The following is a 115,110-nucleotide window of genomic DNA, read 5'->3' as shown; positions in this document are numbered from 1 at the left end:
TGGCATGGCAAGACGCCAGCGGACAGGCACCTGGCCTGGCTCCCTCCCGAGCCAGCCCCCCTCGACCTGACCGCCGAGGACGAGGAGGCCCTGGAGGGGCTAGAGGGCATCTGTGTGTAGCTGTCACCGTGTGAGGACGCGTTCCTCCGGCTGCGTGTCACTCGCGGCCATGCGTTCGAGGATCTGGCTGAGGGTCACCGGGCGGTACGACCACACGTCGACCCCGACATCCTGTGACTGGGTCGTGCCGGGCAAGAGCCCATGCGTGTGCCCGAAGAGGTGGAGCGACCCCCGATAGGCACGCGGCCACGAACGCATGGGGTAGTGGCAGAGCACGACGTGGCGGTCCTCGACGGAGATCTCCCTGATCCCGTCGTGCTGCTCCGCCCAACCGAGCTTGCGATTCTTGCGGTCATGATTCCCGGCGATGAGGATCTTGCGGCCGTTCAATCTCCGGAAAATCTTGCCGGCATACTCGGGCGTCGAGAGCGCGAAATCGCCGAGATGGTAGACCGTGTCCCCGGGCTGGACGGTCGAGTTCCAGGCCTCGATGAGCATCGCATCGTGCTCCTCTATACTGGCGAACCCAGGGCGCAGACCATGAAGAATTGAGGCATGCCCGAAATGGGTGTCCGCAGTGATGAAGTTGGCCATGACGGCCTCCATAAAATGGAGGCCGGCGCGCGCGCTCAGGTCCTCCTCAGGTGACGGGAAGGGGGGCGAATGCCCGGGTTTTTCGCGACATGGGGGAGGCCTCGGGGGCGGGGTGAATCTGGACGATCGCAGCTCGCCGAGAGGTGGGCAAGCGCGACGTTTGCGCAGGGTAAAGAAATCCCTGGCCTCAATTTGGGATCGACTCCCGGCCTCGTTTGTTCTTCATTCGTTCTCATGAGCGAATCGATGGAGACAGTCGTGGACGAGATGGAACGCGCCTATCTGGATGCCTGCGACGGTGACGCGCGGGATGCCCTGCGCCGGGCCCTGGGCGATGCCCTCCAGGAGCTCGCGGCCGTGGACCGACAGGTCAGCCGGGGTTTCGTGCGGGCGGGCAAGCCAGCGGATCTCGCCCGCAAGCTGGGACCTGAACGACGCGCCCGGCAGGGTCAGGGGGCGGTTGGCTGAGCCCTCCCGGGGCCTCGCTTCGTGCGTTCCCTCGTGACCGGTGCCGGCAGCGCGGCCAGCGCGGCCCGCTCGTTCTCGTAGGCCTCCAGCACCGCATCGACCCACAGGGCCATGCCCTCCGACTTGAGGGGTATCCGTTGGCTCCGGTCGTAGTGAAGGCGCGTGACGGCGGAGCGGCGGTCGCGCTCGTCCTCGGTCACTCCGGCCTCGTGGTCCAGGATCGCGGACGCGGCCCCGCCCAGGCGATGGTCCGAGAGGAACGTCGTGATCGCCCGGCGGACGTCATGCAGCGTCCAAGGCCGGATGCCGTGGATCCCGAAATAATCGACCAGCGGCCGCGCGGTGACCGTCGACCCCGTCACCTTCTTCCCCCGCAGCCGGTAGAGGAGCGCGTTCAGGGCACCCTGGCCGACATGGCCGTCCCCCCGGATCGACGGGAAAAGCCAGCGATTCGTCTCACGGTCGGGATCCTCGGCAAGCACCCGGTCGATCACGTACCAGGCGCCCGGGGGGAGGGGGAGCACAAACGGGCGATCTTCCTTCATGACCCCGGCGCTCCATGTCACGGCGCGCCAACCCGGTCCCGGCACGCCGGCGTCCTCGGGGATGGGGGCAACGTCCAACCGTGCGGTCTCCGCGACGGCGCCCGTGCGCTGGCCCGTGAGGACAGTGAACCACAGCATCGCTAGAGTGCCCGGCGCGGTCGCGTGTTCCGTCTGACCGAGTGTCCGGTATCTCTCCGCGACGGCCAGGGTCCGGGCGAGCTCGTCGATCTCGGGCGCGTGCCTGCGCTTGCTCGGCTTGTATCGGATCGTCCACTGGTCTCGCCAGAGCGGCCACTTCTCAGTCGCCTTCGCCATGCCGGACACGCCGCTATGGTTCGACCAGGCCCAGTCGAGCATCTCCCGTCCCTGGCGTACGGCCCGGGCGGCCGCGCTGCGCGAGTTCGCGGCGATGATCTCGTTCCGGATACCCTGCAGGTCGGTGGCCGTGACCTCACGGACGGGGCGGCGGGCGATCCGGTCGAATGCCTTGTGGCGCAGGTACGAAGCGTATGCGGGGAAGTACCCAGGGTCGAGGTCCGGCCGCTTCTCCTCAAGGAACAGATCGACGAGGTCCCGCCATTCCCACGGGCCGTGCCGCCGCCGGTCCTCGTCGCTCTGCCGTTCTACCTCCACCGGCCAAGCCGCGTCCGCCGAGGTCTCGTGGTCGCCGCCGGTCGTGACCATGGCATGCGCGTAGACGGCGACGTCCTGCCGGGGGTCCCGCCCATCCTTCACGTCCAGCCGGGCCCGGGCGGCCGCCTCACGCGCCGCGGCGACCGAGACGGAAGCCATGTCCCCGAGGCGGAGGGTCGACATGCGGAGCTTGAGGATCCAGTTGCCGGCCGCCGGCGTCACGCGGAGCACGAGCCCCGGGAAGGCGTCGTCGCAGAAGTCGATCCCGCGGCCGGGGACGGTCCCGCTATCGATCATCCGGCGCGCCTTCTTCAGGTGCTCCGCCGTCAGCCGCGCCCGCTCCCGTGCGTATGTCCCCCGCGATGCCGCCATGTCCGTCTCCGTGGATACCGCATGGATACCGCACGTCCGAAACGCGGCCGCAAGAGTCCCCGGGAACGGTCCACCGGGAAAAGCCATGCAGGATTAACGGTTTGCGCGGGAAGCGCCGGGGAGGTGGCGAGGCGGAAAGCCCGGGGGATCGTCCTTCCAAGCTGAATACCCGGGTTCGATTCCCGGTACCCGCTCCACTCTCCCTTTTCCGTCATAAGACCTGAGCGATCACGAGACCCGTCCGGGTCTTTCGGCGTTTGTTCCGGTCTCGTTTTGTTCCGAGACCGAGCTCCGGTCGCCGGCCCTGCTCAGTCTCCGGCACCAGCACGACCCACCTTTTCAGGCCCGGAAGAAGAACACGCCGCCCGGAGGCGGCGTGTTCGGTTCGACCCGCAGGCGGGGGTGCGGTCAGCCCGGCACGTGGTCGACCGGCACCGTCTCCCCGGACCCGGCGAAGTAGAGGGCCTCGACATGATGGAGGATGTCCTGGCCCTCGGCCGCGCTGCCGGCGTGGATCGTGCCGTCCGCGTCCTTCAGGAAGGTGTAGTCCGTGACCTTCCCCGGCATCTCGACGCTGTCGTGGCCGGCCCCGCCGTCGATGACGTCGTTGCCCTTGCCGCCGACGATCCGATCGTTGCCGGCGCCGGCGAGGATGTGGTCGGCGGCGCTCGTGCCGGTGATGAAGTCGTCGCCGTCGGTTCCGGTCAGCAGATTGCCCTCCGTCTTCGCCGAGACGCTCAGGCTCGCGAGGGTGGCGGCCCCCGTCCCGCCGATATGCGAGTCGCCCGCCGCAGCGACCAGCATCTTGTTGGCCGGGGCCTCGAAGGTGACCTTCGCCGTCTCGAAGGCGGTGTAGGTCACCCCCGCAAGGGTCATAGCGCGTCCCTGCGTGTTCCAGCCGCCGTCCGCGAGGGCGGACCAGCCCGCAGCCTTCGCGGCGGCGTCGAACGCCGCCTTCTGCTGGTCGTTGTTCACCACGATCTCGAGGGAGTCGGTGCCGCCGCCGCCCGATATGATGCCGGCCTTGTCGCGGGTCGTGGTCCCGATCCGTAAGCTGTCGTTGCCCGCGCCGAGATCGACCGCTCCGTCGATCTGCCAGTCCTTGCCGATATCCACCGTCTCCACCCCCGAGCCGGCCCCGTAGAAGGCGCCCTTGAGGGTCAGGCCGTCGCCGATCCGAACCGTCGTGGTGTTGTTCACGCCCTGCAACCCGAGACTGCCGTCGAGAGTGACGTTGTCGCCGAAGGTGACGAGCTTGGTGGCGTAGGAGCCGTCGACATTGACGGCGCCGCCGATCTTCGCCCCATCGCCCAGGGTGAGGGCGACCTCCATGCGGTCGGCATTGGTGCCGCTGTCGCCGATGACGATGGCGCCATCGGTGACGACCCTGTCGCCGAGGCTGAGGGTCTGCGAGGCGCCGGCACCGCCGCCATACATCAGGATGGTGCTGAGCTTGGATCCCTCGCCGGCCACCAGGGTGTTGGCGACGCGGTCGGCGCTCATCAGGATGTCGCCGCCGTTGAGATTGCTGTCCGCCCCGAGGATCAGGCTGGCCGGCCCCGAACTAGCATCGAAATTCAGGCCGCCGCCCTGGAGAACGAAGTGGTCGCCGGCCACGAGGCTGTTCGCCCCGCCGCCGAACCCCGTGCCGTTGCGGAGGGTGACGTCCGGGCCCAGGATGAAGCCGTCATCGCCTGCAAAAGTCTGCAGGGTCTCGATCACGGTCTTCACCGGAACCGCCGAGGTGCCGGCTTCGGTGATCGTCTTGGCGGATTCGAAGCCCGTATAGGTCTGGCCCTGCCAGGACAGGGTCCGGCCTCCCGTGTCCCAGCTGCCGTCCGGCTTCCGAACCCAGCGGGCGGCCGAAGCGGCGCTGTCGAACGAAGCCTGCGCATCCGCCGTCAGGACGATCTCCAGCCGGTCGGTGCCGGCACCGCCCGCGATGGTGCCGGCCGTGTCGCGGGTGGTGGTGCCGATCCGCAGGGTGTCTTCGCCGGCCCCGAGATAGAGGGCGCCGTCGATCTGCCAGTCCTTGCCGATCTCCACCGCCCCGGTGCCGGTCAGGGTGCCCTTGAGGGTCAGCCCATCGCCGATCGTGACGTTGGCGGTGGTGTTGGCGCCCTGGAGGGCGAGGTCGCCCGCCACGGTGACGCCGTCGCCGAGGGTGACGCTCTTGGTGGCGTAGGTGCCGTCGACGAGGACGGCACCGCCGATCCGGGCGCCGTCGCCGATCTCGACGGCGACCTCCATCCGGTCGGCCACGGTGCCGCTGCCGCGCACCGCGATGCCCGCATCGGTGACGACCTGATCGCCGAGGGTGAGGGTCTGCGAGGCCTTGGCGCCGCCGCCATTCATCAGGATGGCGCTGAGCTTCGCGCCGTCGCCGGCCTCCACGGTGTTGGCGGCGAGGCCAGCGCTCATCAGGATGTCGCCGCCGTTGAGGTTGGCGTCTTTGCCGAGGCTGAGACTGGAGGCCCCGGTGCTGGCGTCGAAGTTGAGCGTGCCGGCCTTCAGGGTGAAGCCGTCGCCGGCGGTGAGGCTGTTGGCGCCCGCGCCGAACCACGCCCCCTGCGACAGGGTCACCGCATTGCCCAGCAGAATGGCGTCGGTGCCGGCGCCGACTTTGAGAGCCGCCACGGTGACGTTGCTCGGCGCGTCGTCGTCCTCCGCCCCGGTAATCGTGACGACGACGGTCTGGATGGCGGAGCCGCCTTTGCCGTCCGCGATGGTCACATCGTAGGATTGGGTCACGACCTGATCCTTGCCGAGGCGGTTGAGGGCGGCGTCGGAGGCCGCGAAGGTCCAGGCGAGGCTGCCATCGGCGGCCGTCCCGACCTTGAACTCCCCGAGATAGTCCGTGCCCTTGGCCACCACGCTGGCGCTGTGGCGGTCGCTCAGGTCGCCATCGGCGTAGGTGATGGCCCCGCCGGTAGTCAGGGTCGCCTGATTCTCGCCGGCCGCATGATCGGCCAGTTCGGCGATGGCGCCGCGCAGGGCCGAGGTCTGGGTGACGATCACGGGCGCGTCGTTGGTGCCGGTGAGCGTGACCCGGACGGCCTGGGTCACGCGGCCGCCCTGGGCGTCGGTCACCGTGACGTCGTAGGTCTGGATGCGCTGTTCGCCGGCCGCGAGGCCGTTCAAGGCACCGTCCGGCACCGAGAAGGTCCAGCCGGCGGAGCCCGCGCCCACGGCACCGATCTGGAACGCGCCGAGGTAATCGGCGGCGCGTGGGGCCACGGTGACGGTGGGGGCCACGCCGGGCGTGTCGGGATCGCGGTAGGCGAGGGTGCCGGTCACGTTGAGGTCGGCGGCCGGCGCCCCGTCGGCGCGTTCCGTCACGGTGCCGTCGAGGCGCGAGGCCGCCACGTCGATGATGGGGGCCTGGTTCGTCTGCGGCGCGTCCTCGGCGCCACGGATGGTGACCGACACGGTCTCGGTGGCCTTGCCGCCATGCCCGTCATCGACGGTCACCGCGTAGGTCTGGGTCCGGACCTCGCCGGCCCCGAGGCCGTCGAGGGCGCCGTCATTGACCTGGAAGGTCCAGCCGACCGCGCCGTTGGCCGCATTGCCGAGGACGAAGGTGCCGAGATAGCCGGAACCCGCCGCGGCGACGCTCGCCTTGTGCTGGTCGGTGAGGTCGACATCCGCGAAGGCGACGCTGCCCGTGGCCTTCAGGTCGGCGGCATTCTCGCCGGCCGCGCCATCCGCGAGTTCGGCCACGGCGCCGGCGAGGACCGACTTGTCCAGGGTGATCTCCGGCGCGTCGTTGCGGCCCGTGATCGTCAGGGTGACGGTCTCGGTGGTGCTGGCGCCCTTGTCGTCGCGGATCACGACCTCGTAGGCCTGGAGCCGGGTCTCGCCCTCGGCCAGGGTGTCGAGGTCGACGCTGTCGACGGAATAGACCCAGGGCAGCAGCCCGAACTGGGCCGAGGTCGGCTGCTTGTACTCGATGGTGCCGAGGTAGTTCGCGCCCTTCGGCGTGATCGTCACCGTGTGGGTGTCGCCGATGTTTCGGTCGGTGAACTCGATGGTGCCGTTCGTGACGAGGATGGTGGTGTTCTCACCCTTCACACCGTCAACCACCTCCGTGACCGTGCCGGTCTTGGTGGTGCCCGAGACGACGATCTCGGGGGCGTCGTTGCGCCCCGTCACCTTCAGCTCGACGGACTCGAAATCGTTGAAGACCATGCCCTTCCAGTTGAGGTCGAGGCTTTTGGCCGCCCACTTGTCGCCCCCGAGAGGGGTCCAGCCGATCGCCTTCGCGGCGGCCTCGAAGCTCGCGAGATCGGCGTTGTCGAGGGTGAGGACGAGCTTGTCGTTGCCGGCGCCCGCATTGAACGTGGTCAGGGTCTTGTCGACGCTCGACATGCCGAGGGCCAGGGTGTCGTCGCCGCCGCCGAGATTGACCGCCCCGGTGATGTTCCAGTCCTTGCCGAGGGTCAGGGTGTCGGTGCCGGTGGCACTGCCCTGGTAGGCGCCGGTGAGGGTGAAGCGGTCGCCGGCGGTGATCGCGTTCACGCTCTGCGCGCCGTTCGCCAGGATGGCGCCCGCGATCGTGACGTCGGACCCGAAGTGGAAGGCCTTGGTCGCGTAGGCGCCGTCGGCATCGATCCCGCCGGCCACCGTCACGCCCTGGCCGAGGGTCAGGTTCACTTCGGTGAAGTCCGCCGCCGTGCCGGCGCCGTCCATGTCGATCAGGGCGCTGGTCTTGGACTGGTCCCCGAGGATGGCGGTGTTCACCGTCCCGGCGCCACTGCCATCCATCTTGATCTGGCGGACCTGGGCGCTGTTGCCGAGGACCAGGGTGTTCTGGGCGCCGCCGGCATCCATCAGGATATCGCCATTGACGATCTTCGCGTTCAGGCCGGTGGAGAAATAGGCCGAGCCCTTGCTGTCGCCGAAATCGAGGCTGCCGTTGCGCAATTCGAAGTAGTTGCCGACATCGAGCCGGTTGGCGCCGCCCTCGAAATTGTCGCCGGCCATCAGGCGGACATTGTCCCCCAAGGTGATGGCGTCGTTGCCGGCGGTCGGCGCGAGGCTGCTCACGACGACGACCTGGTCCTCACTGGGCGGGCCGTCGTCGTTCGTGCCCCGCAGCGTCACGGAGATTCTCTGGGTGGTGACGCCGCCATGGCCGTCATCGAGGGTGACGTCGTAGGTCTGGACGACCTGCTGGCCCTCCTTCAGGGAATCGAGGGCGCCGTCGCCGACCTTGAAGGTCCAGGTCACCGAGCCGGTCTTGGCCCCCGTCGCCGTGGTGGGCCTGGCGATGGTGAACTCGCCGAGATAGCCCGTCCCCTGCGCGACCACCGTGGCGGTGTGGGGCTCGGCATCGGCATCCGCGAAGGCGATGATGCCGGTGGTGGTCAGGACGGTCTTGTTCTCGCCCGGGCTGCCATTGCCGAGTTCGGTGATGTCGCCGGACAGGATCGAGTACTTGGCGAACACCTTCGGCGCGTCGTTTCCGGGGGTGTCGTCGACATCCGGCACGAGCATCTTGCACAGGCAGACCGCCTCGCCCGAGACGGCGCAGGGGCTGGCCGGGGCCGAGGGGTCGAGTTCGGCGAAGTTGCCATAATTGGCGATCTTGAGGTCGCGGATCAGGCCGATCAGGTCGCCCTGGCCAGGGGTGCCGGTCTCGCCGATGAGGTAGTTGGCGCGCTCGACATCGGCCGGGACGACGCCCTGGCCGGTGGCGAGCACCACCGTGTCCTTGATGATCCGCATCACCCCGTCGGGATCGACGCCGACGCGCCAGGTCGCGACCTCGCCCTCGATGATCGCGTCCTTGGCGACGAGGCGGTGGGTCTGGCCATCCTGCGTGATGGTGAAGACGATATCGCGGGTGTCGCCGACCTGCGCGAGGGTGATCGCGTTGGAGCCGTCCGCATTGGCGAGCTTGAAGATCGTCTGGTTCTTGGCCCCGGCCAGATCGTCGAACCGGGTGGAGACGGCGAGGGCGAAAGCCCCGTCGATCTGCTCATGATCGATGCTGTAGACGATGGCGCTGCTCGCCGAGAGACCAGCGGTCTCCTTCAGCGGCACCATGTCGACGCCGACCAGCTTGGAGATGGACGGCGCGCCCTCCTTGTCGACCGCGAACAGCATCCACAGGCCCGGAATGGCGACATTCGCCTTCGAGATCGTGACCTCGATGGTGTTGCCGTCGATGATCTTATGGTCGAGCTCGAGGAAGCGCGTATCGGCGTTGCGCGCATGCGTGGTGGCGCCGGACTTGATGAAGGTGATCTTGTCGATGTCCGAGCTGTCGTCCACCGTGATGCGGAAGGTGCTGCCGGACTCGATGTTCCGGGGTGCGGCCGCGATCTTGGGACGGTCGACGTTGATGCTGCCGCTGTCGTCATACATGTAGGACGGCATCAGGATCTGCGCGTTGGCGTTCTCCTGCGGCCCCGGCGAGCCGCTGCCGCCGGAATAGATCGTGCCGTCCGGCAGCAGCAGGGCGGTGGAATGGTACATCCGCGCGAGGTCCTGCTTCTCCGAAAGCTCGATCTTGCCGGTCTCGGGATCCCAGAACAGGACGGTGCGCTGCGCATTGGCCAAGCTGTCGCCGAGCAGGCCGGCGCTCGACGAGCCGCCGACCAGGGCGACCTTGCCGTCCGGGGTCATCACGAAGGTGCCGTTGGTGCGCGCCACGAGGCCGCCGGACCCGTCCTCCTGCTGGATCGCGAAGGCGAGTTCCCACTTCACGGTCGGCTGCGACAGGTCGGCCTTCCAGACCTGACCGGTGGAGGAGGCGACGAGGACCTTGTCGGTCTCGTACATGATCGAGCCGGTGAGATTCCGGGTGTCGAAGGGCAGCTTGCCGATGCGGGTGACGGAGCCAGCACCGGTCACGTCCATGCTGAAGATGTCGTGGCCCGAATTGGTGGTGCCGCCGGCTTCGATCAGGATGACCTTGCCGCTGCTGATCTGCCAGGCATGCGGATAGTAATAGGTGCCCGTCAGCGTGCCGTCGCCGTCGAGGAAGTCCTTGATCTCGGTGCCGAGGAGCTGACGCATCCCGGTCTTGTCGTTGTAGATTTCCGCGATGGTCGAGCCGTTGGAATTCTCGTCGCGGCCGCCGACCATCAGGATCTCGCCGTTGTTCAGCGTGACCGTGGTGCCGTACCAGCGGGCCTGATAGAGCGCGAAGTTCGAATCCGTCTCGGACATGCTGCGGATCGTCTGGGTGGTGTAATCGAACATCACCACGTCGTGGCGGCCGGTCCAGGTCCCGCCGTCATCGCCGGTGTTGTGGTTGTCGCCGCCCATGATGATGACGTTGCCCGTCTTCGGGTCGATCGCCATGTTCGAGCAGAAGATGTTGGTGCCCGTGGTGTTCGGCAGAACCTTCAGCACGCCGGTCATGGGGTCGTAGAGGGAATAGACGAAGCGGGCGTCGTAATCGCCGGCGGTGCCGTCCGTTCCGAACGCGAGGACCTTGCCGTCCGGAAGAACCACGGAGTGGATCGGGATCAGCGCGTCCCAGATGATGTCGCCCCACTCGCCGTTCTTGTCGAGATCCTTCGAAGCCGCATCGATCATGGTCGAACTCTCAGTCTGAAGTGGAGGCGGCTCGCAGAGATCCGACGATCTCGGGCACGCGGGGAAGGCATGAAACGGAAGACCGCGAGGCGCACCCGGCGCGTCCCGCGAGGAGGCTCAAGCCGGCGCGGCGCGCATCGGCCTGGACTGGGATGGCGGACAAGCCCTCAGGCGAGGGCAGGGGCGCCCGCACGGTCGTCCCTCGACCGCGTAGAGAGAGCGAGACTCGTCACGAGCAAAGCAGCACCGACCAGGGCCATCGGGCATCCGGCGCAATGGCCGCCCTCGGACAGCATCGCGTGCGCTATCGTGAACGGCCCGGCGCTCCCGCACAGGGAGGCATAGATCGGCACGAGCGGCGACAGGTGAGATACAACCTGTAGGAGGCCTAGGCCCAGCAATCCGAGCCCCGCGATTCCGAGGCCCACCCCCACCTTCGCGACAGAGTCTTCGTCGCGTTCGCGTATCGCCCGAATGATCATCGCCGTCCCACCTCTAAGCAACATAGCTTACGTTTATCCAATATTGATTAGAACAGAGCCATATCAAAAATCAATTAAGTCCTTCGGCGCTCGGGGGCATCATTCGGCTAATAGTTAATTTTCAAGCTATTGACCCGACGGCTATGGGGCAAGTTCCAGGATTATTCCCTAATCGAAGCAAGCCTACGCCAAAACGGGACTTATCGTCCCGGACTGCGACGCATGGTTCCGCAGTATCCTCGAACACGCTCTCCGGTATTGCGGCGAAAACCGCAGCCGGCCCCAGTGGGCCGATTCTCGCTCCGGAACGCGGTGGCGTTCGGCGGACATCCAACCCCGAACGAGCGTGGCGGGCACCTAATTTAACTCATGTTAACCAACATTTCGTACCATCGCCGCAATCGAAGGATGTGCACGATGATGGCAGCCGCACGGGCGATGATGGGAAGCCTTTGGCCGCACATGCGCGCCCTGTTCTTGTATTCGATCATCGCTAACCTGCTCGTCATCGCTCCGTCGCTGCACATGCTGCAGGTATACGACCGCGTTCTGGCCTCGCGGTCCGTCTCGACGCTGGTTTATCTGACGCTCATCGTGATCCTGGCCCTGATCGTCTGGGGATTGGCCGACGCGGTGCGGGGACGTCTCGCGGTCCGGGCGGCCGCCCGCTACACGGTCTCGGTGGCGCCGAAGCTCTTCGCGCGCCTCGCCGCCGATCCGAAAGCCAGCCAGAAGTCCGGCAAGGTCCTGCGCGACCTCTCGGCGGCGCGCAGCTTCATCGGCGGGCGCACCTTCGTCGCCCTGTTCGACGTGCCGTTCATCCCGTTCTACGTGCTGATCATGACGGTGCTGCACTGGAGCCTCGGCCTGCTCACCGTGCTCGGCATCGTGGTTCTCGGCGCCCTCAGCTGGCTCAACATCAGCGCCACGGAGGCCGAGCGCGAGCGCAGCCGGCAGGCCGAGAACGATGCCACCGGCTTCGCGCAGGGCGCCTTCCAGCGGGTCGAGGATCTGCGCGCCCACGGCATGCTCTCGACCTTCCTGACATTGTGGGGACGGAAGACCGCCCTCATCCTCACCGAATGCGAGACGGCCGGGGCCAAATCCGCCCGTTATCAGGCCATCAGCAAGGGGTTCCGCCAGAGCCTTCAGGTGCTGATGATGGCCTGGGGCGCGTTCCTGGTGCTGCACGCCGACATGTCGGCGGGCATGATCTTCATGTCCTCCATGGTCTCGGGCAAAGCCTTCACGCCGATCGATCAGGTCATCGGCGGCTGGGAGCAGATCTCGCGCGGCCTCGCGGCGATCCGCGACATCGAGGTGCTGACCGGGCCTGACAAGACGATCCAGGCCCGGATGACCCTGCCCGACCCGGAGGGCTGGCTCGCCCTCGATCAGGTCGCCTATGCACCCGATCCGGACAAGCCAGACCGCCGCATCCTCACCGACGTCAGTCTCCGCATCGCCCCCGGCGAGGCCGTGCTGGTCACGGGGGCCACGGGGGCGGGGAAATCCACCCTGATCCGGATCATGGTCGGCGCCATCACCCCGACCCTCGGCACGGCCTCGGTGGACGGGATCGAGCAGGAGATCTGGTCCTCGGGCCAGTGGGGCCGGACCGTCGGCTACATGCCGCAGGACATCGAGTTCTTCCCCGGCTCCATCGCCCTCAACATCGCGCGCTTCGATCCCGACGCCACCGAGGAAAAGATCGTCGCGGCGGCCAAGAGCGCCCATGCCCACGACCTCATCGTGGCGCTGCCGGACGGCTACCGCACCTCCGTGGGCAACCAGGCCTTCGCGCTCTCGGGCGGGCAGAAGCAGAAGATCGCGCTCGCCCGCGCCCTCTACGGCGATCCGCGCATCCTCGTCCTCGACGAGCCCAATGCCAGCCTCGACCAGCAGGGCGAGACCGCGCTCCTGGCCGCCGTGATCGAGGCGCGGCGGCGCGGGGCGGCGGTGGTGATCGCGGCCCATCGGACCTCGATCCTGCGGGTGGTGAACCGGGCCTACACCATCGCGGAGGGCCGGCTTCAACCGCTCACCCTGCAAGCCGCCCCGGTGCCGCAGCCCGAATCCCCGCCCGATCCGGCGTCGCAGCCGGCCTGCGCGGCCTGACTTGTCGAGGGGCGCGGACCAGCGCCCGCGATGCCCTGGACGCGTGCGGCCGGGTTCCGAACGTCACCCCGAATCACGGGCGGCCGCCCCGAGCGCGGCGCCGGACAGAAGGCCGTTGCACGATGCCACCTGACGACATGCGTGGCAGCTGGGCCGAGGGCGTTCCCACGGAGGCGCGCGACATCCTCGGCCCTGCCAGCCATCTCCTGCTCGGCGCCGGCGCCCTGTTCGTGGCCTGGTCGGTCCTGTTCCCGATCGGCTCGGCAGTGGTCTCCGACGGCGTCGTCATCGCCACGGGCCAGAACAAGGCGCTTCAGCACCGGGTCGGCGGCGTCATCACCGAGATCCAGGCCCGCGATGGCGAGGTGGTCGCCTCCGGCGGCACCGTGCTGCGCCTCGATCCGGTCCACGACCAGGCGGAGCTGACCCGCTTCAAGGGGCGCCTCGCGATCCTCGACGCGATGCGCCAGCGCCTCGAAGCCGAGAACGCCTACGCCGCCGGAGGGGAGGGCGCCTTGCAGGGTTCCTTCAACCTCCTCGGCCTGCGCCGGGCCGTGGGCGAGCCCCCGCCGGTCCAGGTCGCGGCCCTGTCCGCCTCAAGCGAGGCGCGGCCGGAGGCGCAGTTGCTGGCCGAGCAGCAGCGCGAGTTCGAGCGCGGGCGCGGCGCGGCCCAGGCCGAGGTCGCGGCCATGCTCGCCCGCCGGGACGCCCTGCGGCGGCGGCGGGAGGGCATCACCGAGCGCCTCGCCGCGGTGAGCGCCCAGCTGGCGGCCCTCGACCGGCAGGTTACCGCGATGCGCCCCGTCGCCAATCGCGGCCATCTCGCCCGCAAGGTGCTGTGGGATGCCGAGGACCAGCTGCTCGGTCGCCGGGCCGAGCGCGCCAACCTGCAAGCGGAGGAGCGCGCCATCGCCGACGAGGTCGACGAGACGCAGTCCCGCGTCCGGCTGGCCCGCCTCGCCGACCAGCGCCAGACCTCCGGAAAGCTCACCGAAGTCATCGCCGAGATCGGGCAATTGTCCGACCAGATCCGCGCCGCCGAGCAGGCGGTCCGGGCCACCGACGTGCGCGCGCCCGTGGCGGGCACCGTCGTGCATTCGAAGCACACCACCGTGGGCGGCGTCGTGGCGGCCGGCGAGGTGCTGGCGCAGATCGTGCCGCTGGGCAGCGAACTCGCCTTCAAGGCGCGCATCCCGCCGACCGACATCACCCATGTCAAACCGGGCCAACCGGCGCGGGTGAAGATCTCGGCCCTGAACGCCCGCATCTACGACGACGTGCCGGCCGAGGTCACCCGCGTCGATGCCGACGCCACCATCGACGAGAAGACGGGCCAGCATTACTTCGCCGTCGAAATCCGCCTGAACACCCAGGATTATCCCGGCCGGGCGCTGCTGGGGGCCGGCATGGTCGGTCAGGCCTATATCGAGGGCGAGAGCCGCACCTTCGCCTCCTACCTGCTCCGGCCGCTGGTCGACAGCCTCGGCCGCAGCTTCCGGGAGCTGTGAGGATGCCTCCGCTCGCCCGCCTCGCCGGTTGCCTCCTCGCTGTCTCCAGCTTGGCCGTTTCGGGTTTCGCCGGCCCGGTGCTCGCCGGGGAGGCGGCCCCGGCATTCCTCGGGCTGCGCTCCTCGATCACCGAAGGCCTGGACACCCCCGCCGCCATCGGCCTGCGGCCGTCGATCCGCGCGGGGCTGGAGGGCACCGCCCCTGAAACGGCGGCCTTCGTGCCCGACGAGGCACGGGCGCTGTGGGCGATGCCGCCCGTCCGCCTGCCGCGCGGCGGGGCCAGGGGGGAGACCGCCATCCTGCTCGATACCGTCTCGCTCGCCATCGACGAGAGCCCCCTGGTGCGCGGCGCCATCGCCGAGAAGGGGGCGGCCGAGGCGCGGGTCGGAAAGGCCTGGGCCGCCTTCGCGCCGGTGGTCTCGGGCAATGCCTGGATCGGGCGCGATCCGTTCGCCTCGCCCTCCTTCGAGGATCCCGGCAAGACCGCCACGCTGTCGATCGGCCTTCCGCTGCTCGATGGAGGCCAGCGCTGGTTCAACAAGAACAGCGCCGAGAACGCGGTCCTGGCCGCCGCCGCCGATGTCCGCCGCACCAAGGAGACGGTCGCCCTCGACACCATGAACGCGGCGATCGAACTCGACTTCGCCAGGCGCCAGTCGCGGCTGCTGGAAGAGAGCTTTCGCGATCTGGTGCGGGTCCGCCGGGCCGTCCGCGCCCGCGTCGAATCCGGCCATGCCAACGAGGGCGACATCGCCGACCTGGAAGCCGAACTCGCCGACATCGCCCGCACCCTGGTCGCGGCGCAGACCTCGGCCGAGAAATCCCAGGTCGTGCTCGCGGGCCAGCTGCGGCAGGCGTCTCCCGGCCGCTTCGTCCTGCCCGATCTCGAATCCGTGCCGCGCTGGGGGCTCGACGGCCTGATCCGGCTGGTGCGCACCCGCAATGCCGGCCTCCAGGCCAGCTGGCACCGATACAACGCCGCATCGGAAGCCCGCGACGCCACCATCGGGCGCTACCTGCCCCGGGTCGATTTCAAGGCCGATTACCGACTCTCGCAGAATTACCGCAGCTTCAGCGCGCCCCAGGGCTGGACCGTGGGCCTGCAACTCAACATGCCCATCGTCGACCTCGGAACCGTGGCCGACATCCGGGAGGCGGGGGCCTTCGCGGAGGCCGCGATGTACCGGGCCATTGAGGAGGACCGGAAGGTCACGACGCAATTGCGCCTCGACTGGGCGGATATCGAGGCCTCGGCCAAGCGCGGGCAGCTCGCCCGGCGCAAGATCGTCGCCCTGCGCACGGCCTATGCGACCAAGCTCGATCAGTACGGCATCGGCCTGATCCCGATCGACGACGTCCTGCTCACGCGGCGCCGCCTGATCCTGGCCTCCATCGAGGAGGTCGAGGCCGGGACCACCCGCTTCGCCGCCATCGCCCGCCTCACCGTCACGGCGGGCCTGCTGCCCGACATCGCCCGGCGAAGCTGAAGCCCCGGTCTCCGGTCCGGGGCAACCTCAAACCAAGTCTCAGTGAGCCTGCCCGATCGGTCGGGCGTTGCGCGCGTCGCCAGGGAGAACTTGGAAAATTCTTATGGTTCTCTCTTAGTGCCCCATGGCAGGCCTCTATCCGCGCTGCGATTGGGTGCGGCGTCTGACCTCGTGTCGGCCGAAGACCGGGCCGCGACGACAATTTTTCCAGAGGCGCGTAACCGCAAGCGGTCTCCCGCCGAAACCCTTCCCGTACCGCCACGAAGAAAACTGGCGCATCGATGAAGGAGCAACTTGCATGAGCGCGCTCACCCGCATCGTTTCATTTGGCGGCTTCGGGCTCGTCATGGCGAACTCGGTGCTTGCCGCTGTCCCCATGGCCAATGGACCAGCGAAGAAGTAGGTCTTCCACCATGAACACGGTGCAAGCGTTGCCCTCGCGCAGCCTGCCGGGTCGTTCCATGGCTTCCGGAAGCATTGCTCCCATGCCGATTCGATCGATGGCATCGTCAGGCGAGACCGCTCTGTCCGCCGCCATGCAGGCAGCCCAGAACGGTGATGCCGCAGCCTATCGAGCACTCCTACGCGATTGCGTTCCCGTTATTTCGGCGATGGCGAGGGCCAAGGGCGTCCAGGGTTCAGGCCTCGACGACGTGGTCCAGGACACATTGCTCACGATCCATCGGGCGCGGGCGACCTACGATCCGACCCGACCATTCTTGCCCTGGCTCCGCGCGATCACCCATCGACGCGCCGTCGATGCCATGCGCCATGGGGGGCGCCGTCCGCGCGAGGTCCACGATCCCATCGCCTATGAGGCGCACGCGGATGACGGCCCTCGGCCGGGACACGACTTGGACCTTCTCGACCGTCGGCGGATGGTCGCGGAGGCCGTCGCGCATCTCCCGGCGGGTCAGCGAGAGGCGATCGAGCATATCGCTCTCCGGGAGTTGTCGCTGGACGAGGCCTCGGTCCTCACCGGACGGACGAAAGGGGCGCTGAAGGTCAATTTTCACCGGGCTCTCAAGGCCCTGCGTGCCTCTCTCTCATCCAGCAAGGAGGGTACGGATGTCTGATCCGGCCAGCCATGAACATCTCGTCGAGGATCTGGCCCGGTCCCTCGCGCCAGTCCGCCGGCTGCCCGGCCCCGGATGGCGGGCTTTGGCGTGGTCTTCAGCCGTACTCGCGCTGGGGATCCTCTTGATGCCCCTGTCCGATACCGCCGATCTACAGGTCCGTCTCGGCGTTCCGGATCTGCGCTATGCCGCGGTCGGCGCGATGTTGACCAGCGTAGCGGCAGCCATTGCCGCCTTCCAAAGCAGCGTGCCGGGGCGCAGCAATGCCTGGGCGCTGCTGCCTGTCCCTCCGCTCGTACTCTGGATCGGAGTCAGCGGGCTCGGCTGCCTGCGGTCCTGGCTCGCTCCGGCCTCAAACCTGGCCGAACCGGAGGAGATGCGAGGATGCTTCGTCTTCCTGATGGGCGTTTCGCTGCCCCTCTCCATCCTGCTGGTGCTGATGCTGCGCCGGGCCTGTCCGTTGAACCCGAACCTGACGGCAGCGCTGGGCGGTCTCGCGGCTGCAGCGGCCGCGGCTGCGCTTCTGGTGCCCTTCCACCCTCACGATGCCACGGCTACGGATCTGGCGGTGCATCTCGTGGCCGTCCTCCTCGTGGTCGGGCTCAACGGTCTCCTTGGCGGTCGCCTCCTCGACCGGACAGCCCGATCCCGACGGCTGCGAGGCGACACGAAAGCGGAAGCCGGCCCGTAACCGGGCGAGGCCGGCTGCCTCTGGGGGCGGGGAGGTTGCTCTCCCCATGGCAAGCGGCCCCGTCGGTTAAAACCGCCTTAATCATGACTCGCTACCGTTCAGCCAACCGGACCTGTCGTCCGTTGGCGCCACGCATGACCGTGATCTCTCCTCCCGCGCAGATCGGTACGCCGACCTACAGCCTCGTCGTCCCCGTCTTCAACGAGGAGGCCGTGCTCCCGCTGCTGCTGCACCGCCTCGACCAGCTTCTCGCCAAGCTCGACGGGCCGGCGGAGGTCATCCTCGTCGATGATGGCAGTACGGACACAACCGGCATCGTCGCGGCCGGTCGCGCCAAAGACGACCCGCGATACCGCTATCTCGCCCTGTCGCGGAACTTCGGCCATCAGGTCGCTATCACCGCAGGCATGGAGCGCGCCTCCGGCGCCGCCGTGGTGGTGATGGATGCCGACCTTCAGGATCCGCCGGAGGTCGTGCTCGATCTCGCCGCCAAATGGCGGGAGGGCTACGAGATCGTCTATGCCAAGCGCCTGAGCCGCGAAGGCGAGAGCCGGTTCAAACGCTGGACCGCCGGCCTGTTCTACCGCCTCATCCGCGCCCTCACCGCCATCGACATCCCGGCCGATGTCGGCGATTTCCGTCTGGTCGACCGGAAGGCCCTCGATGCCTTCCTCGCCATGCCCGAACGGGACCGCTTCGTGCGCGGCATGTTCAGCTGGATGGGATTCCGCCAGACTGCCGTGCCGTTCCACCGCCTCTCCCGCACCGCCGGCCAAACCAAGTATGGCTGGTCGAAGATGCTGCGGCTCGCCTTCGACGGCATCGTCGGCTTTTCCGACGTGCCCCTCCGCTTCGCCCTCTGGGCCGGGACGGGCGTCTCCCTCGGCGCATTGGCCTACGGCCTCTACATCGCTTTGCGCGCGCTCTACGACCCGACCCTCGTCACCGGCTGGGCCTCGATCGTCGTCCTCGTCTCGTTCCTCGCTGGCATGAACCTGCTGATGACCGGCATCGTCGGCCTCTATGTCGGGCGCATCCACACCGAGGTGAAGCAGCGTCCGCTCTACGTCGTCGGCCGGGAGGTTGGCTTCCCCGAGGACGGACGAGCCTCAGGATCGAGGATCGCGGCATGACCAGCGCGTTCGACGCCTATCGCACCAGCTACGAATCGGTGGTCGAGGAGTCGATCGCCTTCTCCGGGCTCGAACACGGCTTCTTCCTCGACGCGAAGGCCGATCTGCTGGCGGATGTGTTCGAGCGCCATTTCGGTACGCGGCGTCCGAACTTGCTCGATGTCGGGTGCGGCGTCGGGCTGCTGCATCGCCGCCTCATCGGCATCGTCTCAGAGATGGCCGGCACCGATCCGTCGCCCGAATCCGTGGCCCGTGCGGAAAGCGAGAACCCAAGTAACCTCTACCGCCTCCAGCAGGGCGGCACATTGTCCTTCGGGGACAGGACTTTCGACGCGACGCTCGCCGTCTGTGTCTTCCACCACGTCCCGGTCGCCGAGCGTTCCGGGCTGCTCGTCGAGATGCGGCGTGTGACCCGACCGGGCGGGCTTGTGACGATCATCGAGCACAACCCGTGGAACCCGCTGACGCGGCTCGCAGTGTCACGTTGCCCCTTCGATCATGACGCCGTGCTGCTCGGTGCCCGCGAGACCCGCACGCTTCTCGCGCAGCAGGGGCTGCGTGACATAAGCAGCCGACACTTCCTGGCTTTCCCGTTCCGGCGCCCCTGGGTTCGGAGCGTCGAGAAGGTATTCGGTCAGGTGCCGCTCGGAGCGCAGTTCCTGACCTGTGGGACGGCATGAATAAGACGGTTGCAAGTGCCAGCGGGCCACAAACTAAGGGCGAGTCGTTTTCGCAACACCGCGATGGATAATCGGTCGGCGCTTCGCTGGGTCATTGTGAATGATCCTGGGCGGCCTTAGCGGCTCCGGGGTCTGAAAAGGATCCCGGTTCCGATGTTGTCTGCCCTTCGCGCGCTCGCGTTGCTCTCCATTTTTCTGCTGGGCGCCTGCGTAACGCCGCCGCATTCCGTCAGTCTCACGACCGTTCAGCAGTTTCACATCGTCGATGTGACCGTCGAGAACGTCGATATCATCCGGTCGTGGCCCGCTGAGGAGAGCGTCGTCGTCAAGGCGGAGAATTTCGACGCCGCTGCCATCGACCGGCTGCAAAGCGAGTCCGCCTCGAAGTTTCCGGCGATGAGAGCCCATTTTCAGATGGTCCTCACGGAACGCTTCAAGGCCGAGTTCGCCACGCACGTCTCGTCGAAACTGGCGGGAACGCGACCGGTCAGGGCCGTCGTGAAGCTGAAGCAATTCGACGTGCCGTCGGTGGCGCGACGCATCTTCGTCGACCAGGACGTCAAGGTCCAGTTGGACATCGATCTCGTCGACAAGCGGACCGATGAGGTCCTGTTGAGCTACAAGGGTCCGTTCCGATCGATACCGCTCTTCGGGGGGATCTCAACGGTGGTCGCCGTCGCCCTCGAACCCGCCGATCCCACCATCCGCATGACCGACAGGTACATCGAGGGCTACGGCACCTGGCTCCTGCAGAACTGATGGGTGCGGCGGCCCGCTCCGTGTCGCATAGCCGCCCGATCCCGCCTCGATTCGACCTGCGCCGCCATCGTCCCTTGATCATCTGACGCCAAGCCTCTATCCGGGCGGCGTCTTTCGCCCGGCTCGACATCTCGAACGACCCCCTGGGCGACCGCTCATGTGACTTTGTTTTAGGAATGTGACGATGGCCAAAGAGAAATTCGCCCGCACGAAGCCGCACTGCAACATCGGCACGATCGGTCACGTCGACCATGGCAAGACGTCGCTGACGGCGGCGATCACGAAGGTGCTGGCCGAGACGGGCGGCGCGACGTTCACGGCCTACGACCAGATCGACAAGGCTCCGGAAGAGAAGGCCCGCGGCATCACGATCTCGACGGCCCACGTCGAGTACGAGACGGCCAACCGCCACTACGCCCACGTCGATTGCCCGGGCCACGCCGATTACGTGAAGAACATGATCACCGGTGCCGCCCAGATGGACGGCGCGATCCTGGTGGTCTCGGCCGCCGACGGCCCGATGCCGCAGACCCGCGAGCACATCCTGCTCGCCCGTCAGGTCGGCGTGCCGGCGCTGGTGGTGTTCCTCAACAAGGTCGATCTCGTCGACGACGAGGAGCTCCTCGAGCTCGTCGAGATGGAGGTGCGCGAGCTCCTCTCCAAGTACGACTTCCCCGGCGACGACATCCCGATCACCAAGGGTTCGGCCAAGGTCGCTCTCGACAACGGCGACAAGGCCGTCGGCCACGACGCCGTCGTCGCCCTGATGGCCACCGTGGATGCCTACATCCCGCAGCCCGAGCGTCCGATCGACAAGCCGTTCCTGATGCCGATCGAGGACGTGTTCTCGATCTCGGGCCGCGGCACCGTGGTGACCGGTCGCGTCGAGCGCGGCATCGTCAAGGTCGGCGAGACCGTGGAGATCGTCGGCATCCGCGACACCCAGACCACCACGGTCACGGGCGTCGAGATGTTCCGCAAGCTCCTCGACCAGGGCCAGGCCGGCGACAATGTCGGCGTGCTCCTGCGCGGCACCAAGCGCGAGGATGTCGAGCGCGGCCAGGTCGTGTGCAAGCCCGGTTCGGTCAAGCCCCACACCAAGTTCAAGGCCGAGGCCTACATCCTCACCAAGGAGGAGGGCGGCCGCCACACCCCGTTCTTCACCAACTACCGGCCCCAGTTCTACTTCCGCACCACCGACGTCACCGGCGTCTGCGAACTCCCCGAGGGCACTGAGATGGTGATGCCCGGTGACAGCGTCACCATGGACGTCACCCTCATCGTCCCCGTCGCCATGGAAGAGAAGCTCCGCTTCGCCATCCGCGAAGGCGGTCGTACCGTCGGCGCAGGCGTCGTCGCAGCCATCAACGACTGAGTTCGCCACACAGCGACTCTACGACCGGTTGTTCACAATAATGCCGGCGCTCCGCCTTGACGGAGCGCCGGCATTGTCGTTTCTCAACCCTGGATTGCATGCCACGAGGTGGCTTCATGGGTTGGAAACCGGCCGCACAGTTCGGCGATAATCTGACCCGACGCTTCGTCCTGACGGGAACTCTGTCGGCACTGGTCGCATCCGCGCCGGCCAAAAGCCTCCCCTACGATAACTTTCCGTCTCAGCAGCGTGCGGATCTCTTGGCGTTTCGGGAGGAAGTCCTCTCCATTCTGCGCCTGGATTTTCCTGCTGCGACCGTCACCCTGGACGACGACGATCCTGAACAGATCGTCATCGGTCGCTTCACAACTTTTCTCGGAAACATCCGTCAGAAAACCGCCGACCTGACGGGCCAAGAGCGCCGCGCCGTCATTGTCGACTACCTTCATCCACTGGCCACGGCAAAGCCTCGCCCGGCGACACCCGCGCCAGCCGAGACATTCGCCGAAGCGTCAGCCCGCCTACGCATCCAGCTTGTTCCCATTGAATACCGCGAGCAGGTGCCGAGCCTGACCTGTCGCCGCTTCTCGAACCGACTCCTCGTCGCCTACGCACTGGATGAGGACAAGCGCTATCAGTTGCTGACCCATTCGATCTTCGAACGATGGGGCGTCGACCAGGCAACGGTCGAGGGGATCGCAAGGCGCAACCTCGAACTCGCATCTGGTGGCATTCAAGTCCGCATCTCGCCCACCGGGAGATCGGGTCACTTCGCGACCCTCGCCGTGGAAAATGGCTACGCTGCAGCGAGCTTGCTTCTGCCCATGGTGATGGACCAGATCCAGGAGGGGCTCGGAACGGAAAGTATCGTCGCCGCGGTCCCCACACGGGACGTCCTCATCGCGTGGTCGTCCAACAGCGAGGGGAAAGACCGGCTCGCGGGCATCGTGACGAAGTACATGCGCAAGGGTCCGTACTCCCGCAGCGACGAACTCTTCTCCTACTCGAAGGCCGGCATTCGTCCATTGAACAGCGTCGAGCTCGCAGAGCACGGCCGGTAGGAACACCGATTTTCGCGGTCCACACCCGGAATCCCTTGCGCACGGCGCAGCGATGGGGCATGGAGCGTCCCGCGTAGGAGTGTAGCTCAACTGGTCAGAGCGCCGGTCTCCAAAACCGGAGGTTGCGGGTTCGAGTCCCTCCACTCCTGCCAGTGTCTTTCCTGCGCAATGCCGGATCGGTCTTCTCTCGAGAACATCGGCACGGAGCGCGCGTCCCGCTTTCTGTCGATGGGTCTGCGATGGTCGACAAGACCCGGGACTTGCGCTAGAGCGTTCGCAATCCGAGATCGGTGACTGTGTTCGGTGCGGGGTTCGACCAGAACCTTCGCACCGGTCCGCTTTCTGGTCTGGACCGTTTTTCCCTGTTGTTGGCATCAATGGCATCGAACGAAGCAACGAAGAAGGCGGACCCGGCGCGCACTCCGCAGCGCGGCTCCGTCACGCCGACGCCGCCCCGGGCGACTCCGCCTGCGCGGCCCGCGCCTAAGCGCGTCGGTCCGTTCGAATTCCTCGCCCAGGTGCGCGACGAAGGCCGCAAGGTCACGTGGCCGACCCGCAAGGAGACGACCGTAACGACGATCATGGTGTTCATCATGGTCGTTGCCGCGAGCGTGTTCTTCACCCTCGTCGACCAAGCCCTGCGTTATCTCGTGACCCTGATCCTCGGGGTCGGCGCCTAGAACAACTGAGTCTTCCTGGGCGCGTCGTCGCGACCGGGCAGGCCGACGTCAGGATTTGGTGAGAACCGTGCCTAAACGCTGGTATATCGTCCACGCTTACTCGAATTTCGAGAACAAGGTCGCTCAGTCCATCAAGGATCAGGCGGCGCAGCGCGGGCTAATGGAGCTGTTCGACGAGGTCATGGTTCCGACCGAGAAGGTCGTCGAGGTCCGTCGCGGCCGCAAGGTCGATGCCGAGCGCAAGTTCTTCCCCGGCTACGTGCTGGTGAAGTGCGACCTGACCGACGAGGTCTATCACCTCATCAAGAACACCCCGAAGGTCACCGGCTTTCTCGGCGCCGACAAGTCGAAGCCCGTGCCGATCCCCGATTCCGAGGCCGAGCGCATCAAGGGCCAGGTGGCTGAAGGTGTCGACCGTCCGAAGCCCTCGATCTCGTTCGAGATCGGCGAGACCGTTCGTGTCGCCGATGGCCCCTTCGCGTCCTTCAACGGTACCGTCGAGGAAATCGACGAGAGCCGTTCGCGCCTCAAGGTGGCGGTGTCGATCTTCGGTCGCGCCACCCCGGTGGAACTCGAATACGCCCAGGTCGAGAAGGCCTGAATTTTATCCCCTTTGATCAATCAAGTTTGATTGTTTGATCGCCCGTTCCGTTCGGCTCGAAGCCGGGCGCGAAACCGCCGTTCCCCGGAGCGGCGTCACACGCGGGAGGTCCGCCCGGTTTGCCGCCGGGACCCACGGACCGCACCGCGACCTGCAACCGCTCGCACCGTCCGCGCTCCAGGCAGCCGGGCGCCGGGCTACATTTGGGAGCAGTCCCTATGGCAAAGAAGATCACGGGCTACGTGAAGCTTCAGGTTCCGGCCGGCGCCGCGAACCCGTCGCCGCCCATCGGCCCCGCGCTCGGTCAGCGCGGCCTCAACATCATGGAATTCTGCAAGGCCTTCAACGCGAAGACCTCTCAGATCGAGAAGGGCACCCCGATTCCGGTCGTCATCACGGCGTACCAGGACCGCTCCTTCACCTTCGAGATGAAGCAGCCGCCGGTCACCTTCTTCCTGAAGAAAGCCGCCGGCCTGAAGATCGGCAAGAAGCCGGCTTCCGGCTCCAAGACCCCGGGCAAGGGTCCGACCGTTGGCAAGGTCACCGAGGCTCAGCTTCGCGAGATCGCCGAGAAGAAGATGCCCGACCTGAACTGCGACTCGGTTGACGCCGCCGTCGCCATGATCCGTGGCTCCGCGCGGGCCATGGGCCTCGACGTCGTCGCTTAAGGGGAGGGCACAATGGCACATGAAGGCAAGCGCATCCGCGCCGCCCGCGAGGGCATCGACGCGCTCAAGCTCTACCCGATCGCCGAAGCGATCGCCCTGGTGAAGCAGAAGGCCAGCGCCAAGTTCGACGAGACCGTAGAGATCTCGATGAATCTCGGCGTCGACCCGCGCCACGCCGACCAGATGGTCCGCGGCGTCTGCAACCTCCCCAACGGCTCCGGCCGTACCGTCCGCGTGGCGGTGTTCGCTCGTGGCGCCAAGGCCGACGAAGCCAAGGCTGCTGGTGCCGACATCGTCGGCGCAGAGGACCTGCTCGAGATCGTGCAGAGCGGCAAGATCGAGTTCGATCGCTGCATCGCGACCCCGGACCTGATGCCTCTCGTCGGCCGTCTCGGCAAGGTGCTCGGCCCGCGCGGCCTGATGCCGAACCCGAAGGTCGGCACCGTCACCATGGACGTGAAGTCCGCGGTCGCCGGCGCGAAGGGCGGCTCGGTGGAGTTCCGCGTCGAGAAGGCTGGGATCGTCCATGCCGGCATCGGCAAGGTCTCCTTCGACGAGACCAAGCTCGTCGAGAACATCAAGGCGTTCGCCGATGCGGTGGCCAAGGCCAAGCCCGCAGGCGCGAAGGGCACCTACATCCAGCGCATCGCCGTGACATCGTCGATGGGTCCGGGTGTGAAGGTCGAGCCGGCCAGCGTGCTGACCGCCTGATCGACGCCTTTCACTGATCGATCTGGAAACGCCCGGCCCTCGTGGCCGGGCGTTTTCGTTTGTCTACGGAAGGAGCTTCAGGCGTCGGCCCGCGATCAACGTCGCGGTGAGTCCCGCGAACATCGCCGCGCCGAAGAGCCATCCCGATGCGGCCCCGGCCATGATTCCCGAGAGCAACGTCCCCACGCTGCAACCGAGGCCGGTCATGGCGCCCCAGCCGAGAAGGAGGCCGCCGACGAGGCCCCGCACGGCCTGGGCGCGCTTCGGCAGGGCAGGGTGGAATTGTCCCGCAGCCAAAGCAGCGGCGAAGGACGCCGTAACGAGCCCGGCGATGAACAGGCCATTCGGCGTCAGCACCGCATCGCGGATGGCGGTGGCGCAGCCGCGAAACCCATCCAGGCCCTCGAGACGCGCAGGCAGGAGATCGAGGCCGGCGGCAGCCTGCCGCGCTCGGCCGCCGATCTCAGCGGTCACGCCGAGCGGGCCCACTCTGAGATAGGCCAGCGTTCCGAGGGCGCCGACGGCGAGGCCGCCGAGCCAGGTCGGCCAGCGGTCCACGAACACCGCCCGAAGCGGATCAATGCGCCGCGCCGAGGTTTCCCCGGCGGGCGTCAGCCATCTCAGCAGAGGCAGCGCCAGCGAGGCCAGAACGGCAAGGGTGAGGAGAAGACTTCCGGCATAGCCGAGATGGCGCGGCAGCCAGATCACCGGAGCGTCCGAGACGCTGGCAAGAAAGAGGGTGTTCCAGGTCAGGAAGCCGAAGACGAAGCCCAGAGCGGTGCCGACCAGAGCGAAGGGCGCCGTGGGCGAGCCTTCGCCGAGCCGATAAAGATGGGCGCCGATGCAGGAACCCGAGATCGCCATGCCTGCGCCGAAGGCGAACCCCGCGAGCACGAGGACCGGACCGACCGGACCGATATGTGCGTCCGGTGGTAGCCGCACTCCGCTTGGATCCGGCAGCCATGCCCCGAGCACGACACTGTAGCCGACCGCGCCCGCGGCCAAAGCGGTCAGGATGCCGAGCGCGCCGCGCGGGTCGCGTCGGTCGATCAGATCGCGCCACAGGCAGAAGAAGCAGAAGCGGGAGCGTTGCAGCACGAAGCCGAAAAGCGCCCCGAACGTCAGGGACAAGGCAAGCCGGCTACCGCCCGGCTCGCCGGAAAGCCGCAAGGCCCCGAGCAAGAGGCCGACACCGATCAGACCTGCCAGAGTGGCGCGCGCCAATATGGAGAAGCGCCCGGCCACTTGGCCGAGCGCTTCATGTTCGACGGTCGAATGAAGTGTCACTTGCCGGACCAGACCGTTCCAGCGAGGTTGACCACCGGCACACCCACGGCGTTGCCGTATTCCGTCCACGAGCCATCATAGTTGCGCACCGGGTAGCCCAGAACGCGGCTGAGCACGAACCAGGAATGGCTGGAGCGCTCGCCGATGCGGCAGGAGGTGATGACCGGCTTCGAGCCATCGATTCCGACATCCGCATAGAGCTTCTTCAGTTCTGGCACGGATTTCAGGGTACCGTCGGGATTCACGGCCTTCGCCCAGGGCACATTCACCGAACCGGGGATATGGCCGGCCCGAATTGCGAGTTCCTGCACCCCTGCCGGAGCGATGAGCTTGCCCGAGAATTCGTCCGGCGAGCGGATGTCGAGGATCGTCTCGTCCCGCTCCTTGCGTGCCACCGCGAGAACGTCCGCGAGGCGCGCCCGCTGCGCGGACGAAACGGGCGTGACAGGGAACCGCGAGGCCGCGACATCCGGATTGCGGTTCTCCAACTGGCGCTTCTCGGCCTCCCACTTCTTGCGCCCGCCGTCGAGCAGCTTCACATTGTCGACCAGACCATACTGGGCAAAGACCCAGGCGCCCCAGGCGGCGAACCAATTGTTGTTGTCGCCGTAGAGGATCACGGTGGTGTCGCGATCGATGCCGAGGCGCTGGACCAGGGCGGCGAACTTCTCGGGTCCCGCGATGTCGCGGCTCACGGTCTCCACCAGATCGGTATGCCAGACGACGTTCTGCGCGCCGGGCACATGGCCCCGCTCATAGATGCCGGGCTCGACACTGACCTCGACGATCCGCAGTTTCGGCGAACCGAGGTTCGCCTCGAGCCATTCGGTGGAGACGAGCGGGCTCGTCTGAACCCGATTCTGTTCGGCGGCGCGAACCGCGACATGCCCGATTGTCGGCAAAGCCAGGGCGGCCAGAGCGATGCGGACGGCAAGAAGGGTTTTGAGGGACACGGGCGCGCTCCGGCGAAGAAGAATTGTCGCATTGCGGATGTGGGCGTACGACCGCCGGCCTCGCAATCGAGGCCAAATCGCCGACTACAACCCAAGCTCCGATACTTGACGAAACGATCGTGTTACTAATGTTATTCGAAATCAATATAACGGTTTTTCAAATATTTGATCGTCGGAAGAAGATTGTCTTCTTCAATCGGCCCAAATAACAGGGATTATCTTCGCGCGCAGATCGTCCGTGAGCGGTATCACCCCTGGTCCTCGCGCAGAGCCGGCAAAACGCGCAAAAACGACGCGCCAAAACCATTGCAAGGGAGCGCACATTTCGCGCGAGCTGTGCTAGATACCTCGACCATGCGATGCACACTCCCGGTCTCATCCCGCCGACGCATCCTCTGCGTCTTTCCTGCCTACACTCCGTCTTTCGGGACATTCGCCCACGCCTACCCGTTAATGGGCGGCGTGAAGGCCTTCATGCCTCCACAGGGCTTGCTGCTGATCGCGGCGTACATGCCGGAGGAATGGGAGTACCGGTTCGTCGACGAGAACATCAAACAGGCCGGGCCGGAGGATTTCGCCTGGGCCGATGCGGTGTTCGTGTCGGGCATGCACATTCAGGCGCCGCAGATTCGGGACATTTATGCGCGGGCGCACGCGGCCGGTAAGGTCACGGCCCTCGGCGGGCCGTCGGTATCCGGATCGCCCGAGCAATACCCCGAATTCGATTACCTCCATATCGGCGAGATCGGTGACGCCACCGACGAACTCGTGTCGATCCTCGATCGCGACGTGTCGATCCCGGCAACCCAGGTGCGGCTCGAGACGAAGGAGCGCCTGCCGCTCTCGGACTTTCCGGCGCCCGCCTATGAGGCGGCGCCTCTCAAGCGCTATCTCATCGGCTCGCTGCAATTCTCCTCCGGCTGCCCCTACCGCTGCGAATTCTGCGACATCCCGCAGCTCTATGGCCGTCAGCCGCGACTGAAGTCGCCCGAGCAGATGCTCGGCGAGCTCGATGCCATCATCTCTCAGCCGGGCCATCCGGCCGTCGTCTACTTCGTCGACGACAACTTCATCGGCAATCGCAAGGCCACGAAGGACATGCTGCCCCACCTGGTGGAGTGGCAGAAGAAGAATCACTACCCGCTTCAGTTCGCCTGCGAGGCGACATTGAACATGGCCAAGCAGCCCGACATCCTCGAGCTGATGCGCCAGGCGAACTTCATGACCGTCTTCGTCGGCATCGAGACGCCTGAAGAAGAGGCGCTCGCCGGCATCGACAAGAAGCACAACGCCGCAGTGCCGATGTACGAGGCCATCGAGACTCTCAATAGCTTCGGCCTCGAAGTGACGTCGGGCATCATCCTCGGCCTCGACACCGAGACAGATGGATCAGAACAGAAACTGATCGATTTCGTCGACAAGTCGGCCGTGCCGGTGCTGACCATGAACCTGCTCCAGGCCCTTCCCAAAACCCCACTCTGGGACCGCCTGACCCGCGAGGGACGGCTCCTCCACGATGCGTCCCTCGAGTCCAACGTCCTGTTCAAGCGCCCGCACGACGATGTCGTGGCGAGCTGGCGCCGGGCCATCGCGCATGCCTACGAGCCGGAGAATTTGTTCGCGCGCTTCAAGTATCAGGTCGAGCGGACCTACCCGCACCGGATCAAGACGCCGCTGAAGGGCAAGCTCACCCGGACGAACCTTCGCCGCGGCCTCGTGCTCGGCTTCAACATCGCCGTACGCGTCGGAATCATGTCGGATTACCGCGGCGTGTTCTGGCGTGCCGCGGGCCATGCCCTGAAGCGTGGACAGATCGAGGCGGTGTTCAACATGGGCTTCGTCGCCCATCACCTGATCCGCTTCACCCGGGAAGCACTGCGCGGAGAACACAACGCCTCGTTCTACGCGGCCAAGGCCGACCAGAAGCGCGAGAATGCCCGTACGCCTTGGTGGCAGGCAGCACGCAAATTCCTGCCGACCTGATCGGCGTTCTCCGAGCCGTATGGTTCCCGGCGGCCCGACCTCCGGAACCACAGGAAATCACGTCAACCCAAATCGACTGCCTGCGACCGAATTATCCGCCGGAGGCACTTGGCAGGACGTTTGCTAGGGCCTATAGACCCCGCTCAACGTTTTTCACACTTTGAAAGGATTCGACCGATCGGTCGATATCCGACATGCGAATTCGTCTGGGCGACCAGACGATAATGGCCGGAAGGCTTCGAGAGGCGAAAAGCCCCTCTGAGCCTCGTCCGGCCATGTCCTGTCCGAGACTGCAGGCGCCGGGTGACCGGCTTAATTCCCCAGCCTGCACAGACGGGGAAGACCGAATTCAAGACCCTTTCGACCACGCGATTCGCGCGGCAGGGAGGTATCGGTTTGAACCATCTCGCCCGTGCCGTCCACCGTTCCGGAGGATGTCAGGGGACAGGGCCGTGAAGCGTCGTCCAGGACGTTCCGGCTTCTCATTGAGCCGAGTTCCGTTCCGGGCGGCATGTGCAACCGGCGGACCCTCCCCTGAGAGGGCCCCGCCAACCGGAGAGAGCCCCAGTGGACAGGACAGCAAAAGCTGATCTCGTCTCGACGCTCAACGGCGTGTTCGCGAACACGTCCGTCGTCGTCGTGGCCCACTACAAAGGCCTCACGGTCGCCGAGATGCAGAAGCTGCGCGCGCAGATGAAGCTGGCCGGTGCCACCGTGAAGGTCACCAAGAACCGCATCGCCAACATCGCTCTCGATGGCACGGACGTCGCCTCCATCAAGCCCCTCCTGAAGGGCCCGACCCTGCTCGCCTATTCGAGCGATCCGGTCGCGGCTGCGAAGGTTGCGGTGGACTTCGCCAAGACAAACGACAAGCTCGTTATTCTCGGCGGCGCCATGGGAACGACTGCCCTGAACCCGGACGGTGTGAAGGCGCTTGCGTCGCTTCCGTCCCTCGACGAACTGCGCGCCAAGATCGTGGGCCTCATCCAGGCTCCCGCGACCAAGATCGCCCAGGTCGTCAACGCTCCGGCTGCCAAGCTGGCTCGCGTGTTCGGGGCCTATGCCACCAAGGACGAGGCTCAGAGCGAAGCGGCTTGAGGCTGCTTCGCTCTTCTCAAACCATCCGTTCAAACCGATTTCTAAAGGAACAACACCATGGCTGATCTTGCCAAGCTCGTCGACGACCTGTCCTCGCTGACCGTTCTCGAAGCCGCCGACCTCGCCAAGCTGCTCGAAGAGAAGTGGGGCGTCTCGGCCGCCGCTGCCGTCGCCGTCGCCGGCCCGGCCGCTGGCCCGGCCGCCGTCGTCGAAGAGCAGACCGAGTTCACGGTTCTCCTCACCGCCGCTGGCGACAAGAAGATTGAGGTCATCAAGGAGGTCCGCGCGATCACCGGCCTCGGCCTCAAGGAAGCCAAGGACCTCGTCGAAGGCGCTCCGAAGGCTGTCAAGGAGTCCGTCAACAAGGAAGAGGGCGAGAAGCTCAAGGCCCAGCTCGAGAAGGCCGGCGCCAAGGTCGAGCTTAAGTAAGCTGCCGATGGGCCGAATCCGGCCCGTCACTTCCGGCTGGTCCTTCATGGGCCGGCCGGCACCGATGCCCGCGGGTCTCCGACCCGTGGGCTAAGGTCGCTTCAAGCGACCGAGCGGTCCTGGAACGGGCCGGCGGCATTCATTTCGGGTGGGCTTGGTCCGGCGGGACAAGTTCATCGCCTGGTCGCGGGAGGCATAAAGCCTTCCCCGGGCACCCGGTACGCGGGACGTAGGAGCGAGGTCACCCATGGCCAACACGCTGGTCGGTCGCAAGCGCATTCGCAAATTTTTCGGCAAGATCAAGGAAGTCGCCGAGATGCCGAACCTCATCGAGGTTCAGAAGGCGTCCTACGACCAGTTCTTGATGATGGACGAGCCGGAAGGCGGACGGGGCGACGAAGGCCTGCAGACCGTGTTCAAGTCGGTCTTCCCGATCTCCGACTTCTCGGCCACCGCCCTGCTCGAATTCGTGAAGTACACGTTCGAGCAGCCGAAATACGACGTCGACGAGTGCCGTCAACGCGGCATCACCTTCGCGGCTCCCCTCAAGGTGACGCTGCGTCTCATCGTGTTCGATGTGGACCCGGATACCGGTGCGAAGTCGGTCAAGGACATCAAGGAGCAGGACGTCTACATGGGCGACATGCCCCTGATGACGGAGAACGGCACCTTCATCGTCAATGGCACAGAGCGCGTCATCGTCAGCCAGATGCACCGCTCCCCCGGCGTGTTCTTCGATCACGACAAGGGCAAGACCCACTCCTCGGGTAAGCTGCTCTTCGCCGCTCGCATCATCCCGTATCGCGGCTCGTGGCTCGACGTCGAGTTCGACGCCAAGGACATCGTGCATGTCCGTATCGACCGTAAGCGCAAGCTGCCGGCGACCTCGTTGCTGTTCGCACTCGGACTCGACGGCGAGGAGATCCTCTCGACCTTCTACAACCGCGTCATCTACGACCGTGACGGCGCCGAGTGGCGCGTGCCGTTCGATGCCGACCGTCTGAAGGGCTTCAAGGCCTCCGTCGATCTGGTCGACGCCGATTCCGGCGAGGTCGTGCTCGAAGCCGGAAAGAAGCTCAACGCGCGTAACGCCCGCCAGATCGCCGAGCGCGGCGTCCAATTCCTGAAGGCAACGGACGAAGACCTGATCGGCCAGTACATCGCCGAAGATCTGGTCAACCCGAAGACCGGTGAGATCTGGGCCGAGGCCGGCGACGAGATTTCCGACAAGCTCCTCAAGAGCCTGGAGGAAGTCGGTGTGTCCGAGCTTCCCGTTCTCGACATCGACCACGTCAACGTCGGTCCCTACATCCGCAACACGCTCGCCGTGGACAAGAACTCGTCCCGTGAGGGCGCGCTGTTCGACATCTACCGCGTCATGCGTCCCGGTGAGCCGCCGACGCTCGACACGGCGGAAGCGATGTTCCACTCGCTGTTCTTCGATTCCGAGCGCTACGATCTCTCGGCCGTCGGCCGCGTGAAGATGAACATGCGCCTCGATCTCGACGCCGAGGACACCGTCCGTACGCTGCGCCGCGAGGACATGCTCGCCGTGGTCAAGGCGTTGGTCGACCTGCGCGATGGCAAGGGCGAGATCGACGACATCGATCACCTCGGCAACCGCCGTGTCCGTTCCGTCGGCGAACTGATGGAGAACCAGTACCGCCTGGGTCTGCTGCGCATGGAGCGCGCCATCAAGGAGCGTATGTCCTCCGTCGACATCGACACCGTGATGCCGCAGGATCTCATCAACGCGAAGCCCGCGGCAGCCGCCGTGCGCGAGTTCTTCGGCTCGTCGCAGCTGTCGCAGTTCATGGATCAGACCAATCCGCTTTCGGAAGTGACGCATAAGCGTCGCCTTTCGGCGCTTGGCCCCGGCGGTCTGACCCGCGAGCGCGCCGGCTTCGAAGTGCGCGACGTGCACCCGACCCACTATGGCCGTATCTGCCCGATCGAGACGCCGGAAGGCCCGAATATCGGTCTCATCAACTCCCTGGCGACCTTCGCTCGGGTGAACAAGTATGGCTTCATCGAGACCCCGTTCCGTCGTGTGAAGGACGGCGTGGTGACGAAGGAAGTCTCCTACCTCTCCGCGATGGAGGAGGCGAAGTACTACGTCGCCCAGGCCAACGCTCAGATGGACGAGAGCTTCAAGCTCATCGAAGATCTGGTGGTCTGCCGTCGCGCCGGTGACGTCATCGTGGTGCCTCCGGACCGCGTCGACCTCATGGACGTGTCGCCGAAGCAGCTCGTTTCGGTGGCCGCCGCGCTGATCCCGTTCCTCGAGAACGACGACGCGAACCGCGCGCTGATGGGATCGAACATGCAGCGCCAGGCGGTGCCGCTGGTTCGTGCCGATGCGCCGTTCGTCGGCACCGGCATGGAAGCCGTAGTCGCCCGCGATTCGGGTGCCGCCATCGCGGCCCGCCGGACCGGCATCGTCGATCAGGTGGACGCGACCCGTATCGTCATCCGCGCCACGGAAGAGGCCGACGCCAACAAGCCCGGCGTCGACATCTACCGCCTGCAGAAGTTCCAGCGCTCCAACCAGTCGACCTGCATCACGCAGAAGCCGTTGGTTCGCGTCGGCGAGACCGTGAAGAAGGGCGAGATCATCGCCGACGGTCCCTCGACGGAGTTCGGTGAGCTGGCGCTCGGCCGGAACGTGCTCGTCGCGTTCATGCCGTGGAACGGCTACAACTTCGAGGATTCGATCCTGCTCTCCGAGCGGATCGTGAAGGATGACGTGTTCACCTCGATCCATATCGAGGAATTCGAGGTGATGGCCCGAGACACCAAGCTCGGTCCCGAGGAAATCACCCGCGACATCCCCAACGTCTCGGAAGAGGCGCTGAAGAACCTCGACGAGGCCGGCATCGTCTATATCGGCGCCGAGGTGCATGCCGGCGACATCCTGTGCGGCAAGATCACTCCGAAGGGCGAAAGCCCGATGACGCCGGAAGAGAAGCTCCTGCGCGCCATCTTCGGTGAGAAGGCGTCCGACGTGCGCGACACCTCGCTTCGGGTTCCCCCGGGCGTGACGGGTACAATCGTCGAGGTCCGGGTGTTCAACCGCCACGGCGTCGACAAGGACGAGCGCGCTCAGGCGATCGAGCGCGAAGAGATTGAGCGTCTCGCCAAGGATCGCGACGACGAGCAGGCGATCCTCGACCGCAACACCTATGCCCGCCTCGCCGGCGTCCTGATCGGTCAGTCGCCGATCGCCGGTCCGAAGGGCTTCAAGAAGGAGACCACGCTCAACCGTGAGCTCCTGAACGAGTACCCGCGCTCGCAATGGTGGCAGTTCGCCGTCGTCGACGACCGTCTCATGACCGAGATGGAAGCGATGCAGAAGCAGTACGACGAGTCGAAGAAGCGCCTCGAGCAGCGCTTCCTCGACAAGGTCGAGAAGCTGCAGCGCGGCGACGAGTTGCCTCCGGGCGTGATGAAGATGGTCAAGGTCTTCGTCGCGGTGAAGCGCAAGATCCAGCCGGGCGACAAGATGGCCGGCCGTCACGGCAACAAGGGTGTCGTGTCGCGGATCGTGCCGATCGAGGACATGCCGTTCCTGGAAGACGGGACGCATGCCGACATCGTGCTCAACCCGCTCGGCGTGCCCTCGCGTATGAACGTCGGGCAGATCCTCGAGACCCATCTGGGCTGGGCGGCGGCCGGCCTCGGCCGCAAGGTCGGGCTCGCGGTGGACGCGTATCTGCGCAGCAACGACATCGCCCCCCTCAAGGCGGAGATGGAGGCGATCTACTCGCCGTCGGAGCTGGAAGGCCTCTCGGACGAGGAGATGGCGGAAGCCGCCAACAACGTACGCCGCGGCGTGCCGATGGCGACCCCGGTGTTCAACGGCGCCAAGGAAGCCGACATCGAGACCATGCTGGAGATGGCCGGGCTCGACCGCTCGGCGCAGTCGACGCTCTATGACGGGCGCACGGGCGAGCCTTTCGACCGCAAGGTGACGATGGGCTACATCTACATGCTCAAGCTCCACCACCTCGTGGACGACAAGATCCACGCGCGGTCGATCGGCCCGTACTCGCTCGTCACCCAGCAGCCGCTGGGCGGAAAGGCGCAGTTCGGCGGTCAGCGCTTCGGCGAGATGGAAGTCTGGGCACTCGAAGCCTACGGTGCGGCCTACACGCTGCAGGAGATGCTCACGGTGAAGTCGGACGATGTCGCCGGCCGCACCAAGGTCTACGAGGCCATCGTCCGCGGCGACGACACCTTCGAGGCCGGTATCCCGGAGAGCTTCAACGTGCTCGTGAAGGAAATGCGTTCGCTCGGCCTCAACGTGGAGCTAACCTCCTCGAAGAAGCTTGCGAACGACCAGCTCGATCCGCCCGCAGAAGCGGCCGAGTAAACATAGCGGCACGCTCCCGCGCCGGCCCATTGGCCGGCGCGGTTCGAGCGGGGAGGGGAAGCGCCTCTCGACGGACGAAGGCCAGCGGCGACCCGGCCGGTCGCAGCGCCTAATCGATTTCAGCACGTGGTCGGCCCCTCGGCGGAGGGTGCAGCCCGTCAGCTCAGGAGCAGATCATGAACCAAGAGGTCATGAATCTTTTCAACCAGCAGGCTCAGCCTCAGAGCTTCGACCAGATCAAAATCTCGATCTCCTCACCCGAAAAGATCCTCTCGTGGTCCTTCGGCGAGATCAAGAAGCCCGAGACGATCAACTATCGCACGTTCAAGCCCGAGCGTGACGGCCTGTTCTGCGCGCGTATCTTCGGACCGATCAAGGACTACGAGTGCTTGTGCGGCAAGTACAAGCGCATGAAGTACAAGGGCGTCATCTGCGAGAAGTGCGGCGTCGAGGTTACCCTGGCGCGCGTCCGGCGCGACCGCATGGGCCATATCGAGCTCGCCGCACCGGTCGCGCACATCTGGTTCCTGAAGTCGCTCCCGAGCCGCATCGGTCTGCTGCTCGACATGGCGCTCAAGGACCTCGAGCGCATCCTCTATTTCGAATCCTACTGCGTCATCGAGCCGGGTCTCACCCCCCTCAAGGAGCGTCAGCTCCTCTCTGAGGAAGAGTACCTGCGCGCTCAGGAGGAGTACGGCGAGGATTCGTTCACGGCGATGATCGGCGCAGAAGCCATCCGCCGCATTCTGCAGGAGCTCGATCTCGACGGGATCGCGAACTCCCTGCGTGAAGAGATCGCTACCACGACCTCCGAGCTGAAGCCGAAGAAGCTTCTCAAGCGCCTGAAGATCATCGAGGCCTTCCAGATGTCGGGCAACAAGCCCGAATGGATGATCCTTACCGTGGTCCCGGTGATCCCGCCGGACCTGCGCCCGCTCGTCCCTCTGGACGGCGGCCGTTTCGCCACGTCGGATCTAAACGACCTCTACCGTCGCGTCATCAACCGCAACAACCGCCTCAAGCGGCTGATCGAGCTGCGCGCGCCCGACATCATCATCCGCAACGAGAAGCGCATGCTTCAGGAGGCGGTCGACGCGCTGTTCGACAACGGCCGTCGTGGTCGCGTCATCACGGGCGCCAACAAGCGCCCGCTGAAGTCGCTGGCCGACATGCTGAAGGGCAAGCAGGGCCGCTTCCGCCAGAACCTGCTCGGCAAGCGCGTCGACTATTCCGGCCGCTCGGTCATCGTGGTGGGTCCGGAGCTCAAGCTGCACCAGTGCGGCCTGCCGAAGAAGATGGCTTTGGAGCTGTTCAAGCCGTTTATCTACGCGCGTCTCGACGCCAAGGGATTCTCGGCCACCGTCAAGCAGGCCAAGAAGCTCGTGGAAAAGGAGAAGCCGGAGGTCTGGGACATCCTCGACGAGGTGATCCGCGAGCACCCGGTCATGCTCAACCGCGCGCCGACGCTTCACCGCCTGGGCATCCAGGCGTTCGAGCCCAAGCTGATCGAGGGTAAGGCGATCCAGCTTCACCCGCTCGTCTGCGCGGCCTTCAACGCCGATTTCGACGGCGACCAGATGGCCGTCCACGTCCCGCTCTCGCTGGAAGCCCAGCTCGAAGCGCGCGTGCTGATGATGTCGACCAACAACATCCTGCACCCCGCCAACGGCCAGCCGATCATCGTGCCGTCGCAGGATATCGTGCTCGGTCTCTACTATCTGTCGATCGTGGCCGAGGGCGCCATCGGTGCCTTCGATCCGACCAACAAGCTCAACCCGATGCAGGGCGTGTTCGGCACCATCGGCGAGCTCGAGCATGCTCTGGCGGCCAAGACCGTCAAGCTGCACTCGAAGATCCGCTGGCGCTGGAACGGCATCGGCCCGGATGGCGAGCCGCTCACCCAGACCTACGACACGACGCCCGGCCGCGTGATCCTCTCCACCGCGCTGCCGCTTCACAAGAAGGTCCCCTACGACGTCGTCAACAAGCTGATGACGAAGAAGGAGATCTCCGCGATGATCGACACCGTCTACCGCCACTGCGGTCAGAAGGAGTCGGTGATCTTCTGTGACCGGATCATGGCGCTCGGCTTCAACCACGCGTTCAAGGCCGGCATCTCGTTCGGCAAGGACGACATGGTCGTGCCGGACAACAAGTGGCCGATCGTCGACGACACCCGTGCGCTGGTGAAAGACTACGAGCAGCAGTACAATGACGGCCTGATCACCCAGGGCGAGAAGTACAACAAGGTCGTCGACGCCTGGGCCAAGTGCTCGGACAAGCTCGCCGCCGAGATGATGCTGCGCATCTCCACCGTGCAGAAGGACGAGAACGGCGCCGACAAGCAGATCAACTCGATCTACATGATGAGCCATTCCGGTGCCCGTGGTTCGCCGGCGCAGATGAAGCAGCTCGCTGCTATGCGTGGACTCATGGCCAAGCCTTCGGGCGAGATCATCGAGACCCCGATCATCTCGAACTTCAAGGAAGGCCTGGACGTTCTCGAGTACTTCAACTCGACTCACGGTGCCCGTAAGGGTCTCGCGGACACCGCGTTGAAGACGGCGAATTCCGGCTACCTGACCCGTCGTCTCGTCGACGTCGCGCAGGACGCGGTCATTCGCGAAGTCGATTGCGGCACGACCAACGGCATCAAGATGCGCGCCATCGTCGATGCCGGCCAGGTCGTCGCGCCGCTTTCGATCCGGATCCTCGGCCGCGCCACGGCCGAAGACCTCGTGGCTCAGGACGGCACCGTCATCGTCAAGACCAACGAGACGATCGAGGAGAAGCACCTGCCCGCCATCCAGGCGGCCGGTATCCAGGAGGTGAAGATCCGCTCGGTGCTCGTCTGCGCCACCAAGAGCGGCGTCTGCGCCACCTGCTACGGGCGCGATCTTGCCCGCGGCACGCCCGTCAACATGGGCGAGGCCGTCGGCGTCATCGCGGCGCAGTCGATCGGCGAGCCGGGCACCCAGCTCACCATGCGCACCTTCCACATCGGTGGTGCGGCTCAGATCGCGGACTCGTCCTTCATCGAATCGAGCTTCGAAGGCACGATCAAGATCCGCAACCGGGCGCTCGCCCGCAACACCGACGGTGACCTCATCGCCACAGGCCGTAACGTGGCTGTGGTGATCGTGGGGACCGATGGTGCCGAGCGTGCGGTCCACCGCCTGCAATACGGCGCGCGTCTGCGGGTGGACGAGGGCGACAAGGTGAAGCGCGGCCAGCGCATCGCCGAGTGGGACCCCTACACCCGTCCGATCATCACGGAGACCGACGGTATCGTCGCCTACGAGGACCTGATCGACGGCCAGTCGATCACCGAGACCACCGACGAGTCGACCGGCATCGCCAAGCGCGTCGTCATCGACTGGCGTGGTACGGCGCGTACCGCCGACCTCAAGCCGGCCATGCTGGTGCTCGACCAGGACGGCAAGCCGATGAAGCTGCCGCGCGGCTCGGATGCACGCTACTTCCTCCCGGTCGACGCCATCATCGGCTACGACCCGGGCGGTACGGTGAAGGCCGGCGACATCCTCGCCCGCGTCTCGACCGACTCGGCCAAGACCCGCGACATCACCGGCGGTCTGCCGCGTGTGGCGGAGCTGTTCGAAGCGCGTCGTCCGAAGGACGCGGCGATCATCGCGGAGAAGTCGGGCACGATCCAGTTCGGGCGCGACTACAAGAACAAGCGTCGCCTGACGCTGACCCCGCATGATGGTTCGGATGCGGTCGAGTATCTGATCCCGAAGGGCAAGCACATCCATCTCCAGGACGGGGATGTGGTGGAGCTCGGCGACTACATCGTCGACGGCAACCCTGCGCCGCACGACATCCTGGCGATCAAGGGCGTGGAGGAGCTGGCCGCTTACCTCGTCAACGAAATCCAGGAGGTCTACCGGCTCCAAGGCGTGTCCATCAACGACAAGCACATCGAGGTGATCGTCCGTCAGATGCTGCAGAAGGTGGAGATCACCGACGGCGGCGATTCGGAAATCCTGACGGGGGACCAGATCGACCGGACGGAACTCGCCGACATCAACGAGAAGCTGCTTGCCGAGAACAAGAAGCCTGTCGTCGGTGTGCCGGTGCTCCTCGGAATCACCAAAGCATCGCTGCAGACGAAGTCGTTCATCTCGGCGGCCTCGTTCCAGGAGACCACCCGCGTGCTCACCGAGGCTGCCGTCAACGGCAAGGTCGATCACCTGGAGGGTCTCAAGGAGAACGTCATCGTCGGGTCCCTCATCCCGGCCGGTACGGGCTCCATGGCTGCCGACATCCGCGCCGTTGCGCGGCGTCGCGATGCCATGATCCTTCAGCAGAAAGCGGCTGAAAGCGGAGCACAGCCGCTGAGCGAGCTGCCACCAGCCGCCGAGTAATCGATCGGCAGGCCAGATCGAGACGAGAGGGGGCGGCCTGAAAGGGCCGCCCTTTTTTCGTGCCTACATCCCTAGAAGCAACTCACGAATCGGCAATCCAACCCGTCGCGATGGATCGGTTTCTATCTCGGCAAACCCGTTCGGCAGACTGGACAAAACCGCCTATCGCCGCCTTACCGATGCTCTGAGACGTCTGGTTTGCTCAAGGCACGGCGATACCAAGTCGGTCTGTCGCCGATTCACCTCACTAATCAGGCGTTAACCGCCGATCCGGGACAAGTTTCTCGTCTGCGAGGATTGACCTTCGGCGGGTCCGCGCATAGAAGCACGCCACTCCGGCACAACAGCACGGCACAGCGAGTCGGACCTACGGGTCCAACGGTACTCGTCACGCCAGCTCCGGTACTCACATCGACTGACATTCTTGTCAGATCAGTAGGTACGAGCGCGCCGAAGGGCGTGATCCTCTGCCGAACGCGCGCCACGGGTCCTCACCGACTCATGGCGCATATTCGTTTTGCGGATCTTCTTACGAAGATCCGCGGCAGCCCGGAGACGGGCTGTTTCGTGAAGCCGAACATGGGATCGCATCTCGGCGGTCCGGATGAAGAGGGCAGAGTATGCCGACGATCAATCAGCTGATCGCGCAGCCGCGTAAGGCGCAGAAGAGCCGCAACAAGGTGCCGGCGCTCGACGCCTGCCCGCAGAAGCGCGGCGTTTGCACCCGCGTCTATACGACGACCCCGAAGAAGCCGAACTCGGCGCTTCGTAAGGTTGCCAAGGTCCGTCTCACCAACGGATTCGAAGTCATCGGGTACATCCCGGGCGAAGGCCACAACCTTCAGGAACACTCCGTGGTGATGATCCGCGGCGGTCGTGTGAAGGATCTTCCGGGCGTGCGTTACCACATCCTGCGCGGCGTGCTCGACACGCAGGGCGTCAAGGGCCGTAAGCAGCGTCGTTCGAAGTACGGCGCCAAGCGTCCGAAGTAAGAACTTCGCAAGAGCTAAGATATTCGCTCACCCCATAAGGATGTCGCCGGTCTCAGAGAGGTTCAAGGCGGCCTGCGTGGGGTGGTTTCAAGAAGTTACGACCTAATACGGAGCGCGCGATGTCCCGCCGCCATTCTGCCGAAAAGCGTGAGATCATCCCGGACGCCAAGTACGGCGACATCGTCCTGACCAAGTTCATGAATTCGATCATGTACGAGGGCAAGAAGTCCATCGCCGAAGGCATCGTCTATGGCGCGTTCGACATCGTCGAGAACCGTGCTCGTGCGAACCCGATCGAGGTGTTCCGCGCGGCCCTCGAGAACGTCGCTCCCGCGATTGAAGTCCGCTCCCGCCGCGTCGGCGGCGCGACCTACCAGGTCCCCGTCGAAGTCCGCACCGAGCGCCGCCAGGCCTTGGCAATCCGTTGGCTGATCCAGGCTGCTCGCGGACGCAACGACCGGACGATGATCGAGCGCCTCTCGGCCGAACTCCTCGACGCCGCCAACAACCGTGGCAACGCGGTCAAGAAGCGGGAAGACACCCACCGGATGGCGGAAGCCAACCGCGCCTTCTCGCACTACCGCTGGTAAGCGGCCCCGGACCCCTTCAGGAGCAATCCGATGCCACGCACGCATGCGATCGAGGACTACCGTAATTTCGGCATCATGGCTCACATTGATGCCGGCAAGACCACGACCACCGAGCGGATTCTCTACTACACCGGCAAGTCCCATAAGATCGGCGAAGTCCATGACGGCGCCGCGACGATGGATTGGATGACGCAGGAGCAGGAGCGTGGGATCACGATCACCTCCGCTGCCACCACCTGCTTCTGGCGCGACAAGCGCCTGAACATCATCGACACCCCCGGTCACGTCGACTTCACGATCGAAGTGGAGCGCTCCCTGCGCGTGCTCGACGGCGCCGTGTGCGTCCTCGACGGCAACCAGGGCGTAGAGCCGCAGACCGAGACCGTCTGGCGTCAGGCCGACAAGTACGACGTGCCGCGCGTCGTGTTCGTCAACAAGATGGACAAGATCGGCGCCGACTTCTTCAAATGTGTCGCCGATATCATCGACCGGGTCGCCGGTAAGCCCGTTTGTCTCCAGCTGCCGATCGGCGCGGAGACGAGCTTCAAGGGCGTCATCGACCTTATCAAGATGAAGGCCATCGTCTGGACGTCCGAGAAGCTCGGTGCCGATTTCTCGGAAACCGACATTCCCGACGACCTCGCCGATCAGGCTGCGGAATACCGCATCAAGCTCGTCGAAGCCTGCGTCGAGATGGATGACGATGCGATGGCCGCCTATCTCGACGGTGTCGAGCCGGATGCCGAGACGATGCATCGTCTCGTCCGCACCGCCGTCCAGCGCCGCGCCTTTCACCCGGTGCTCTGCGGTTCGGCCTTCAAGAACAAGGGCGTCCAGCCTTTGCTCGACGCCGTCGTCGATTACCTGCCGTCCCCCGCCGATCGCGGTGAGATCAAGGGCATCGATTTCAAGACCGAGGAAGAGACCGTTCGGCATCCGTCCGACAGCGATCCCTTCTCCATGCTCGCCTTCAAGATCATGGACGATCCGCACGTCGGAACGATCACCTTCTGCCGCGTCTACTCGGGCAAGGTCGAGTCGGGTGCCAACGTCATCAACTCGTCGCGCGATAAGAAGGAGCGTGTCGGTCGCATGCTTCTGATGCACGCGAACAACCGCGAGGACGTCAAGGAAGCCTTCACGGGTGACATCGTCGCTCTGGCTGGCCTCAAGGACACCCGTACCGGTGACACGCTCTGCGATCCGCAGAAGGCCGTGATCCTCGAGAAGATGGAGTTCCCCGAGCCCGTCATCGAGATCGCCGTCGAGCCGAAGTCGAAGGCCGATCAGGAGAAGCTCGGCATCGCCCTCGCCAAGCTCGCCGCGGAAGATCCGTCGTTCCGCGTTTCTACCGATCAGGAATCGGGCCAGACCATCCTTCGCGGGATGGGCGAGCTCCATCTCGACATCAAGGTCGACATCCTGCGCCGCACCTACATGGTGGACGCGAATATCGGTCAGCCGCAGGTCGCGTATCGTGAGAAGCTCACGAAGCGCACCGAGATCGACTACACCCACAAGAAGCAGACCGGCGGTACTGGTCAGTTCGCTCGGGTGAAGTTCGTGGTCGAGCCCAACGAGCCGGGCAAGGGCTTCGAGTTCTCCTCGAAGATCATCGGCGGTACGGTGCCCAAGGAGTACATCCCGGGCGTCGAAAAGGGTCTCAACTCGGTCCTCGGCGCCGGTATCCTGGCGGGCTTCCCGGTCGTCGACATCAAGGTCGAGCTGATCGACGGTGCCTACCACGATGTCGACTCGTCGGCTCTCGCCTTCGAAATCGCGTCGCGCGCCGCACTCCGCGAAGCCCTTCAGAAGGGTGGATCGGTTCTGCTCGAGCCGGTGATGAAGGTCGAGGTCGTCTCGCCGGAGGAATATACCGGTTCGGTCATCGGCGATCTGAATTCCCGCCGTGGCCAGATCCAGGGCCAGGACATGCGCGGCAATGCGAACGTCATCAATGCGATGGTGCCGCTCGCCAACATGTTCGGCTACGTGAACCAGCTGCGCTCCTTCTCCCAGGGCCGCGCGAACTTCACGATGCAATTCGACCATTACGAAGAGGTGCCGCGCGGCGAGGCCGAGAAGGTCGTCGCGAAGTACGCTTAAGGCTTCCCGCCTTTTCCGGACCGCAGCAGCATCACCTGAAACACGCTAGATTACGGAGGCTACGATGGCCAAAGAGAAATTCGCCCGCACGAAGCCGCACTGCAACATCGGCACGATCGGTCACGTCGACCATGGCAAGACGTCGCTGACGGCGGCGATCACGAAGGTGCTGGCCGAGACGGGCGGCGCGACGTTCACGGCCTACGACCAGATCGACAAGGCTCCGGAAGAGAAGGCCCGCGGCATCACGATCTCGACGGCCCACGTCGAGTACGAGACGGCCAACCGCCACTACGCCCACGTCGATTGCCCGGGCCACGCCGATTACGTGAAGAACATGATCACCGGTGCCGCCCAGATGGACGGCGCGATCCTGGTGGTCTCGGCCGCCGACGGCCCGATGCCGCAGACCCGCGAGCACATCCTGCTCGCCCGTCAGGTCGGCGTGCCGGCGCTGGTGGTGTTCCTCAACAAGGTCGATCTCGTCGACGACGAGGAGCTCCTCGAGCTCGTCGAGATGGAGGTGCGCGAGCTCCTCTCCAAGTACGACTTCCCCGGCGACGACATCCCGATCACCAAGGGTTCGGCCAAGGTCGCTCTCGACAACGGCGACAAGGCCGTCGGCCACGACGCCGTCGTCGCCCTGATGGCCACCGTGGATGCCTACATCCCGCAGCCCGAGCGTCCGATCGACAAGCCGTTCCTGATGCCGATCGAGGACGTGTTCTCGATCTCGGGCCGCGGCACCGTGGTGACCGGTCGCGTCGAGCGCGGCATCGTCAAGGTCGGCGAGACCGTGGAGATCGTCGGCATCCGCGACACCCAGACCACCACGGTCACGGGCGTCGAGATGTTCCGCAAGCTCCTCGACCAGGGCCAGGCCGGCGACAATGTCGGCGTGCTCCTGCGCGGCACCAAGCGCGAGGATGTCGAGCGCGGCCAGGTCGTGTGCAAGCCCGGTTCGGTCAAGCCCCACACCAAGTTCAAGGCCGAGGCCTACATCCTCACCAAGGAGGAGGGCGGCCGCCACACCCCGTTCTTCACCAACTACCGGCCCCAGTTCTACTTCCGCACCACCGACGTCACCGGCGTCTGCGAACTCCCCGAGGGCACTGAGATGGTGATGCCCGGTGACAGCGTCACCATGGACGTCACCCTCATCGTCCCCGTCGCCATGGAAGAGAAGCTCCGCTTCGCCATCCGCGAAGGCGGTCGTACCGTCGGCGCAGGCGTCGTCGCAGCCATCAACGATTAAGTTCGGAACGCTCAGTCTGCTGGGATCGATAGAGGGGCGGGTCCTCGCGCCCGCCCCTTCTTAAGTCCCGCTAAGGTTTCAGGTCATGAACGGTCAGAATATCCGCATTCGCCTCAAGGCGTTCGATCATCGTATTCTCGATGCTTCGACCCGCGAGATCGTGTCGACGGCCAAGCGCACTGGTGCGACCATTCGTGGTCCGATCCCGCTGCCGACGCACATCGAGAAGTTCACTGTCAACCGCTCGCCGCACATCGACAAGAAGTCGCGCGAGCAGTTCGAGATGCGCACCCACAAGCGCGTCCTCGATATCGTCGATCCGACGCCCCAGACCGTGGACGCGCTGATGAAGCTCGACCTCGCCGCCGGCGTGGACGTGGAGATCAAGCTCTAAGTCCCGCGGGGATTTAGAGCTTACCGTAGAATCGCGCGAGGGGAGACACCTATGCGCTCAGGCGTCATTGCACAGAAGGTCGGCATGACCCGCATCTTTACGGATGCAGGCGAACATGTCCCCGTGACAGTGCTTAAAATCGATCAATGCCAGGTGGTTGCCCACCGTACCGTCGAGAAAAACGGTTACGTCGCCCTTCAGGTCGGCGTCGGCAAGGCCAAGGTGAAGAACGTGTCGGCTGCCGAGCGCGGCCGGTTCGCAGTCGCCAAGGTCGAGCCCAAGCAGAAGCTTGCCGAGTTCCGTGTGTCCGAGGACGCGCTGATCCCGGTCGGCGCCGAAATCACCGCCGATCACTTCATCCCTGGCCAGTTCGTCGACGTGACGGGCACCACCACGGGTAAGGGCTTCGCCGGTGGCATGAAGCGCTGGAACTTCGGCGGTCTGCGCGCAACCCACGGCGTGTCCATCTCGCACCGTTCGATCGGTTCGACCGGTGGCCGTCAGGACCCGGGCAAGACCTTCAAGAACAAGAAGATGCCCGGTCACATGGGTGTCGACCGGGTCACGACCCAGAACCTGCGCGTCGTGCGCACGGATCCTGAGCGTGGCCTCATCCTGGTCGAAGGCGCCGTCCCCGGCGTCGCCGGCGGCTGGATCCAGATCCGCGACGCGGTCAAGCGCAAGCTTCCCGCCGACGTGCCGCAGCCCGGCAAGTTCCGTGAGAACGGTTCTTCCGCTGCTCCCGCCACCGAAGCTCCGGCTCCCGAGGCTCCCGCTTCCGAGGAGAATGCGTGATGAAGCTCGATATCACCACTCTCGACGGCGACGGCGCCGGATCGGTCGACTTGGACGAGACCATTTTCGGTCTCGAGCCCCGCGCCGATCTGCTCCAGCGCATGGTGCGCTGGCAGCTCGCCAAGCGTCAGGCCGGCACCCATGCGGTCAAGAACCGTTCGGACGTCAATCGGACGCGCAAGAAGCTGTATAAGCAGAAGGGCACCGGCAACGCTCGCCACGGCGCTGCTTCCGCTCCGCAGTTCCGCGGCGGTGGACGTGCGTTCGGCCCGGTCGTTCGCAGCCATGCACACGACCTGCCGAAGAAGGTCCGTGCTCTGGCGCTCCGTCACGCCCTGTCCGCCAAGGTGAAGGCCGAGACGCTCATCATCATCGACGACGTCAAGCTCGCCGACGGCAAGACCAAGAACCTGGTCGAGCGTTTCGAGAAAATGGGTCTGTCCAGCGCGCTGATCATCAGCGGCGCCGAGGTCGACGTGAACTTCGGTCGCGCCGCCCGCAACATCCCGCAGATCGATGTCCTTCCGGTTCAGGGCATCAACGTCTACGACATCCTGCGTCGCGACAAGCTCGTGCTGACGCGCGCAGCGTTCGATGCGCTGGAGGCGCGATTCAAATGAGTGCCGATCCGCGCCACTACGATATCATCGTCTCTCCGGTCATCACCGAAAAGGCGACGAACCTCACCGAGCAGAACAAGGTCGTCTTCCGGGTCTCCCCGAAGGCAACCAAGCCGCAGATCAAGGAAGCGGTGGAGAAGCTGTTCGACGTCAAGGTCACGGGCGTGAATACGCTCGTCACCAAGGGCAAGAAGAAGATTTTCCGCGGGCTTCGCGGACAGCGTTCGGACGTGAAAAAAGCGATCGTGACCCTCGCCGAGGGTGAGACGATCGACGTCACGACCGGGCTCTGACACGAAAAGCGTTAGGATCAAGCCGATGGCCTTGAAGACATTCAAACCGGTCACGCCGAGCCTTCGCCAGCTCGTGCTCGTCGACCGCCGTGAGCTCTACAAGGGCAAGCCGGTCAAGAAGCTCACCGAGGGCAAGTCGTCGTCCGGCGGCCGCAACAACCTCGGTCGCATCACCGTTCGCTTCCGCGGCGGTGGACACAAGCGCACCCTGCGCAACGTCGATTTCAAGCGTCGCGTTCAGCTGGGTGTCGCTGCCACGGTGGAGCGGATCGAATACGATCCCAACCGCACGGCATTCATCGCCCTGATCACTTACCCGGACGGCGTGCAGAGCTACATCCTGGCTCCCCAGCGCCTGTCGCCCGGTGACAAGGTGATCGCGGCCGAGCAGGTCGATATCAAGCCGGGCAATGCTGGCCCCGTCGGCAACATGCCGGTCGGCACCATCGTGCACAACATCGAGCTGAAGATCGGCAAGGGCGGCGCAATCGCTCGTTCGGCCGGCAATTACGCTCAGATCGTCGGGCGCGACCAGGGCTACGTGACGTTGCGTCTGAACTCGGGCGAGCAGCGCCTGGTTCACGGTCAGTGTTTCGCCAGCGTCGGTGCGGTGTCGAACCCGGACCACATGAACATCTCGCTCGGCAAGGCCGGCCGCAATCGCTGGCTCGGTAAGCGTCCGCACGTCCGCGGCGTTGCCATGAACCCGGTCGATCACCCGCACGGCGGCGGTGAGGGTCGTACCTCGGGCGGCCGGAATCCGGTCACGCCCTGGGGCGTGCCCACCAAGGGGAAGAAGACCCGCTCCAACAAGCGGACCGACGTCTTCATCCTCGCCAGCCGTCACAACCGCAAGAAGTAACCCTCATGGCACGCTCGCTCTGGAAGGGGCCGTTCATCGACGGCTACCTCCTCAAGAAGGCTGAGACCGCTCGCGGATCCAGCCGCAACGAAGTTATCAAGATCTGGAGCCGTCGCTCCACGATCCTGCCGCAGTTCGTCGGGCTCACCTTCGGTGTGCACAACGGACAGAAGCACATCCCGGTCTACGTGTCCGAGGAAATGGTCGGTCATAAGTTCGGCGAGTTCTCGCCGACCCGCACCTTCCACGGCCACGCAGCCGACAAGAAGGCGAAGAGGCGCTGAGATGGGCAAGCAAGCCACCCCCCGCGCGCTCCCCGAGAACGAAGCGAAGGCCGTCGCGCGCATGCTGCGCGTCAGCCCTCAGAAGCTCAATCTCGTTGCGCAACTCATCCGCGGTAAGAAGGTCGAGTCGGCCCTGGCCGATTTGGAATTCTCCCGCAAGCGGATTGCCCGCGAGGTCAAGAAGTGCCTCGAGAGCGCCATCGCCAATGCCGAGAACAACCATGACCTGGATGTCGACGATCTCGTCGTCTCCGAGGCCTTCGTCGGCAAAGCGCTCGTGCTCAAGCGTTTCCACGCCCGTGCGCGTGGTCGCGGCGCCCGCATCCTGAAGCCCTTCGCGAACCTCACCATCGTGGTGCGCGAAGTCCCGACCGCCGAAGCGGCGTGAGGAGGACCTGATGGGCCAGAAAGTCAATCCGATCGGTCTGCGGCTCGGTATCAACCGGACCTGGGACTCCCGCTGGTTCGCCCAGAAGGGTGAATACGCCAAGCTGATGCACGAGGACGTCGCCATCCGCGCCGCCCTCATGAAGCAGCTGAAGCAGGCCGCCGTCTCGAAGATCGTCATCGAGCGTCCGCACCGTAAGTGCCGCGTCACCATCCACTCGGGCCGTCCGGGCGTGGTGATCGGTAAGAAGGGCGCGGATATCGAGAAGCTGCGCAAGCTCGTCGGCACCCTTACCAAGGCCGACGTGACCATCAACATCGTCGAGGTGCGCAAGCCCGAGATCGATGCGACGCTGGTGGCCGATTCGATCGCCCAGCAGCTCGAGCGCCGCGTTGCCTTCCGTCGCGCCATGAAGCGTGCCGTGCAGTCCGCGATGCGTCTCGGTGCCGAAGGCATCCGGATCAACTGCTCCGGCCGTCTCGGCGGCGCCGAGATCGCGCGCCAGGAATGGTACCGCGAGGGCCGCGTTCCGCTGCACACCCTGCGTGCGGATGTCGATTACGGCGTGGCGACAGCCTTCACGACCTACGGGACGTGCGGAATCAAGGTGTGGGTGTTCAAGGGCGAAATCCTCGAGCACGACCCGATGGCGCAGGACAAGCGCGCTCAGGAAGAAGGCGGCCGTTCGGGCGGACGTCGCGAGCGCGATGGCGAGGGTGGCCGCGAGCGCGGCCGGCGTGAGCACGCTTAAGGCGTGATCGCGCACACCCGTTAGCCAGAGAAGGTGTTGAGAGGCTGCCATGTTGCAACCCAAGAAGACCAGGTTCCGTAAGCAGTTCAAGGGTCGCATCCACGGTGCGGCCAAGGGCGGCTTCGACCTCAATTTCGGGACCTTTGGCCTGAAGGCCATCGAGCCCGAGCGCGTCACCGCGCGGCAGATCGAGGCGGCTCGCCGTGCGATCACCCGTGAGATGAAGCGCCAAGGCCGTGTCTGGATCCGGATCTTCCCGGACGTTCCGGTCACGGCAAAGCCCACCGAGGTCCGCATGGGCTCCGGCAAGGGCGCACCCGAGTTCTGGGCGGCACGCGTGCATCCCGGACGTATCATGTTCGAAGTCGACGGTGTCGCCGAGGACATCGCCAAGGAGGCTCTGCGCCTCGGTGCGGCGAAGCTCCCGATCCGCACGCGCGTCGTTCAGCGTATCGCTGACTAAGGGAGGAGGGGATCATGAAGTCGTCACAGAGACAGTCGGATCTGGCCGCCCTGTCGCCCGATCAGCTGAACGATGAGTTGCTGAACCTGAAGAAGGAGCAGTTCAATCTGCGCTTCCAGGGTGCCACCGGCCAGCTCGAGAACGTCGCCCGGGTCCGTGAGGTCCGTCGCGATATTGCCCGCGTTCGCACGCTCCAGCGTCAGAAGACGCTGAAGTCCGCGCAGGCTTGAGGAGTACACCATGCCGAAGCGCGTATTGCAGGGCGTCGTCGTCAGCGACAAGGGCGAGAAGACCATCGTCGTCAAGGTGGAGCGTCGCTTCACCCACCCGGTGATGAAGAAGACCGTCCGTCGCTCGAAGAACTACCACGCCCACGACGAGTCCAACTTCGCCAAGGTCGGTCAGACCGTGTCGATCGAGGAATGCCGTCCGTTCTCCAAGACCAAGACCTGGAAACTGGTCGATGCCGGCGCCGCCACCGAGGCTGCTCCCGCCGAGGCCTGAGCCATCGGACCGGACGACCAAGCGGGCGCATATCCCAATGCGTCCGCTTCGTCATGTCTGGGCCCCTTCGTCGCTCGCAGCGTGAAAGCTCATTCGATACAAGTGGGTTTTGGCCCTCGCGCCAACGGTGGAAGAGAGGCTGATACCCTGCCGGGAGCCTATGGACGGCATCATCTGTCAGGGCGCTCAGGTGCAAAAATTTCGTCTGGTTGCACAATCCCTATAGGGGTCCGACGCGATGCGCTGCGCGCCCGGCCGGTCGCCCCCTCGCATGGGGATCGATGATGCTGGAACACGCCAACCGCGCCTGGGAAGCCCTCGTCGGGTTCTTCGGTGCCGACGAGATCAACCGGATCGTCAGTTCACGCCGGCAATTCGGCGTCCATCTGCTGCCCGACCTGCAGGCGTCCGCTACCGCGCAGATCGACCCGTTCGGGCCGCTCCTTATGGGCGTCCATCAACACCACTCTCAGATTCCCCTGACGATCTCGAGCCTGCTCGTGCGGTCGGGCGACCACGCCGTCGCGATCACGCCGCTTCAGTACGGCGACATGGATGTTGGCGAGGAGGAGCCGTTCCCGGTCCTCAACAGCGCACTCTGGCTGTTCCGGGTCGAGGGCCGCCCCGTAGCGGTCCTTCTGTCCCAATACAGCACCTTCGGCGAGGGCACGCTTGCCCAGATCGAGATCGTCACGCCGCCGGTGGCCGAATCCCTGGATTTCGCCCGCACCTTCTTGAGGACGATCCAGGATTCTGTCGCCAATTCGTCCCTCTATCGCGGCAAGGTTCTGTCCTTCGAGAGCAGTTCCGATTTCTCCGGCATGCGCTCGGCAATGACCGTCCACAAGCTGCCCCCTGTGTCGCGCGAGGCGATCATCCTCGACGATGCCACGATGGCGCGGATCGACCGCCACGTCTTCGCATTCGACCGCCACCGCGACGACCTCCGGCGACTCGGGCAATCGACCCGCAAGGGCCTGCTCCTCTACGGACCGCCCGGGACGGGCAAGACCCACGTGATCCGCTACATCGCGGCAAACCTGCCCGAGCGCACCACCGTCCTGATCACGGCCGAGCAGGTGGGAAACCTGACCCAATACATGTTGCTGGCCCGGACGCTCCAGCCGAGCATCGTCGTCCTGGAGGATGTCGACCTCGTCGGGCGGTCCCGCGAGGGCATGAACAGCCCGAAGACCGAAGTCCTCCTGAATCGCCTGCTGAACGAGATGGACGGCCTGCACGACGATGCCGACGTGCTCTTCCTCCTCACCACCAATCGACCCGAGGAGATCGAGGACGCGCTGGCGTCCCGTCCGGGCCGCGTCGATGAAGCCATCGAGATCGCCAATCCAGATGCCGCCTGCCGGGAACGTCTGATCGCGCTGTACGGCGCGGCCCTGACCTTCGAGAAGGGGGCGGTCGCGGATGCGGTCAAGTTTTCCGAAGGCGCCAGCGCGGCCTTCGTCAAGGAAATGGTCCGGCGCCTCGCCCAGGCCAGCCTGGCGAGCGGCCGGCATGAGGCGATCGGCCGTCGCCTGGTCGCCACCGTCTTCGGCGAAGCGACGGAGAGCACAAGCCGGATCGGGCGTCGCATCGTCGGCTTGTCGGCATTGCCGGTGCGGGAGGGCCGCGGCGGCGCTCCCTCCCTCGACGGATGCTGCGACGATCTCTGACCCGAAAACGCTCTACCTCGCATCCGCGTCGCGACGAGTTTCGTCTTGCACCTAGTCGTCCCCTGGTGTAGTGGCCATGCCTTCGCGACAAGTGAGAGGGGTGTCCGCACCCTTCGTACGCGACGACCGCGCCGGGGTCCACGGACACCGATTGCGCGGCGTTTCATATGAGCCGGGGACATCAGATCCCCATCAGGCGTCGTCCGCCGGACAATACCGTCCGTGTGCGGAAACCCGCCTGAAACAAGGAAAGGTCACTCTCGTGATCCAGATGCAGACGAATCTGGACGTCGCCGACAATTCTGGTGCGCGTCGCGTGATGTGCATCAAGGTTCTCGGCGGGTCGAAGCGCAAGTATGCCGGCGTTGGCGATATCATCGTCGTGTCGGTGAAAGAGGCCATTCCCCGCGGCCGTGTGAAGAAGGGCGACGTCATGAAGGCCGTCGTTGTTCGTACTGCCAAGGAAGTGAAGCGCGCCGACGGATCCGTGATCCGGTTCGACAAAAACGCCGCCGTTCTGATCAACAATCAGAAGGAGCCGATCGGCACCCGTATCTTCGGACCCGTGCCGCGCGAATTGCGTGCCCGGAACCACATGAAGATCATCTCGCTCGCTCCTGAGGTGCTGTGATGGCTGCTAAGGTCAAGAAGGGCGACACGGTCGTCGTTCTCACCGGTCGCGACAAGGGTCGCTCCGGTGAGGTCACTCAGGTGCTTCCGAAGGAAGATCGCGCGTTCGTACGTGGCATCAACCTGGTCAAGAAGCACCAGAAGCAGACGCAGAACCAGGAAGGCGGCATCGTCTCCAAGGAAGCTGCGATTCACCTTTCCAACCTCGCCGTGGCCGATCCCAAGGACGGTCAGCCCACGCGTGTTGGTTTCCGTATTCTCGACGACGGCCGCAAGGTCCGGTTCGCCAAGCGCTCGGGGGATCTGATCGATGGCTGAGAAGAACAACGACGCGTACACTCCTCGCCTGCGCAAGCATTACGATGAGGTCGTCCGCCAGAAGCTGATCGAAGAGTTCGGCTACAAGAACCCCATGCAGGTTCCGGTCATCGAGAAGATCGTGATCAACATGGGTGTCGGCGAATCCACTGCGGATTCCAAGAAGGCGACTGTTGCCGCCGGCGACCTTGCCCTGATCGCCGGTCAGAAGCCGGTCATCACCAAGGCTCGCAAGGCCATCGCGACCTTCAAGGTTCGCGAAGGCATGCCGATCGGCTGCAAGGTCACCCTGCGCAAGCACCGGATGTACGAGTTCATGGATCGCCTGATCACCATCGCGCTTCCGCGCGTTCGTGATTTCCGCGGCCTGAACCCCCGCTCTTTCGACGGCAACGGCAACTACGCTCTGGGCCTCAAGGAGCACCTCGTGTTCCCGGAGATCTCCTACGACAAGGTCGACGCCACGTGGGGCATGGACATCGTCATCCAGACGTCGGCCCGCACCGATGCCGAGGCGCGCGCGCTCCTCGCGCAATTCCGATTCCCGTTCCGGCAGTAAGTGCTGAAAAGCTCTTAGACGCGGACACCGGAGAGAGACATGGCAAAGAAAAGCTCAGTCGAGAAGAATAATCACCGCAAGGAGCTGGTGAAGCGGTTCGCCGCCAAGCGTAAGGCCCTCCTTGCTACCGCCAACAACGAATCCCTCGAGATGGAGGAGCGCTTCGAGGCGCGCCTCAAGCTCGCGGAACTGCCCCGCAACTCGTCGGCGACCCGTATCCGCAATCGTTGCGGCATCACGGGCCGTCCCCGCGCCTTCTACCGCAAGATGGGCATCTCGCGTGTGGCGCTTCGGGAACTTGGCAACCGGGGTCTCATCCCCGGTCTGGTCAAGTCGAGCTGGTAAGGAGCAGGCACCATGGTTAACGATCCCGTGGGTGATATGCTCACCCGCATTCGCAACGGTCAGATGCGTCGCCGCAACGTCGTCCAGACACCCGGTTCGCGTCTTCGTGCAAGCGTTCTCGACGTCCTCAAGGCTGAGGGCTACATCCGCGATTACGCTACGACCGATTTCGGCAACGGCCGCACCGAGTTCTCGATCGAGCTCAAGTATTATGACGGCCAGCCCGTCATCCGCTCGATCCAGCGCGTCTCGAAGCCCGGTCGTCGTGTCTACTCGGCCGTGACCGAACTTCCCCGCGTCGCCGACGGCCTCGGCGTCACCATCGTGTCCACCCCGCAGGGCGTTATGGCCGACCACGAGGCGCGTGAGCGCAACGTTGGCGGCGAAGTGCTCTGCAAGGTGTTCTGATCTCGGACTTGGAGGAAAGGCTATGTCTCGCGTAGGCAAGAAGCCCGTTCCCGTCCCGTCCGGTGTGACGGCAACGGTGACCGGTCAAACGGTGACAATGAAGGGCTCCAAGGGCGAGCTCAAGTATATCGTCCCCAACATTGTGGACGTAAAGTTCGAGGACGGCGCGGTTTCGGTGCAGCCCAAGAACCAGACCAAGGAGGCTCGCTCGCTGTGGGGCACCTCCCGAGCCCAGGTCGCGAACCTCGTCGAGGGCGTTTCCAAGGGTTTCGAGAAGAAGCTCGAGATCACCGGCGTCGGCTATCGTGCCGCCATGGCCGGCAAGGCCCTCAAGCTCTCGCTCGGCTACAGCCACGACATCGAGTACGCGATCCCCGTCGGGATCACGATCGCGGTGCCCAAGCCCACCGAAATCGTCATCTCCGGTATCGACCGGCAGGTGGTCGGCCAGGTGGCAGCCGAGATCCGCGACTATCGCGCTCCCGAGCCTTATAAGGGCAAGGGCGTGAAGTATGCGGGCGAGTTCATCTTCCGTAAGGAAGGCAAGAAGAAGTAAGGGCCGGCCATCATGTCACGCAAAATCGATGCACTCGACCGCCGCAAGGCGCGTGTGCGCCGCGCGCTGCGGGCGGCGGCGAATGGACGGCCCCGCTTGTCGGTGTTCCGTTCCTCCAAGCAGATCTACGTTCAGGTCATCGACGACGCCGAGGGCAAGACCCTCGCTGCCGCTTCGACCCTCGACAAGGATCTGCGCTCGGGCCTGAAGACGGGGGCCGATGCGGCCGCCGCGGCCGCCGTTGGCAAGCTCGTCGCCGAGCGGGCCAAGGCCGCCGGGGTCACGAAGGTGATCTTCGATCGCTCGGGCTACATCTACCATGGGCGCGTCAAGGCGCTCGCCGATGCTGCCCGTGAGGGTGGCCTCGAATTCTAAGATCAGGCGGGGAGGGGCGGCGTATGTCGTCCCTCGGACAAGCTATCAAGCGAGCGGGCTCCGCCGCCCGCGTCAGTGAGACAGGATTGAAACATGGCACGTGAACGGGAAGGCGGGGGCCGCGGCCGCCGCGACGAGCGCGAGGAGCGCGACAGCGAGTTCGTGGACAAGCTCGTCCACATCAACCGCGTCGCCAAGGTGGTGAAGGGTGGTCGTCGCTTCGGCTTCGCTGCTCTCGTCGTCGTCGGCGACCAGAAGGGCCGCGTCGGCTTCGGCCACGGCAAGGCGCGCGAAGTGCCGGAAGCCATCCGCAAGGCCACGGAAGCCGCAAAGCGCGGTCTCGTCCGCGTCGCTCTGCGGGAGGGCCGCACCCTGCATCACGACGTCCAGGGACGTCATGGCGCCGGCAAGGTCATCTTGCGCGCAGCCCCCCAGGGTACCGGCATCATCGCCGGCGGCCCGATGCGCGCCGTCTTCGAGACGCTGGGCATGCAGGACGTGGTGGCCAAGAGCCTCGGCTCTTCGAACCCCTACAACCTCGTGCGCGCCACCTTCGATGCCCTGAAGAACGAGGACAGCCCGCGCTCCGTCGCGGCTCGTCGCGGTCTCAAGGTGTCGGCGCTCCAGGCTCGTCGTCGCGACGCTGATCCGTCCGACACGTCCGAAGCCGCAGTGGCATAAGGGGAGGGTGCAATGGCAACGAAGACTCTCCGCGTTGAGCAGATCGGTTCGCCGATCCGCCGCGAGGGCGACCAGCGCGCGACGCTGATCGGCCTCAAGCTGAACAAGCTGCACCGGGTGGCGACGCTGGAGGATACCCCCTCCGTGCGTGGCATGATCCGCAAGGTGCATCACCTCGTGCGCGTCCTCGACGACGCGGCCTGAGGGAGGGCATCATGAAACTGAACGAACTCCACGACAATCCAGGCGCAACCAAGAACCGGATGCGCGTCGGCCGAGGCATCGGCTCCGGCAAGGGCAAGACCGCTGGTCGTGGCGTCAAGGGCCAGAAGGCCCGTTCCGGCGTCTCGATCAAAGGCTTCGAGGGCGGCCAGATGCCGCTTCACCGTCGTCTGCCCAAGCGTGGCTTCAACAACCTGTATTCGACGGACTTGAACGAGGTGAATCTCGGTCGGATCCAGCAGGCTGTCGACGCGGGTCGTCTCGACGCTGCCGCGATCGTCACGATTGAAACTCTCGTCACCGCCGGAATCATTGCCCGTCCTCGTGACGGCGTGAAGCTGCTCGGTGTCGGCGAGCTGACCGCGAAGCTCTCCTTCGAGGTCACCCGCGCTTCCAAGTCGGCCGTCGAGGCTGTCGAGAAGCTCGGTGGCACGGTGAACGTCGCCTTCGGTGCCGGCGTTTCCACCCGTGGCAAGTCTTCCGAGGCATAAGTCTCTCGACGCCGCTGTTGCGTAGCGTCGGGGTAGACTTTAAGTCGAAGCTCTGAGCGGCGGCCCGTGCGACCTGCGCGTGGCCGCCGTTTCAGTTTGTTCGGGGGTGCTTCAGCCCCCAATCTGGATCGATCTCAGGAACCGGTGCCATGGCCTCAGCCGCCGAGCAGCTTGCCGCGAACCTCAATTTCGGGGCCATCGCCAAGGCCGACGAGCTCAAGAAGCGCATCTGGTTCACGCTGGGTGCGCTGATCGTGTTCCGGCTCGGCACCTACATCCCGATTCCCGGCATCGACCCCGAGCAGTTCGCCCGGAACTTCCAGCAGCAGGCCGGTGGCGTGCTCGGTCTGTTCAACATGTTCTCCGGCGGTGCCGTCGAGCGCATGGCGATCTTCGCGCTCAACATCATGCCGTACATCTCGGCCTCCATCATCATTCAGCTTCTCACCTCGGTGATCCCGAGCCTGGAAACTCTGAAGAAGGAGGGCGAATCCGGCCGCAAGGTCATCAATCAGTACACCCGCTACCTGACGGTCGTGCTGGCGCTGGTTCAGAGCTGGGGCATCGCCTTCGGGCTCCAGGGTTCGAGCGCGGCGATCGATCCGGGCCCGTTCTTCATCCTGTCCACAGTGATCACGCTCACGGGCGGAACGCTGTTCCTGATGTGGATCGGCGAGCAGATCACCTCTCGCGGCATCGGCAATGGGTCGTCCCTGATCATCTTCGCGGGCATCGTCGCCCATCTGCCGACGGCCATCGTCAGCGCGCTCGAGCTGAGCCGCACGGGCGCGCTCTCGGCGGCGGTCATCCTCGGCGTCGGCGTCGCGGCCATCGGCCTCGTCTACTTCATCGTGTTCATGGAGCGCGCCCAGCGCCGGCTCTTGATCAACTACCCCAAGCGCCAAGTCGGCAACCGCATGTACGAGGGGCAGAGTTCGTTCCTGCCGCTCAAGCTCAACACCGCCGGTGTGATCCCGCCGATCTTCGCCTCGTCGCTGCTCCTGCTGCCGGCTACCGTGGCAAGCTTCTCGGCCAACAATGGCGGCACCGGCGTGCTCGCGACGATCACGACCTATCTCGGCCACGGCCGGCCGCTCTACATGGTGCTCTACGCGGCGCTGATCATTTTCTTCGCCTTCTTCTACACGGCGGTCGTTTTCAATCCGCAGGAGACGGCGGACAACCTCAAGAAGCAGGGCGGTTTCATCCCGGGTATCCGGCCTGGGGAGCGCACGGCGACTTTCATCGACAAGGTCCTGACGCGCATCACCCTCATCGGCGCGCTGTATTTGACCTTTGTCTGCCTTGTGCCGGAAATCCTGGCCTCGTACGCCTCAGCCAGCCTTGGATTCGGCGGCACCTCCCTGCTCATCGTCGTTTCCGTGACGATGGACACTGTGGCGCAGGTCCATGGGCATCTGATGGCGCACCAGTACGAGGGCCTGGTGAAGAAGGCCAAGCTGCGCGGCGCGACACGGCGCCGTTGACGGCGCCGCAGAACACGCTTTTCAAAACAGGGCGATGCCGGGGAGGCATCGTCTTGATGCGCCCCTGAACGCCCGAACCATAACGCCTGAAGCGGCAACCGGACGAGGACAACGACGCTATGCGGATCATTCTGCTCGGACCACCTGGAGCCGGTAAGGGAACCCAGTCGGCCCGGATCGTCGAGCGGTTCGGCATACCGCAGCTGTCGACGGGCGACATGCTGCGGGCAGCGGTCGCTGCCGGTACGCCGGTCGGCCTCGAGGCGAAGTCGATCATGGAAAGTGGCGGGCTCGTCCCTGATTCCGTCGTTGTCGGCATCGTCGCCGACCGGATCGAGGAGGCCGACGCCCGCAGCGGATTCATTCTCGACGGCTTTCCCCGCACGGTGGATCAGGCCGCGGCGCTTGATCGGATGCTTGCCGACAAGAACCTGTCGCTCGACACGGTGATCGAGTTCGCGGTGAACGAGGATATCCTCGTCGACCGCATTTCCAAGCGCGCCGCCGAGACGGCGGCCCGTGGCGAGCCGGTCCGCAAGGACGACACTCCCGAGGTTTTCAAGACCCGCCTTGCCGCGTTCCGCGCTCAGACCGCACCTCTGTCGGCCTATTATTCAAGCCTCGGCATGCTGCAGAGCATTGATGGGATGAATCCCGTCGACGAGGTCACGACCGAGTTGATGGGCGTGCTCGAACCGCACGCGAGCGCGACCGCATCCTGAGATCGTCTTCGCGGTTCAAGTTGACAATACCGACGGCCCGCGCTAGCAGGCCGTCATTCGTCCATGCGTGATGGGTCTGGAGTGCCTCGTGTCAGGAGGCGCTGCGGGCCGATTTGTCGTTATGGGCGGCGCGCAGGGGCCGGCCTCCACCGGACGCGCGTGACACAGCAGGGCCGGACCTTTGCGTCCGAGCGCCCGATGGAGTGAGACCTTGGCACGTATCGCAGGCGTCAACATCCCGACCAACAAGCGCGTCGTCATCGCGCTTCAGTACATCCATGGCATCGGCCCCAAGAAGGCCGAAGAGATTACCGGCAAGGTCGGTATTCCCGCTGAGCGCCGCGTGAATCAGCTCACCGACGCCGAAGTGCTCTCGATCCGCGAGACGATCGACCGCGACTACATCGTCGAGGGCGATCTGCGCCGCGAAGTGTCGATGAACATCAAGCGCCTGATGGATCTGGGCTGCTACCGTGGCCTGCGCCATCGTCGTAACCTGCCCGTCCGCGGTCAGCGCACGCACACCAATGCGCGCACCCGCAAGGGCAAGTCCAAGCCGATCGCCGGCAAGAAGAAGTAATTCCGTCGTGTTCGAGAGGTCGCGCTTCGCGCGGCCTCTCAAGCGTTCGGCCGGAGCATCCGGCTGGTCGGAAAAGCCTCTCCGGCTTCTTCCGCCAACTTCCAAGAATCCCGAGCGCCTGGAATGACGGGCGCGCCTGAAGGACGAGACGAGAGACAATGGCCAAGGAAGCAACCCGCATTCGCCGCCGCGAACGCAAGAACATCGTGTCGGGCGTCGCCCACGTGAACGCTTCGTTCAACAACACGATGATCACCATCACCGATGCGCAGGGCAACACCATCTCGTGGTCGTCTGCCGGCGCCATGGGATTCAAGGGCTCGCGTAAGTCGACCCCTTATGCTGCCCAGGTCGCTGCGGAAGACGCAGCCCGGAAGGCATCGGAGCACGGCATGCGCACGCTCGAGGTCGAAGTGTCGGGCCCCGGTTCGGGCCGCGAATCGGCTCTGCGCGCACTTCAGGCTGCTGGTTTCACCGTGACGTCGATCCGCGACGTCACCTCGATCCCGCATAACGGCTGCCGCCCGCGCAAGCGTCGTCGCGTCTGATACCGGTTCGTCGATCAGCCCTTGGGTGCGAATACGGAGAAGCGTGTGTCTGATGCCGTGAAGGCACTCCCCGGCGTTCTGCGCTGGAGCCTTGGCGATCTGACCGTCACCGTTGTGAACGACGGTTACCTTCAGGGATCCCTCGATCTCGTCACCGGGATCGGGTCGGACGAGGCCGGCGCGCTTCAGGCGGCCGGCTTTCGTGCTCAGGCTCCGCGCATCACCTTGAACGCCTACCTGATCGAGGCGCCCGGTTCGAAGCCGATCCTCATCGATTCGGGCATGGGCCATTTCGGTGGCGACACACTCGGTCGTGTTCCGGAGGCGCTCGCTGTCGCAGGCGTCGCGCCAGAGGATATCGGGACGGTATTGCTCACGCATCTCCATCCCGACCATGCCGGGGGCCTGATCCACGATGATGGGTCGGCCGCCTATCCGAATGCGGAACTCGTCCTCCACGAGGCCGAATCCGCGTATTGGTTGGCGGAAGACGCCGTATCTCGGGCTCCAGAAGGGGCCCGGCCGTATTTCCGGAATGCGCAAAAGGCGGTCGCGCCCTATTCCGGTCGGGTGCGGACGATGACCAGCGAAGAGGTGTTGCCGGGAATCACGGCGGTTCCGCTTCCGGGCCACACCCCGGGTCATACCGGGTTCCGCATCGTGTCGGGCTCCGCGTCCCTATTGATGTGGGCAGATATCATTCATCTGCCGGCGATCCAGTTTAAACGTCCGGAGGCCAGCTTGGTGTTCGACGTGGACTCGGATCGGGCGAGTTCGGTACGCAAGCGGATGCTGGACGAGGTCTCGAGCGAGAAGACGTTCGTTACCGGCGGCCACTTGGAGTTCCCGGCGCTCGGCTACGTGGCGCGGGCCGGTGCAGCCTATAGTTTCGTCCCGGAACTCTGGGTCGGGGCTAACTAACCGTCCGCTGCGTCGCGGGCACATGAATTTCGAGACCGAGCCGCGCAAGGCGATGTGCGGGAAGGGCTCAAGGACCGGCCATTGCAATGGCTCGTGTCGGAATTGCGAGAGGTAGGACCGTGGTCATACAGAAGAACTGGCAAGAGCTCATCAAGCCCAACAAGCTTCAGGTCTCGACCGGGCATGACCCGAAGCGGGTCGCGACCGTCGTCGCCGAGCCGCTCGAGCGCGGCTTCGGCACGACGCTCGGCAACTCTCTTCGCCGGGTCCTGCTGTCGTCACTTCAGGGCGCAGCCGTGACCTCGGTGCAGATCGACGGCGTTCTGCATGAATTCTCTTCGATCCCCGGCGTTCGCGAGGACGTGACCGACATCGTCCTCAACATCAAGACGATCGCCATCCGGTCGCAGACGGAGGCCCCCAAGCGCCTCACGCTGCGCAAGACCGGCCCCGGCACGGTCACCGCCGGCGATATCGCCGCCGTAGGCGATATCCAGATCCTGAACCCGGACCTCGTCATCTGCACGCTCGATGACGGCGCCGAGATCCGGATGGAATTCACCGTCGCCACGGGCAAGGGCTATGTCCCGGCCGAGCGCAACCGTCCCGAGGACGCTCCCATCGGCCTGATCCCGGTGGACGCCCTGTTCTCGCCCGTCACCAAGGTGTCCTACCGCATCGAGACCACCCGCGAGGGCCAGGATCTCGACAAGGACAAGCTGACGATGACGATCGAGACCAACGGCGCCGTGTCGCCGGAGGATGCCCTGGCCTATGCCGCGCGCATCATCCAGGACCAGCTCCAGGTTTTCGTGAACTTCGAAGAGCCCCGCAAGGAGGAGGCGCAGCCGCTCGCGCCGCAGCTCCCCTTCAACCCGGCGTTGCTCAAGAAGGTCGACGAGCTCGAACTCTCGGTCCGCTCGGCGAACTGCCTGAAGAACGACAACATCGTCTATATCGGCGACCTCATCCAGAAGTCCGAGGGCGAGATGCTGCGCACCCCGAACTTCGGCCGCAAGTCGCTCAACGAGATCAAGGAAGTCCTTGCAGCAATGGGCCTCCACCTCGGCATGGACATCCCCGGTTGGCCGCCGGAGAACATCGAAGACCTCGCCAAGCGCTTCGAAGAGCACTACTGAGGCGCGTCGCATCCGGCACGATTGAGTGGCGCGTTTCGGCGCCGCTCGTTTGGCCGACATCTCGGGGTTTGCGCGACGCGCAAACCCAAATGAATCCCGCCGCTGGGTCATGCGGAATGAACAGCCCCGGTGATGGGGCGCTTGGCCGTACCGTGGCACGGCGGCCATTTAAGCAAGGAATAGCCAAATGCGTCATGGATTTCGCGGTCGTCGCTTCAACCGCACCACCGAACACCGCAAGGCGATGTTCGCCAACATGTCCGCCGCGCTGATCAAGCACGAGCAGATCATCACCACGCTGCCGAAGGCCAAGGATCTACGTCCGGTCATCGAGAAGCTGATCACTCTCGGCAAGACCGATTCGCTGCATGCGCGCCGTCTCGCGATGTCTCAGATCCGCGACCACGACATGGTTCGCAAGCTCTTCGCCGTTCTCGGCCCGCGCTACAATGCGCGCCCGGGTGGTTATTGCCGCATCATGAAGGCCGGCTTTCGCTACGGCGACAACGCCCCGCTCGCCGTGATCGAGTTCGTGGATCGTGACGTCGACGCCCGCGGCTTGGATTCGGGCCCTTCGCAGGTTTCCGACGCGGCGTAAGCCTCATCGATCTGGACCAGACGACGACAAGGCGGCCGTAAGGCCGCCTTTTTTCGTGAACGCCTGCAGAACGAGGGGGTAGACGGTCCGGCTCCCCAAGGGGCACTTAGCTACGGCCGCGTGTCCGAAAACCGTGTCCCATTGTTGAGGGATGATACTCCGACCGACGATCCACTACCGGGTGGGGCGAATGTTTCGGAGGCGACACGGCTTCTCGGACGGGCCGGATCGGGGGCCGCTCGGTCTCGGCCGGCCGTCAGAAGACGAGGAGCGTCTCCTTCACGTGGCCGGGACGAGCATCCCTGCGACCAACGTCGCGAGATCGGCCGAGTCGAACGGCTTACGCAGCACCGGCAGGTCATCGGGGATCGGGATCGCCTCGGCATGTCCGGTCACGATGAGGATGGGCACACCCGACCAGCGTCGCCGCACGATCTCCGCGAGTTCGACTCCGGTCATGCCCGGCATGGCGAGGTCCGCTACGACGAGATCGAAGGACGAGCGTTCCATCATCGCGACTGCGGCCTCGCCGTTCGCCGCTTCGGTCTCGGTATAGCCGAAGGTGTTGAGGAACGAGGCGGTGACGTGGCGGACCTCGGCGTCGTCGTCGACCACGAGAATGCGGGCCGGGCTTGCCGCACCTGTCGCCATCCCTACGGCGATCGGCGACCGCTCTTCGGCGGTATCGGCGCGGGGAAGGAACAGATCGACGCGCGTACCCTGTCCCACCTCGCTCGAGATGCCGAGCTTTCCGTGCGATTGTTGAGTGAGGCCGAACACCATGGCGAGGCCGAGGCCGGTGCCCTGGCCGACGGATTTGGTGGTGAAGAACGGTTCGCAGACGCGGGCCAGGATCTCCGGCGGAATGCCCATACCCGAATCGGTGATCGACACGGTGACGTAGTCGCCCGAGGCGAGGTCGGGGTCTTCGGTAACCGTCGCCACACCGGTCGCGATGGAGATCGCGCCCCCCTCCGACATGGCGTCGCGAGCATTGATGCAGAGGTTGAGGATCGCGAGTTCGAGCTGATCCGGATCGACAAGGGCAGCCGGATTGCCCGCGTCGAGGTTGGTGGTGATCGTCACGAGACCGCCGAGACTGCCACCGAGCAACGCGTCCATCCCGGTGACGAGGGCGTTCACGTCGACGGAGCGGGGACGCAGGTCGCGTGCGCGGCTGAAGCTGAGGAGGCGCTTCGTGAGGGAAGCGCCTCGCTGCGCCGCCTGGGCCGCATTGGTTACCAGGCGTTGCACACGCGGCTGATCGACGATCTTGGGACCGACGAGTTCGAGGCTTCCCAGAATCGCGGTGAGGAGGTTGTTGAAATCGTGGGCGATTCCGCCGGCAAGAGTGCCGAGGGCCTGCATCTTGTCCGACTGGCGCAAGCGCGCTTCGAGGTTCTTCTGTTCGGTGACGTCGCGCTCGATGGTGGCGAGGTGGGTCACGGTCCCGGCGGAGCCGCGGATCGGCACACGCGTGACATGGCTCCAGCGCTCCGCCCCGACCGGACCTTCCGCCGACACCGTCTCCGAGATGATCCCGCTGGCGATCGCGGCGCGGTCGGCCTCCCGCGTCGGGCTCTGACCGCTTGAGCCGCCTTCGAGCTCCTCCCTGGTGCGCCCCAGGCATTCAGCGACCGTATGACCGAGCTTGCCGGCCTTGCGGGCGTTGAGACGGACGAAACGTCCCTCGACGTCCTTGAAGGCGATGGCGTCTTCGGCGTTGTCGAGGAGCCCGAGAAGGAGGGCGCGCTCGGTGGCGAGATCGCGGGCGAGGCTGTGACGCTCGAAGGCCTGGCGAATGGTGGAGCGTAGTAGAACCGGGTCCCACGGCTTGGTGACGTAGCCGGTGATGCCTCCCCGGTTGAGCGCGGCGATCACGGCGCTCATATCGGCATAGCCGGTGAGCAGGATCGCTTGCGCGTCGTGGAACGCGCGCGCCTCGGCCAGCATCGCGTCGCCGGTCATCCCAGGCATCCGCTGATCGGAGAGGATCACGGCGATATCCGGGCTCGCTCTCAAGATATCGAGCGCCTCGGACGGTTTTGTCGTGGTAACGACCTGGTATTCGTCCTCGAACAGGTCCTCGAGGGCGATCAGGATGTCGGGCTCGTCATCGACGGCGAGAATCGTGCCTTTGACCATGTCTATGCCGTCTGTCGCGGAATACCGATCACGAAACAGGCGCCACCTCCTTCGGCCGTTTCCACGCTGAGCGAGCCGCTATGCGCTTGAACCACGCTGTATGCAATCGCGAGACCGAGCCCCGTCCCCGATCCGACCGGCTTCGTGGTGAAGAACGGCTCGAAGATCCTCTCCCGCAGGGTTTCGGGAATGCCGGGTCCGGTATCGCTGATCCGGATCACGTCGGTATCGGGCAGGCCTTGCGTGACGATGGTGATGGTTCCGGATTCCGGCATGGCATCGGCGGCATTGCCGAGGATGTTCATCACCACCTGGTTGAGCAATGCAGGAGTGCAATGGATCTCCGGCCGACCGGAAAAGTCGCGCTCCACCACGATGCGGGTCCCGAGCTTGTGCTGGATCAGGGCGAGCACCGTCTCGATCGATTCGGGCACGTTGACGAGGGTGCGCTCACCCTCATCGAGACGCGAGAACTTGCGCAGGTTCAAGACGAGGTCCTGGATGCGGGTGAGACCCATCCGCATGGAGCCGACGCGGTCGCGGCACTTGGCCAGCGCCCGTTGCGATGCAGGCACCTCCTCAGGCGCGGTGATTTCGCCAAGCAGGCGCTCGACGGTCCCCTGATGTGCGAGGATGAAGGCGAGCGGGTTGTTGATCTCATGGGCGATGCCGGCAACGAGTTCGCCGAGTGATGCCATCTTCGCGGCCTGGACAAGCTTTGCCTGCGCATCCGTGAGCTTGCGATTGGCGGTGGCGAGATCTTGATTGGCCTGTTCGAGGGCACCGGCCAAGGCAGCGCGCGCCTCGGCCGCCTCGGCTTCGGCGCGCGCCCGTTCGAGCGCTCGCTCGCGGGCGCCGAACTCGCCGGCGATGCGGCGGTCGTCTTCCTCTGAGAGCTTGCGTCGGATCAAGCCTCTGACACGGATGACCAGCACCTCGCCATCGGCCTTCGAGACTACGTCGTCTGCCCCCGCCGCGTAGGCTTCCGCCAGGAAGTCTTTGGCCGGTGCGGTGCCGGCGATGCCGACGAGGTGAAAGGTCGGCGCGCCGGCCTCCCGCGCCTCGATCCCCGCCGCGCGGCGCCGCTCGATGGCCCGACACAGAGCGAGGCCGTCATAGGCGGGGCCGAGGAGATCGATGGTCACGCAGTCGAAGGCGGCATCGGCCTCGTCGAGGGCGGCCAGTGCTGACTCGTAGTTCGCGGCGGTGCGGACCTCGTGACCCTCATGCGCGAGAAGTCCGGAGAGGAAGGTGCGATAGGTGGCGCTGCCATCGACGACGAGCACGCGCCCGCGCCGGAAAGCCGAGATTCCCGGCCCCTCACCGGGCGCATTCCCGCCCTGGCGCTCGCGCAGGAGTGCGCGGATGCGCAGGATCAGGATATCCCGGTCGGCGGATTTCGCCACGTAGGCGTCGGCGCCGCTCTCCAGCCCTTGCCGCTCGCCGTCGCGGGCGCCGGTTAGCATCAGCAGGGGCAAAGCGCGGGTGCGCAGCGACAGGCGAAGCTGGCGGGTGAACTCGTCGCCGTTCATTCCGGGCAGATGATGATCGGCCACAACGAGGTCGGGCAGGCGAGTGTTGAGATGATCGAGGGCCATCTCCGCCGTCGGGCAGCGCTCCACCGAGAAACCGTGGCTCTCCAGCAGCAGGCGCAGCTCCAGCGCCTGCGTCTCCGAATCCTCCACCAGCAGGATGCGCGGCCGGGGAGCGTTCCCGTCGGGAAGGCCGAGACCGCTCATGCGTAAGGGTCCGGCACCGCGAGGCCGGGCAGGGCGAGACGCACGAGATGGGGCGCCACCCTGTCCAGCGGAAGAATGGCCGACGCGCCCGAGAGCCGGATCGCGGCGGCCGGCATTCCGAACACGACGGCGGTGCTCTCGTGCTCTGCCACGGTCTGGGCTCCGGCCCGGCGCATGTCGAGGAGGCCCGTCGCGCCATCCTCGCCCATGCCGGTGAGAAGCACGCCGATGCCGCGCGCGCCGGCATGGCGTGCCACCGAGGAGAACATCACGGTGGCAGCCGGGCGTTGCCCACCCACGGGCGCCGCATCCGAGATTCGGAGGGTTGCCCCCGGCGCCCATTCGAGGTGCCGATCGCCCGGGGCCACGTAGACATGCCCGGGCTCGGCCCGCTCGCCGTCGATGGCGAGCTTCACCGGCAAGGAGACGACGCCGTTCAGCCAGGCGGCAAACCCCTCCATGAAGGCGGCGCCCATGTGCTGCACCACGAGGACGGGAAGCGGGAATCCGTCTGGCAACCCGCCGATGACGCGGGCGAGGGCCGGCGGGCCGCCGGTGGAGGCGGCGATCGCGAGCACGCTGGCGGCATCGGAAGCGGCCCGCGGCGCGGCGAGGCTGGCTGCGGACACGGTCGACGCCCGGCGCCCGGCCCATTCCGAACCGATCGGACGACGCCGGATCACCGGCACCTCGGCCATGATCCGCAACTGCGTGCAGATCTCGGTGGAGATGGCGTCGTAGCCGGCATTCGTGGTCGCCACCGGCTTCTCCACCACGGAGAGCGCACCAGCGCGCAGGGCATTCATGGAAATGCGGAGGGACGAATCCTCGACGGAATCGGCGATGACGACGATCGGCGTCGGCCGCTCGGCCATGATCCGCCGGGTAGTCTCGAGGCCGTCGATCCCGGGCAGACGGATATCCATCGAGATCACGTCGGGGCGGGCGTTCGGAAGGGCGGCGAGAGCCTCCTCGCCGGAGGCGACGGCGGCCACGACTTCCAGGCGCGGGTCGCGGCTCACGATGTGGCGCAGCAGTTCGCGGACCACGAGGGAATCCTCCACCAGCATCACGCGCAAACGGGGCGACTGCCCTGTTGCCAGAGAGGTCTCGGCGGGTCTCGGTTCGGTGTCACTCACAACAATTGCCCGATCGTGTCGAGGAGCTGGCGCTGGTCGAACGTCTGTTTCGTCAGATAAGCATCCGCGCCGAGGCCGAGCCCCCGTGCGACATCGTCGGCATCCCCCCGCGAGGTCATCAGGATCAGAGGGAGGCGGGCGAAGGCCTCGTCCGCCCGCAGGGCCTTCAGCAGCCCGAACCCGTCGAGGCGCGGCATCTCCACATCGGCGACGATGAGATCGACGCGCTCGATGCCGGCGCGGAGCCGATCGAGGGCATCCTGCCCATCGACGCAGACGACGACGCGGTAGCCCGCCGATTCCAAAATACCCTTCTCCAAGGTCCGCGTGGTGATGGAATCGTCGACGACCAGGATCGTCGAACGTCGCGGGGCCGCAGCTGTTCCAGTGCCTTCGCTGCGTGGCTCGGGCGCGGCATGGCTGATCTCCCCGGCCCGCGCGGCAAGCCCTTCGGGATCGAGGACGAGGACGGGCGTGTCACCGCCCAGGACCACCGTGCCCGCAATCAGCCGCCGATCGCCGCCGATCGGCGGCGCCGGCATCACCAGGAGAGTGCGGACATCGCGGAGCGCATCGATCCGCACCGCCCAGGAACGACCGCCCGCCCGCATCAGCACCGCCGTCACCGGCCGGCCCTCATCTTGGCGGCTCTCATCGCCCTTCACGCCGACGAGGCTCGCCAGATCCACCAGGGGCATGGACAGATCTTCGTCCCCCTCCCTTGGAAGGCGCACTACGATCTGCCCCATGGCGGAACCGAGGGTCGACCTGTCGAGGCGCAGCAGGCGCTCCACACTGGCGCTCGGCAGGGCGAAGGTCGAGGCGCCGACATCGACCAGCAGCATGGTCCGCCGCGCCGCCGAAAGCGGCAGGTGCATGATCAGCGACGTTCCGACCGGAACACGCGGTTCCAGCTGCACGCTGCCGCCGAGGCGCCGGACCGTGTCAGCGACGACCGAAAGGCCGATTCCCCGCCCGGACAAAGTGTCGACGGCAGCGGCTGTGGAGAAGCCGGGCTCGAACACCAGGGCGAGGAGCGAGTCGGGATCTCCGTCGGCGGTGCCGATCAGGCCGCGAGCCCGCGCCGTCGCCGCGATGGCGCGAAGGTCCGGCCCGCGTCCGTCATCGTGGATGCCGATGACGAGCCGGCCGCCGCGCACGGCGACGTCGAGGGAGATCGAGAGCGCTGGCGACTTGCCCTGGCGCTGTCGCTGCTCGGGTGTTTCCGCGCCATGGCTCAGGGCGTTGCGCAGGGCGTGGAGGACCGGGTCCTTCAGGGATTGGAGCATGGCGCGGTCGACGGGAAGGTCGAGACCACGGGCCGAGACGTCGATCTCTCGGCCCGCTTCACGAGCCATGTCGCGGAGCGCGCGGGGAAAAGCACCGAACACCGTCTCCGCCGGCACCAGAGCCAGGCGCTCGGCCTCGCGTCCAATCCTGGCGGACGCGGCCTCTGCCGCGGCGATGGCTCCGGTACGGATCTGGGCGAGCAGAGCGGCGTCGCGCGACAGAGCGAGGAGCGCCGCCTCGAAGCCACGCAGTTCGGCCTTCATAGCGTCGAGGGCGTGCATCTCCTCCGTAGAATCGGGCTCGCGAGGCCGGATCGTACCGGGAGGGGCTCGGCGTCCGCGAAGCGCCTCGGCCCGGCGACCGAGGGCGGCGGCATCCCGCCGAAGCCTCGCGAGGCCGTCGGCCATCACCGATTCCGCGCCGAGCGCACTGGTGAGTTCGTGCGAGGCCCGCGTCAGCGCTTCGACCGCATCGGCCGGAACGCGCAGCAGCGACCCCGCCTCGGCAGTCGCCTCTGCCTGAAGCAGCGATTTCGCCGGGGACGCCTGGGCCGGATTGCCGGCCGTCGAGGGCTCAGGCCGCGAAGGAGGAAGTTGATCGGGAGCCGCGGGAGCCTTGGAAGGCGCGGCGAGGCAGTGATCGAGGGCGGCGAGCGCATCCGCCGGCATCGGCGTGTCCGCCTCATTCTTCAGGGTCGCGACATGGGCCTCGATCCGGTCGAGAGCGAGATGGACAGCACCCGTCGCATCTCGGTCGAGGGCGGTGGAGCCGGCAACGATCCGCTCGAATAGGGTCTCGAGCCGATGCGCCACCGCCTCGACCTTGGGCAAGTCGACGGCCCGCGAGGCGCCTTTGAGGCTATGCGCCCGGCGGAACACATCGTGCCAATCCGGCGGGATGTCCTCGGCGGCACCGGCCAAGGCAGCGCGGATGGCATCGATATGCTCGCGATGCTCGACCTCGAAGGCCGCGAGAAGCTGCTGGCGGATATCCATGGCTCGGCTGCTCGGTCAGGCTCCCATCAATGCCGGTATCGGTCGGCGAGGGTGAGAAGCGCCTGGGCGAGCTCGGTGAGGTTGGCCGACGCCGCCTCGACTTCGCGGGTGCCGGCGGCAGTCTGCTGGCTCGCCTGCCGGATGTTCTGGAGGGCGCCCATCACCTGCTCGATGCCGAGTTGCTGCTGGTTCGTGGACGCGACGATCTGCTGGAAGGTCTGGACGCTCTCCTCGACCTTGGCGGTAATCTCCTCGATGGTCCTCTGGGTCGTGTCCGAACGGGCCTTGCCGGTGCTGGTGCGCTTGACCGCCTCCTCCGTGAGCATGACCGAGGTGTTGATGCCCCTCTGGATTTCAGAGAGGATGGTGCGCACCTGCGCGGTCGCCGCCTTCGCCTGATCGGCGAGGAGCTTCATCTCCGAGGCGACGACGGCAAAGCTCCGGCCGCTCTCGCCCGCCGCCGCCGCTTCGATCGCCGCGTTGAGCGCGAGGAGGTGGGTGCGCTCCGAGATGTCGTTGACGGTGGTGATGATCTCACCGATCGCCTGGGTTTTCTCACTGAGTGAGACGATGTTGCCGGCGACCGCCTCCGCCTGCTCGCGGATGGCATCCATGGCTTTCGCCGTATCGGCGACCGCCCGCAGGCCGGCCCGCGAGATCTGCGCGGTGGACTGGGCAGTGGCGATCACCTCGCTCGCGCGCTTGCCGATCTGGGCGCCGGAATGGGTGATCTCGTCCACGGTAGCGGCAGTCTCCTGCACGGCCGCGAACTGCTCCTCGACGCTGGCCGCCTGCTCCTGGGCGGAAGCGCGGATCTCGGCGGCGGCAGCGTTGAGGTCGGCGGTCGCAGCCCGGTTGGTACGCGCGAGGTCGGCGAGGCCCGACACCATCGTGTTCAGGGTCGACGCCAGACGGCCGATCTCGTCGGCGCCGGTCCGCGCGAGCGTCCGGGTCAGATCGCCCGAGCCGACCTGTTCAGCGAAAGCCATGACCTCCTCGAGCGGCTTCACCACGCCGCGGCGGATCAACCCCGTGACGACGATGCTCAGGAGCACACAGAGGGCGAGGATGAGCACGATGGAGATGAGACTGCGCTCGTAGATGTCGGTGGACCGGCGCTGGCCGGCATCGATGCCCTGGTCGAGCAGGTCGCGGGTACGGTCGAGATCGCGCAGGAACTCATCCTGAATGCGATTGAGATCGTCGTTGCGAGCTTCTACCCCGTCGACATCCTTGGCTGCGATGGCCGCGAGTTGCACCTCGCTGGCGGTGCGCAGCTTGCGGAAATCGGCAGCGCCGGCGGTGGCGGATTCGCCGAGTCTTTTCCAGATCGCCGCACGCTCGGGCGATGGGGCGGTGGCGGCAAAGCCGTCGGCGGTACGGATGGTATCGACGAGGATCGCTTCGGATTCGGATGCCACGCGGCGCCAGGTGTCGATGATCGCGGCGATCTCGGCATCGGGGCGGTTACGCATCAGTGCGGCGATGACGCCGTTGCGCCGAAGGCTGCCGAGGTCGCGCGACTTGTTGCCGAGATCGTCGAGTTTCCGCGCAATGGTGAGGTCGCGGTTGACGATCGTGGTCGTGTTGTCGCGAACGGCCCCGATCTGGCCGAGCGCGTAGACGCCCAGCCCCACCATCACCACGGTGATGGCGACGAAGCCGAGAAGTATCCGTTTTCCAATCGAGATCGACACGCTTGGCGACGCTCCGAAACCGCTTGAGGACGAAGGCTCGCGGGGAACCTTGCCGTCAGCCTTGAGGAAGGTATCGCCGCAGGAGACGCGGCAGATCGATCACGACGAAATCGGCGTCACCACCCTTGCGGGCGGCCTCCTGGCCGGGAGCCGGTGCATAGCCTGAAATCGCATCCGCACCCAAGCCGCCGAGGGGGAGCGGGGCGGCCGCGAGAGCGCTGTCCACATCCGCGACCGAAAGGACCCGGTCGACGAAGAGGGCGACCGGCCCGATGCCGCCGCGAAGGAGGAGGATATGCCCGGAGGTATGGACGGTGTCGCTCGAACCGAGCGGGGTCGGTCGGCCAAGGGCACCGGCGAGGCTGAGAACACTGACGACACGGCCGGACAAGACGACGAGGCCGAGAAGCTCCGGGGGCGATCCAGGCACCGGGGTATAGGCGCGAGCCGGCGCCACCTGCGCCACGGATTCGAGGGGCAGGCCGTAGCGGTCGTTCCCCGACAGGCAGACGAGGAAAGGCCTCGTCGCGACATGGCTGGTGCTCTCGACCCCTCGACGAGCCAGCGCGGCGGTGCGCTCGGCGAGGAGGGCGGCGATGCGGGGATCGACCTCGGCAGTCCCGGCGGACGGTTCGATCACGACGCGGTCTTCCTCATGCGCATGCGGGCGACGTCGGCGCTTTCCACCAACTGCCCGGCGGTCAGGCCGTCCCCTTCGGCGACAGCCGCCCCCGACGGCTGAGCGCGCGCGAAGCGGATGGCGTTGTCGAGGGCCCGATCCGCCTCCGCCAGACGGCCGAGGGCACCCAGCAACAGGCCGAGTTGGTAATGCGCCATCACGAAGGTCCGGTCGAGATAGAGCGCGCCGCGCAAGGCCCGCTCGGCCTCGGTCTCGCGTCCGAGCCCGTAGGCGAGGAGCCCATCGTAGTAATGCAATCGTGCGTCGGTGGGCGTGGCGAGAAGCGCCGTACGGACCATGCGCCAGCCTTCGGCGATCCTGCCGGAATCCGCCAGGGAGCGGACGGCGTCGAGAACCGTGTCTGGATCCGACTCCTCGACGACCGACGCAGGGAGCAGGGCGATCTCGGCGCGAGGGATCGCGGTCGGTTCGGAAGCAAGAGGCGGCTCGAATACGGGAAGAAACGGTGCTGGGACCGGTTCGCGAACCGGGACCATCGGCTTTGCGGGAAGTGGGTCGGGAGCGGCGTCGGCGCTCATGGGCCGGTAAGCCACGGTGCCCGGCAGGTTCACCGGCCGCAGGGTCCCCGCGAAGGCAGGGTTCGGCTCGGCATGGCCGATGAGCAGCCAGCCGTCCGGGACCAGCCGCCGGCCGAGGCCGCGTACGATGCCGAGGACCGCATCGGCCTGGAAATAGATCAGTACGTTGCGACAGAGAATGAGGTCGAACCCGGCAAGTTGCGCAGGCGCGGTGCCGTCGAGAAGACTCATGAGATTGTGCTGTTCGAAGCGGACCATCCTGCGGAATTCCGGGCGCAGGGTGAAACTGCCTTCGCGCGCGATCCCCGGCACGGACGGGCCGCAGACGAAATAGCGGTCATGCTCCTCCGGTGGCAGTGTGCGCAGGGCCCAGCGGCCGAACAGGGCCGCCCGCGCCGTCGCAAGGGCCTCGGTGCTGATATCCGTGCCGGTGATGGCGATCCGCCATTCGGTCAGGGCGTCACCCAGGAGCTCATGGATCAGGATCGCGATGGAATAGGGTTCGGCCCCAGTGGAACAGCCGGCACTCCAGATCCGCAAGGATTTCGCCTCGGCGCGTGCCGCGATCAGGCCGGGCAGGATCGTCCTGCGCAGGGCCGTGAACTGTTCGGCGTAGCGGAAGAAGAAGGTCTCGCCGATGGTGATCTCGGCCTCGAGGGCGGCCCATTCAGCCGGACCGGTCGCGTCCGCATTCAGATGAGCGAGATAAGAAGCGGAATCGGACAATCGGCACGCCTTGAAGCGCTTGCGCAGGCGGTCGAACAGCAGATCGTCCTTGTCGGCGTAGTAATGGTGCCCGGTCCGGGCGATCACCTTCGCCTTCAAGGCGGGAAAGCCTGCATCGAGTTCCACGACGGGCCGCGTCGGGCGCCTCATGCGCCACACTTTCGAAGCCGTGACATGCGGCTCAAACCCCTTCGAGCCGGGCGAGATCGGATAGGCGCACAGCGGCGGCGTCGGCCAAAGCCTGCACGCGGCGGTGCTCCTCCGCATTCAGCAGACGCTCCATATCGAGGACCTGGATCACGCTTTCACCCTGGGCGATTTCGCCGGTGACGCAGCCGTTGAGGCTCGCATCCGCTGCGAGAGCCCTGAGCGATGCAGGATCGATCGAGGTGAGATCGCTGACACGATCCACGAGAAGCGCCGTGCGCCGGTCCGCTGCCAGGAGCAGGTGACGGTAAGGATTGCCCTCCCTTTCCAAAGACGCGGGGAGCGCCAGCAGCCGACGGAGATCGATCACCGGCACCGTCCCCCCGCCGAGATTGAGGAACCCGGCGAGCAGAGTGCCCGGCAACGTCGGTGGATGCAGATGAGGGAGCGGAAGGACCTCGCTCACGGACGCGCGCAGCATCGCGAAGGTGACACCGGACACGTCGAGGATGAGATAGGCCGTCGTCTCGGGCTGGGGCAGGGGACGGCTCCGGTTTCGACGGCCCGAGGAGGATGAGAACGTGTCGTACGACCATGGCGACACGCTCATGCTGACGACAGATAGAACGCGGCCAGGAGGTGGGCAACGCATCTATCGATTGTTGACCCGGTCATTGTTGACCCGCTCCCCGCATTTCTGTATCCAACGCTTCTTCGTTTCGATTCGCCCGTCGGCGGGTCGCAGAGCAAAGTTTTCAAGTCGATGCGTGTCATCCTTATCGTAACGGAAGCGCCACTGACCGGGCGGCCCTGATATCAGGGGCCGCAATCGGGATGGTGGCGCATGCAGGGTCCTTCGGGGCCCTTTTTTGTTGCCTGAGACAAGACTGACACGGAACAAGCAACCGGGTTTCAGGGAGTTGAGACGATGAGCGGCGAGGTCATGACCGGGGCCGAAATGGTCATCCGGGCGTTCCGGGATCAGGGTGTCGATACGTTGTTCGGTTATCCGGGCGGCGCGGTGCTGCCGATCTACGATGCGCTCTTTCACCAGGAAGAGCTGAAGCACGTCCTCGTCCGCCACGAGCAGGGCGCGGTGCACGCGGCCGAGGGCTACGCCCGCTCGTCGGGCAAAGTCGGCTGCGTCCTCGTCACCTCCGGCCCTGGCGCCACCAACATCGTCACCGGCCTCACCGATGCGATGCTGGATTCGATCCCGCTCGTCTGCATCACCGGACAGGTCCCGACGCACCTGATCGGTACCGATGCGTTCCAGGAATGCGACACGGTCGGCATCACGCGCCACTGCACGAAGCACAATTACCTGGTCAAATCGATCGACGATCTGCCGCGCATCCTGCACGAGGCCTTCTTCGTCGCTTCGAACGGCCGACCGGGTCCCGTCGTCGTCGATCTGCCCAAGGACATCCAGTTCGCGAGCGGGATCTACGAGCGTCCGAGCCATAATGGCCACAAGACCTACCGTCCCGCTTTCAAGGGCGATTCCCAGGCGATCCAGGCGGCCGTCGAGCTGATGGCGACGGCCCGCCGGCCGATCCTCTATACCGGCGGCGGCGTCATCAATTCCGGCCCGCACGCCTCGGCACTCCTGCGTCAGTTGGCCGAGGTCACGGGCTTTCCCGTCACCTCGACCCTGATGGGCCTTGGCGCCTTTCCGGCCTCGAACGAGCGGTTCCTCGGCATGCTCGGCATGCACGGGACCTACGAGGCCAATCTCGCGATGCATGAATGCGACGTGATGATCTGCGTCGGCGCCCGGTTCGACGACCGCATCACCGGTCGTCTCGATGCGTTCTCGCCGTTCTCCAAGAAGGTCCACATCGACGTCGACGCCTCTTCGATCAATAAGGTGGTCAAGGTCGATATCGGCATCGTCGGCGATTGCGGCTCCGTGCTCGAAGACATGCTGGCGGCCTGGAAAGCCCTGCCGAAGCAGCCCGACAAAGGCCGCTTCGACGAGTGGATGGCCAAGATCCGCACCTGGAAGGCGCGCGATTGCCTCGCCTATTGGCCGTCGGGCACGATCATCAAGCCGCAATACGCGGTGCAGCGACTCTACGAGGCCTGCAAGGATCGCAAGACCTTCGTCACGACCGAGGTCGGCCAGCATCAGATGTGGGCGGCGCAGTACTTCAAGTTCGAGGAGCCGAACCGGTGGATGACCTCCGGCGGCCTGGGCACCATGGGCTACGGCCTGCCGGCGGCCATCGGTACGCAGCTCGCCAACCCGGACGGTCTCGTCATCGACATCGCTGGCGAGGCCTCGATCCTGATGAATATCCAGGAGATGTCGACGGCCGTGCAGTATCGCCTGCCGGTCAAGATCTTCATCCTGAACAACGAGTACATGGGCATGGTGCGCCAGTGGCAGGAACTGCTGCACGGCTCGCGCTACTCGCAGAGCTATTCCGAGAGCCTGCCGGACTTCGTCAAGCTGGCGGAAGCCTACGGCGCCAAGGGCATGCGCTGCGACAAGCCCGGCGAACTCGACGGGGCGATCGCCGAGATGCTGGCCCATGACGGCCCGGTCATCTTCGACTGCGTCGTGGACAAGACCGAGAACTGCTTCCCGATGATCCCATCGGGCAAGGCGCATAACGAGATGCTGCTCTCCGACTACCTCGGCGAGACCGGAATGGACCTCGGCGACGTGATCTCCGAGGAAGGCAAGATGCTGGTCTGACCGGCAGCACGGAGGAGACAGGTCCATGAACGCCATGAACACGCACTACCCCGATGCTGGCCGGGTGGAGCCGATCAACCGGCACACGCTCGCCGTCATCGTCGACAACGAGCCGGGCGTCCTCGCGCGAATCGCGGGGATGTTTTCGGGGCGCGGCTACAACATCGAGAGCCTGACGGTGTCCGAGACGGAGGTGGCGCGCCACATCTCGCGCATCACCATCGTGACCACCGGCACGGATGCGGTGATCCAGCAGATCAAGGCACAGCTCGACCGGCTCGTGCCGGTCCACCGCGTCGTGGACCTCACCCTTCAGGGTCGCTCCCTAGAGCGCGAACTCTGCCTCGTGAAGGTGGCCGGCACGGGCGAGCACCGCACCGAATCGCTCACCCTCGCCGCCGCGTTCGGGGCCAAGACCCTGGACGCGACCCTCACGTCCTTCGTCTTCGAGGTGACCGGCGCGACGGAGGAAATCGATCGCTTCATCGGCCTGATGACGGTGATCGGCCTCGTGGAGATCTCCCGCACGGGGATCGCCGCCATGGGGCGCGGGTCCGAGGCGATGTGAGGCGGTTTTTCCGGATCAGGCTCCGATGGCGGAGCCCGGTGAGGGGAGCGCGGGCTGAATTCCGCGCTTGAAAGTGAGGGTCCGGACTGCGCCGTGAGAGTACCGGCATTCGGGGTGTCCGGCGGCTGGCCTGTCGGGATCGGCCGTCGGATTTCGGCGAGCATCAGAACGGACGCCACCGCGACCATTCCCACCCGCGGGCTCGTGGACCGCTCGCGACCCCGATTGTCAACCTCTCGAATGGCCTCGTGAACCCATGACCACTCTTTACTACTCCCCGGGCGCCTGTTCGCTCGCCTCGCACATCGCCCTGGAGGAAACCGGCACGACCTTCGAGACGGTCCGTATCGACCTTGCCAAGGGCGACCAGCGGGCTCCGGCCTATCTCGCGATCAACGAGCGCGGCCGCGTCCCGGCCCTGGTCGAGGACGCCTGGTTGCTCACCGAGAACACGGCGATCCTTCGCCACGTGGCGCGGCTCAACCCGGACGCGGGGCTGTGGCCGGAGGCTCCGCGGGACCAGGCGCGAGCGGAGGAATGGCTCGCCTGGATGTCGACGAGCCATCACATCGCCTACGCCCATGTCCGCCGGCCGGAGCGTTACACCACCGACGAGGAGGCGTTTCCCGCAATTCGCGCCAAGGGCGCGGACACCTGCGGCGACCTCTTCACCATGACCGACGTGCGGCTCTCGAACGGCGGATGGGCCTTGGGCGAACACTACAGCGTGGTCGATCCCTACCTTCTGCTGTTCTGGACCTGGGGCCGCGGCCCGGCCCTCGGATTCGACATGGCGGAGCGTTTTCCGCATTGGACCGCGCATGCCCGTGCCATGGCGGCGCGACCGGCCGTACAGGCCGTCTTCGCTCGCGAAGGCCTCGACCTGCCGGCCTAATCGCGCCGAGAGGCAATTGCCCCTTTCGTCAAGGGGATCACCCCGCTAAAAGCCGGCATCGCACGGCCGCGCGGATGTCGTTTCAGATGAGGGCGCCGGGGCGCACTCATGTCTAAAGAAGAGAGAAGGGACCGCCATGCGGGTCTATTACGATCGTGACGCCGACCTCAACCTGATCAAGGGCAAGAAGGTCGTCATCGTCGGCTACGGCAGCCAGGGCCATGCTCACGCGCTGAATCTGCGCGATTCCGGCGTGAAGGGCATCGTCATTGCGCTCCGCGAGGGTTCGGCCACCGCCAAGAAGGCGGAGCACGAGGGCTTCACGGTGATGAACGTCGCCGACGCCGCCAAGCAGGCCGACGTCGTCATGATGCTCACCCCCGACGAGTTGCAGGGTGACATCTACAAGGAGTCGCTCGAGCCGAACATGAAGCAGGGCGCCGCCCTCCTGTTCGCCCACGGCCTCAACGTCCACTTCAACCTCATCGAGCCCCGCAAGGACCTCGACGTGCTCATGGTCGCCCCCAAGGGCCCCGGCCACACCGTGCGCGGCGAGTACCTCAAGGGCGGCGGCGTGCCGACCCTGATCGCCATCGCGCAGGACGCCTCGGGCAATGCCCACGACCTCGGCCTGTCCTACGCCTCGGCCAATGGCGGCGGCCGCGCCGGCATCATTGAGACCACCTTCAAGGAAGAGTGCGAGACCGATCTGTTCGGCGAACAGGCCGTGCTCTGCGGCGGCCTCGTCGAGCTCATCAAGGCTGGCTTCGAGACCCTGGTCGAGGGCGGCTACGCCCCCGAGATGGCCTATTTCGAGTGCCTCCACGAGGTGAAGCTCATCGTCGACCTCATCTACGAGGGCGGCATCGCCAACATGAACTACTCGATCTCCAACACCGCCGAATACGGCGAATACGTCACCGGGCCCCGCATCGTCACTGCCGAGACCAAGGCCGAGATGAAGCGCGTGCTGGACGACATTCAGTCGGGCAAGTTCACCCGCGACTGGATGCTGGAGAACAAGGTCGGCCAGACCTCGTTCAAGGCCACCCGCGCCAAGCTCGCCCGTCACCCGATCGAGGAAGTCGGCTCGAAGCTCCGTGGCATGATGCCGTGGATCTCCGAGAAGGCACTCGTCGACAAGTCCAAGAACTGATTTTTCGAATGGGCGGCCGGGCTTCGCTCGGCGGCCCATTGTGGATAGAGCCGGCCTCGTGCGAACGGGGCCGGCTTTGTCACGTTTGAGTCGACCCAGCCCATGCTCGGTTGATCCAACCTGGGCACATTGCCCGTTTTGCTGGGCATCATGCCCAATCTGGTTGTCGCGGAGTGCTTTTCCCGCGATCATCCCCACCAACGGCTGCCCGAATGAGAGCGGCCGAAACGTGGAGGACACCCATGGCATCGCTGTATTTCGACGAGCACCGTGCGCTTCAGGAAGAGTACAACACCGTCAAGCTCGCTGAGCGTCTCGATACCGGCTGGGTCCATGATGAGGTCAGCCCCGACGAGGCGGCATTCATCGGCAGCCGCGACATGTTCTTCCTGTCCACCGTCGATCCCGATGGCATGCCCACCGTCTCCTACAAGGGCGGCAGCCCCGGCTTCGTGAAGGTGATCGACTCCCACACGATCGTATTCCCGGGCTTCGACGGCAACGGCATGTGGTACTCGATGGGCAACATCGAGGGTCAGGCGAAGGTCGGCCTGCTGTTCATCGACTTCGAGACCCCACACCGGGTCCGCGTCCAGGGCCATGCCCGGATGCTGCGCGATGACCCGCTGATGGCCGAGTATACCGAGGCGAAGTATCTCGTCCGGATCGAGGTGACGAAGGCCTGGGTCAATTGCCCGCGCTACATCCACAAGTACCAGAAAGTCTCTCAGAACAGGTACGTCCCGACCCCTGAGAAAGTGACGCCGCTCGCTCTGTGGAAGCGCCTCGACATGGTCGGCGACGTGATCTCGGACGAGGACAAGGCCAGGGTCGAGGAGGAAGGCAAGCTCGCTCTGTCGGAATACGAGGCGCGCGTGGCGCGCGGCGACAGCTGAACCGGCGAAACCCTCCCCGCTTTCGTAGGGGAGGGTAGTCGGCTCACACCGTCCGGAGCCGTGGCCCGCGGCGGACGAAGCCGACGATGTCCTTCACCGCATCGAGGGTCGGAGCCGCGATGGCCTCGGCCCGCTCGGAACCGTCGGCGAGGACGGAGTCGATGTAGTCCGTGTCGGCGACGAGCCGCTTCATCTCGGAGCCGATCGGAGCCAGGGTCTCTACCGCCAGTTCCACCAGCGCCCCTTTGAAGGCCGAGAACTGCGCGCCGCCGTAATCGGCAAGCACGTCCTCACGGGTCACGCCCTTGAGTGCCGCGAAGATGCCCACGAGGTTGTCCGCCTCGGGGCGCCCGGCCAGTCCCACCACTTCGGAGGGCAGGGGCTCCGGATCGGTCTTGGCCTTGCGCACCTTGTTTGCGATGGCATCCGCCTCGTCGGTCAGGTTGATGCGCGAATTGTCGGACGGGTCCGACTTCGACATCTTCTTGGTGCCGTCGCGCAGGGACATGACCCGCGCCGCCGGGCCGCCGATCAGCGGCTCGGTAATGGGGAAGAAGCCTTCACCCGAATCGTGCCCGTGGGCCGCGATCGACGCCGAGAAATCGTTGTTGAACTTCTGCGCAATGTCGCGGGTCAGTTCGAGATGCTGCTTCTGGTCCTCGCCCACCGGCACATGGGTGGCGCGGTAGGCCAGGATGTCGGCCGCCATCAGAACGGGGTAGGCGTAGAGCCCGATCGACGCATTCTCACGGTCCTTGCCGGCCTTATCCTTGAACTGGGTCATACGGTTCAACCAACCGAGCCGCGCGACGCAGTTGAAGATCCAGGCGAGTTCGGCATGCGCCGGCACTTGGCTCTGGTTGAAGACGATGCTCCGCTTCGGGTCGATGCCGGCGGCGAGGAAGGCGGCCGTGACTTCGCGGATCTGTCCCTTCAACGCGGCCGGATCCTGCCAAAGCGTGATCGCGTGCATGTCGACGACGCAGTAGAGGCATTGCGCGTCGCGCTCCTGCATCTCCACGAAGCGCTTGATGGCGCCGAGATAGTTGCCGAGATGCAGGTTGCCCGTGGGCTGAACGCCCGAGAACACGAGCTCTGAAAACGCGGTCATCGCGCGTGGTCCCTATGGCGTGATGGCGATGGAAAGACCGACGCTGACGATGCGCGCGGGCGCCTGCGTTCTGGACGGCTCGCCGGAGACGGTCAAGGCTCGCGTACGGACGGGATCGCCCCCTGTCCGGCCGGGCAGAGATCGAGGAGCACGCAGCGGCCGCAGGCCGGTCTGCGTTGGTGGCACACGGCCTGCCCATGCAGCATCAGGATCTCATGGTTGTCGTAGAGATCCTGCGCGCTCCAATCCGCCGGAAGCTGCGCCCTCAGGATCGGGTGCGAAGGACCGACATCGACCTTCGCGCCGATCAGGCCGGTGCGTTGCGCCACCCGGTGATGGTGACTGTCGACGGGAAGGGCCGCCATCCGCAGGATGCTGAACGACAGGACCGCCGCGCTGGTCTTCGGCCCCACGCCCGGTATCGCCTCGAGCCAGGACCGGGCCGCCTCGATGTCCATTCCCTTCAGGAAATCGAGGGTCAGCGAGCCATGGCGTTCGACGACCGCCGCCAGCACGGCCCGGATGCGCGGCGCCTTCAATTCAGGCCATGTGACACCGACGATGGTCGCCTCGATGTCTTCCAACGAGGCTTCCGCGACGTCGGCCCAGTCCGGGTAGCGTGCTCGCAATGCCTTGAAGGCACGGCCGGAATCGGCGTTCCGGGTACGATGGGAGAGCAGCGAGGAGACGAGTTCGCTCAGCGGGTCGAGGCTGTGGAAGTAGGGGATCGGGCAGCCATAGACTTGGCAAAGTCGGCGATGGATCTCCAGCGCCTTATCCGCCTCGATCGCGTCGGCGACAGGAGCGGAGCGCTTGGTCTGCCGGGGGCGAGGGCCGGCGAGGTCGTGCCCGGATGCGAAGGCCATGACAGCCGAATCCGCGAAGAGTCGCGGCGGTTCCGTCTGGCTCAGCGTCAGATCGCGTCGTGGCAGGACTGCGCCGCCGCACAGCTGACAAGCCAAGTCTCTTGAAAGCCCGCGACCTTGCGCCCGATGATGGGTCGTGCGACGTTTGATCCGTCAGCAAACGACGATGCGGGAGAGCCCAGACCGGTACGGACCGGTCATGGCGCCGACGGAGCAACCACCCCCGGAAACTCTCAGGCACAATCACCGCACCGTTTTGACAATCTGGAGAGAGACGCTTTCGTGGCGTCCACCGAAGGAGAAATCCCGCCCCCTCGAAGGGTTGGGAGAAGCTCTCAGGTAACCGTGACAGATGGGGGCAACCGGATCACTCGATCGAGTGTCCGGGGACGTTCTGTCATGGGATGACCAGATGACGCTCGACGCTTCCAGCACGCCGCTTCACGCCCTCCACCTGCGCCACGGCGCGCGCATCGTCCCCTTCGCGGGCTATGCGTTGCCGCTCCATTATCCGGCCGGGCTGATCGCCGAACACCTCCATACCCGCAAGGCGGCCGGATTGTTCGACGTGTCGCATATGGGCCAGATCCGGCTGTTGCCGGGGCCGCGCGGCATGGCGAGCCTCGCCCTCGCACTCGAAACCCTTCTTCCCATCGACGTTGCCGGTCTGGCTCCGGGGCGGCAGCGCTACGGCTTCCTGACCGACGAGGCCGGCGGCATCCTCGACGACCTCATGGTCGCGCGGCTCGACGACAGCCTGATCCTCGTGGTGAACGCCGCCAACAAGGTGGCCGACGAAGCCTACCTTCGCACTCATCTCACCGGTCTGTGCGAGATCACGGTGTTGCCCCGTGCGCTTCTCGCCCTCCAGGGGCCGCTGTCCGAGAACGCGCTTGCGCGGCTCGCCCCGGAGACCGCCGCCATGCGCTTCCTCGACGTGCGGGTGGTCGACATCCTCGGCGTTCCCGCCATCGTCAGCCGCTCCGGCTATACCGGCGAGGACGGGTTCGAGATCTCGCTTCCCGAGGACGCGGCCGATGCCGTCGCCGAAGCGCTGCTCCAGGACAAGGATGTGGAGCCGGTCGGCCTCGGCGCCCGCGATTCCCTGCGGTTGGAGGCTGGCCTGTGTCTACACGGGGCGGATATCGACCCGGGCATCGATCCGGTCGAGGCCGGGCTGTCCTGGGCGATTCCCTCCGTCAGGCGTCTCGACGGAGCCCGCGCTGGTGGCTTCCCCGGCGCCCCGTTCATTCTCGACTCACTGGCGCACGGCCCGGCGCGGCGGCGCGTCGGGCTGCTGCCCGAGGGGCCGACGCCGGTGCGCGGCGGTGCTCAGCTCTTCGCCGAGGAGACCGGAGCAGGTGTCGGAATGGTCACCTCCGGCGGCTTCAGCCCCGTCCTCAAGGCGCCCATCGCCATGGGCTACGTGCCCGCCGCCCTGTCGGAGCCCGGCACCCGCCTCTTTGCGGAAGTGCGCGGCCGACGCCTGCCGGTCTCGGTGGCGACGCTGCCCTTCGTGCCGGCCCGCTTCAAGCGGCGCTGAAGCCCGGCTCCGGCCTCTTCCTTTCTCCTCGGACCATCTCTTCACGGAGTGCATCATGCTGAAATTCACGGACGAGCACGAATGGCTGGCCATCGACGGTGACATCGCCACCATCGGCATCACCACCCACGCGGCTGAGCAACTCGGAGATCTCGTCTTCGTCGAGTTGCCCAAGGTCGGCGCCAAGCTCGTGAAGGGCGAGGCAGCGGCGGTCGTCGAATCGGTGAAGGCCGCCTCCGACGTCTTCGCCCCGGTCTCGGGCGAGGTGACCGAGATCAACGAGGCGGCGGTGGCCGATCCGGCCAGCGTCGGCACCGACCCTCAGGGCGCCGGCTGGCTCTATCGCCTCCGCCTCGACGATGCCGGCGCCCTCGACGGGCTGATGGACGAAGCCGCCTACGCGAACTTCGCCAAGTAGAGCTCAACGACCTTCCCCCTTCGCGGGGGAGGGTGCCTGCGGAGCAGGCGGGAGAGGGGACGACCTTTCCGGATAGGCGCTCCCCTCTCCCGACCCGCATTCGCGAGCCACCCTCTCCCGCAGAGGGGAGAGGGGCGCGCACAGCCGTCACTCGCACCTCCGAGGCCCATCATGACCACCGACCGTTACGATCCCTACGATTTCGCCAACCGCCGCCATATCGGCCCGACCACCGGAGAGATCGAGGCGATGCTCGCCGTCATCGGCTCGGAGAGCCTGCACGGCCTCGTGGATGAAACCCTGCCTGCCGATATCCGGCAGGCGGAGCGAATCGATTTCGGCACCTCGCTGACCGAGCGCCGGGTGCTGGAGCACATGCGCGGCATCGCCGACAAGAACAGGCTCCTCGTCTCGCTCATCGGACAGGGCTATCACGGCACCACGATGCCGCCGGCGATCCAGCGCAACATCTTCGAGAACCCGGCCTGGTACACGGCCTATTCGCCCTACCAGCCCGAGATCAGCCAAGGCCGGCTCGAGGCGCTGCTGAACTTCCAGACCCTCGTCTGCGACCTCACCGGCCTCGACATCGCAAATGCCTCCCTCCTCGACGAAGCCACCGCGGCTGCAGAGGCCATGGGCATGGCCTCGCGCATCGCCACCAACGGCCGGACCTCGTTCTTCGTCGATGGAGAATGCCTGCCCCAGACCATCGCCGTCCTGAAGACCCGTGCAGCACCTCTCGGCTGGACCATCGTGGTCGGCGACCCGGCGACGGATCTTGATCCCGCCCAGGTCTTCGGCGCGATCTTCCAGTATCCCGGCGTCTGCGGCGCCATCCATGATGTCTCGGACCTGATCGCCGGTCTTCACCATGCCGGTGCGGTCGCCATCATGGCCGCGGACCCGCTGGCCCTGACCGTCCTGAAACCACCGGGCGAGATGGGCGCCGACATCGCGGTTGGCTCGATGCAGCGCTACGGCGTGCCGATGGGTTATGGCGGCCCGCACGCCGCCTACCTGTCCACTCGCGATGCGCATAAGCGCACCCTGCCTGGACGTCTCGTCGGCGTCTCCGTCGATGCGCGCGGCAACCGCGCCTACCGACTCTCCCTGCAGACCCGCGAGCAGCATATCCGCCGTGAGAAGGCGACCTCGAACATCTGCACCGCGCAGGTGCTGCTGGCGGTCATCGCCGGGATGTACGCGGTGTTCCACGGTCCGCGCGGGCTGAAGGCCATCGCCGCCCGCGTCCATCGCGATGCCGTGCGCCTCGCCGAAGGCCTGGAGAGCCTGGGCTTCGCCGTTGAGTCGAAAACCTTCTTCGACACGATCACGGTGAAGGTCGGTGCCTTCCAGGGCCTCATCCTCAAGAATGCCGTGGAGAACGGCGTCAACCTGCGGAAGGTCGACTCGGACCGCATCGGCATCACCGTCGACGAGCGCACCCGGCCCGACATCATCCAGGCGGTGTGGCGCGCCTTCGGCGGCGAGGGGCTCACTTACGACGCGGCATGGCCGACCCAGCGTCTGCCGGAGGCAAATCTGCGCACCTCCGCCTACCTCACCCACCCGATCTTCCACATGAACCGGGCCGAGAGCGAGATGACGCGATACATGCGCCGCCTCGCCGACCGCGACCTGGCCCTGGACCGGGCGATGATCCCGCTCGGCTCCTGCACGATGAAGCTCAACGCGACCGCCGAGATGCTGCCGATCTCCTGGCCGGAATTCGCGGAGATCCACCCCTTCGTGCCGGACGACCAGGCCGAAGGCTACCGGGAACTCCTGCGCGATTTCTCCGACAAACTCTGCGCCATCACCGGCTACGACGCGATCTCGATGCAGCCGAACTCGGGCGCGCAGGGAGAATATGCGGGGCTGCTCGCCATCCGCGCCTATCATCTCGCGCGTGGAGACGCGCACCGTACCGTCTGCCTGATCCCGTCCTCGGCCCACGGCACCAACCCGGCCTCGGCGCAGATGTGCGGCATGAGCGTCGTCGTCGTCGGGGCGGATGCCCACGGCAATATCGACGTCGAGGATTTCCGCAGGAAGGCCGATCTGCACAGCGACACGCTCGCGGCCTGCATGATCACCTATCCCTCGACCCATGGCGTGTTCGAGGTGCGGGTCCGCGAGATCTGCGACATCGTCCATGCCCATGGTGGACAGGTCTATCTCGACGGCGCCAACCTCAACGCCATGGTCGGTCTCGCCCGGCCCGGCGATATCGGCGCCGATGTCAGCCATCTCAACCTGCATAAGACCTTCTGCATCCCGCATGGCGGCGGTGGCCCCGGCATGGGACCGATCGGCGTCAAGGCACACCTGATCCCGTTCCTGCCCTCCGATCCCCGCACCGGCGAGGAAGGGGCCGTTTCGGCGGCCCCCTACGGTTCGGCGTCCATCCTGCCGATCTCGTGGAGCTATTGTCTGCTGATGGGCGGCCGAGGCCTGACCCAGGCGACCCGCGTCGCGATCCTCAATGCCAATTACATCGCGAGCCGGCTGAAGGAAGCCTATCCGGTGCTCTATGCCGGGGCGCAGGGCCGCGTCGCGCATGAATGCATCATCGACGTGCGGCCATTCCAGAAATCGGCCGGGGTCAGCGTCGACGACATCGCGAAGCGCCTGATCGATTGCGGCTTCCACCCGCCGACCATGAGCTGGCCGGTGGCCGGCACCCTGATGATCGAGCCCACGGAATCCGAGACCAAGGGCGAGATCGACCGGTTCTGCGATGCGATGCTGGCGATCCGCGAGGAGATCCGCGCCATCGAGGAGGGGCGGATGGACAGGACGAACAATCCTCTCAAGCATGCTCCCCACACGGTGCAGGACCTGATCGGTCCCTGGGATCGACCCTATTCCCGCGAAGCCGCCTGCTTCCCTTCCGGAAGCCTGCGGATGGATAAGTACTGGCCGCCGATCAACCGCGTCGACAACGCCTACGGAGACCGCAACCTCGTCTGCTCCTGCCCGCCGGTGGATTCGTACAGCGAAGCGGCGGAATAGGCCGGCCCCGGAGGTTCGGCCCTCCTCCCCAGCGGATTTCGAGCCTGCCCGAGATCCGTCGCGCGGGCGGGGAGGGGTTCGAGGCGGGGGAGCGGACGCGCTCCGCCTCCAAAACGGCGGACGTCGGCTTCCTGTCGCGGCACCAACACGCGGCCCGTGCTACCAGGGGCCATGCCGGAGACCCGCTACACGATCCTGCCCAGCCCCATCGGCCCCCTCGTCCTGGCGGGCGCGGCGGAGGGGCTGGCCTGCATCGGCTTCCCCGCCGGCAAGGGCATGGTCACGCCGGGGGCGGATTGGCAGCGGGACGAGGCCGCCTTTCCGGAGGCGCGGGCGCAACTCGGCGCCTATTTCGACGGGCGCCTGACCCGGTTCGACCTCGCTTTGGCCCCGCGCGGCACGCCGTTCCAGCGGGCGGTCTGGCAAGCCCTGACCGAGATTCCGCCCGGCGAGACGATCAGCTACGGCGAACTCGCCCGCCGGATCGGACGGCCCAGCGCCAGCCGGGCCGTGGGCGCGGCCAACGGCGCCAATCCGCTGCCCATCGTGGTGCCCTGCCACCGGGTCATCGGCGCAAGCGGAGCCCTGACGGGCTTTGCCGGCGGCCTCGACACCAAGCGTTTCCTGCTCGCCCTGGAGCGCCGACCGCTCCTACAGGCACCCTAAATTCCGGGCCCGGCTGCCCAAGTCCCGCCACAATTGCGGGTGCTTTTTCTGCAATGCAACCAAAAGTTAAACACCGCCTCGCTGGCGTCGATGCCGCGCAGCAGAAGCCGGCGCTCCGACAACTTAGGCACGACGCCGTGCGGCTCCTGCGGCCGCTCTGGCCCCTGGTGGCGGCCACGACGGCGCTGGGGGGCGTGAGCGGGCTCGCCACGGCGGCGGTGCTGGCACAGGTCAACGCCGCCATCCACGCCGAGGGCGGCCTGTCGGAAAACTTCCTGGCGATCTTCTTCGGGCTCGTCGTCCTGGGCGTCGGCGGAACCCTGCTGTCGAGTCTCGGCAGCACCCTGGCGGATGGCCGCATCCGCGCCACCCTGACCCGCGACCTCGCCGACATGCTTCTCACCACGCCGATCGCCCGGCTCGAGGAACTCGGCCAGGATCGGATCATGGTCTCGCTGAATTCGGACACCCAGATGGTGTCGAACGCCATCAGGCTCATGTCCGGGCTGGTGGTTCAGACCGGCATCGCGCTGGGCTGCTTCGGCTACATGTTGTTCCTGTCGCCGCCCCTGTTCGCCCTGACGGTTCTCATCCTCGGCCTCGGCATCGCCGCCGAAAGCATCCTGTACCGGCGGTCCCTGACCCATTTCTCTGCCTACTTCGACCTCGCGACCGCGCATCTCGGATTTCTCCGGCTTCTCTGGGCGGGGGCCCGGGAAATGCGCATCAACCGCGCGCGTCGGATGCGTCTGCGGGACGAGCAACTGGTGGCCTCCATCGAGGCCGTGCGCCAGAACGAGTGGACGATCCATACGCTGGGCGAATTTTCCCGGATGAGCCGGAAGGTCGCCCTGTTCACGACCCTTGCGGCGATCATCGCCTATAAGGCCCTCGTCGGCATCGACAACATGGTCCTGTCGGGCTTCATCCTGGTGCTGCTCTATGTCGAGGGTCCGCTCGGCTCCATCGTCGGCAGCCTTCCCGAATTTGGCCGCGCGCAGATCGCCTATCGACGCATCGCGGACCTCGTGGGCAAGGGCGACGCGGTCGAGCCAGGCCTACTCGCGCCGGTCCCGCGACCTGGGCCGACCGCTCCGTCGCCAGACGATTTCGCGACGATCGACCTGCGCGGCGTCCGCTATGGGTTCCCTTCGGTGGGCGACAAGCCGGCCTTCTCCCTCGGACCGATCGACCTGACCATCCGGCAGGGCGAGATCCTGTTCATCGTCGGCGAGAACGGCTCGGGCAAGACGACCCTGATCAAGATGCTTCTCGGGCTCTATCCGCCCACGGCCGGCACGCTGCTGCGCGACGGCGTGCCAGTGACCCCGGAGACCCGCGACGCCTACCGGCAGCTCTTCTCGGTGGTCTTCTTCGACTACACCCTGTTCGACGATCTCGTCCTGCCGGAGGGCACCGGCCCCGAGGCGGGGGACGGCCTCCTGAAGACCCTCGACCTGACCCACAAAGTGGCGATCCGGGACAGCGCCTTCACCACCACCGACCTCTCCGCCGGCCAGCGCAAACGCCTCGCGCTGATCCAGGCCAGCCTGGAGGGCCGCCCGGTCCTCGTCCTCGACGAATGGGCCGCCGAGCAGGATCCGACCTTCCGGCGCCTGTTCTACACGCAGCTGCTGCCCGACCTGAAGCGCGCGGGCCGGACGCTGATCGTGATCAGCCACGACGACCGCTATTTCGGCGCGGCCGACCGCGTGGTCCATCTGGAGAACGGCGTGCTGCGCGAGGGCGCCCCGGTGGCGGTGCCGGCCTGAGCGGCCCTATTTCGGCAGGGCGTAGATGTTCACGTCGAGCTTCTCGTCGGCCTTGTCGTTGAGGTCGGTGACGTATTCCTCGATGAAGCGGTCCTGGACCACGACGTCCTTGGCATCGAGATAGGCGGTCAACGTCTCGTAGGTGCCGTCGATCTCGTCGTAGGAACCCTTGTGCGGGAAGCGCAGGGCCTTGCCGCTGGGTGTCGTGCCGAAGCGCAGGCCTCCCACCTCGGCCGGCTTCGGATCCGGCATGGATGCGATCGGGATCATCGCCTCGAACTGGAAACCGTCATCGTCGGTCTTGGCGAAGACCGCGAGCGGTCGTCCGGTGGGGACGATTCCGTCTTTCGCCAAAGCCTCCTCGATCTTGACGAAGGCCGCCTTCAGCGCCGGCACGGCCTCCTCCCAACTTGCCCGGCCCGTCAGAATGGCGGCAGGCTTAGGGGGTAAGGAGACCTCGTCCACGTCGTTAGCGTCGCCGGGGGTCTCGACCAGGGTCTGGCGTGCGGGTCCGGCCGGGATCGACGGCGCGGCGGGTGCCGCCTGGGTCGGGACCGGGCGGGACGGCGCGTCGGGGGCCGGATCGGGGGCCGTCGTGGTGGGGAGGGGATTGGTGGTCGCCGGCGAGGACGGCTCCTGCGCGAGGGCGGAAGAGACGGCCAGGATCGCGGCGAGGCTGACGAGCGGCAATGGACGATGACGGGTCAAGGCAACGCTCCGGGTCGCGTGCCGCGACGAATCGCACGGCGGTCTCACGATGCCTCCAAGGTAGGGACGAAGCCGCTCGGCTGCGAGGCGGCAGACCGATCTGCGCGCAGGAACGTGACCGGCGCGACCCTTGTGCAACGCTCCCCCGATCAGGCCCCGCGTGCGTGGCCCCGGTCTTTGCCCTATATGCGGGAGCCGCTCGGGAGATGGCCTCTCGGACTCTCACCCCAGACGACCACGAAACGCAGACGATCATGACGAGGCTCGCGAACCGACGGTTCCTGAAGATGCATGGGGCGGGCAACGCTATCGTCGTGCTCGACCTGCGCGGCACGGAGCTGATCGTGACAGCCGAAGAGGCTCGCGCCATCGCCGGCTACGAGCGCTCCGGCTTCGACCAGCTCATGGTCATTCATGACCCGCACAGCCCTGGCACCGATGCCTTCATGCGGATCTACAACACCGACGGATCGGAAGCCGGTGCCTGCGGCAACGGCACGCGCTGCGTCGCCCATGCGATGCTGGACGACCCCGCCATGGCGCGGCCCGCCGAGAGCGGCCGTCTCACCTTGGAGACCAGGACCGGGCTCGTCAGCGTGAAGCGCGAAGCGCAAGCCTCCTTCACCGTGGATATGGGCCGGCCCCGGCTGAAGTGGGACGAGATCCCGCTCGCCGAGCCGTTCCCCGACACGAGGCGGATCGAGCTCCAGATCGGCCCGATCGACGCTCCCGTCCTGCACTCGCCGGGCGCGGTGAACATGGGCAACCCCCATGCGGTGTTCTTCGTCGACCGTGATCCGGACGGCTACGACCTCGCCCGCATCGGCCCGATGCTGGAGAACCACCCGATCTTTCCCGATCGCGCCAACATCTCCCTCGCCCAGGTGACGGGTCCGGAGACGATCAAGCTTCGGGTCTGGGAGCGCGGCGCGGGGCTGACCCTCGCCTGCGGCACCGCCGCCTGCGCCACGCTGGTGGCAGCCTCGCGCCTGCGCATGATCGGCCGCCACGCCACCGTGAGCCTGCCCGGCGGCGACCTCGCCATCGAATGGCGCGCCGACGACCATGTGCTGATGACCGGCCCGGTCGCGCTCGAATGGGAGGGGTTCCTGCCCCCCGAGATCTTCCCCCCCGAGATCTTCGAGCGGATGGACTGATGGCGGTCGAGACCCTGACGTTCGGCTGCCGCCTGAACATCGTGGAATCCGAGGTGATGCGCCGCCACGCCGAAGCGTCGGAGACGGGCACCGACCTCGTCCTGGTCAATACCTGTGCCGTCACGGCGGAGGCCGGGCGTCAGGCCCGCAAGGCGATCCGCAAGCTCGCCCGCGAACGGCCGGGCGCCGAGATCGTCGTCACCGGCTGCGGCGCACAGGTGGAGACGCAGGCCTATTCCGCCATGCCGGAAGTGACGCGCATCGTCGGTAACGACGCGAAGACCAGGGCCGAGACCTGGAGGTCCGCCACGCATCCCCGGCAGCGCCTCGAGATCGACGACATCATGGCCGCGCGCGAAGCGGCGCCGACCCGCATCGCCTCGGTCTCGGGACATACCCGCGCCTTCGTCCCGGTCCAGAACGGCTGCGATCATCGCTGCACCTTCTGCATCATTCCGTTCGGTCGGGGGAATTCCCGTTCGGTGAGGCTGGAGGACGCGGTCGATCAGGTCCGCCGCATCGTCGAGCATGGCGGTCGCGAGGTGGTACTCACCGGCGTCGATCTCACGGCCTACGGACGGGACCTGCCCGAGGCTTCGCGTCTCGGCGATCTCGTCCAGGCCATCCTGGCGGCCGTGCCGGATCTGGCGCGCCTGCGCTTGTCCTCGATCGACTCCATCGAAGCGGACGAGGCGCTGATGGAAGCGATCGCGTCCGAGACGCGGCTGATGCCGCATCTCCACCTCTCGCTCCAGGCCGGCGACGACCTGATCCTCAAACGGATGAAGCGCCGGCACGGCCGCGACGACGCGATCCGGTTCTGCGATACCGTACGGCGCCTGCGCCCGGATGCGGTCTTCGGCGCCGACCTGATCGCCGGCTTTCCGACCGAGACGGAGGAGCAGTTCGCCCGCTCCCTCGATCTCGTGGCGGAATGCGGGCTGACGCATCTCCACGTCTTCCCCTATTCGCCCCGCCCCAACACACCGGCCGCACGCATGCCGTCGGTTCCCGGAGACGTGATCCGCGAGCGCGCAGCCCGCCTGCGCGAGGTCGGGGCAGAAGCGCTGTCACGGCATCTCGATGCCCAGATTGGACGAACCCACTCCGTTCTCACCGAGCGGGGCGGGATGGCGCGGACGGAAGATTTCACCCTCGTCCGGCTCGGCCACGAAGCACCGCCGGGCGAACTGCGCGACGTCGCGATCGCCGGGCATGACGGCCGGGCTCTGATCGCCGCTTGAGGAGCCCTCCATATGGGACGGGCGAGACCATGACGGGACGTGCTCCACGCGCATCGACCACCCGGCCCATGGGCGGCCTCTCCTATCCGGGCGAGGCGGCGGAACCGGCGAGAAGGCCGCCGTCGATAGTGAATTCCGCGCCCGTCACGTAAGCCGCTTCATCGGATGCAAGCATGACTGCCAGGGCTGCGACCTCCTCGGGGCGTCCGAACCGCTTGAGGGGCGTATCGGCCACGATTGCGGACATCCGCGCCTGCCGGTCTGCACCGTGGCCCAGCATCGGCTCCCACATCGGTGTCAGGATCGCGGCGGGGTGGATCGAATTGCAGCGGATGGCCCAGCCCTGCTGCGCGCAATACAGCGCGACGGTCTTGGTGTGGTTGCGAATGGCGGCCTTCGACGAGGCATAGGCCGCCGCCAAAGGGATGCCCACCTGACCGGAGCGCGACGAGATGTTGACGATGGAGCCCGATCCGCGCGTTTTCATCGCGCGGATCGCATAGCGGCAACCGAGGAAAGTGCCGTCGAGATTGACCCGGTGGACCGCCCGCCAATCCTCCAGGCTCGCGTTTTCGGGATCGTGGGGACGATGGCCCGCCTCGAAACCGGTCACCCCGGCATTGTTCACCACAATGTCGACGACCGGAACGGTTCGGGCCAGCGCGTCCCAGTCTTCCTCGCTGGATACATCGAGCCTGACGGACCGGCAGCCGATCTCGGCCGAAGCGGAGGTGAGGGCTGCCTCGGCCGCATCGGTGGCGATGACAACGGCGCCCTCCGCCTGGAACGCTTCGGCGATGGCGCGGCCGATGCCGCGTGCCGCGCCCGTGACGACGCAGATTTTGCCGGCTAATCTTGTCATGGAGAACCCGAGAGCGTGCTGGACCGGTCGCGGACATCCGTCCGCGGCAAAACGGTGTGTCGCCTTATGGGTTCATGGGCCGTCACCTCGGTAGGGAGACAGCATAGGCCGCCCCGCCGGATCGGTGCAATGCCGGATGCGGGAGACATGGTCGCTGGCCGAGCGCCGAACCTTACCCCCGTCGCAGCTGATGCATTGCCACAGGTCGCCAGTGCGACGTTTTCCTCTCCAGGAGGGAGAGGCCGTCGCCTCACCCGTCGCGCTCGAGCCCGCACAAGTTCATCCGCCCACGCATGTGTGCCGGTGCCGGTGCCTCGACGAGAATGGGCGGCTTCTTCGGATAGAGCGGCAGGGTGAGCGCCCGGGCGTGGAGATGCAGTCCCGGCCCGCCCGAGCGCGGGGCGGTGCCGTAGATCGTGTCGCCGAGGATGGGCCAGCCCATCGCCGAGCAATGGACGCGCAACTGATGCGTACGGCCGGTCACCGGGCTGAGGGCGAGCCAGGACAGGTGCCGGTCCGGCGAGCGGCCGAGAACGCGCCAGGTTGTCAGCGATGGGTCTCCGGCAGGGTCCGTTTTCATCCACCACGAGCGCGGGTCGTCCGAGCGGCGGGCGAGCGGCAGGTCGATGCGGCCCTCGTCCTCGTCTGGGCCGCCCTCGACGATGGCCCAATAGGTCTTTCCCACCGTGCCGCTCGCGGCGAACAGCTTGTTGAGGCGCGCCAGAGCCTTGGCATGGCGCCCCAGAGCGAGGCAGCCCGACGTGTCACGGTCGAGCCGGTGAGCCGCTTCCGGGCGGCGCGGCAGGCCGAAGCGCAGGGCGTCGAGATGATCGGTCAGTGTCTCCCCGCCCTTCGGGCCGGGATGGACGGGCAGCCCTGCCGGCTTGTCGATGACGAGGACCAGGGCATCGCGGTAGAGGAGGCGCGCGCCTATGTCTGCTACGGGGTGATCCACTGGGGCATCGGCTGAAGGCATCGCCCTGCGCTACTGATGCGGGGTCGAGGGAGCAAGTGGGAATGAGCGAAGACAAGAGGCCGGGTTGGCTGCTGCGGCGGATGTTCGGGAAGCAGGACGAATCCTGGCCGCCGAAGCCGGTACCGGTCCAGCCGCCCGACCCGAAGCCGGAACCGGCCTCCGAGCCCGAGCGGAAGGCTGAACCGGCGCCCGCGGTGATGTCCCCCGCCTCGGCATCGGAAGGCCAGCCCGACTTCGCCAGCGGCGCGGACGACCTGGCGTCCATCCCGCTCCCCCCGAGTGAGCCGGCCGCCGACGATCCGGAAAAGAACGCGACGCCCGACGAGATCGAAGGTGCCGACCTTCAGCCGATCGAGGGCGCAGACGAACGGCCGCCCGCCGGGACCGCCGGGGACGATCCGGCACGCGGGGCCGAGGAGGCCGACACCACCACCGTCGCCTTCTCACCCAAGCTGGTATCCGTCGCCGCGCCGGAGCCCGTGGTCGAGCCGGAGGCCGAGAAGCGCGGCTGGTGGAGCCGCCTCACCGGAGGCATGAAGCGGACCTCCTCCGCTTTGTCCGAGCGGGTCACCGGCCTGTTCACCAAGCGCAAGCTCGACGCGGACACGCTGGAGGAGCTGGAAGACGCTCTGATCCAGGCCGATTTCGGCATCGATACCGCCATGCGGATCTCGGAAGCCGTCGGTAAGGGCCGCTATGAGAAGGGAATTTCACCGGACGAAGTTCGCGCCATCCTCGCCGCCGAGGTGGAACGGGCGCTGACTCCCGTAGCGATCCCGCTGACCATCGACACGACGAAGAAGCCGTTCGTGATCCTGATGATCGGCGTCAACGGTGCCGGCAAGACCACGACCATCGGCAAGCTCGCCCTGAAGCTCAAGGGGGAAGGGCACAGCCTGATGCTGGCTGCGGGAGACACGTTCCGCGCCGCGGCGATCGAGCAGCTCAAAGTCTGGGGCACGCGCACCGGGGTGCCGGTGGTGGCGGGAGCGCAGGGGGCGGATGCCGCCGGCCTCGCCTTCGAGGCGTTCCAGCGGGCCAGAACCGAGGGCACCGACGTCCTCCTCATCGACACAGCGGGCCGGCTCCAGAACAAGGCCGGGCTGATGGCCGAACTGGAAAAGATCCTGCGCGTCATCCGCAAGATCGACGCTGAGGCGCCCCATGCCGTGCTCCTCGTCCTCGACGCCACCGTGGGCCAGAACGCGCTGAGCCAGGTCGAGCTATTCTCGAAGGCGGCCAACGTCACCGGCCTCGTCATGACCAAGCTCGACGGCACTGCGCGGGGCGGCATCCTCGTGGCCCTGGCAGCCAAGTTCGGCCTGCCGGTCCACTTCATCGGCGTCGGCGAGGGCGTCGAGGATCTGGAGCCCTTCGCCGCGAGGGATTTCGCGCGGGCGATCGCGGGGCTGGAAGAGGAATAGGAGAATACGCACGGCCGCTGGAAATGTGCGCAAGCGCCTCGCGCGCTAGGAAAGCCGGGGCGACTGTCCTACATCCGGCCTCCCGCCCGGCGGTCACCTCGTCTCCGGTCGTATCGCAGCACGAGCCGTTCACCGATCATGACCCTGCCCATCGAATCCGTGCCGCCGCGTCGCCATCTCGACCCGATGCCGAAGCTCGTCCTGGAAATGGGACCGCTGGTCGTGTTCTTTCTCCTCAATGCCTTCGGAGCCCGGTTCGGCCTGAGCGAGGATGCCACCACCTTCACCGCCATCGGCGTGTTCGTGGTTGCGACGGTGGTGGCTCTCGCCATCCACTTCGCCCTGCTGCGCCGTCTGCCGATCATGCCGCTGGTCTCCGGCATTGTCGTCCTCGTCTTCGGCGGCATGGCGCTGGCGTTGCACGACAAGACGTTCTTCGTGATCAAGCCGACGATCGTGAACGCCCTGTTCGGCACCATCCTCCTCGGCGGCCTGCTGTTCGGGAAGTCGCTGCTATCCGTCGTACTGGATTCGGTCTTCGACCTGACCGAGGAGGGCTGGCGCAAGCTGACTTTCCGCTGGGGGCTGTTCTTTCTCGCCCTGGCTGCCCTTAACGAGGTGATCTGGCGGACGCAGACCTATGCGTTCTGGGCGAACTTCAAGGTGGTCGGGATCATGCCCCTCACCATCCTGTTCGCGCTCTCGCAGACACCGCTTCTCATGCGGCACGACCGCAAGGCAGAGTCCAAATCCGAGCCGTAGAGGATCGGCGCGATTACATGAGGCGGAGAGCCGGTTTTCGCTTTTCCGCCTGATGTTCAGAACCCGCCTCTATCCGAGGACCCTCTCGTACTCCGCCTCCGGCACACCGTAGGCTTCACCCGCGGCGCGCTTCAGGACCTCGCGATCACGCAGGTTGATGCCGCCCCGACGGGTCTTCACGGCTCCCAGCGCCTCCATCGACCTCAAGGCCGTGGTCACGCCGGCCCGGCGGACGCCGAGCATCAGCGACAGCAACTCGTGCGTGAGGGGAAGATCTTCTCGGTCTGCCCTGTCGTGACACATCAGGAGCCAGCGGGCGAGGCGCTGCTCGATGGTGAATCGCCCGTTGCAGAGGCTGGCCTGCGCCAATTGGACCGCGAAGACCTGAGCATAGCGCAGGAGGTGGTCGTGAAGCGGTCGGCTCTCCTCGATCAGGGTCCGAAAACGCCTGGCATCGATGGCGATGGCTCGGCAAGCCATCTGGATCAGGGAAGTGTTCGGCGAGCGGTCGAGACCGTGCAGGATCGCGAGACCGGTCATGCCTTCGGGGCCAACGATGCCGGCCTCCGCCTGGGTCCCACCCAGCGTCCGGGCAACCACGGAGATCACGCCAGGCTCCGGGAAGTAGACCGTGGCGATGGGCCAATCGGGCTTTTCCAGCACGACCCCGCGCTCCAGGGAGACTCGGTTCAGGTGAGGCTGCAAACGCGCGAATTCCGAGGCCGAGAGACCACCGAGAAGTCTGTTGCGTAACTCACTTTGCAATAGGGGAGACGTCACGGCTCCGCCGAGTCCTTGGGGAAGAGCACACCAAGCCTTGTCAACAGCCCTGGGTCAGCCCTCAGGGTGGATGGCCGTATGACACAACGGTATAGACTTGTGAATACTACGCATTAGAACATCTAAGTACGGTACCGTACATTATATTCCGAGATAAAATGTAAATCGACAAGTTCCGCGCCTATTCTTATGGACGCGCTGTATTGAGATGAAAAAATGCAGTTCTTCCGAATTCTGCAAGCGGCAGATTTCTGACATCGGCGCCAGCCACAGCGCAGGAGCGGAGAGGATGGACGAGAGTCGTTCGAGCGAAACGTTCAGGGGGTGGCAGCGGCCACCGTCCCGGCCGCGCGGATCTTTTGAAGCACGGCGGAGTAGTTCTCGGGCGTGACGATGCCCACGAGCTTGTCGCGGATCACGCCGTCAGGGCCGATGATGAAGGTTTCCGGCACGCCGTAGACGCCGAAATCGATGCCCGTACGACCGGTCGAATCCATGCCTACCGCCTGAAACGGGACCCCGCTGCGCGACAGGAAGCGGCGGCCGTTCTCCGGCGCGTCCTTGTAGTCGATGCCGACGAGGTTCACTCCCGGCTCACGCGCCAGCCGCATCAGTTGCGGATGCTCGATCTGGCACGGCGCGCACCACGAAGCCCAGAAATTGACCACCGTCACGCGGCCCTTGAGATCCGCGCTCGACAGGCCGGGAATCGCCTGCCCCTCGCCGCCGAGGAGGTTGGGGAGAGGCTCAAGCGCGAAGGCCGGCACCGGACGGCCGATCAGCGCCGAGGGGATGGCAGACGGGTCGGCACCGGAGCGGAGGCGGATGAAGAAGACGAGGGCGAGGACTGCGAAGATCAGCAGCGGCGCGATGACGAGGAGCGAACGGCGCACCGGCGCCGGTGACGAGGTCGTGCTCACGCCTCACCTCCCGCATCGCCTTGGAGGGACGCCAATGCGCGCTTCTGCGCCCGGTGATCGATGAGCGAGCGCCAGATCAGGGCGCCGATCACGAGGGCGGTGAAGGCGTAGGCGCCGAGGATGAAGCCGCCATGCGGCCCGAGCGCGATCATCGTTCAGAGACCCTGGATCGCCTGGCCGAGGGGCCGGGCAGGACGGAGATCGGCATCCAGGCGCTCGGCCTCGCGGATGGTGAGCGCCCTGACGCGACGGCGCAGGATCTCGGTGCGCATGGCGTAGAGGTGCAGCGTGATTCCGAGCAGGGTGAAGGCCAGGATCATCTCGAGAAGGGGATAGAGCATCGAGGGATCGATGCTGGAGCCTCCCATGCGCATGATCGAGGCCGGCTGATGCAGGGTGGACCACCAATTCACCGAGAACTTGATGATCGGCAGGTTCACGGCGCCCACCAGTGTCAGGATCGCGATGGCGCGGGCGGCCCGGTTCGGGTCCTCGATGGTCCGCCACAGGGCGATGATGCCGCAATAGATCAGGAACAGGATCAGCATCGAGGTCAGCCGCGCGTCCCAGACCCAGTAGGTGCCCCACATCGGCTTGCCCCAAAGCGAGCCGGTGACGAGGCAGATCAGGGTGAAGGCCGCCCCGATCGGCGCGGCGGCGCGTTGCGCCACGTCCGCGAGGGGGTGGCGCCAGACCAGGGTGCCGATCGCCGAAAGGGCCATCGACCCGTAGAAGAACACCCCGAGCCAGGCGGCCGGAACGTGGATGTACATGATCCGCACGGTCTCGCCCTGCTGGTAATCGGGCGGCACCACGAACCACGTCATGTACAGACCGACGGCGATGAGCGCGGCCGAGAGCCCGGCAAGCCAGGGCATCACGGGGCCGGTCCAGCGCAGAAAATGACCGGGATGGGCGAGACGAGTCCACATGGTCTGCGGACCTAGCCCAGGGTGCGGTGCAGCATCAATGCGGGCGTTACGCGCAGCCCCGGCCGCGTCGATCATTTCTTCGCGCACGTCCTCGCCTGGCGGATCGGCCTCGATCTCGGCTATGCCGACGCCGCCCATTTCACCCGTGCTTTCCGTGGCTGGACCGGTCTGCCGCCGACGGAATGGCGGCGTCTGGCGGAGGGCCTGGAAACAGGGCCGCCGATGGGGCGTTGACGCGGCGCCATGCTCGACAAAGCCCTCTACTACGCCCTGACCTTTGCGGAATCGATCCTGTCCGTTGTCGGCATCCGTGCCACCTACGAGCAGCCGCGCTACGAGGTGGTGGAGCATTTGCCCCGCAACGTCGAGATCCGCCGCTACGAACCGCGTGTCGCGGTGGAAACCGACATGGCGGGGTCGGGCGATGCGGAAGCGTTTCGCAGGCTGTTCCGGTACATCACCGGCACCAATGGCGGAGACAGCCGCATCGCGATGACGGTGCCGGTGGAACAGGGCACCTTGATCGCCATGACCGTGCCGGTGGAACAAGGCGGCGATCTGCGCGTCATGCGCTTCTTCCTGCCCGCCTCCGTGGCGACGGCCGGTCCGCCGGTCCCGACCGACCCGAAGGTCCGGATCGCCCGGCTGCCCGCCTCGACTTATGCGGCGCTCCGCTTCTCCGGCACTCTCGACGCCAGGGCGCGCGAAAAACGCGAGGCGGTTCTCCGGCAGGTCCTGGCGAAGATGGCCCGCGAGACGACGGGCCCGGCGAGCGTGCTGAGCTACGATCCGCCTTTCGCACTCCCGTTCCTGCGGCGCAACGAGATCGTCATCCCCGTCGCCGAAGGGCGCTGATCATTCCGACCAGCGCAGGGCCGCGGCCGCAGCGAAGGTGCCGATCACCGCAGCGATCAGGCTGAGAGCCGACAGGATCAGCAGGGGCGTCGCGAAGGGCACCGTGCCGCCGGAGGCCGCCTCCGTCGCCGAAACGCCGAAGATCAGCGTCGGGATCATCAGCGGCAGGACCAGTACCGCGAGGATCAGGCCGCCGCGGCGGATCGAGGCGGTGAGCGCCGCGCCCACCGCGCCGATGAAGGTGAGGGCCGGCGTCCCGACCAAGAGCGTCAGGGAGGTCGAGGCCATGGCAGTGCCGTCGAGCGCCACGAGCAGGCCGAAGAGCGGCGAGGCCAGGGCCAGCGGCAGGCCGGTGGTGAGCCAGTGCGCCACGACTTTGGCAAGCACCACCATCTCCATCGGGGCGGGCGCGCCTGTCATCAGGTCGAGGGAGCCGTCCTCCTCGTCGGCCTGGAACAGGCGGTCGAGCCCGATCAGGGTGGCGAGCACCGCCGAGAGCCAGAGGATGGCGGGGCCGATCCGTGACAGCAGGTTGAGATCGGGCCCGAGCGCGAACGGCACCAGGGCAACGATCATCAGGAAGAACACCAGCGACAGGGCGCCCGAGCCTCCGACGCGGGCGGCGAGCTGCAGATCGCGGGCGATGAGGGCGCGCATCACACGGATCACCACCAGACCTCCGAACCGGCGGAACTCGCGCCGGTCGAGGCGGGTACGGGTTTCAATGCCTCGTCGATGCGCAGTTCCCGGGCATCGTCCAAGCCGAGGGACTGGTGGGTGGCCGCCACGATGAGGCCGCCCTCGGCCCGGTGGCGCGCCATCAAACCGGCGAGCACGGCCTGCGAGGCGGTGTCGAGGGCCGCCGTCGGCTCGTCGAGGAGCCAGAGCGGCCGCCGGCAGACGAGGAGCCGAGCGAGCGCCACACGGCGGCGCTGCCCGGCGGAGAGATAGGCGACGGGAAGCCGGAGAGCGTGGCCGAGGCCGAGTTCGTCCAGCGCCTCTCGCGGGCTCGCCGTCGGCGCGCCGAGGAGATCGCGGGCGAAGACGAGGTTCTCCTCGGCCGTCAACGGGCTCTTGAGCCCGTCGCGATGGCCGACCACGTGGAGGCATTCAGGCAGCGTCGCCTCGCCGACATCGGAGACAGTGACGGTGCCGGCATCAGGCTTCAATCGTCCGGCGAGCAGACTGAGCAGGGTGGATTTGCCGGCGCCGTTGCGCCCGGTCACCATCAGCGCCTCGCCGGGATCCAGAACGAAGGACAGGCCGGAGAAAATACGGCGGCCGGAGCGTCGGGCGGCAAGATTGTTGGCGGTCAGCCGCACGACATGTCCTGATCGGTATTCAGCAACGAGCGTCTGTCACCCCTCTGCACGCGAGCATGAAAGGTCTCCGGCACTACGGGCTTTCCATAGGCCGCACCGGCCCCCGCGTCCACGCAGGCTCCGACACTCTCGCGCTCGTGTCACAGGCAGGCATAGCCGCCAGTTTCGAAGTGTTCTATACGGACCGCAGGCTGCGCCGCGCGAGTCCCGAGTGTCCAAATCGCTCGTCGCGCAACATCCTGTCCGGGCACCCCCGGAGCGGCGCGCGCTTTTTTTAGAAGCGCTCCAGCCGAACACGACTTCGTGGCGCAGGTCATGCCTGCGCGTGTTCGACAACCGCTCGTGAGGAAGAGACCAGCCGTGGCATCACTCGACAGCTTCAACTCCCGCCAGACCCTCACCGTCGGCGAGAAATCCTATACCTACTACTCCATTCCCCACGCAGAGCAGGCCGGCCTCGCCGACGCGACGGCACTGCCCTTCTCGATGAAGGTGATCCTGGAGAACCTGCTGCGGTTCGAGGACGACCGCTCGGTGAAGAAAGCCGACATCTCCGCCACCGTCGCTTGGCTCGGCAATCTCGGCAAGGTCGAGACCGAGATCGCCTTCCGCCCCTCCCGCGTACTGATGCAGGATTTCACGGGCGTACCGGCCGTCGTCGACTTGGCGGCGATGCGCGACGCCATGGTCGCGCTCGGTGGTGACCCGCAGAAGATCAACCCGCTGGTTCCCGTCGATCTTGTGATCGACCACTCGGTCATCGTCGACGAGTTCGGCACCCCGAAGGCTTTGGCCGACAACGTGGCGCTGGAATACGAGCGCAACGGCGAACGCTACACCTTCCTGAAATGGGGTCAGTCGGCCTTCGACAACTTCTCGGTCGTGCCGCCAGGCACCGGCATCTGCCACCAGGTGAATCTCGAGTTTCTGTCGCAGACGGTCTGGACCAAGACGGAGGATGGCATCGAGCTCGCCTATCCGGACAGCCTCGTCGGCACAGATTCGCACACCACCATGGTCAATGGCCTCGCCGTGCTGGGCTGGGGCGTCGGCGGCATCGAGGCGGAAGCGGCCATGCTCGGCCAGCCCCTCTCCATGCTGATTCCGGAAGTCGTCGGCTTCAAACTGTCGGGCAAGCTGCCCGAGGGCACCACCGCCACCGATCTCGTGCTCACCGTCACGCAGATGCTGCGCAAGAAGGGCGTGGTCGGCAAGTTCGTGGAGTTCTACGGACCCGGTCTCGACGACATGGCTGTGGCCGACCGCGCCACGATCTCCAACATGGCACCCGAATACGGCGCCACCTGCGGCTTCTTCCCCATCGACCAGAAGACCATCGACTTCCTCAAAGTGACGGGCCGCGCCGACGACCGGATCGCTCTCGTCGAGGCCTATGCCAAGGCTCAAGGCATGTGGCGCCATGCGGATACTCCGGATCCCGTCTTCACCGATTCGCTCGAACTCGACATGGGTGACGTGCGCCCGTCACTGGCGGGTCCCAAGCGGCCGCAGGACAGGGTACTTCTCGATGGTGCCAAGCCGGGCTTCGCCGGCTCCATGGAGACCGAGTTCAAGAAGGCATCCGACATCGCCAAGCGCTATGCGGTCGAGGGCGCGAATTACGATATCGGCCACGGCGACGTGGTGATCGCGGCGATCACGAGCTGCACCAACACCTCGAATCCGAGCGTGATGATCGGCGCCGGGTTGCTCGCGCGCAACGCGGTCGCCAAGGGGCTGCGTTCGAAGCCCTGGGTGAAGACCTCGCTGGCGCCCGGCTCCCAGGTGGTCGCCGAGTATCTGGAGAGCGCTGGCTTGCAGGCTCCCCTCGACGCGCTCGGTTTCAACCTCGTGGGCTTCGGCTGCACCACCTGCATCGGCAATTCCGGCCCGCTTCCGGCACCGATCTCGAAGGCGATCAACGACAACGACGTGGTCGCCGCGGCCGTGCTCTCGGGCAACCGCAACTTCGAGGGCCGCGTGAACCCCGACGTCCGCGCCAACTACCTCGCCTCGCCGCCGCTGGTGGTGGCCTATGCCCTCGCCGGATCGATGCAGATCGACATCACCACCGAGCCTCTGGGCATCGGTTCGGACGGTCAGCCGGTCTACCTCGCCGACATCTGGCCCTCCGCGGCGGAAGTCGCCGAGTTCATTGAGGCCAACATCACCTCGACCCTGTTCAAGTCGCGCTACGCCGACGTGTTCAGTGGCGACCATTACTGGAAGGCCGTCGAGGTCACCGAGGCCGAGACCTTCAAGTGGGATTCGACCTCCACCTACGTGCAGAACCCTCCCTATTTCGAGGGCATGACCAAGACACCGGCCCCGATCACCGACATCGTCGATGCCCGCATCCTCGGCCTGTTCCAGGATTCCATCACCACCGACCACATCTCTCCCGCCGGCAACATCCGGGCGGCCTCGCCGGCCGGCGCCTACCTGCAGGAGCATCAGGTCCGGGTGCAGGACTTCAACCAGTACGGCACCCGCCGCGGCAACCATCAGGTCATGATGCGCGGCACCTTCGCCAACATCCGCATCAAGAACCAGATGGTGCGGGACGAGAGCGGCAACGTGGTCGAGGGCGGCTGGACACTGTTCCAGCCCTCCGGCGAGCGGATGTACATCTACGATGCGGCCCAGAAATATGCAGAGTCCGGCACGCCGCTCGTCGTCTTCGCCGGCAAGGAATACGGCACCGGCTCGTCGCGCGACTGGGCGGCGAAGGGCACCAAGCTCCTCGGCGTCCGCGCCGTGGTGGCCGAGAGCTTCGAGCGCATCCACCGCTCGAACCTCGTCGGCATGGGCATCGTCCCGCTGGTGTTCCAGGGCGACACGTCCTGGGCGTCACTGGGCCTCAAGGGCGACGAGACCGTGAGCCTTCTCGGCCTCTCGGGCGATATCAAGCCGCGCCAGACCATGATCGCCGAGATCACGTCGGCCGACGGGACCAAGACCGAGGTACCGCTCACCTGCCGGATCGATACGCTCGACGAGCTGGAATACTTCCGCAACGGCGGGATTCTTCCCTACGTCCTGCGCTCGCTCGCGGCATGATCCCGTAGGTTCTGCTTCCATTCATGACGACCACGATGCGAGGCCTCTCCGAATGGGAGAGGCCTCTCTCGTTTCCGCCTGTCGTCCCGACCTCATCAGAATCGGTTAGGTTGCAGCGGCCATGTTCAGATGGCGCGCTCGAGCGTCCGCGAACACTTGGATTCGGCGAGGTTGCGACATGATGCGTACGGGCCTTGCTGTCCTCGTCTGCATCGCATTCGGTTCAGGACTCGCGCCTGCACAGGCGACATCGGCGGCAGCGCGCTACCTCGTCTCCCAACAGGTTGCCAAGTTGTGTCCGAAGGGCGGCCAGTTCAAACCGGACGGCATCATGGAGCGCGACCTGACCGGCGACGGCAAGGCCGATCTCATTCTCAATCTCGCCGAACTCTCCTGTCGTGGAGATCCGAAGGGATTGAACGACGAATGCGGCGCAGCCCATTGCCCGGTCTTGTTTTTCGTGCGGCAAGGCGACCTGCTTGTCCTGAAGGACGAGATCGCCTCCATCGGCGCCCGGATCGGGCCGGGACGTATCCCCCGAATCACGCTCGTCAGCTTCGAATACAAGGAACACACGGTCCGCTGGGATGGATCGTCATTCCGGTGAGATCGACGACTTGGATGCGGTGTCGTCGTCACCATCGGTGAATTCCCGCCACAGCAGCACCAGGGCCGCCATCACGGCCGGGCCGAGGAAGAGGCCGAGCAGGCCGAAGCTCTCCACGCCACCGAGGATGCCGAGCAGCACCCAGAGGAAGGGCAAGCGGGTCGTGCCGCCGATGAGGACGGGCCGGACGAAATGATCGGCGACGAAGGTGACGACGAAACCCGCCGCCACGACGACGATGGCCGGCACCACGGCGCCCCCGGCGAGAAGAATCAGCGCGGCGATGCCGAACACCAGCGGTGCCCCGAACGGGATCATCGCCGCCACCGCCGTCAGTGCGCCGAGTAGAACCGGGTGCGGTACTCCGGCGAAGTAATAGACGATCCCGAGCAGCACACCCTCACCGAGGCCGACCAGAACCAGCCCATCGACGGTTCCGTGGACGGAGGCGACCATCTGTCGAGCGACGCGCTCCCCGCGCGGGCCGAACAGGCGGGCGCTGGCCCTCAGCGTCTGGGCGATGACCACGCGACCGTCGCGAAAAAGGAAGAACAGCGTCAGAAGGGTGAAACCGAACAGTACCACTCGCCGGACCACCTGCGCGCCGAGACTCTTGGTCAGGCCGATCGTGGTGGAATTGTCGAGCTTATGCAGAATCTCGGAACCGGCGGAGGGATGGCTGAGATTCTCATTCCACCAGGCGCTGGCCTTGGCCGCCCCATAGGGCAGGTGGGACAGGAACTCGGGCGCGGGAATTCCGCTCTGCTCCACCGACTTCGCCCAAATCATCGCGTCATGCGCTTCCCGCGCCGCCTGGACGCCGAGAACCACCAGGGGCGCGAGGAAAACCAGCGCCACGGCGAGGGTGAACAGGCTCGGCAGCAGGATGTTGTGGCCGCCGGGGGGCCAACGGCGCTCCGCCTTCGCGTAGAGCGGCCACAGCGCAATCGTGAGGATCACGGCCCAGGCCAAAGCCGGCAGGAACGGATGCAACACCCACAGGCCGAGGGCGGAAAGCGCCAGGACCAGAGCGATGCGGGCGCCCCCCTGCGCACGGGTCCGACCATCCATCGGAAGCTCGGCGTCATCGTCGGAGGAAAAAGGCCGTTCCATACTCATTACCCTTGCTGGGCTGGGGAACGCTCACGCCTCCCCGACGCGCATCCGCATGTAGATCAGCGCATCGAAAGGCGGAATGGTTCAGCCCCGCCCTCGACCGCACGAAGGCGCGAGCCCTGCCAAGGTTGCCGGCCATCCCCCCCTCGTGTAAGGGACCGCCTTCGATCGGAAGCGGCGCGAGGCCGCTCCGGGGGCATGCTGCGCGACCCGGGGGGCGCCGGGCTCATGCGCCAGCCTCGGACCGGCCGCGCCGGCCCCATGATCCGAAACCGGATCTGCCACGGCGCGCCATAGAGAAGAAAACGGCGAGAACGCATGTCTGACCAGCCGACCACCGCTACGTTCGACCGCGTCGCGGACATCATCGCCGACACTGCCGACATCCCGCGCGACACCATCTCGCCAGAGAGCCACGCGATCGAGGATCTCGGGATCGATTCGCTCGCCTTCCTCGACATCGCCTTCGCGGTGGACAAGGCCTTCGGCATCAAGTTGCCGCTGGAGCGTTGGACCCAGGAGGTCAACGAGGGCAAGGTGCCGGCCGAGGAATACTTCGTGCTGAAGAACCTCTGCGCCCGCATCGACGCGCTCGTCGCGGAGAAAGCGGCCAAGGCCTGAAGGGCGAGCCCGACCGGGCCGTGCCCTTCAGATCCCAGCGGAGCGTTTGACCCCAGCGGAGCCTTTGACGCCATGCGGCTCGAATATTTCGAGATGATCGACACGGTGACGAGTCTCGACAAGGCCGCCGGCCGGATCGAGGCGCTGGCACATGTGCCGATGGAGAGCCCGGTTTTCGAGGGGCACTTTCCCGGCCACCCCCTGGTGCCCGGCGTGCTCCTCACCGAGACCATGGCGCAGGCCTCTGGATACCTGCTTCTCGCCCATCTCGACTTCGTGCAGATGCCGTTCCTGATGGCCGTGGACAAGGCGCGGTTCCGCTCCTTCGTCGGCCCCGGCGCGACGCTGCTCGTCCAGGCGAGCCTGGAGCATGACGGTTCCGGCTACGCGGTGACCAAGGCCTCCATCCGCCACGAAGGCAAGCCTCTCGCCGACGCGGAGTTACGGTTCCGGACTATGCCGTTCCCGGAAGGACTCGATGCGCCGATGCGCGAGCGAGCCCGACGGATCGGCCTGATGGATCGCGCGACCGCCTCGGGAGCACCTCCCGGGGGAGCCGTGCCGGCATGACCACGGCGTTCATGAGCAACACCAGCATGAACCGGCGTGACGTCGTCGTCACAGGCATCGGCCTCGTCTCCTGCGCCGGTGAGGGAATCGCCGCGCATCTCGACGCCTTCTCGGCTGGCCGACCGAAGGCCACGGATACGGAGCGCTTCGCGCCCTATCCCGTCCACCCCGCCCCGACGCTGGTGCTCGATGGCCAAATTCCGAAGAAATCCGATCAGCGGCAGATGGAGGCGTGGCAGCGCCTCGGCGTCTACGCTGCCGGCCTGGCCCTCGATTCGGCGGGAGTGAAGCAGGACGCGACCTTCAAGGCGGCGATGCATCTCGTCGTCGCCTGCGGCGGCGGCGAGCGCGACACGGCAGTGGACGGTGCGATCCTCACCGGCCTGCGCGATGCAGCCGATCCAGGCGCCTACCTCAACGAGCGCCTGCAGAACGACCTGCGCCCGACCCTCTTCCTGGCCCAACTCTCGAACCTGCTCGCGGGCAACATCGCCATCGTCCACGGCGTCACCGGCGCGTCGCGCACCTTCATGGGCGAGGAGGCCTCGGGCGTCGACGCTCTCCGCATCGCCCAGAGTCGCATCGCCTCGGGTCAGATCGACACGATGCTGGTGGGCGGCTCCTACAGCGCGGAACGCCCCGACGTGCTCGTCGTCCATGAGATGGGCGGATACCTGCGGAAGGGCGACTTCCGTCCGGTCTTCGAACGTGAGGGCGAAAGCGAGGCCGGCTTCATCCTCGGCAGTGCCGCTGCCTTCCTCATGTTGGAAGCCGCCGAGGCCGCCGCCGCGCGCAACGCGAAGATTTTCGCACGCCTACTCCCGGTGGAAAGCGACCGTCCCCGACGGGAGCCCGGCAGCGTGGGGCGCAGCCTCTCCGCCTTGTGGGACAAGGCCGGGATCACGCCGGACGCGGTGATCTCCGGCGCCACCGGCGTCGGCGGGATCACCGGCGAAGAGGGCGCGGCCTTGGCCGAGTTGGCACCCGGCGTCTTCGTCACCGCCCTCGGGGACGTTACCGGCCATTCGCTCGAAGTCACGGCGCCACTCGGGGCGGCACTCGCTGCCGCGCTCATCGCCGAGGGCAGGGCGCGCAATGTCGCGGTCACCACCGTCGGGCATCGCCGCGGCGAGGGCGTCGTTCGGTTGAGCGCGGTGTCGTGACCGACAGCGACGCGGCTGTCAGCCAATCGAAAATGATCTAAGACGGGCGCAACCGTGATCGATCGGCCCAGCTGTGCGGGGCGGGGCACGTTCAGGGCCGCTCGGTCGAAACGATAGCAAGACGGCGCGATGACCAATCCTTCTCCCCGTGATGCCGATAAATTCAGGGACAGCTACGGGCGCCCCCTGGTGGCGGTGACGGGCCTCGGCATCGTCACCTCCCTCGGCCAGGGACAGGCCGACAACTGGGCCGCCCTCACCGCCGGACGCTCCGGCATCCACACCATCGCGCGTTTTCCCACCGAGGGCCTGCGCACCCGTATCGCCGGCACGGTCGACTTCCTCGATACCGACCCGCTGGTGGCGCCCGCCCTGTCGCAGCGCTTCGCCGAAGAGGCGGCCGAGGAAGCCATCGCCCAATCCGGCATCGGCGGAAAAGGCGACTTCCCCGGCGCCCTGTTCATCGCCGTGCCGCCCGTGGAAATGGAATGGCCCCAGCGCCAGGCCATGGCCGAGGCCTCCGGCCAGAATGGCGACGTCACCTATTCCGACCTCCAGCGCGCTGCATCGAGCCGCCGGTTCGACGCTTGGCACGACCTCTTCATCTTCGCGACGGTAGCCGACAACATCGCCGACCGGTTCGGCACCAAGGGCTCGCCGATCTCGCTGTCCACCGCCTGTTCCTCGGGCGCCACCGCGATCCAGCTCGGCGTCGAGGCGATCCGGCGGGGCGAGACGCAAGCTGCCCTTTGCATCGGCACCGACGGTTCGGTGAACCCGGAATCACTGATCCGCTTCTCGCTGCTGTCGGCGCTTTCGACCCAGAACGACCCGCCGGAGGGCGCCTCGAAGCCGTTCTCCAAGAACCGCGACGGCTTCGTCATGGGCGAGGGCGCCGCCGCCCTGGTCCTCGAGAATGCCGAATCGGCCCGGGCGCGTGGTGCGACGATCCTCGGCTACGTTCTCGGATGCGGTGAGAAGGGTGACGGATTCCATCGCACGCGGTCTAGTCCGGACGGGGCGCCGGGCATCGCAGCCATCCGCGCAGCCCTCGACGATGCCGGAACGGAGCCAAATTCCATTGACACGATCAACGCCCACGGCACGTCGACGCCGGAGAATGACAAGATGGAGGCTCTGGGTTGCGCGGCCGTATTCGGCGAGCGCATCCGCACCCTGCCGATCTCGTCGAACAAGTCGATGATCGGCCATACGCTGACGGCCGCCGGTGCCATCGAGGCGGTGATCTCGCTCCTCACCATCGCCCATGGCCGCATCCCGCCGACGATCAACTATGCGGTACCGGACCCGGCCCTCTCCCTCGACGTGGTGACGCGCGCGCGCGACGCCCGCGTCAGCCGCGTCCTCTCGAACTCCTTCGGCTTCGGCGGGCAGAATACCTGCCTCGTCCTCGGAGACGAGCCGGCATGACGACCGACACCTCCCGACGCGTCCTCGTCACCGGCGGTGCCTCCGGCCTCGGCTCGGCCATCGTGTGGGCGCTTGCAGGCGCCGGCTACGACGTCGCCTTCACCTACCGCTCGTCGGGGGAGGCGGCGGAGCGCCTCGTCGCCGAACTCTCCGAGACTGTCCCCGAGCGCACGATCACCGCCCACGCTCTCGATCTTGCCGACCGCGACGCCCTGGAGGCCTTCTGCGAGGCCCAGGAGGGGGAGGGGTTCTACGGCCTCGTCCACAATGCCGGCCAATCCTATGACGTGCTGGCCGCGATGATGGCGCAGGACAAGGCCGAGGCGGCGATGCAGGTGAATTTCTGGTCGCTGACCCGCCTCGCGAAAGCACTGGTCCGCGGCATGATCCGCGGGCGCTCCGGCCGCATCGTCGCCATCGGCTCGGTGGCGGCAATCCAGGCCAATCCGGGCAATGCCGCCTATGCCGCGACGAAGGGGGCGCTGATCTCGTATTGCCGCACCCTGGCGATCGAATCGGCCAAGCGCGGGGTGACGGTCAACGTCATCGCGCCGGGCTTCATCGACACCGACATGATGGCCCCTTATGCCGCGCACCGTGCCGGCATGGAGAAGCAGATCCCCGCCGGGCGCTTCGCCAAGCCGGAGGAGGTCGCGGCGCTGGCGGCCTTCCTCATGGGCGAGGGCGCGGCCTACATTACCGGCGCGGTCCTCCCCGTCGATGGCGGCCTGACGGCGATGATGGGCATCCACCGGACCTGAGGCGGGCAACGGCGATGCGGTCCCTTCTCATCCTGGCGCTCACCCTGGCAGCGGCTCAGGCCCTCGCCGAGACCGGCGCCTTCCGCGTCGACGGCCTACCGCGTGGCGATGCCTTGAGCATCCGCGAGACGCCGGATGCCTCGGCCCCCGTTCTCGGACAGGCCCCGGAAGGGGCGCGCCTGCGCGGCTTCGGCTGCACCAACGAGACGCCGAGCGGGCTGACATGGTGCCGCGTCAAGGCCGGCCCGATCCTCGGCTGGGCGCGGCGACGCTACCTCGCGCCGGATTGAGATGTGACGCCTTTCGGTCGATAAGGCCGCTTATCCATTCCGAGCGCCTCGTTCCGAGGTCACGGAGCAACGCGGAGCCCTCGAATGAGGGCGCCGGATGGCAAGCGGGCCCCGGAGCCCTTCTTCGAGGCCCGCTGACGCGGGCGCCTCAGAATGAGGTGGTTCGAAGGAGTTTCGGAGCCCGAAGCGCCCGATGAGAGACGAGCCCGATGCAAGCCCTGCAACTCTTCGGTGACCGCGATCTGCGCCTCGGCGAGGTCGACCCGCCGGCGGCTCCCGGCGCGGGCGAGGTCCAGATCCGCGTGCGCGCGGTGGGATTGAACTTCATCGACGTCTGGGGCTTTCGCGGCATGGCCTTCGCCAAGCGCAAGCTGCCGCTCGCGGTGGGGGCCGAAGCCTCGGGCGAGATCGTCTGCGTCGGCGAGGGGGTGACGGACCTGCGCGAGGGGGACCGCGTGGTGATGTACGGCGCGCAGACATGCGGCCGCTGCAAGGCGTGTTCGGAGGGGCGCGACAACCTCTGCGAGGACGTGTCCGGCGTCATGGGGTTTCATATCGACGGCTTCGCGCGCGAACGCGTCACCATGCAGGCCCGCCTCGTCGTGAAGGTGCCGGACGGCGTGAGTTTCACCGACGCCGCCTGCGCTCCGATCGCCTTCGGCACGGTGCAGCACATGCTGTTCGACAACGCGAAGCTGGAGCCCGGCGAGAGCATCCTCGTCCATGCCGGCGGCTCCGGCATCGGCACCGCCGCGATCAAGATGGCCAAGGCGATCGGCTGCACCGTGTTCACGACGGTCGGCGACGACAGGAAAGGTGAGATGGCGAAAGCGCTCGGCGCCGATCACGTCATCAACTACCGCGACGAACGCTTCGAAGGCGAGGTCCGCCGGCTGACCAAGCGAAAGGGCGTCGACGTGGTGTTCGAGCATGTGGGCCCGGACACCTGGAACGGCTCGCTCCTCTGCCTCAAGCGCGGCGGCCGCCTCGTCACCTGCGGCTCCACCTCCGGTGTCTCCACCACCATGAACCTGATGCAATTGTTCCAGCAGCAATACCGCATCACCGGCTCCTTCGGCTGCTCCATGGCCAACATTCGCCAATCGCTCGCCAAGATGGCCGAGGGGATCACACCGGTGGTGGACACGGTTCTCCCGCTCGGAGACTTTTCGCAGGGGTTGGAGCGGCTGGAATCGCGAAAAGTGTTCGGAAAGATCTTGGTGACGATTTGAAGTTCCGTGTCCGATGATGCGGGCTGCGGTTGGATATCAGATCGGTCAAAACTCGACCGTCGCATCGAGCCAATGTCACTTCTGAGAGCTGCGGAGATGGACGGGTTCCGATCTCTCCTAATTCATCGAGCGACGAAACATGCACGCCGTCGGGGTAACCGCAGCTCTCATTAACCTCAGGCTGCCCCTCTCCTAAAAAATGTTCTAAACGAGCGCGATAGCCACTCCCCGGAAATTATCGTGCTGCGTCTTGCCCTTGTTCTGAACCGCCATCTGCCCCGGATGGCGGGGCTTGCCATGATTCCCCTGGTGCGCTGCCTGTTCTGGCTGGCGCGGATGCTCGGGACCGAGCGGGCGAGCCGAACCGGCGGAGCGATCGCGCGGCGGGTCGGGCCCTTCCTGCCGGCGAACCGCATCGCATTGGCGAACCTGCGCGCCGCCTATCCCGAGAAGGACGAGGCCGCGATCAAGGCTATCGCGCGCGAAGCCTGGGACAATCTCGGCCGCACGGGAGCGGAATACGCCCATCTCGCCACCCTGTTCGATTTCGACCCGACCGATCCGTCGAGCCAGCGCATGTCGGTGGCCGGCGCCGAGCATTTCGACGCCTTGCGCGACGACGGCAAGCCGGGGCTGATCTTCGCCGCCCATCTCGCCAATTGGGAACTGCCGGCGATCTGCGCCGCCCGCTACGGGCTCGAAGCCACGGCGATCTTCCGACCGCCCAATGACCTCGCCTCGGCCCGCCTCGTCCAGGAGGTGCGCCGCGAGACCATGGGCGGGTTGGCCGCAGCCGGACAGGGCGCCGTGTTCTCGATGCAGGGCGTGGTCGAGCGCGGCGGCCATCTCGGCCAGCTCATCGACCAGCACTTCACCCGCGGCGTCGTGGTGGAGTTCTTCGGCCGTCCCGTGCTGGTGAACCCGCTGCTTGCCAAGCTCGCGAAACACTACGAATGCCCCGTCCATGGGGTTCGCGTGGTGCGCAAGGACAAGGCCCACTTCCATCTCGAACTCACTCCCCCCCTCGATCTGCCGCGCGACGCCAAGGGTGAAATCGACGTTCAAGGCGCGATGCAGGCGATGACCCGCGTCGTGGAGGAGTGGGTCCGCGACAATCCCGGCCAATGGCTGTGGATGCACCGGCGCTGGCGTCCGAATATGCTGCCGAAGCCCAAGGTCGCCCCGCCACAGCAGGCGGAGTCATCCACGGTTCATCAAGGCAACGTGACTTCCGTTGCAGGCGAAGGCGCTGTCACATAGGCACATGGGCCGATCCGCTTCACGCCTGCGCCGCTTCGCGCTCAGCCTTACGGCACTCTCCGCCTGCGTCTCGGCCGTCATGGGTCCGGCCCATGCCGAGCCGCCCCGCGCCGTGATCGAACTCTTCACCAGCCAGGGTTGCGGCGCCTGCCCGCCGGCGTCGCGGATGATGGGCGATTATGCGCAACAGGCGGACGTCATCGCCCTGACCCTTCCGGTGACCTATTGGGACTATCTCGGCTGGAAGGACGAGTTCGCGATTCCGGCCTTCACCGAGCGGCAGCGCGCTTATGCCAACAGCCACGGCGAGCGCCAACTCTTCACGCCCCAAGCCATCGTCAACGGCGAGCCATCGACGGTCCGTTCGGACCGTGCCTTCCTCGAACGCAGCATCCGCACGGCGAGGCAGGCGGGTGGCCTCACCATACCGGTAAAGGCGGTGGAACAGGGGGACCGTATCGTCATCGACGTCGGCGCCGGGCGCGGTACCGGCGAGGTCTGGCTATTGCCGATCCTGCGTCGACATAGGGCCGCCGTAGCGCGTGGCGAGAACAAGGGACAGGTGGTGGACTACGTCAACGTTGTCCGCGGAATGCACAAGGTCGGGGCCTGGACCGGTCAAGCTGCGCATTACGATATTCCGCGAAATCTTGCTCGCTCGGGCAATGCCGACGGCTATGTGGTCGTGCTCCAGAGCGGGACGCTGGCACATCCCGCCCATATCCTCGGTGCCGCGAAGGGGCCGGGGGTCTGATCCCAGGCTTTCCTCCGCAGCAAGGAAGTCAGCCCACCCATTCTCCCGCGCGCATCACCGGTACGGCGCGGCCCTCGGCGGTGAGGCCGTCGACATCGATCTCGGCTGAGCCGATCATCCAGTCGATATGGATCAGGCTGCGGTTGGCGCCCCGCGCGGCCAGGTCGTCCTCGCTGAAAGTCTCGCCGCCATTGCGGAAGCACTTGCTGTAGGCCTGCCCCAGAGCGATGTGGCTCGCGGCGTTCTCGTCGTACAGGGTGTTGTAGAACAGCAGGCCCGAGGCGGAGATCGCGGAGGAGGCCGGCACCAGTGCCACCTCGCCGAGGCGGCGTGAGCCCTCATCCGTATCGAGAACGCGCGCGAGGACGTCGCCGCCCGTGCGAGCCGTCGCCTCGACGATGCATCCCTCCTCGAACCGCACTCGGATGCCGTCGATCAGCGTGCCCTGGTAGGAGAGAGGCTTGGTGCTGGTCACATAGCCGTCCACCCGCGCCTTGTGCGGCGTGGTGAACACCTCCTCGGTGGGGATGTTGGCGTTGCACAGGATACCGCTGCGCGAAACGGACGCGCCGCCGCACCATTCGTGATCGTCAGCGAGGCCCACGGTCAGGTCGGTATCCGGCCCCTGGAAGCGAAGCGCCGCGAAACGATGCTCGTTCAAGATATTCATGCGGGCATGGAGGGCGTCGTTATGGGCTTTCCAATCCCCAACGGGGTCGATTCCATCGACACGCGACGCCGAGAAAATCGCATCCCACAGGCGCGACAAGGCCTCGTCCTCGGGGAGATCCGGAAAGACGGTTCGCGCCCAGGAGCGGTTCGCCGCCGACACGATGGTCCAATTGGTGGCGAAGTTCGCGATCAGCTCCAAAGCCGGCACATAGGCCTTCGAGCGCGAGCGATTGGCCCGGGCAACCCTCTGCGAATCCTGCCCGGCCAGTAGAGAGGGATCGTCGCCGGCGATGGCGAGCCGAGCGGCCCCGTTGCGAAATGCCTCGGCCATGCCGCTGTAGAGCCAGCCCGCAGCCGTATCGAACGCATCGTCGGGAGCGTGGACGAAGCGCGCAAGGGTCGCGGCATCGTCGGAGTAGAAGGTTGTTACGAGCGACGCGCCAGCCTTGTAGGCCTCGGTGGTGATCGCTCGGGCGAGGGGCGCAGCCTCGAGCGGCGCCGTCATCACCAGTTCCTGTCCGTGCTTCAGACCCAACCCGATTCGGACGGCCACCTCGGCGAGGCGCTCGATCCGCTCGTCGAAGGACAGGGTCGTCGTGTTGGACTCCGCGCGAA

At 66.1% G+C, this 115,110-nt stretch carries 107 protein-coding genes, 1 tRNA gene and 1 riboswitch (2 of these 109 cut by a window edge); of the genes, 82 read left to right on the top strand and 26 right to left on the bottom strand.

Going from position 1 to position 115,110, the window contains the following annotated elements; all coding sequences use genetic code 11:
* Positions 1-120, top strand: the 3' portion of a protein-coding gene (locus A3OK_RS0108530; RefSeq protein ID WP_018044272.1) for a hypothetical protein. The gene continues 345 nt to the left of window position 1, outside the view; 120 of the gene's 465 nt are visible here — the last part of the coding sequence; the start codon falls outside the window, past its left edge; it ends in the stop codon at positions 118-120.
* Between the two features lie 3 nt (positions 121-123).
* Here the strand turns inward: A3OK_RS0108530 and A3OK_RS0108525 are convergent, their stop codons facing one another.
* Positions 124-666 carry a metallophosphoesterase family protein gene (locus A3OK_RS0108525; RefSeq protein ID WP_018044271.1) on the bottom strand — a complete coding sequence of 181 codons (543 nt, stop codon included), beginning with the start codon at positions 664-666 and terminating at the stop codon, positions 124-126.
* Positions 667-900: 234 nt separating this feature from the next.
* Between A3OK_RS0108525 and A3OK_RS0108520 the strand changes: the two genes are divergently transcribed.
* Positions 901-1,122, top strand: coding sequence for a hypothetical protein (locus tag A3OK_RS0108520; protein ID WP_238206022.1), 222 nt, complete (start codon positions 901-903; stop codon positions 1,120-1,122).
* Here the strand turns inward: A3OK_RS0108520 and A3OK_RS0108515 are convergent.
* Entirely contained in the window at positions 1,104-2,672 is a 1,569-nt protein-coding gene (locus tag A3OK_RS0108515; RefSeq protein ID WP_018044269.1) for an integrase arm-type DNA-binding domain-containing protein, read from the bottom strand. The genes A3OK_RS0108520 and A3OK_RS0108515 overlap by 19 nt on opposite strands.
* 408 nt (positions 2,673-3,080) lie before the next feature.
* Positions 3,081-10,220 carry a VCBS domain-containing protein gene (locus tag A3OK_RS0108510; protein WP_019904509.1) on the bottom strand — a complete coding sequence of 2,380 codons (7,140 nt, stop codon included), beginning with the start codon at positions 10,218-10,220 and terminating at the stop codon, positions 3,081-3,083.
* Between the two features lie 899 nt (positions 10,221-11,119).
* Here A3OK_RS0108510 and A3OK_RS22580 point away from each other — a divergent pair.
* The 15 genes from A3OK_RS22580 (at position 11,120) to rplA (ending at position 25,250) form a co-directional block, all read left to right on the top strand.
* Positions 11,120-12,820, top strand: coding sequence for a type I secretion system permease/ATPase (locus tag A3OK_RS22580; protein ID WP_019904507.1), 1,701 nt, complete (start codon positions 11,120-11,122; stop codon positions 12,818-12,820).
* A 122-nt stretch (positions 12,821-12,942) separates the two neighbouring features.
* Positions 12,943-14,328, top strand: coding sequence for an HlyD family type I secretion periplasmic adaptor subunit (locus A3OK_RS0108495; protein ID WP_081631174.1), 1,386 nt, complete (start codon positions 12,943-12,945; stop codon positions 14,326-14,328).
* 2 nt (positions 14,329-14,330) lie between these two features.
* Positions 14,331-15,815: a TolC family protein gene (locus tag A3OK_RS0108490; protein WP_019904505.1), complete on the top strand. Its 1,485-nt coding sequence runs from the start codon at positions 14,331-14,333 to the stop codon at positions 15,813-15,815.
* 500 nt (positions 15,816-16,315) lie between these two features.
* Positions 16,316-16,891: a sigma-70 family RNA polymerase sigma factor gene (locus A3OK_RS0108485; protein ID WP_026597058.1), complete on the top strand. Its 576-nt coding sequence runs from the start codon at positions 16,316-16,318 to the stop codon at positions 16,889-16,891.
* Entirely contained in the window at positions 16,884-17,582 is a 699-nt protein-coding gene (locus A3OK_RS0108480; protein ID WP_036302202.1) for an NrsF family protein, read from the top strand. Before A3OK_RS0108485 ends, A3OK_RS0108480 begins: the two co-directional genes overlap by 8 nt.
* A gap of 134 nt (positions 17,583-17,716) precedes the next feature.
* Entirely contained in the window at positions 17,717-18,715 is a 999-nt protein-coding gene (locus tag A3OK_RS0108475; RefSeq protein WP_019904501.1) for a glycosyltransferase family 2 protein, read from the top strand.
* Positions 18,712-19,395 carry a class I SAM-dependent methyltransferase gene (locus A3OK_RS0108470; protein ID WP_019904500.1) on the top strand — a complete coding sequence of 228 codons (684 nt, stop codon included), beginning with the start codon at positions 18,712-18,714 and terminating at the stop codon, positions 19,393-19,395. Before A3OK_RS0108475 ends, A3OK_RS0108470 begins: the two co-directional genes overlap by 4 nt.
* A gap of 153 nt (positions 19,396-19,548) precedes the next feature.
* On the top strand, positions 19,549-20,154 hold the full coding sequence (locus A3OK_RS0108465) for a hypothetical protein (RefSeq protein ID WP_019904499.1): 606 nt from the start codon (positions 19,549-19,551) through the stop codon (positions 20,152-20,154).
* 184 nt (positions 20,155-20,338) lie between these two features.
* Complete coding sequence (gene tuf, locus A3OK_RS0108460) at positions 20,339-21,529, top strand: elongation factor Tu (RefSeq protein WP_019904485.1); 1,191 nt, start codon at positions 20,339-20,341, stop codon at positions 21,527-21,529.
* A gap of 116 nt (positions 21,530-21,645) precedes the next feature.
* Positions 21,646-22,590 carry a DUF1444 family protein gene (locus A3OK_RS0108455; protein ID WP_019904498.1) on the top strand — a complete coding sequence of 315 codons (945 nt, stop codon included), beginning with the start codon at positions 21,646-21,648 and terminating at the stop codon, positions 22,588-22,590.
* A 75-nt stretch (positions 22,591-22,665) separates the two neighbouring features.
* A tRNA-Trp gene (locus tag A3OK_RS0108450) sits at positions 22,666-22,742 on the top strand.
* Positions 22,743-22,967: 225 nt separating this feature from the next.
* On the top strand, positions 22,968-23,270 hold the full coding sequence (gene secE, locus A3OK_RS0108445; protein WP_019904497.1) for a preprotein translocase subunit SecE: 303 nt from the start codon (positions 22,968-22,970) through the stop codon (positions 23,268-23,270).
* A 67-nt stretch (positions 23,271-23,337) separates the two neighbouring features.
* Entirely contained in the window at positions 23,338-23,871 is a 534-nt protein-coding gene (gene nusG / locus A3OK_RS0108440; protein ID WP_026597057.1) for a transcription termination/antitermination protein NusG, read from the top strand.
* A 218-nt stretch (positions 23,872-24,089) separates the two neighbouring features.
* A complete protein-coding gene (gene rplK / locus A3OK_RS0108435) occupies positions 24,090-24,539 on the top strand; it encodes a 50S ribosomal protein L11 (RefSeq protein ID WP_018044245.1) in 450 nt (149 codons plus the stop codon).
* 12 nt (positions 24,540-24,551) lie between these two features.
* Complete coding sequence (rplA, locus tag A3OK_RS0108430) at positions 24,552-25,250, top strand: 50S ribosomal protein L1 (RefSeq protein WP_019904495.1); 699 nt, start codon at positions 24,552-24,554, stop codon at positions 25,248-25,250.
* A gap of 63 nt (positions 25,251-25,313) precedes the next feature.
* Here rplA and A3OK_RS0108425 read toward each other — a convergent pair whose 3' ends face one another.
* Both A3OK_RS0108425 and A3OK_RS0108420 read right to left on the bottom strand, forming a co-directional pair.
* The gene (locus A3OK_RS0108425; protein WP_019904494.1) at positions 25,314-26,537 is read right to left on the bottom strand and encodes a YeeE/YedE family protein; all 1,224 of its coding nucleotides are present in this window, start codon (positions 26,535-26,537) and stop codon (positions 25,314-25,316) included.
* Positions 26,534-27,430, bottom strand: coding sequence for a sulfurtransferase (locus A3OK_RS0108420; protein ID WP_245259419.1), 897 nt, complete (start codon positions 27,428-27,430; stop codon positions 26,534-26,536). The genes A3OK_RS0108425 and A3OK_RS0108420 overlap by 4 nt, the downstream gene beginning before the upstream one ends.
* Before the next feature lie 414 nt (positions 27,431-27,844).
* Between A3OK_RS0108420 and A3OK_RS0108415 the strand changes: the two genes are divergently transcribed.
* From A3OK_RS0108415 to rplQ, 38 genes are all read left to right on the top strand, one after another.
* Positions 27,845-29,473, top strand: coding sequence for a B12-binding domain-containing radical SAM protein (locus A3OK_RS0108415; protein ID WP_026597056.1), 1,629 nt, complete (start codon positions 27,845-27,847; stop codon positions 29,471-29,473).
* A 567-nt stretch (positions 29,474-30,040) separates the two neighbouring features.
* Complete coding sequence (gene rplJ, locus A3OK_RS0108410; RefSeq protein WP_019904491.1) at positions 30,041-30,571, top strand: 50S ribosomal protein L10; 531 nt, start codon at positions 30,041-30,043, stop codon at positions 30,569-30,571.
* 57 nt (positions 30,572-30,628) lie between these two features.
* Positions 30,629-31,000: a 50S ribosomal protein L7/L12 gene (rplL, locus tag A3OK_RS0108405; protein ID WP_019904490.1), complete on the top strand. Its 372-nt coding sequence runs from the start codon at positions 30,629-30,631 to the stop codon at positions 30,998-31,000.
* A gap of 247 nt (positions 31,001-31,247) precedes the next feature.
* On the top strand, positions 31,248-35,372 hold the full coding sequence (rpoB, locus tag A3OK_RS0108400) for a DNA-directed RNA polymerase subunit beta (protein WP_019904489.1): 4,125 nt from the start codon (positions 31,248-31,250) through the stop codon (positions 35,370-35,372).
* A 176-nt stretch (positions 35,373-35,548) separates the two neighbouring features.
* Entirely contained in the window at positions 35,549-39,757 is a 4,209-nt protein-coding gene (gene rpoC, locus A3OK_RS0108395) for a DNA-directed RNA polymerase subunit beta' (RefSeq protein WP_019904488.1), read from the top strand.
* A gap of 620 nt (positions 39,758-40,377) precedes the next feature.
* Positions 40,378-40,749 carry a 30S ribosomal protein S12 gene (gene rpsL, locus A3OK_RS0108390; protein WP_018044234.1) on the top strand — a complete coding sequence of 124 codons (372 nt, stop codon included), beginning with the start codon at positions 40,378-40,380 and terminating at the stop codon, positions 40,747-40,749.
* 119 nt (positions 40,750-40,868) lie between these two features.
* Positions 40,869-41,339 carry a 30S ribosomal protein S7 gene (gene rpsG / locus A3OK_RS0108385; protein ID WP_019904487.1) on the top strand — a complete coding sequence of 157 codons (471 nt, stop codon included), beginning with the start codon at positions 40,869-40,871 and terminating at the stop codon, positions 41,337-41,339.
* A 30-nt stretch (positions 41,340-41,369) separates the two neighbouring features.
* Entirely contained in the window at positions 41,370-43,445 is a 2,076-nt protein-coding gene (gene fusA, locus A3OK_RS0108380; protein WP_019904486.1) for an elongation factor G, read from the top strand.
* A 64-nt stretch (positions 43,446-43,509) separates the two neighbouring features.
* Positions 43,510-44,700 (top strand): elongation factor Tu, encoded by a 1,191-nt coding sequence (gene tuf, locus A3OK_RS0108375; RefSeq protein WP_019904485.1) that lies wholly within the window; start codon positions 43,510-43,512, stop codon positions 44,698-44,700.
* Between the two features lie 85 nt (positions 44,701-44,785).
* Positions 44,786-45,094, top strand: coding sequence for a 30S ribosomal protein S10 (gene rpsJ, locus A3OK_RS0108370; protein ID WP_018044230.1), 309 nt, complete (start codon positions 44,786-44,788; stop codon positions 45,092-45,094).
* Between the two features lie 51 nt (positions 45,095-45,145).
* Entirely contained in the window at positions 45,146-45,889 is a 744-nt protein-coding gene (gene rplC / locus A3OK_RS0108365; protein ID WP_018044229.1) for a 50S ribosomal protein L3, read from the top strand.
* Positions 45,889-46,509: a 50S ribosomal protein L4 gene (gene rplD / locus A3OK_RS0108360; protein WP_019904484.1), complete on the top strand. Its 621-nt coding sequence runs from the start codon at positions 45,889-45,891 to the stop codon at positions 46,507-46,509. Before rplC ends, rplD begins: the two co-directional genes overlap by 1 nt.
* Entirely contained in the window at positions 46,506-46,802 is a 297-nt protein-coding gene (locus tag A3OK_RS0108355; protein WP_018044227.1) for a 50S ribosomal protein L23, read from the top strand. The genes rplD and A3OK_RS0108355 overlap by 4 nt, the downstream gene beginning before the upstream one ends.
* 25 nt (positions 46,803-46,827) lie before the next feature.
* Complete coding sequence (gene rplB, locus A3OK_RS0108350; RefSeq protein WP_019904483.1) at positions 46,828-47,664, top strand: 50S ribosomal protein L2; 837 nt, start codon at positions 46,828-46,830, stop codon at positions 47,662-47,664.
* 5 nt (positions 47,665-47,669) lie between these two features.
* Positions 47,670-47,948, top strand: coding sequence for a 30S ribosomal protein S19 (gene rpsS, locus A3OK_RS0108345; protein ID WP_018044225.1), 279 nt, complete (start codon positions 47,670-47,672; stop codon positions 47,946-47,948).
* Position 47,949: 1 nt separating this feature from the next.
* On the top strand, positions 47,950-48,336 hold the full coding sequence (gene rplV, locus A3OK_RS0108340) for a 50S ribosomal protein L22 (RefSeq protein ID WP_018044224.1): 387 nt from the start codon (positions 47,950-47,952) through the stop codon (positions 48,334-48,336).
* Between the two features lie 10 nt (positions 48,337-48,346).
* Positions 48,347-49,087 carry a 30S ribosomal protein S3 gene (gene rpsC, locus A3OK_RS0108335; protein ID WP_018044223.1) on the top strand — a complete coding sequence of 247 codons (741 nt, stop codon included), beginning with the start codon at positions 48,347-48,349 and terminating at the stop codon, positions 49,085-49,087.
* A 49-nt stretch (positions 49,088-49,136) separates the two neighbouring features.
* Entirely contained in the window at positions 49,137-49,550 is a 414-nt protein-coding gene (rplP, locus tag A3OK_RS0108330) for a 50S ribosomal protein L16 (protein WP_018044222.1), read from the top strand.
* A gap of 14 nt (positions 49,551-49,564) precedes the next feature.
* A complete protein-coding gene (rpmC, locus tag A3OK_RS0108325) occupies positions 49,565-49,780 on the top strand; it encodes a 50S ribosomal protein L29 (RefSeq protein ID WP_018044221.1) in 216 nt (71 codons plus the stop codon).
* A 10-nt stretch (positions 49,781-49,790) separates the two neighbouring features.
* Positions 49,791-50,054, top strand: coding sequence for a 30S ribosomal protein S17 (rpsQ, locus tag A3OK_RS0108320; RefSeq protein ID WP_019904482.1), 264 nt, complete (start codon positions 49,791-49,793; stop codon positions 50,052-50,054).
* Between the two features lie 281 nt (positions 50,055-50,335).
* Positions 50,336-51,727, top strand: coding sequence for an ATP-binding protein (locus A3OK_RS0108315; RefSeq protein WP_019904481.1), 1,392 nt, complete (start codon positions 50,336-50,338; stop codon positions 51,725-51,727).
* Between the two features lie 262 nt (positions 51,728-51,989).
* Positions 51,990-52,358 carry a 50S ribosomal protein L14 gene (gene rplN, locus A3OK_RS0108310; protein ID WP_018044219.1) on the top strand — a complete coding sequence of 123 codons (369 nt, stop codon included), beginning with the start codon at positions 51,990-51,992 and terminating at the stop codon, positions 52,356-52,358.
* A complete protein-coding gene (rplX, locus tag A3OK_RS0108305; RefSeq protein ID WP_019904480.1) occupies positions 52,358-52,675 on the top strand; it encodes a 50S ribosomal protein L24 in 318 nt (105 codons plus the stop codon). Before rplN ends, rplX begins: the two co-directional genes overlap by 1 nt.
* On the top strand, positions 52,668-53,234 hold the full coding sequence (gene rplE / locus A3OK_RS0108300; protein WP_019904479.1) for a 50S ribosomal protein L5: 567 nt from the start codon (positions 52,668-52,670) through the stop codon (positions 53,232-53,234). Before rplX ends, rplE begins: the two co-directional genes overlap by 8 nt.
* A gap of 39 nt (positions 53,235-53,273) precedes the next feature.
* On the top strand, positions 53,274-53,579 hold the full coding sequence (gene rpsN / locus A3OK_RS0108295) for a 30S ribosomal protein S14 (RefSeq protein WP_019904478.1): 306 nt from the start codon (positions 53,274-53,276) through the stop codon (positions 53,577-53,579).
* Between the two features lie 12 nt (positions 53,580-53,591).
* Complete coding sequence (gene rpsH, locus A3OK_RS0108290; protein ID WP_018044215.1) at positions 53,592-53,987, top strand: 30S ribosomal protein S8; 396 nt, start codon at positions 53,592-53,594, stop codon at positions 53,985-53,987.
* 22 nt (positions 53,988-54,009) lie between these two features.
* Positions 54,010-54,543, top strand: a complete 534-nt coding sequence (gene rplF, locus A3OK_RS0108285) for a 50S ribosomal protein L6 (protein ID WP_026597054.1) — start codon at positions 54,010-54,012, stop codon at positions 54,541-54,543.
* Positions 54,544-54,555: 12 nt separating this feature from the next.
* The gene (gene rplR, locus A3OK_RS0108280; protein ID WP_019904476.1) at positions 54,556-54,918 is read left to right on the top strand and encodes a 50S ribosomal protein L18; all 363 of its coding nucleotides are present in this window, start codon (positions 54,556-54,558) and stop codon (positions 54,916-54,918) included.
* 93 nt (positions 54,919-55,011) lie between these two features.
* Entirely contained in the window at positions 55,012-55,599 is a 588-nt protein-coding gene (rpsE, locus tag A3OK_RS0108275; protein ID WP_019904475.1) for a 30S ribosomal protein S5, read from the top strand.
* A gap of 12 nt (positions 55,600-55,611) precedes the next feature.
* Positions 55,612-55,803 (top strand): 50S ribosomal protein L30, encoded by a 192-nt coding sequence (gene rpmD / locus A3OK_RS0108270; protein WP_018044211.1) that lies wholly within the window; start codon positions 55,612-55,614, stop codon positions 55,801-55,803.
* An 11-nt stretch (positions 55,804-55,814) separates the two neighbouring features.
* Positions 55,815-56,312, top strand: a complete 498-nt coding sequence (gene rplO / locus A3OK_RS0108265; protein WP_019904474.1) for a 50S ribosomal protein L15 — start codon at positions 55,815-55,817, stop codon at positions 56,310-56,312.
* A 149-nt stretch (positions 56,313-56,461) separates the two neighbouring features.
* On the top strand, positions 56,462-57,799 hold the full coding sequence (secY, locus tag A3OK_RS0108260) for a preprotein translocase subunit SecY (protein ID WP_019904473.1): 1,338 nt from the start codon (positions 56,462-56,464) through the stop codon (positions 57,797-57,799).
* A gap of 119 nt (positions 57,800-57,918) precedes the next feature.
* Positions 57,919-58,521: an adenylate kinase gene (locus A3OK_RS0108255; protein WP_019904472.1), complete on the top strand. Its 603-nt coding sequence runs from the start codon at positions 57,919-57,921 to the stop codon at positions 58,519-58,521.
* A 211-nt stretch (positions 58,522-58,732) separates the two neighbouring features.
* Positions 58,733-59,101 (top strand): 30S ribosomal protein S13, encoded by a 369-nt coding sequence (gene rpsM, locus A3OK_RS0108250; RefSeq protein ID WP_019904471.1) that lies wholly within the window; start codon positions 58,733-58,735, stop codon positions 59,099-59,101.
* A gap of 158 nt (positions 59,102-59,259) precedes the next feature.
* Positions 59,260-59,649 carry a 30S ribosomal protein S11 gene (gene rpsK / locus A3OK_RS0108245; protein WP_018044206.1) on the top strand — a complete coding sequence of 130 codons (390 nt, stop codon included), beginning with the start codon at positions 59,260-59,262 and terminating at the stop codon, positions 59,647-59,649.
* Positions 59,650-59,694: 45 nt separating this feature from the next.
* The gene (locus tag A3OK_RS0108240) at positions 59,695-60,570 is read left to right on the top strand and encodes an MBL fold metallo-hydrolase (protein ID WP_026597053.1); all 876 of its coding nucleotides are present in this window, start codon (positions 59,695-59,697) and stop codon (positions 60,568-60,570) included.
* 86 nt (positions 60,571-60,656) lie between these two features.
* Positions 60,657-61,709 (top strand): DNA-directed RNA polymerase subunit alpha, encoded by a 1,053-nt coding sequence (locus tag A3OK_RS0108235; protein ID WP_155911981.1) that lies wholly within the window; start codon positions 60,657-60,659, stop codon positions 61,707-61,709.
* Between the two features lie 187 nt (positions 61,710-61,896).
* A complete protein-coding gene (gene rplQ, locus A3OK_RS0108230) occupies positions 61,897-62,307 on the top strand; it encodes a 50S ribosomal protein L17 (protein WP_019904468.1) in 411 nt (136 codons plus the stop codon).
* 279 nt (positions 62,308-62,586) lie between these two features.
* Here the strand turns inward: rplQ and A3OK_RS0108225 are convergent, their stop codons facing one another.
* The 8 genes from A3OK_RS0108225 to A3OK_RS0108190 all read right to left on the bottom strand — a co-directional run bounded on the left by A3OK_RS0108225 (position 62,587) and on the right by A3OK_RS0108190 (position 74,013).
* Complete coding sequence (locus A3OK_RS0108225) at positions 62,587-64,452, bottom strand: response regulator (protein ID WP_019904467.1); 1,866 nt, start codon at positions 64,450-64,452, stop codon at positions 62,587-62,589.
* 2 nt (positions 64,453-64,454) lie between these two features.
* Entirely contained in the window at positions 64,455-66,191 is a 1,737-nt protein-coding gene (locus tag A3OK_RS0108220; RefSeq protein ID WP_019904466.1) for a response regulator, read from the bottom strand.
* Entirely contained in the window at positions 66,188-67,261 is a 1,074-nt protein-coding gene (gene cheB, locus A3OK_RS0108215) for a chemotaxis-specific protein-glutamate methyltransferase CheB (protein ID WP_036302712.1), read from the bottom strand. Before cheB ends, A3OK_RS0108220 begins: the two co-directional genes overlap by 4 nt.
* Positions 67,262-67,326: 65 nt before the next feature.
* Positions 67,327-69,615 (bottom strand): response regulator, encoded by a 2,289-nt coding sequence (locus tag A3OK_RS0108210; RefSeq protein WP_019904464.1) that lies wholly within the window; start codon positions 69,613-69,615, stop codon positions 67,327-67,329.
* A gap of 26 nt (positions 69,616-69,641) precedes the next feature.
* Positions 69,642-71,312 (bottom strand): methyl-accepting chemotaxis protein, encoded by a 1,671-nt coding sequence (locus A3OK_RS0108205; RefSeq protein WP_019904463.1) that lies wholly within the window; start codon positions 71,310-71,312, stop codon positions 69,642-69,644.
* Positions 71,313-71,367: 55 nt separating this feature from the next.
* Positions 71,368-71,952, bottom strand: coding sequence for a chemotaxis protein CheW (locus tag A3OK_RS0108200; protein WP_019904462.1), 585 nt, complete (start codon positions 71,950-71,952; stop codon positions 71,368-71,370).
* Positions 71,949-73,406 (bottom strand): protein-glutamate O-methyltransferase CheR, encoded by a 1,458-nt coding sequence (locus tag A3OK_RS0108195; RefSeq protein ID WP_019904461.1) that lies wholly within the window; start codon positions 73,404-73,406, stop codon positions 71,949-71,951. The genes A3OK_RS0108200 and A3OK_RS0108195 overlap by 4 nt, the downstream gene beginning before the upstream one ends.
* 31 nt (positions 73,407-73,437) lie before the next feature.
* Positions 73,438-74,013 (bottom strand): chemotaxis protein CheW, encoded by a 576-nt coding sequence (locus tag A3OK_RS0108190; protein WP_051092915.1) that lies wholly within the window; start codon positions 74,011-74,013, stop codon positions 73,438-73,440.
* Positions 74,014-74,331: 318 nt separating this feature from the next.
* Here A3OK_RS0108190 and A3OK_RS0108185 point away from each other — a divergent pair, with 318 nt between their 5' ends.
* The 5 genes from A3OK_RS0108185 to A3OK_RS0108165 all read left to right on the top strand — a co-directional run bounded on the left by A3OK_RS0108185 (position 74,332) and on the right by A3OK_RS0108165 (position 79,622).
* Complete coding sequence (locus tag A3OK_RS0108185; protein WP_019904459.1) at positions 74,332-76,107, top strand: acetolactate synthase 3 large subunit; 1,776 nt, start codon at positions 74,332-74,334, stop codon at positions 76,105-76,107.
* A gap of 25 nt (positions 76,108-76,132) precedes the next feature.
* Positions 76,133-76,675 (top strand): acetolactate synthase small subunit, encoded by a 543-nt coding sequence (ilvN, locus tag A3OK_RS0108180; protein ID WP_019904458.1) that lies wholly within the window; start codon positions 76,133-76,135, stop codon positions 76,673-76,675.
* A gap of 256 nt (positions 76,676-76,931) precedes the next feature.
* Positions 76,932-77,570, top strand: coding sequence for a glutathione S-transferase N-terminal domain-containing protein (locus A3OK_RS0108175; protein WP_019904457.1), 639 nt, complete (start codon positions 76,932-76,934; stop codon positions 77,568-77,570).
* Between the two features lie 136 nt (positions 77,571-77,706).
* Positions 77,707-78,726 (top strand): ketol-acid reductoisomerase, encoded by a 1,020-nt coding sequence (ilvC, locus tag A3OK_RS0108170; RefSeq protein ID WP_019904456.1) that lies wholly within the window; start codon positions 77,707-77,709, stop codon positions 78,724-78,726.
* A gap of 242 nt (positions 78,727-78,968) precedes the next feature.
* Positions 78,969-79,622, top strand: a complete 654-nt coding sequence (locus A3OK_RS0108165) for a pyridoxamine 5'-phosphate oxidase family protein (protein ID WP_019904455.1) — start codon at positions 78,969-78,971, stop codon at positions 79,620-79,622.
* Positions 79,623-79,665: 43 nt separating this feature from the next.
* Here A3OK_RS0108165 and trpS read toward each other — a convergent pair whose 3' ends face one another.
* Both trpS and A3OK_RS0108155 read right to left on the bottom strand, forming a co-directional pair.
* Positions 79,666-80,733 carry a tryptophan--tRNA ligase gene (trpS, locus tag A3OK_RS0108160; RefSeq protein WP_019904454.1) on the bottom strand — a complete coding sequence of 356 codons (1,068 nt, stop codon included), beginning with the start codon at positions 80,731-80,733 and terminating at the stop codon, positions 79,666-79,668.
* 92 nt (positions 80,734-80,825) lie between these two features.
* The gene (locus A3OK_RS0108155; protein WP_019904453.1) at positions 80,826-81,599 is read right to left on the bottom strand and encodes a hypothetical protein; all 774 of its coding nucleotides are present in this window, start codon (positions 81,597-81,599) and stop codon (positions 80,826-80,828) included.
* Between the two features lie 254 nt (positions 81,600-81,853).
* Positions 81,854-81,961, top strand: a riboswitch (glycine riboswitch).
* 50 nt (positions 81,962-82,011) lie between these two features.
* Here A3OK_RS0108155 and gcvT point away from each other — a divergent pair.
* From gcvT to A3OK_RS22575, 5 genes are all read left to right on the top strand, one after another.
* Entirely contained in the window at positions 82,012-83,142 is a 1,131-nt protein-coding gene (gcvT, locus tag A3OK_RS0108150) for a glycine cleavage system aminomethyltransferase GcvT (protein ID WP_019904452.1), read from the top strand.
* Between the two features lie 55 nt (positions 83,143-83,197).
* A complete protein-coding gene (gene gcvH, locus A3OK_RS0108145) occupies positions 83,198-83,560 on the top strand; it encodes a glycine cleavage system protein GcvH (RefSeq protein WP_019904451.1) in 363 nt (120 codons plus the stop codon).
* A gap of 171 nt (positions 83,561-83,731) precedes the next feature.
* Complete coding sequence (gcvP, locus tag A3OK_RS0108140; protein ID WP_019904450.1) at positions 83,732-86,578, top strand: aminomethyl-transferring glycine dehydrogenase; 2,847 nt, start codon at positions 83,732-83,734, stop codon at positions 86,576-86,578.
* Between the two features lie 171 nt (positions 86,579-86,749).
* A complete protein-coding gene (locus A3OK_RS0108135) occupies positions 86,750-87,244 on the top strand; it encodes a methylated-DNA--[protein]-cysteine S-methyltransferase (RefSeq protein ID WP_019904449.1) in 495 nt (164 codons plus the stop codon).
* 137 nt (positions 87,245-87,381) lie between these two features.
* The gene (locus A3OK_RS22575; RefSeq protein WP_019904448.1) at positions 87,382-89,016 is read left to right on the top strand and encodes a cyclic peptide export ABC transporter; all 1,635 of its coding nucleotides are present in this window, start codon (positions 87,382-87,384) and stop codon (positions 89,014-89,016) included.
* 6 nt (positions 89,017-89,022) lie between these two features.
* On the opposite strand, the gene A3OK_RS0108125 is transcribed toward A3OK_RS22575, so the two are convergent.
* A complete protein-coding gene (locus A3OK_RS0108125; RefSeq protein WP_026597050.1) occupies positions 89,023-89,724 on the bottom strand; it encodes a GyrI-like domain-containing protein in 702 nt (233 codons plus the stop codon).
* Positions 89,725-89,978: 254 nt separating this feature from the next.
* Between A3OK_RS0108125 and dapF the strand changes: the two genes are divergently transcribed.
* Both dapF and mtaB read left to right on the top strand, forming a co-directional pair.
* Positions 89,979-90,881, top strand: coding sequence for a diaminopimelate epimerase (gene dapF, locus A3OK_RS0108120; RefSeq protein ID WP_019904446.1), 903 nt, complete (start codon positions 89,979-89,981; stop codon positions 90,879-90,881).
* Positions 90,881-92,125, top strand: coding sequence for a tRNA (N(6)-L-threonylcarbamoyladenosine(37)-C(2))-methylthiotransferase MtaB (mtaB, locus tag A3OK_RS0108115; protein ID WP_019904445.1), 1,245 nt, complete (start codon positions 90,881-90,883; stop codon positions 92,123-92,125). Before dapF ends, mtaB begins: the two co-directional genes overlap by 1 nt.
* A gap of 82 nt (positions 92,126-92,207) precedes the next feature.
* Here the strand turns inward: mtaB and A3OK_RS0108110 are convergent, their stop codons facing one another.
* Positions 92,208-92,987, bottom strand: coding sequence for an SDR family oxidoreductase (locus A3OK_RS0108110; protein WP_019904444.1), 780 nt, complete (start codon positions 92,985-92,987; stop codon positions 92,208-92,210).
* A 250-nt stretch (positions 92,988-93,237) separates the two neighbouring features.
* Positions 93,238-93,942 (bottom strand): RluA family pseudouridine synthase, encoded by a 705-nt coding sequence (locus tag A3OK_RS0108105; RefSeq protein ID WP_019904443.1) that lies wholly within the window; start codon positions 93,940-93,942, stop codon positions 93,238-93,240.
* 62 nt (positions 93,943-94,004) lie between these two features.
* Between A3OK_RS0108105 and ftsY the strand changes: the two genes are divergently transcribed.
* Both ftsY and A3OK_RS0108095 read left to right on the top strand, forming a co-directional pair.
* The gene (gene ftsY / locus A3OK_RS0108100; RefSeq protein WP_019904442.1) at positions 94,005-95,387 is read left to right on the top strand and encodes a signal recognition particle-docking protein FtsY; all 1,383 of its coding nucleotides are present in this window, start codon (positions 94,005-94,007) and stop codon (positions 95,385-95,387) included.
* Positions 95,388-95,531: 144 nt separating this feature from the next.
* Positions 95,532-96,149, top strand: a complete 618-nt coding sequence (locus tag A3OK_RS0108095; RefSeq protein WP_026597049.1) for a septation protein A — start codon at positions 95,532-95,534, stop codon at positions 96,147-96,149.
* 69 nt (positions 96,150-96,218) lie between these two features.
* Here the strand turns inward: A3OK_RS0108095 and A3OK_RS0108090 are convergent, their stop codons facing one another.
* The 4 genes from A3OK_RS0108090 to A3OK_RS0108075 all read right to left on the bottom strand — a co-directional run bounded on the left by A3OK_RS0108090 (position 96,219) and on the right by A3OK_RS0108075 (position 98,781).
* Complete coding sequence (locus tag A3OK_RS0108090) at positions 96,219-96,812, bottom strand: Crp/Fnr family transcriptional regulator (RefSeq protein ID WP_019904440.1); 594 nt, start codon at positions 96,810-96,812, stop codon at positions 96,219-96,221.
* Positions 96,813-97,246: 434 nt separating this feature from the next.
* Complete coding sequence (locus tag A3OK_RS0108085; protein WP_019904439.1) at positions 97,247-97,849, bottom strand: DsbE family thiol:disulfide interchange protein; 603 nt, start codon at positions 97,847-97,849, stop codon at positions 97,247-97,249.
* The gene (ccmD, locus tag A3OK_RS0108080) at positions 97,846-97,998 is read right to left on the bottom strand and encodes a heme exporter protein CcmD (RefSeq protein ID WP_026597047.1); all 153 of its coding nucleotides are present in this window, start codon (positions 97,996-97,998) and stop codon (positions 97,846-97,848) included. Before ccmD ends, A3OK_RS0108085 begins: the two co-directional genes overlap by 4 nt.
* 6 nt (positions 97,999-98,004) lie before the next feature.
* A complete protein-coding gene (locus A3OK_RS0108075; RefSeq protein ID WP_019904437.1) occupies positions 98,005-98,781 on the bottom strand; it encodes a heme ABC transporter permease in 777 nt (258 codons plus the stop codon).
* A 21-nt stretch (positions 98,782-98,802) separates the two neighbouring features.
* On the opposite strand from A3OK_RS0108075, the gene A3OK_RS0108070 reads away from it, so the two are divergent.
* Together A3OK_RS0108070 and A3OK_RS0108065 are read left to right on the top strand one after the other, a co-directional pair.
* On the top strand, positions 98,803-99,015 hold the full coding sequence (locus tag A3OK_RS0108070; protein WP_019904436.1) for a helix-turn-helix domain-containing protein: 213 nt from the start codon (positions 98,803-98,805) through the stop codon (positions 99,013-99,015).
* Positions 99,016-99,024: 9 nt separating this feature from the next.
* Positions 99,025-99,636, top strand: coding sequence for a heme-binding protein (locus A3OK_RS0108065; protein WP_019904435.1), 612 nt, complete (start codon positions 99,025-99,027; stop codon positions 99,634-99,636).
* On the opposite strand, the gene ccmB is transcribed toward A3OK_RS0108065, so the two are convergent.
* The gene (gene ccmB / locus A3OK_RS0108060) at positions 99,637-100,305 is read right to left on the bottom strand and encodes a heme exporter protein CcmB (RefSeq protein WP_026597046.1); all 669 of its coding nucleotides are present in this window, start codon (positions 100,303-100,305) and stop codon (positions 99,637-99,639) included.
* Positions 100,302-100,958, bottom strand: coding sequence for a heme ABC exporter ATP-binding protein CcmA (ccmA, locus tag A3OK_RS22570; protein WP_019904433.1), 657 nt, complete (start codon positions 100,956-100,958; stop codon positions 100,302-100,304). The genes ccmB and ccmA overlap by 4 nt, the downstream gene beginning before the upstream one ends.
* 360 nt (positions 100,959-101,318) lie before the next feature.
* On the opposite strand from ccmA, the gene acnA reads away from it, so the two are divergent.
* Both acnA and A3OK_RS0108045 read left to right on the top strand, forming a co-directional pair.
* Positions 101,319-104,018, top strand: coding sequence for an aconitate hydratase AcnA (acnA, locus tag A3OK_RS0108050; protein ID WP_019904432.1), 2,700 nt, complete (start codon positions 101,319-101,321; stop codon positions 104,016-104,018).
* A 178-nt stretch (positions 104,019-104,196) separates the two neighbouring features.
* Positions 104,197-104,625, top strand: coding sequence for a hypothetical protein (locus A3OK_RS0108045; RefSeq protein ID WP_019904431.1), 429 nt, complete (start codon positions 104,197-104,199; stop codon positions 104,623-104,625).
* Here the strand turns inward: A3OK_RS0108045 and A3OK_RS0108040 are convergent.
* The gene (locus A3OK_RS0108040; RefSeq protein ID WP_019904430.1) at positions 104,614-105,696 is read right to left on the bottom strand and encodes an AI-2E family transporter; all 1,083 of its coding nucleotides are present in this window, start codon (positions 105,694-105,696) and stop codon (positions 104,614-104,616) included. The genes A3OK_RS0108045 and A3OK_RS0108040 overlap by 12 nt on opposite strands.
* 363 nt (positions 105,697-106,059) lie before the next feature.
* Between A3OK_RS0108040 and A3OK_RS0108035 the strand changes: the two genes are divergently transcribed.
* The 9 genes from A3OK_RS0108035 (at position 106,060) to A3OK_RS0107995 (ending at position 113,823) form a co-directional block, all read left to right on the top strand.
* Positions 106,060-106,362: an acyl carrier protein gene (locus tag A3OK_RS0108035; protein WP_018044158.1), complete on the top strand. Its 303-nt coding sequence runs from the start codon at positions 106,060-106,062 to the stop codon at positions 106,360-106,362.
* Between the two features lie 72 nt (positions 106,363-106,434).
* A complete protein-coding gene (locus A3OK_RS0108030; protein WP_019904429.1) occupies positions 106,435-106,932 on the top strand; it encodes a 3-hydroxyacyl-ACP dehydratase FabZ family protein in 498 nt (165 codons plus the stop codon).
* A gap of 26 nt (positions 106,933-106,958) precedes the next feature.
* A complete protein-coding gene (locus tag A3OK_RS0108025; RefSeq protein WP_026597045.1) occupies positions 106,959-108,095 on the top strand; it encodes a beta-ketoacyl-ACP synthase in 1,137 nt (378 codons plus the stop codon).
* A 129-nt stretch (positions 108,096-108,224) separates the two neighbouring features.
* Positions 108,225-109,526 carry a beta-ketoacyl-ACP synthase gene (locus tag A3OK_RS0108020; protein WP_019904427.1) on the top strand — a complete coding sequence of 434 codons (1,302 nt, stop codon included), beginning with the start codon at positions 108,225-108,227 and terminating at the stop codon, positions 109,524-109,526.
* Positions 109,523-110,287, top strand: coding sequence for an SDR family NAD(P)-dependent oxidoreductase (locus A3OK_RS0108015; protein WP_019904426.1), 765 nt, complete (start codon positions 109,523-109,525; stop codon positions 110,285-110,287). The genes A3OK_RS0108020 and A3OK_RS0108015 overlap by 4 nt, the downstream gene beginning before the upstream one ends.
* 14 nt (positions 110,288-110,301) lie before the next feature.
* Positions 110,302-110,577, top strand: coding sequence for an SH3 domain-containing protein (locus tag A3OK_RS0108010; protein WP_019904425.1), 276 nt, complete (start codon positions 110,302-110,304; stop codon positions 110,575-110,577).
* Positions 110,578-110,786: 209 nt separating this feature from the next.
* Complete coding sequence (locus A3OK_RS0108005; RefSeq protein WP_019904424.1) at positions 110,787-111,809, top strand: zinc-binding dehydrogenase; 1,023 nt, start codon at positions 110,787-110,789, stop codon at positions 111,807-111,809.
* Between the two features lie 240 nt (positions 111,810-112,049).
* Positions 112,050-113,069: a lipid A biosynthesis lauroyl acyltransferase gene (locus tag A3OK_RS0108000; protein WP_019904423.1), complete on the top strand. Its 1,020-nt coding sequence runs from the start codon at positions 112,050-112,052 to the stop codon at positions 113,067-113,069.
* 4 nt (positions 113,070-113,073) lie between these two features.
* Entirely contained in the window at positions 113,074-113,823 is a 750-nt protein-coding gene (locus A3OK_RS0107995; protein WP_019904422.1) for a DUF1223 domain-containing protein, read from the top strand.
* A 28-nt stretch (positions 113,824-113,851) separates the two neighbouring features.
* Here A3OK_RS0107995 and A3OK_RS0107990 read toward each other — a convergent pair whose 3' ends face one another.
* Positions 113,852-115,110 carry the 3' portion of an aminopeptidase gene (locus A3OK_RS0107990; RefSeq protein ID WP_019904421.1) on the bottom strand. 7 nt of this gene lie beyond the right edge of the window, so 1,259 of the gene's 1,266 nt are visible here — the last part of the coding sequence; its start codon lies beyond the right edge, outside the window; it ends in the stop codon at positions 113,852-113,854.

Source organism: Methylobacterium sp. 77 (assembly GCF_000372825.1).
Classification (GTDB): domain Bacteria; phylum Pseudomonadota; class Alphaproteobacteria; order Rhizobiales; family Beijerinckiaceae; genus Methylobacterium.
This window is presented reverse-complemented; position numbering and strand designations above follow the sequence as displayed.

Coding starts and splice junctions, on each gene's coding strand:
- fusA (WP_019904486.1), top strand. CDS start 41,370: ATGCCACGCACGCATGCGATCGAGGACTACCGTAATTTCGGCATCATG.
- rplC (WP_018044229.1), top strand. CDS start 45,146: ATGCGCTCAGGCGTCATTGCACAGAAGGTCGGCATGACCCGCATCTTT.
- rpmD (WP_018044211.1), top strand. CDS start 55,612: ATGGCAACGAAGACTCTCCGCGTTGAGCAGATCGGTTCGCCGATCCGC.
- rpsG (WP_019904487.1), top strand. CDS start 40,869: ATGTCCCGCCGCCATTCTGCCGAAAAGCGTGAGATCATCCCGGACGCC.
- A3OK_RS0108195 (WP_019904461.1), bottom strand. CDS start 73,406: ATGAGGCGCCCGACGCGGCCCGTCGTGGAACTCGATGCAGGCTTTCCC.
- A3OK_RS0108315 (WP_019904481.1), top strand. CDS start 50,336: ATGATGCTGGAACACGCCAACCGCGCCTGGGAAGCCCTCGTCGGGTTC.
- A3OK_RS0108465 (WP_019904499.1), top strand. CDS start 19,549: ATGTTGTCTGCCCTTCGCGCGCTCGCGTTGCTCTCCATTTTTCTGCTG.
- A3OK_RS0108235 (WP_155911981.1), top strand. CDS start 60,657: ATGGCTCGTGTCGGAATTGCGAGAGGTAGGACCGTGGTCATACAGAAG.
- A3OK_RS0108110 (WP_019904444.1), bottom strand. CDS start 92,987: ATGACAAGATTAGCCGGCAAAATCTGCGTCGTCACGGGCGCGGCACGC.
- A3OK_RS0108175 (WP_019904457.1), top strand. CDS start 76,932: ATGACCACTCTTTACTACTCCCCGGGCGCCTGTTCGCTCGCCTCGCAC.
- ftsY (WP_019904442.1), top strand. CDS start 94,005: ATGAGCGAAGACAAGAGGCCGGGTTGGCTGCTGCGGCGGATGTTCGGG.
- A3OK_RS0108515 (WP_018044269.1), bottom strand. CDS start 2,672: ATGGCGGCATCGCGGGGGACATACGCACGGGAGCGGGCGCGGCTGACG.
- rpsS (WP_018044225.1), top strand. CDS start 47,670: ATGGCACGCTCGCTCTGGAAGGGGCCGTTCATCGACGGCTACCTCCTC.
- rpsJ (WP_018044230.1), top strand. CDS start 44,786: ATGAACGGTCAGAATATCCGCATTCGCCTCAAGGCGTTCGATCATCGT.
- rpsN (WP_019904478.1), top strand. CDS start 53,274: ATGGCAAAGAAAAGCTCAGTCGAGAAGAATAATCACCGCAAGGAGCTG.
- A3OK_RS0108480 (WP_036302202.1), top strand. CDS start 16,884: ATGTCTGATCCGGCCAGCCATGAACATCTCGTCGAGGATCTGGCCCGG.
- mtaB (WP_019904445.1), top strand. CDS start 90,881: ATGGCGGTCGAGACCCTGACGTTCGGCTGCCGCCTGAACATCGTGGAA.
- rplE (WP_019904479.1), top strand. CDS start 52,668: ATGGCTGAGAAGAACAACGACGCGTACACTCCTCGCCTGCGCAAGCAT.
- rplO (WP_019904474.1), top strand. CDS start 55,815: ATGAAACTGAACGAACTCCACGACAATCCAGGCGCAACCAAGAACCGG.
- rplF (WP_026597054.1), top strand. CDS start 54,010: ATGTCTCGCGTAGGCAAGAAGCCCGTTCCCGTCCCGTCCGGTGTGACG.
- rplA (WP_019904495.1), top strand. CDS start 24,552: ATGGCACATGAAGGCAAGCGCATCCGCGCCGCCCGCGAGGGCATCGAC.
- rpoC (WP_019904488.1), top strand. CDS start 35,549: ATGAACCAAGAGGTCATGAATCTTTTCAACCAGCAGGCTCAGCCTCAG.
- A3OK_RS0108015 (WP_019904426.1), top strand. CDS start 109,523: ATGACGACCGACACCTCCCGACGCGTCCTCGTCACCGGCGGTGCCTCC.
- rplX (WP_019904480.1), top strand. CDS start 52,358: ATGGCTGCTAAGGTCAAGAAGGGCGACACGGTCGTCGTTCTCACCGGT.
- A3OK_RS0108455 (WP_019904498.1), top strand. CDS start 21,646: ATGGGTTGGAAACCGGCCGCACAGTTCGGCGATAATCTGACCCGACGC.
- trpS (WP_019904454.1), bottom strand. CDS start 80,733: ATGACCGCGTTTTCAGAGCTCGTGTTCTCGGGCGTTCAGCCCACGGGC.
- rpsC (WP_018044223.1), top strand. CDS start 48,347: ATGGGCCAGAAAGTCAATCCGATCGGTCTGCGGCTCGGTATCAACCGG.
- gcvT (WP_019904452.1), top strand. CDS start 82,012: ATGACGCTCGACGCTTCCAGCACGCCGCTTCACGCCCTCCACCTGCGC.
- A3OK_RS22580 (WP_019904507.1), top strand. CDS start 11,120: ATGATGGCAGCCGCACGGGCGATGATGGGAAGCCTTTGGCCGCACATG.
- A3OK_RS0108255 (WP_019904472.1), top strand. CDS start 57,919: ATGCGGATCATTCTGCTCGGACCACCTGGAGCCGGTAAGGGAACCCAG.
- tuf (WP_019904485.1), top strand. CDS start 20,339: ATGGCCAAAGAGAAATTCGCCCGCACGAAGCCGCACTGCAACATCGGC.
- A3OK_RS0108135 (WP_019904449.1), top strand. CDS start 86,750: ATGCCGGAGACCCGCTACACGATCCTGCCCAGCCCCATCGGCCCCCTC.
- rplL (WP_019904490.1), top strand. CDS start 30,629: ATGGCTGATCTTGCCAAGCTCGTCGACGACCTGTCCTCGCTGACCGTT.
- gcvP (WP_019904450.1), top strand. CDS start 83,732: ATGACCACCGACCGTTACGATCCCTACGATTTCGCCAACCGCCGCCAT.
- rpsH (WP_018044215.1), top strand. CDS start 53,592: ATGGTTAACGATCCCGTGGGTGATATGCTCACCCGCATTCGCAACGGT.
- rplP (WP_018044222.1), top strand. CDS start 49,137: ATGTTGCAACCCAAGAAGACCAGGTTCCGTAAGCAGTTCAAGGGTCGC.
- A3OK_RS0108475 (WP_019904501.1), top strand. CDS start 17,717: ATGACCGTGATCTCTCCTCCCGCGCAGATCGGTACGCCGACCTACAGC.
- rplB (WP_019904483.1), top strand. CDS start 46,828: ATGGCCTTGAAGACATTCAAACCGGTCACGCCGAGCCTTCGCCAGCTC.
- A3OK_RS0108030 (WP_019904429.1), top strand. CDS start 106,435: ATGCGGCTCGAATATTTCGAGATGATCGACACGGTGACGAGTCTCGAC.
- rpoB (WP_019904489.1), top strand. CDS start 31,248: ATGGCCAACACGCTGGTCGGTCGCAAGCGCATTCGCAAATTTTTCGGC.
- A3OK_RS0108190 (WP_051092915.1), bottom strand. CDS start 74,013: ATGAGCGTGTCGCCATGGTCGTACGACACGTTCTCATCCTCCTCGGGC.
- A3OK_RS0108220 (WP_019904466.1), bottom strand. CDS start 66,191: ATGAGCGGTCTCGGCCTTCCCGACGGGAACGCTCCCCGGCCGCGCATC.
- tuf (WP_019904485.1), top strand. CDS start 43,510: ATGGCCAAAGAGAAATTCGCCCGCACGAAGCCGCACTGCAACATCGGC.
- rplQ (WP_019904468.1), top strand. CDS start 61,897: ATGCGTCATGGATTTCGCGGTCGTCGCTTCAACCGCACCACCGAACAC.
- rplR (WP_019904476.1), top strand. CDS start 54,556: ATGTCACGCAAAATCGATGCACTCGACCGCCGCAAGGCGCGTGTGCGC.
- cheB (WP_036302712.1), bottom strand. CDS start 67,261: ATGCTGGTGGAGGATTCCCTCGTGGTCCGCGAACTGCTGCGCCACATC.
- A3OK_RS0108185 (WP_019904459.1), top strand. CDS start 74,332: ATGAGCGGCGAGGTCATGACCGGGGCCGAAATGGTCATCCGGGCGTTC.
- rpsE (WP_019904475.1), top strand. CDS start 55,012: ATGGCACGTGAACGGGAAGGCGGGGGCCGCGGCCGCCGCGACGAGCGC.
- rplD (WP_019904484.1), top strand. CDS start 45,889: ATGAAGCTCGATATCACCACTCTCGACGGCGACGGCGCCGGATCGGTC.
- A3OK_RS0108510 (WP_019904509.1), bottom strand. CDS start 10,220: ATGATCGATGCGGCTTCGAAGGATCTCGACAAGAACGGCGAGTGGGGC.
- A3OK_RS0107995 (WP_019904422.1), top strand. CDS start 113,074: ATGGGCCGATCCGCTTCACGCCTGCGCCGCTTCGCGCTCAGCCTTACG.
- A3OK_RS0108210 (WP_019904464.1), bottom strand. CDS start 69,615: ATGGATATCCGCCAGCAGCTTCTCGCGGCCTTCGAGGTCGAGCATCGC.
- A3OK_RS0108040 (WP_019904430.1), bottom strand. CDS start 105,696: ATGGATGGTCGGACCCGTGCGCAGGGGGGCGCCCGCATCGCTCTGGTC.
- A3OK_RS0108520 (WP_238206022.1), top strand. CDS start 901: ATGGAGACAGTCGTGGACGAGATGGAACGCGCCTATCTGGATGCCTGC.
- A3OK_RS0108035 (WP_018044158.1), top strand. CDS start 106,060: ATGTCTGACCAGCCGACCACCGCTACGTTCGACCGCGTCGCGGACATC.
- rpsQ (WP_019904482.1), top strand. CDS start 49,791: ATGCCGAAGCGCGTATTGCAGGGCGTCGTCGTCAGCGACAAGGGCGAG.
- A3OK_RS0108490 (WP_019904505.1), top strand. CDS start 14,331: ATGCCTCCGCTCGCCCGCCTCGCCGGTTGCCTCCTCGCTGTCTCCAGC.
- A3OK_RS0108415 (WP_026597056.1), top strand. CDS start 27,845: ATGCGATGCACACTCCCGGTCTCATCCCGCCGACGCATCCTCTGCGTC.
- rpsK (WP_018044206.1), top strand. CDS start 59,260: ATGGCCAAGGAAGCAACCCGCATTCGCCGCCGCGAACGCAAGAACATC.
- A3OK_RS0108045 (WP_019904431.1), top strand. CDS start 104,197: ATGATGCGTACGGGCCTTGCTGTCCTCGTCTGCATCGCATTCGGTTCA.
- dapF (WP_019904446.1), top strand. CDS start 89,979: ATGACGAGGCTCGCGAACCGACGGTTCCTGAAGATGCATGGGGCGGGC.
- ilvN (WP_019904458.1), top strand. CDS start 76,133: ATGAACGCCATGAACACGCACTACCCCGATGCTGGCCGGGTGGAGCCG.
- A3OK_RS0108020 (WP_019904427.1), top strand. CDS start 108,225: ATGACCAATCCTTCTCCCCGTGATGCCGATAAATTCAGGGACAGCTAC.
- A3OK_RS0108155 (WP_019904453.1), bottom strand. CDS start 81,599: ATGGCCTTCGCATCCGGGCACGACCTCGCCGGCCCTCGCCCCCGGCAG.
- A3OK_RS0108005 (WP_019904424.1), top strand. CDS start 110,787: ATGCAAGCCCTGCAACTCTTCGGTGACCGCGATCTGCGCCTCGGCGAG.
- A3OK_RS0108525 (WP_018044271.1), bottom strand. CDS start 666: ATGGAGGCCGTCATGGCCAACTTCATCACTGCGGACACCCATTTCGGG.
- rpsL (WP_018044234.1), top strand. CDS start 40,378: ATGCCGACGATCAATCAGCTGATCGCGCAGCCGCGTAAGGCGCAGAAG.
- gcvH (WP_019904451.1), top strand. CDS start 83,198: ATGCTGAAATTCACGGACGAGCACGAATGGCTGGCCATCGACGGTGAC.
- secE (WP_019904497.1), top strand. CDS start 22,968: ATGGCATCGAACGAAGCAACGAAGAAGGCGGACCCGGCGCGCACTCCG.
- A3OK_RS0108225 (WP_019904467.1), bottom strand. CDS start 64,452: ATGGTCAAAGGCACGATTCTCGCCGTCGATGACGAGCCCGACATCCTG.
- rpmC (WP_018044221.1), top strand. CDS start 49,565: ATGAAGTCGTCACAGAGACAGTCGGATCTGGCCGCCCTGTCGCCCGAT.
- A3OK_RS0108495 (WP_081631174.1), top strand. CDS start 12,943: ATGCCACCTGACGACATGCGTGGCAGCTGGGCCGAGGGCGTTCCCACG.
- A3OK_RS0108065 (WP_019904435.1), top strand. CDS start 99,025: ATGCTCGACAAAGCCCTCTACTACGCCCTGACCTTTGCGGAATCGATC.
- A3OK_RS0108010 (WP_019904425.1), top strand. CDS start 110,302: ATGCGGTCCCTTCTCATCCTGGCGCTCACCCTGGCAGCGGCTCAGGCC.
- A3OK_RS0108470 (WP_019904500.1), top strand. CDS start 18,712: ATGACCAGCGCGTTCGACGCCTATCGCACCAGCTACGAATCGGTGGTC.
- rplV (WP_018044224.1), top strand. CDS start 47,950: ATGGGCAAGCAAGCCACCCCCCGCGCGCTCCCCGAGAACGAAGCGAAG.
- secY (WP_019904473.1), top strand. CDS start 56,462: ATGGCCTCAGCCGCCGAGCAGCTTGCCGCGAACCTCAATTTCGGGGCC.
- A3OK_RS0108485 (WP_026597058.1), top strand. CDS start 16,316: ATGGCATCGTCAGGCGAGACCGCTCTGTCCGCCGCCATGCAGGCAGCC.
- A3OK_RS0108075 (WP_019904437.1), bottom strand. CDS start 98,781: ATGTGGACTCGTCTCGCCCATCCCGGTCATTTTCTGCGCTGGACCGGC.
- A3OK_RS0108355 (WP_018044227.1), top strand. CDS start 46,506: ATGAGTGCCGATCCGCGCCACTACGATATCATCGTCTCTCCGGTCATC.
- A3OK_RS0108025 (WP_026597045.1), top strand. CDS start 106,959: ATGAACCGGCGTGACGTCGTCGTCACAGGCATCGGCCTCGTCTCCTGC.
- rplK (WP_018044245.1), top strand. CDS start 24,090: ATGGCAAAGAAGATCACGGGCTACGTGAAGCTTCAGGTTCCGGCCGGC.
- A3OK_RS0108165 (WP_019904455.1), top strand. CDS start 78,969: ATGGCATCGCTGTATTTCGACGAGCACCGTGCGCTTCAGGAAGAGTAC.
- ilvC (WP_019904456.1), top strand. CDS start 77,707: ATGCGGGTCTATTACGATCGTGACGCCGACCTCAACCTGATCAAGGGC.